This window comes from Duganella fentianensis, from assembly GCF_009857835.1.
Taxonomy (GTDB): domain Bacteria; phylum Pseudomonadota; class Gammaproteobacteria; order Burkholderiales; family Burkholderiaceae_D; genus Rugamonas; species Rugamonas fentianensis.
Genome location: NZ_WWCL01000002.1, coordinates 918,198 through 1,030,185, shown reverse-complemented (window position 1 = coordinate 1,030,185; position 111,988 = coordinate 918,198). Strand labels below are relative to the sequence as shown.

112 protein-coding genes (2 of these 112 only partly in view) are annotated in these 111,988 nt (G+C 60.1%); 43 read left to right on the top strand and 69 right to left on the bottom strand.

The genetic code is table 11. The features are described from left to right. A protein-coding gene (locus GTP23_RS12425; RefSeq protein ID WP_161035401.1) for a cyanophycinase crosses the window boundary here: on the top strand, positions 1-557 show its end. 649 nt of this gene lie to the left of the window's left edge; 557 of the gene's 1,206 nt are visible here — the last part of the coding sequence; the start codon falls outside the window, past its left edge; it ends in the stop codon at positions 555-557. Positions 558-579: 22 nt separating this feature from the next. Here the strand turns inward: GTP23_RS12425 and GTP23_RS12420 are convergent, their stop codons facing one another. The 4 genes from GTP23_RS12420 to GTP23_RS12405 all read right to left on the bottom strand — a co-directional run bounded on the left by GTP23_RS12420 (position 580) and on the right by GTP23_RS12405 (position 6,211). After that, positions 580-1,947 (bottom strand): wax ester/triacylglycerol synthase family O-acyltransferase, encoded by a 1,368-nt coding sequence (locus GTP23_RS12420; protein WP_161035400.1) that lies wholly within the window; start codon positions 1,945-1,947, stop codon positions 580-582. A 53-nt stretch (positions 1,948-2,000) separates the two neighbouring features. Beyond that, positions 2,001-3,569 (bottom strand): fatty acyl-CoA reductase, encoded by a 1,569-nt coding sequence (locus GTP23_RS12415; protein WP_161035399.1) that lies wholly within the window; start codon positions 3,567-3,569, stop codon positions 2,001-2,003. Positions 3,570-3,769: 200 nt separating this feature from the next. After that, positions 3,770-4,753 carry a 2-dehydropantoate 2-reductase gene (locus GTP23_RS12410; RefSeq protein ID WP_161035398.1) on the bottom strand — a complete coding sequence of 328 codons (984 nt, stop codon included), beginning with the start codon at positions 4,751-4,753 and terminating at the stop codon, positions 3,770-3,772. A gap of 105 nt (positions 4,754-4,858) precedes the next feature. Then, complete coding sequence (locus GTP23_RS12405; RefSeq protein WP_161035397.1) at positions 4,859-6,211, bottom strand: MFS transporter; 1,353 nt, start codon at positions 6,209-6,211, stop codon at positions 4,859-4,861. A gap of 152 nt (positions 6,212-6,363) precedes the next feature. On the opposite strand from GTP23_RS12405, the gene cyoA reads away from it, so the two are divergent. The 7 genes from cyoA to GTP23_RS12370 are packed head-to-tail and all read left to right on the top strand — an operon-like array spanning position 6,364 to position 13,176. Continuing rightward, a complete protein-coding gene (cyoA, locus tag GTP23_RS12400) occupies positions 6,364-7,377 on the top strand; it encodes a ubiquinol oxidase subunit II (protein WP_155436045.1) in 1,014 nt (337 codons plus the stop codon). Between the two features lie 2 nt (positions 7,378-7,379). After that, positions 7,380-9,383 carry a cytochrome o ubiquinol oxidase subunit I gene (gene cyoB / locus GTP23_RS12395; protein ID WP_161035396.1) on the top strand — a complete coding sequence of 668 codons (2,004 nt, stop codon included), beginning with the start codon at positions 7,380-7,382 and terminating at the stop codon, positions 9,381-9,383. Next, positions 9,376-9,990, top strand: coding sequence for a cytochrome o ubiquinol oxidase subunit III (gene cyoC, locus GTP23_RS12390; protein WP_155436043.1), 615 nt, complete (start codon positions 9,376-9,378; stop codon positions 9,988-9,990). The genes cyoB and cyoC overlap by 8 nt, the downstream gene beginning before the upstream one ends. Next, entirely contained in the window at positions 9,987-10,394 is a 408-nt protein-coding gene (cyoD, locus tag GTP23_RS12385) for a cytochrome o ubiquinol oxidase subunit IV (protein WP_161035395.1), read from the top strand. The genes cyoC and cyoD overlap by 4 nt, the downstream gene beginning before the upstream one ends. Then, on the top strand, positions 10,394-11,254 hold the full coding sequence (locus GTP23_RS12380; protein WP_161035394.1) for an SURF1 family protein: 861 nt from the start codon (positions 10,394-10,396) through the stop codon (positions 11,252-11,254). The genes cyoD and GTP23_RS12380 overlap by 1 nt, the downstream gene beginning before the upstream one ends. 16 nt (positions 11,255-11,270) lie before the next feature. Then, entirely contained in the window at positions 11,271-12,647 is a 1,377-nt protein-coding gene (locus GTP23_RS12375; RefSeq protein ID WP_161035393.1) for an ATP-binding protein, read from the top strand. Beyond that, positions 12,637-13,176 (top strand): response regulator transcription factor, encoded by a 540-nt coding sequence (locus tag GTP23_RS12370; RefSeq protein WP_155436039.1) that lies wholly within the window; start codon positions 12,637-12,639, stop codon positions 13,174-13,176. The genes GTP23_RS12375 and GTP23_RS12370 overlap by 11 nt, the downstream gene beginning before the upstream one ends. A 15-nt stretch (positions 13,177-13,191) precedes the next feature. Here GTP23_RS12370 and GTP23_RS12365 read toward each other — a convergent pair whose 3' ends face one another. Genes GTP23_RS12365 through GTP23_RS12350 form a run of 4 tightly spaced genes read right to left on the bottom strand, consistent with a single transcriptional unit; the run spans position 13,192 to position 16,148 of the window. Beyond that, on the bottom strand, positions 13,192-13,947 hold the full coding sequence (locus GTP23_RS12365; RefSeq protein WP_161035392.1) for a GGDEF domain-containing protein: 756 nt from the start codon (positions 13,945-13,947) through the stop codon (positions 13,192-13,194). Further along, a complete protein-coding gene (locus tag GTP23_RS12360) occupies positions 13,947-14,336 on the bottom strand; it encodes a DUF1987 domain-containing protein (RefSeq protein WP_161035391.1) in 390 nt (129 codons plus the stop codon). The genes GTP23_RS12365 and GTP23_RS12360 overlap by 1 nt, the downstream gene beginning before the upstream one ends. Positions 14,337-14,354: 18 nt before the next feature. Continuing rightward, positions 14,355-14,912, bottom strand: a complete 558-nt coding sequence (locus tag GTP23_RS12355) for a SiaB family protein kinase (RefSeq protein WP_161035390.1) — start codon at positions 14,910-14,912, stop codon at positions 14,355-14,357. A 9-nt stretch (positions 14,913-14,921) separates the two neighbouring features. Further along, a complete protein-coding gene (locus tag GTP23_RS12350; RefSeq protein ID WP_161035389.1) occupies positions 14,922-16,148 on the bottom strand; it encodes a SpoIIE family protein phosphatase in 1,227 nt (408 codons plus the stop codon). A 168-nt stretch (positions 16,149-16,316) separates the two neighbouring features. On the opposite strand from GTP23_RS12350, the gene GTP23_RS12345 reads away from it, so the two are divergent. Beyond that, positions 16,317-17,951: a methyl-accepting chemotaxis protein gene (locus tag GTP23_RS12345; RefSeq protein WP_161035388.1), complete on the top strand. Its 1,635-nt coding sequence runs from the start codon at positions 16,317-16,319 to the stop codon at positions 17,949-17,951. Positions 17,952-17,980: 29 nt separating this feature from the next. Here GTP23_RS12345 and GTP23_RS12340 read toward each other — a convergent pair whose 3' ends face one another. From GTP23_RS12340 to GTP23_RS12330, 3 genes are all read right to left on the bottom strand, one after another. Then, complete coding sequence (locus tag GTP23_RS12340; protein ID WP_161035387.1) at positions 17,981-20,092, bottom strand: TonB-dependent receptor plug domain-containing protein; 2,112 nt, start codon at positions 20,090-20,092, stop codon at positions 17,981-17,983. 67 nt (positions 20,093-20,159) lie between these two features. Beyond that, positions 20,160-24,293, bottom strand: a complete 4,134-nt coding sequence (locus tag GTP23_RS12335) for an EAL domain-containing protein (RefSeq protein ID WP_371866905.1) — start codon at positions 24,291-24,293, stop codon at positions 20,160-20,162. Positions 24,294-24,317: 24 nt separating this feature from the next. After that, the gene (locus GTP23_RS12330) at positions 24,318-25,241 is read right to left on the bottom strand and encodes an ABC transporter substrate-binding protein (RefSeq protein ID WP_161035386.1); all 924 of its coding nucleotides are present in this window, start codon (positions 25,239-25,241) and stop codon (positions 24,318-24,320) included. A 145-nt stretch (positions 25,242-25,386) separates the two neighbouring features. Here GTP23_RS12330 and GTP23_RS12325 point away from each other — a divergent pair, with 145 nt between their 5' ends. Beyond that, positions 25,387-26,760 carry an MATE family efflux transporter gene (locus GTP23_RS12325; RefSeq protein WP_229256057.1) on the top strand — a complete coding sequence of 458 codons (1,374 nt, stop codon included), beginning with the start codon at positions 25,387-25,389 and terminating at the stop codon, positions 26,758-26,760. Positions 26,761-26,827: 67 nt separating this feature from the next. Here GTP23_RS12325 and GTP23_RS12320 read toward each other — a convergent pair whose 3' ends face one another. The 8 genes from GTP23_RS12320 to GTP23_RS12285 form a co-directional block, all read right to left on the bottom strand. Then, the gene (locus tag GTP23_RS12320; RefSeq protein WP_161035385.1) at positions 26,828-27,238 is read right to left on the bottom strand and encodes a type 2 periplasmic-binding domain-containing protein; all 411 of its coding nucleotides are present in this window, start codon (positions 27,236-27,238) and stop codon (positions 26,828-26,830) included. Positions 27,239-27,249: 11 nt separating this feature from the next. Continuing rightward, on the bottom strand, positions 27,250-28,452 hold the full coding sequence (locus tag GTP23_RS12315; protein ID WP_161035384.1) for a porin: 1,203 nt from the start codon (positions 28,450-28,452) through the stop codon (positions 27,250-27,252). A gap of 297 nt (positions 28,453-28,749) precedes the next feature. After that, positions 28,750-32,337 (bottom strand): CHASE domain-containing protein, encoded by a 3,588-nt coding sequence (locus GTP23_RS12310; RefSeq protein WP_161035383.1) that lies wholly within the window; start codon positions 32,335-32,337, stop codon positions 28,750-28,752. A 92-nt stretch (positions 32,338-32,429) separates the two neighbouring features. Continuing rightward, positions 32,430-33,641 carry a formate-dependent phosphoribosylglycinamide formyltransferase gene (gene purT, locus GTP23_RS12305; RefSeq protein ID WP_161035382.1) on the bottom strand — a complete coding sequence of 404 codons (1,212 nt, stop codon included), beginning with the start codon at positions 33,639-33,641 and terminating at the stop codon, positions 32,430-32,432. Positions 33,642-33,662: 21 nt separating this feature from the next. Continuing rightward, positions 33,663-34,406, bottom strand: a complete 744-nt coding sequence (locus tag GTP23_RS12300) for a DUF481 domain-containing protein (protein ID WP_161035381.1) — start codon at positions 34,404-34,406, stop codon at positions 33,663-33,665. A 72-nt stretch (positions 34,407-34,478) separates the two neighbouring features. Next, positions 34,479-34,889, bottom strand: coding sequence for a hypothetical protein (locus tag GTP23_RS12295; protein WP_161035380.1), 411 nt, complete (start codon positions 34,887-34,889; stop codon positions 34,479-34,481). 41 nt (positions 34,890-34,930) lie between these two features. Next, entirely contained in the window at positions 34,931-35,872 is a 942-nt protein-coding gene (locus GTP23_RS12290) for a hypothetical protein (RefSeq protein WP_229256056.1), read from the bottom strand. 343 nt (positions 35,873-36,215) lie between these two features. Then, positions 36,216-36,674 (bottom strand): Lrp/AsnC family transcriptional regulator, encoded by a 459-nt coding sequence (locus GTP23_RS12285; protein WP_161035378.1) that lies wholly within the window; start codon positions 36,672-36,674, stop codon positions 36,216-36,218. A gap of 126 nt (positions 36,675-36,800) precedes the next feature. Between GTP23_RS12285 and GTP23_RS12280 the strand changes: the two genes are divergently transcribed. From GTP23_RS12280 to GTP23_RS12255, 6 genes are all read left to right on the top strand, one after another. Continuing rightward, complete coding sequence (locus GTP23_RS12280) at positions 36,801-37,136, top strand: hypothetical protein (protein WP_202412164.1); 336 nt, start codon at positions 36,801-36,803, stop codon at positions 37,134-37,136. After that, on the top strand, positions 37,133-37,774 hold the full coding sequence (locus GTP23_RS12275) for an FABP family protein (RefSeq protein WP_161035377.1): 642 nt from the start codon (positions 37,133-37,135) through the stop codon (positions 37,772-37,774). Before GTP23_RS12280 ends, GTP23_RS12275 begins: the two co-directional genes overlap by 4 nt. A gap of 70 nt (positions 37,775-37,844) precedes the next feature. Next, the gene (locus GTP23_RS12270) at positions 37,845-38,627 is read left to right on the top strand and encodes a DNA/RNA non-specific endonuclease (protein WP_161035376.1); all 783 of its coding nucleotides are present in this window, start codon (positions 37,845-37,847) and stop codon (positions 38,625-38,627) included. Further along, positions 38,624-38,890: a hypothetical protein gene (locus GTP23_RS12265; RefSeq protein WP_161035375.1), complete on the top strand. Its 267-nt coding sequence runs from the start codon at positions 38,624-38,626 to the stop codon at positions 38,888-38,890. The genes GTP23_RS12270 and GTP23_RS12265 overlap by 4 nt, the downstream gene beginning before the upstream one ends. After that, positions 38,887-39,333 carry a hypothetical protein gene (locus GTP23_RS12260; protein ID WP_202412163.1) on the top strand — a complete coding sequence of 149 codons (447 nt, stop codon included), beginning with the start codon at positions 38,887-38,889 and terminating at the stop codon, positions 39,331-39,333. The genes GTP23_RS12265 and GTP23_RS12260 overlap by 4 nt, the downstream gene beginning before the upstream one ends. A gap of 43 nt (positions 39,334-39,376) precedes the next feature. Then, positions 39,377-41,101 carry a DUF4214 domain-containing protein gene (locus GTP23_RS12255; protein WP_161035374.1) on the top strand — a complete coding sequence of 575 codons (1,725 nt, stop codon included), beginning with the start codon at positions 39,377-39,379 and terminating at the stop codon, positions 41,099-41,101. Here GTP23_RS12255 and GTP23_RS12250 read toward each other — a convergent pair. Continuing rightward, positions 41,098-42,093, bottom strand: coding sequence for a sensor domain-containing diguanylate cyclase (locus tag GTP23_RS12250; RefSeq protein WP_202412161.1), 996 nt, complete (start codon positions 42,091-42,093; stop codon positions 41,098-41,100). The genes GTP23_RS12255 and GTP23_RS12250 overlap by 4 nt on opposite strands. 142 nt (positions 42,094-42,235) lie before the next feature. Here GTP23_RS12250 and queE point away from each other — a divergent pair, with 142 nt between their 5' ends. From queE to nadC, 7 genes are all read left to right on the top strand, one after another. Next, complete coding sequence (gene queE, locus GTP23_RS12245; RefSeq protein WP_161035373.1) at positions 42,236-42,871, top strand: 7-carboxy-7-deazaguanine synthase; 636 nt, start codon at positions 42,236-42,238, stop codon at positions 42,869-42,871. Between the two features lie 2 nt (positions 42,872-42,873). After that, complete coding sequence (queD, locus tag GTP23_RS12240) at positions 42,874-43,320, top strand: 6-carboxytetrahydropterin synthase QueD (protein ID WP_161035372.1); 447 nt, start codon at positions 42,874-42,876, stop codon at positions 43,318-43,320. Positions 43,321-43,324: 4 nt separating this feature from the next. Continuing rightward, positions 43,325-43,837, top strand: a complete 513-nt coding sequence (gene tadA, locus GTP23_RS12235) for a tRNA adenosine(34) deaminase TadA (RefSeq protein ID WP_161035371.1) — start codon at positions 43,325-43,327, stop codon at positions 43,835-43,837. A 113-nt stretch (positions 43,838-43,950) separates the two neighbouring features. Then, a complete protein-coding gene (gene ldcA, locus GTP23_RS12230) occupies positions 43,951-44,877 on the top strand; it encodes a muramoyltetrapeptide carboxypeptidase (RefSeq protein WP_161035370.1) in 927 nt (308 codons plus the stop codon). A gap of 48 nt (positions 44,878-44,925) precedes the next feature. Then, positions 44,926-46,527 carry an ABC-F family ATPase gene (locus GTP23_RS12225; RefSeq protein ID WP_161035369.1) on the top strand — a complete coding sequence of 534 codons (1,602 nt, stop codon included), beginning with the start codon at positions 44,926-44,928 and terminating at the stop codon, positions 46,525-46,527. 41 nt (positions 46,528-46,568) lie between these two features. After that, on the top strand, positions 46,569-47,714 hold the full coding sequence (gene nadA / locus GTP23_RS12220) for a quinolinate synthase NadA (RefSeq protein ID WP_161035368.1): 1,146 nt from the start codon (positions 46,569-46,571) through the stop codon (positions 47,712-47,714). Next, entirely contained in the window at positions 47,711-48,577 is an 867-nt protein-coding gene (gene nadC, locus GTP23_RS12215; RefSeq protein WP_161035367.1) for a carboxylating nicotinate-nucleotide diphosphorylase, read from the top strand. Before nadA ends, nadC begins: the two co-directional genes overlap by 4 nt. Positions 48,578-48,584: 7 nt before the next feature. Here the strand turns inward: nadC and GTP23_RS12210 are convergent, their stop codons facing one another. After that, positions 48,585-49,115, bottom strand: coding sequence for a GNAT family N-acetyltransferase (locus GTP23_RS12210; RefSeq protein WP_161035366.1), 531 nt, complete (start codon positions 49,113-49,115; stop codon positions 48,585-48,587). 35 nt (positions 49,116-49,150) lie between these two features. Continuing rightward, complete coding sequence (gene nadB / locus GTP23_RS12205; RefSeq protein ID WP_161035365.1) at positions 49,151-50,761, bottom strand: L-aspartate oxidase; 1,611 nt, start codon at positions 50,759-50,761, stop codon at positions 49,151-49,153. Between the two features lie 245 nt (positions 50,762-51,006). Here nadB and GTP23_RS12200 point away from each other — a divergent pair, with 245 nt between their 5' ends. Further along, complete coding sequence (locus tag GTP23_RS12200) at positions 51,007-52,524, top strand: TIGR03013 family XrtA/PEP-CTERM system glycosyltransferase (RefSeq protein WP_202412151.1); 1,518 nt, start codon at positions 51,007-51,009, stop codon at positions 52,522-52,524. 22 nt (positions 52,525-52,546) lie between these two features. Here GTP23_RS12200 and GTP23_RS12195 read toward each other — a convergent pair whose 3' ends face one another. From GTP23_RS12195 to GTP23_RS12160, 8 genes are all read right to left on the bottom strand, one after another. Then, entirely contained in the window at positions 52,547-52,960 is a 414-nt protein-coding gene (locus GTP23_RS12195; RefSeq protein WP_161035363.1) for an SEL1-like repeat protein, read from the bottom strand. A 339-nt stretch (positions 52,961-53,299) separates the two neighbouring features. Then, entirely contained in the window at positions 53,300-53,677 is a 378-nt protein-coding gene (locus tag GTP23_RS12190; protein WP_161035362.1) for an Hpt domain-containing protein, read from the bottom strand. A 64-nt stretch (positions 53,678-53,741) separates the two neighbouring features. Further along, entirely contained in the window at positions 53,742-54,617 is an 876-nt protein-coding gene (locus tag GTP23_RS12185; protein ID WP_161035361.1) for a proteasome-type protease, read from the bottom strand. A 42-nt stretch (positions 54,618-54,659) separates the two neighbouring features. Further along, positions 54,660-55,463 (bottom strand): transglutaminase family protein, encoded by an 804-nt coding sequence (locus GTP23_RS12180; protein WP_161035360.1) that lies wholly within the window; start codon positions 55,461-55,463, stop codon positions 54,660-54,662. A gap of 14 nt (positions 55,464-55,477) precedes the next feature. After that, positions 55,478-56,428 (bottom strand): alpha-E domain-containing protein, encoded by a 951-nt coding sequence (locus tag GTP23_RS12175; protein WP_161035359.1) that lies wholly within the window; start codon positions 56,426-56,428, stop codon positions 55,478-55,480. A gap of 9 nt (positions 56,429-56,437) precedes the next feature. Then, positions 56,438-57,868, bottom strand: a complete 1,431-nt coding sequence (locus GTP23_RS12170; RefSeq protein WP_161035358.1) for a circularly permuted type 2 ATP-grasp protein — start codon at positions 57,866-57,868, stop codon at positions 56,438-56,440. Between the two features lie 198 nt (positions 57,869-58,066). Beyond that, the gene (locus GTP23_RS12165) at positions 58,067-58,588 is read right to left on the bottom strand and encodes a PRC-barrel domain-containing protein (protein WP_161035357.1); all 522 of its coding nucleotides are present in this window, start codon (positions 58,586-58,588) and stop codon (positions 58,067-58,069) included. A gap of 146 nt (positions 58,589-58,734) precedes the next feature. Beyond that, positions 58,735-59,985 carry a serine hydrolase domain-containing protein gene (locus tag GTP23_RS12160; RefSeq protein ID WP_229256055.1) on the bottom strand — a complete coding sequence of 417 codons (1,251 nt, stop codon included), beginning with the start codon at positions 59,983-59,985 and terminating at the stop codon, positions 58,735-58,737. Between the two features lie 141 nt (positions 59,986-60,126). Here GTP23_RS12160 and GTP23_RS12155 point away from each other — a divergent pair, with 141 nt between their 5' ends. From GTP23_RS12155 to GTP23_RS12140, 4 genes are all read left to right on the top strand, one after another. Further along, a complete protein-coding gene (locus GTP23_RS12155; protein ID WP_161035355.1) occupies positions 60,127-60,957 on the top strand; it encodes a ferritin-like domain-containing protein in 831 nt (276 codons plus the stop codon). Between the two features lie 131 nt (positions 60,958-61,088). Next, on the top strand, positions 61,089-63,740 hold the full coding sequence (locus GTP23_RS12150) for a PAS domain S-box protein (RefSeq protein ID WP_229256054.1): 2,652 nt from the start codon (positions 61,089-61,091) through the stop codon (positions 63,738-63,740). Next, on the top strand, positions 63,740-64,741 hold the full coding sequence (locus GTP23_RS12145; protein WP_161035353.1) for an HD-GYP domain-containing protein: 1,002 nt from the start codon (positions 63,740-63,742) through the stop codon (positions 64,739-64,741). Before GTP23_RS12150 ends, GTP23_RS12145 begins: the two co-directional genes overlap by 1 nt. Before the next feature lie 196 nt (positions 64,742-64,937). Beyond that, on the top strand, positions 64,938-65,321 hold the full coding sequence (locus tag GTP23_RS12140; protein WP_161035352.1) for a translational machinery protein: 384 nt from the start codon (positions 64,938-64,940) through the stop codon (positions 65,319-65,321). A gap of 73 nt (positions 65,322-65,394) precedes the next feature. Here the strand turns inward: GTP23_RS12140 and GTP23_RS12135 are convergent, their stop codons facing one another. Further along, entirely contained in the window at positions 65,395-67,365 is a 1,971-nt protein-coding gene (locus tag GTP23_RS12135) for a peptidase U32 family protein (RefSeq protein ID WP_161035351.1), read from the bottom strand. Positions 67,366-67,583: 218 nt separating this feature from the next. On the opposite strand from GTP23_RS12135, the gene GTP23_RS12130 reads away from it, so the two are divergent. Next, on the top strand, positions 67,584-69,986 hold the full coding sequence (locus tag GTP23_RS12130; RefSeq protein ID WP_161035350.1) for a catalase: 2,403 nt from the start codon (positions 67,584-67,586) through the stop codon (positions 69,984-69,986). Positions 69,987-70,188: 202 nt separating this feature from the next. Next, entirely contained in the window at positions 70,189-70,563 is a 375-nt protein-coding gene (locus tag GTP23_RS12125) for a hypothetical protein (RefSeq protein WP_161035349.1), read from the top strand. A gap of 41 nt (positions 70,564-70,604) precedes the next feature. On the opposite strand, the gene GTP23_RS12120 is transcribed toward GTP23_RS12125, so the two are convergent. The 20 genes from GTP23_RS12120 to GTP23_RS12025 all read right to left on the bottom strand — a co-directional run bounded on the left by GTP23_RS12120 (position 70,605) and on the right by GTP23_RS12025 (position 80,462). Beyond that, positions 70,605-70,754, bottom strand: a complete 150-nt coding sequence (locus GTP23_RS12120) for a hypothetical protein (protein WP_161035348.1) — start codon at positions 70,752-70,754, stop codon at positions 70,605-70,607. Then, positions 70,751-71,140: a hypothetical protein gene (locus GTP23_RS12115; RefSeq protein WP_161035347.1), complete on the bottom strand. Its 390-nt coding sequence runs from the start codon at positions 71,138-71,140 to the stop codon at positions 70,751-70,753. Before GTP23_RS12115 ends, GTP23_RS12120 begins: the two co-directional genes overlap by 4 nt. A 147-nt stretch (positions 71,141-71,287) precedes the next feature. Continuing rightward, a complete protein-coding gene (locus tag GTP23_RS12110; RefSeq protein WP_161035346.1) occupies positions 71,288-71,560 on the bottom strand; it encodes a hypothetical protein in 273 nt (90 codons plus the stop codon). Next, on the bottom strand, positions 71,557-71,997 hold the full coding sequence (locus tag GTP23_RS12105) for a hypothetical protein (RefSeq protein ID WP_161035345.1): 441 nt from the start codon (positions 71,995-71,997) through the stop codon (positions 71,557-71,559). Before GTP23_RS12105 ends, GTP23_RS12110 begins: the two co-directional genes overlap by 4 nt. Next, positions 71,994-72,569 carry a transglycosylase SLT domain-containing protein gene (locus GTP23_RS12100; RefSeq protein WP_161035344.1) on the bottom strand — a complete coding sequence of 192 codons (576 nt, stop codon included), beginning with the start codon at positions 72,567-72,569 and terminating at the stop codon, positions 71,994-71,996. The genes GTP23_RS12105 and GTP23_RS12100 overlap by 4 nt, the downstream gene beginning before the upstream one ends. A 3-nt stretch (positions 72,570-72,572) precedes the next feature. Beyond that, entirely contained in the window at positions 72,573-73,340 is a 768-nt protein-coding gene (locus tag GTP23_RS12095) for a hypothetical protein (protein WP_161035343.1), read from the bottom strand. A 9-nt stretch (positions 73,341-73,349) separates the two neighbouring features. Further along, the gene (locus tag GTP23_RS12090; protein ID WP_161035342.1) at positions 73,350-73,949 is read right to left on the bottom strand and encodes a hypothetical protein; all 600 of its coding nucleotides are present in this window, start codon (positions 73,947-73,949) and stop codon (positions 73,350-73,352) included. 10 nt (positions 73,950-73,959) lie between these two features. Further along, complete coding sequence (locus tag GTP23_RS12085) at positions 73,960-74,250, bottom strand: hypothetical protein (RefSeq protein WP_161035341.1); 291 nt, start codon at positions 74,248-74,250, stop codon at positions 73,960-73,962. Further along, positions 74,250-74,534, bottom strand: coding sequence for a hypothetical protein (locus GTP23_RS12080; RefSeq protein ID WP_161035340.1), 285 nt, complete (start codon positions 74,532-74,534; stop codon positions 74,250-74,252). The genes GTP23_RS12085 and GTP23_RS12080 overlap by 1 nt, the downstream gene beginning before the upstream one ends. Before the next feature lie 9 nt (positions 74,535-74,543). After that, complete coding sequence (locus GTP23_RS12075) at positions 74,544-75,368, bottom strand: major capsid protein P2 (RefSeq protein WP_161035339.1); 825 nt, start codon at positions 75,366-75,368, stop codon at positions 74,544-74,546. A gap of 10 nt (positions 75,369-75,378) precedes the next feature. Further along, a complete protein-coding gene (locus GTP23_RS12070) occupies positions 75,379-75,537 on the bottom strand; it encodes a hypothetical protein (protein WP_161035338.1) in 159 nt (52 codons plus the stop codon). Between the two features lie 94 nt (positions 75,538-75,631). Continuing rightward, positions 75,632-76,252: a hypothetical protein gene (locus tag GTP23_RS12065; protein WP_161035337.1), complete on the bottom strand. Its 621-nt coding sequence runs from the start codon at positions 76,250-76,252 to the stop codon at positions 75,632-75,634. Next, positions 76,230-76,727, bottom strand: coding sequence for a hypothetical protein (locus GTP23_RS12060; RefSeq protein ID WP_161035336.1), 498 nt, complete (start codon positions 76,725-76,727; stop codon positions 76,230-76,232). The genes GTP23_RS12065 and GTP23_RS12060 overlap by 23 nt, the downstream gene beginning before the upstream one ends. Before the next feature lie 333 nt (positions 76,728-77,060). After that, a complete protein-coding gene (locus tag GTP23_RS12055) occupies positions 77,061-77,237 on the bottom strand; it encodes a hypothetical protein (protein WP_161035335.1) in 177 nt (58 codons plus the stop codon). Positions 77,238-77,243: 6 nt separating this feature from the next. Then, positions 77,244-77,387 (bottom strand): hypothetical protein, encoded by a 144-nt coding sequence (locus GTP23_RS12050; RefSeq protein WP_161035334.1) that lies wholly within the window; start codon positions 77,385-77,387, stop codon positions 77,244-77,246. Positions 77,388-77,389: 2 nt separating this feature from the next. Next, a complete protein-coding gene (locus GTP23_RS12045) occupies positions 77,390-79,192 on the bottom strand; it encodes a replication endonuclease (RefSeq protein ID WP_161035333.1) in 1,803 nt (600 codons plus the stop codon). Beyond that, the gene (locus tag GTP23_RS12040; protein ID WP_161035332.1) at positions 79,192-79,650 is read right to left on the bottom strand and encodes a hypothetical protein; all 459 of its coding nucleotides are present in this window, start codon (positions 79,648-79,650) and stop codon (positions 79,192-79,194) included. The genes GTP23_RS12045 and GTP23_RS12040 overlap by 1 nt, the downstream gene beginning before the upstream one ends. A gap of 178 nt (positions 79,651-79,828) precedes the next feature. Beyond that, complete coding sequence (locus GTP23_RS12035; protein ID WP_161035331.1) at positions 79,829-80,092, bottom strand: hypothetical protein; 264 nt, start codon at positions 80,090-80,092, stop codon at positions 79,829-79,831. Positions 80,093-80,094: 2 nt separating this feature from the next. Beyond that, positions 80,095-80,247: a hypothetical protein gene (locus GTP23_RS12030; protein WP_161035330.1), complete on the bottom strand. Its 153-nt coding sequence runs from the start codon at positions 80,245-80,247 to the stop codon at positions 80,095-80,097. Beyond that, entirely contained in the window at positions 80,244-80,462 is a 219-nt protein-coding gene (locus tag GTP23_RS12025) for a hypothetical protein (protein ID WP_161035329.1), read from the bottom strand. The genes GTP23_RS12030 and GTP23_RS12025 overlap by 4 nt, the downstream gene beginning before the upstream one ends. 235 nt (positions 80,463-80,697) lie before the next feature. Here GTP23_RS12025 and GTP23_RS12020 point away from each other — a divergent pair, with 235 nt between their 5' ends. Next, on the top strand, positions 80,698-81,039 hold the full coding sequence (locus tag GTP23_RS12020; protein ID WP_161035328.1) for a hypothetical protein: 342 nt from the start codon (positions 80,698-80,700) through the stop codon (positions 81,037-81,039). Between the two features lie 82 nt (positions 81,040-81,121). Here the strand turns inward: GTP23_RS12020 and GTP23_RS12015 are convergent, their stop codons facing one another. Genes GTP23_RS12015 through GTP23_RS12005 form a run of 3 tightly spaced genes read right to left on the bottom strand, consistent with a single transcriptional unit; the run spans position 81,122 to position 83,541 of the window. After that, positions 81,122-81,877 carry an LpxL/LpxP family acyltransferase gene (locus GTP23_RS12015; protein WP_161035327.1) on the bottom strand — a complete coding sequence of 252 codons (756 nt, stop codon included), beginning with the start codon at positions 81,875-81,877 and terminating at the stop codon, positions 81,122-81,124. Further along, on the bottom strand, positions 81,874-83,280 hold the full coding sequence (locus GTP23_RS12010; protein ID WP_161035326.1) for a radical SAM/SPASM domain-containing protein: 1,407 nt from the start codon (positions 83,278-83,280) through the stop codon (positions 81,874-81,876). Before GTP23_RS12010 ends, GTP23_RS12015 begins: the two co-directional genes overlap by 4 nt. Before the next feature lie 45 nt (positions 83,281-83,325). Further along, positions 83,326-83,541, bottom strand: a complete 216-nt coding sequence (locus GTP23_RS12005) for a hypothetical protein (protein WP_161035325.1) — start codon at positions 83,539-83,541, stop codon at positions 83,326-83,328. A 623-nt stretch (positions 83,542-84,164) separates the two neighbouring features. On the opposite strand from GTP23_RS12005, the gene GTP23_RS12000 reads away from it, so the two are divergent. The 7 genes from GTP23_RS12000 to GTP23_RS11970 all read left to right on the top strand — a co-directional run bounded on the left by GTP23_RS12000 (position 84,165) and on the right by GTP23_RS11970 (position 90,214). Continuing rightward, positions 84,165-84,431 (top strand): hypothetical protein, encoded by a 267-nt coding sequence (locus GTP23_RS12000; RefSeq protein WP_161035324.1) that lies wholly within the window; start codon positions 84,165-84,167, stop codon positions 84,429-84,431. 8 nt (positions 84,432-84,439) lie between these two features. Next, a complete protein-coding gene (locus GTP23_RS11995) occupies positions 84,440-85,336 on the top strand; it encodes an MbnB/TglH/ChrH family RiPP precursor modification enzyme (RefSeq protein ID WP_161035323.1) in 897 nt (298 codons plus the stop codon). Next, a complete protein-coding gene (locus GTP23_RS11990; protein WP_161035322.1) occupies positions 85,323-86,042 on the top strand; it encodes a hypothetical protein in 720 nt (239 codons plus the stop codon). The genes GTP23_RS11995 and GTP23_RS11990 overlap by 14 nt, the downstream gene beginning before the upstream one ends. Beyond that, positions 86,030-87,019 carry a class I SAM-dependent methyltransferase gene (locus GTP23_RS11985; RefSeq protein WP_161035321.1) on the top strand — a complete coding sequence of 330 codons (990 nt, stop codon included), beginning with the start codon at positions 86,030-86,032 and terminating at the stop codon, positions 87,017-87,019. The genes GTP23_RS11990 and GTP23_RS11985 overlap by 13 nt, the downstream gene beginning before the upstream one ends. Continuing rightward, positions 87,016-87,678 carry a phosphoribosyltransferase family protein gene (locus GTP23_RS11980; RefSeq protein ID WP_161035320.1) on the top strand — a complete coding sequence of 221 codons (663 nt, stop codon included), beginning with the start codon at positions 87,016-87,018 and terminating at the stop codon, positions 87,676-87,678. The genes GTP23_RS11985 and GTP23_RS11980 overlap by 4 nt, the downstream gene beginning before the upstream one ends. Continuing rightward, entirely contained in the window at positions 87,671-89,335 is a 1,665-nt protein-coding gene (locus tag GTP23_RS11975) for an AMMECR1 domain-containing protein (protein ID WP_161035319.1), read from the top strand. Before GTP23_RS11980 ends, GTP23_RS11975 begins: the two co-directional genes overlap by 8 nt. A gap of 216 nt (positions 89,336-89,551) precedes the next feature. Then, positions 89,552-90,214: a hypothetical protein gene (locus tag GTP23_RS11970; RefSeq protein ID WP_161035318.1), complete on the top strand. Its 663-nt coding sequence runs from the start codon at positions 89,552-89,554 to the stop codon at positions 90,212-90,214. A 41-nt stretch (positions 90,215-90,255) separates the two neighbouring features. Here GTP23_RS11970 and GTP23_RS11965 read toward each other — a convergent pair whose 3' ends face one another. Continuing rightward, positions 90,256-92,460 carry an OsmC domain/YcaO domain-containing protein gene (locus GTP23_RS11965; RefSeq protein WP_161035317.1) on the bottom strand — a complete coding sequence of 735 codons (2,205 nt, stop codon included), beginning with the start codon at positions 92,458-92,460 and terminating at the stop codon, positions 90,256-90,258. A gap of 294 nt (positions 92,461-92,754) precedes the next feature. On the opposite strand from GTP23_RS11965, the gene GTP23_RS11960 reads away from it, so the two are divergent. Together GTP23_RS11960 and GTP23_RS11955 are read left to right on the top strand one after the other, a co-directional pair. After that, positions 92,755-94,371: a methyl-accepting chemotaxis protein gene (locus GTP23_RS11960; protein ID WP_371866900.1), complete on the top strand. Its 1,617-nt coding sequence runs from the start codon at positions 92,755-92,757 to the stop codon at positions 94,369-94,371. 211 nt (positions 94,372-94,582) lie between these two features. Next, the gene (locus tag GTP23_RS11955; RefSeq protein WP_371866915.1) at positions 94,583-95,257 is read left to right on the top strand and encodes a substrate-binding periplasmic protein; all 675 of its coding nucleotides are present in this window, start codon (positions 94,583-94,585) and stop codon (positions 95,255-95,257) included. A gap of 29 nt (positions 95,258-95,286) precedes the next feature. Here GTP23_RS11955 and GTP23_RS11950 read toward each other — a convergent pair whose 3' ends face one another. From GTP23_RS11950 to GTP23_RS11925, 6 genes are read right to left on the bottom strand one after another with little or no spacing between them, the layout of a single operon-like run. Continuing rightward, positions 95,287-96,687: a multicopper oxidase family protein gene (locus GTP23_RS11950; protein WP_161035315.1), complete on the bottom strand. Its 1,401-nt coding sequence runs from the start codon at positions 96,685-96,687 to the stop codon at positions 95,287-95,289. Next, entirely contained in the window at positions 96,684-98,114 is a 1,431-nt protein-coding gene (locus GTP23_RS11945; protein ID WP_161035314.1) for a TolC family protein, read from the bottom strand. The genes GTP23_RS11950 and GTP23_RS11945 overlap by 4 nt, the downstream gene beginning before the upstream one ends. Positions 98,115-98,171: 57 nt before the next feature. After that, positions 98,172-98,525 carry a hypothetical protein gene (locus GTP23_RS11940; protein WP_161035313.1) on the bottom strand — a complete coding sequence of 118 codons (354 nt, stop codon included), beginning with the start codon at positions 98,523-98,525 and terminating at the stop codon, positions 98,172-98,174. 25 nt (positions 98,526-98,550) lie between these two features. After that, complete coding sequence (fabI, locus tag GTP23_RS11935; protein WP_161035312.1) at positions 98,551-99,327, bottom strand: enoyl-ACP reductase FabI; 777 nt, start codon at positions 99,325-99,327, stop codon at positions 98,551-98,553. Further along, positions 99,324-100,517, bottom strand: coding sequence for an acetate/propionate family kinase (locus tag GTP23_RS11930; RefSeq protein WP_161035311.1), 1,194 nt, complete (start codon positions 100,515-100,517; stop codon positions 99,324-99,326). The genes fabI and GTP23_RS11930 overlap by 4 nt, the downstream gene beginning before the upstream one ends. Positions 100,518-100,521: 4 nt before the next feature. Next, complete coding sequence (locus GTP23_RS11925) at positions 100,522-101,472, bottom strand: phosphate acetyltransferase (protein WP_155435988.1); 951 nt, start codon at positions 101,470-101,472, stop codon at positions 100,522-100,524. A 162-nt stretch (positions 101,473-101,634) separates the two neighbouring features. Here GTP23_RS11925 and GTP23_RS11920 point away from each other — a divergent pair, with 162 nt between their 5' ends. Continuing rightward, complete coding sequence (locus GTP23_RS11920) at positions 101,635-103,311, top strand: S53 family peptidase (protein WP_161035310.1); 1,677 nt, start codon at positions 101,635-101,637, stop codon at positions 103,309-103,311. On the opposite strand, the gene GTP23_RS11915 is transcribed toward GTP23_RS11920, so the two are convergent. Beyond that, positions 103,305-104,699 carry a DUF2799 domain-containing protein gene (locus tag GTP23_RS11915; protein WP_161035309.1) on the bottom strand — a complete coding sequence of 465 codons (1,395 nt, stop codon included), beginning with the start codon at positions 104,697-104,699 and terminating at the stop codon, positions 103,305-103,307. The two genes, GTP23_RS11920 and GTP23_RS11915, sit on opposite strands and share 7 nt — an antisense overlap. A gap of 189 nt (positions 104,700-104,888) precedes the next feature. Between GTP23_RS11915 and GTP23_RS11910 the strand changes: the two genes are divergently transcribed. Next, positions 104,889-105,374, top strand: a complete 486-nt coding sequence (locus GTP23_RS11910) for a hypothetical protein (RefSeq protein ID WP_161035308.1) — start codon at positions 104,889-104,891, stop codon at positions 105,372-105,374. Here GTP23_RS11910 and fusA read toward each other — a convergent pair. After that, complete coding sequence (gene fusA / locus GTP23_RS11905; RefSeq protein WP_161035307.1) at positions 105,358-107,460, bottom strand: elongation factor G; 2,103 nt, start codon at positions 107,458-107,460, stop codon at positions 105,358-105,360. The genes GTP23_RS11910 and fusA overlap by 17 nt on opposite strands. A gap of 143 nt (positions 107,461-107,603) precedes the next feature. Here fusA and GTP23_RS11900 point away from each other — a divergent pair, with 143 nt between their 5' ends. Beyond that, on the top strand, positions 107,604-108,665 hold the full coding sequence (locus tag GTP23_RS11900) for a phospholipase A (RefSeq protein WP_161035306.1): 1,062 nt from the start codon (positions 107,604-107,606) through the stop codon (positions 108,663-108,665). Here GTP23_RS11900 and GTP23_RS11895 read toward each other — a convergent pair. From GTP23_RS11895 to GTP23_RS11870, 6 genes are all read right to left on the bottom strand, one after another. Next, on the bottom strand, positions 108,662-108,859 hold the full coding sequence (locus tag GTP23_RS11895; protein ID WP_155436119.1) for a hypothetical protein: 198 nt from the start codon (positions 108,857-108,859) through the stop codon (positions 108,662-108,664). The two genes, GTP23_RS11900 and GTP23_RS11895, sit on opposite strands and share 4 nt — an antisense overlap. A gap of 137 nt (positions 108,860-108,996) precedes the next feature. After that, positions 108,997-109,245, bottom strand: a complete 249-nt coding sequence (locus GTP23_RS11890) for a hypothetical protein (protein ID WP_155435983.1) — start codon at positions 109,243-109,245, stop codon at positions 108,997-108,999. A gap of 58 nt (positions 109,246-109,303) precedes the next feature. Next, the gene (locus GTP23_RS11885) at positions 109,304-110,227 is read right to left on the bottom strand and encodes a class I SAM-dependent methyltransferase (protein ID WP_161035305.1); all 924 of its coding nucleotides are present in this window, start codon (positions 110,225-110,227) and stop codon (positions 109,304-109,306) included. Positions 110,228-110,359: 132 nt separating this feature from the next. Beyond that, the gene (locus GTP23_RS11880) at positions 110,360-111,046 is read right to left on the bottom strand and encodes an ankyrin repeat domain-containing protein (RefSeq protein WP_161035304.1); all 687 of its coding nucleotides are present in this window, start codon (positions 111,044-111,046) and stop codon (positions 110,360-110,362) included. A gap of 16 nt (positions 111,047-111,062) precedes the next feature. After that, positions 111,063-111,842, bottom strand: a complete 780-nt coding sequence (locus tag GTP23_RS11875; RefSeq protein WP_155435980.1) for a TatD family hydrolase — start codon at positions 111,840-111,842, stop codon at positions 111,063-111,065. Positions 111,843-111,886: 44 nt separating this feature from the next. Then, on the bottom strand, positions 111,887-111,988 hold the 3' portion of the coding sequence (locus tag GTP23_RS11870) for a GNAT family N-acetyltransferase (protein ID WP_161035303.1). It continues 420 nt past the right edge of the window; 102 of the gene's 522 nt are visible here — the last part of the coding sequence; its start codon lies beyond the right edge, outside the window — the gene reads right to left on this strand; it ends in the stop codon at positions 111,887-111,889.

Sequence of the window (111,988 nt, the reverse complement as noted above, 5' to 3'; positions counted from 1 at the left end):
GCATGCTGCCGGCCATGCTGAAGAAGGGTTACAAGCTGGGTTTGGGCATCGACGAAAACACCGCGCTGGTGGTGCAGGGCCAGCGTAATGTGGAAGTGCTAGGTTATCAGGGCGCGCTGCTGCTCGATTTGCAGCAGGCCACGGTGGATGGGGCGACGCCCCAGTTCAATCTGAGCAATGCGCGCATCAGTTATTACGACCGGGGTGACCGTTTCGAGCTGCCCAGCGGGCGCTACATCCCTTCGGCCGACAAGATCGACGGCAAAGTCGATCCGCTCCATCCGGCCAACCGTCAGCCCGTGTATTCCAGCGATATTCTCGGCCACAATGCTGTGCTGATATTGATGGAACGTCTGATCGACAATGTGCAGACGCAGGCCATCGGCATTGCCACGGCAGCGCCGGGCGAGCCGCATCCGGAGCTGGGCTTTGAATTCAAGTTCACCCGCGTGGCCGAAAGCGAAGGCTATGAATCAGCTACTTCGGAAGCCTATACGGTGCTGAAGCTGCGGCTCGACGTGCGGCCCCTGCAGATCAGCCAGCCGTGGTATCGCTAGCGGCTGATGCTGCCGGGGGTGTTCAGGATCCGGCGGCCAGTGCGCCCGTACCGGCCAGATCGGTGCTGCTCTGCGGCGCCTCTTCACCTGCCGTAGCCAGCTGCAGTTCCTCGAAAGCTTCGTAGGTGAGGGCCATCAGGCGGTCCGGGTCCGGCACCAGATCGGTATCCACGAACAGTGCCAGCTGGATCTGGCCGGCATAGGAAATGAAGGCCAGCCCGACGCCTAACTTGCCCGCCTGCGGCACCCAGCAGATCAGGTCCGTCATGCGCGAACCGGCCAGATAGCGGCGGCTCACCGGCCCTTCGATATTGGTCAGCACCACCGAACCCTTGGAAGTGAACAGATTGAGGGCGAAGTGCTGCAGCGCCGTCGGCAGGCAGCCGGCAATCGACAGGAAGGCCATGGTGGCGCGCGGCTGGTGCGAGCGCTTGATGGCCGTCATGCGCGCGCTGGACTGCTTGAGGCGCAGGCGCGGATCATCCACATTGGTGGGCAGATCGACGGCCACCAGTCCGAACTCATTCCCCAGCTGGAAAGCATTGGCTTTCTCGCGCAGATTGAAGGTGACGGCGGCACGCAGGGCGCGACCATCAGGGCGCTGGCCATGCTCGTCCAGATATTTGCGCAGCGCGCCCGAGACGGCGGCCACCCAGACGTCGTTGAGCGTAACGCCCATGCGCTTGGACATCGCGCGCACCCGTTCCATATCGAGCGGCGGCAGCCAGACCAGCTGCTTTTCGCCCGTCATCGGGGCTTTGAAGCGGCTGTGCGCATCGGGCCACAGCACCGACAGACGGCTCACATGGAAGGCGATCTTCAGCCACGAAATGCCGCGTGCCACGGCCGAGCAGACGGCGTTATGCGCCACCGTGGCGCGGTGCGGATGGCCGACCGGCGAGGGCGTGCGGCCATGCAGGCCGTTGTCGTCGGTCAGGTGGTTGAGCACATGGACCAGCCCCAGACCGTCGGTGATGCAGTGGTGGACGCGGAACACGATGGCGTGGCCGCCGTTGACGCGGTCCAGCACCGTCATATGCCACATGGGGCGGTCGCGTTCCAGCGGCAGGTGGGCCAGGCGCGTCATATGGCTTTGCAAATCGGCGCGGCTGACGTCCTGCTCCATCTGTTCCAGCTTGATGTGGCGGTTGATGTCAAAGGCGTGGTCTTCCACCCAGTGCGGGCGGCCATGACGCTGCTCCACCTTCTGGGTGAAGCGCGGGTAGTTGGGCAGGCGCAGAGCGATGGTGGAAACCAGCCGCTCCATGTCGACCGCGCCTTCGAACAGCAGGATACTGTTGATGACCATCAGGTTGCGTTCCGTGTCCATGCGATGCCATGCATAGTCACGCCGGGTCATTGCCGCTGGGGCTGCGCTTGCTTTGCTCATGTGCTGCTGTCTCCTCCTGTGGCACCGCATCTGTGGCGGCGTCCATCTGGTTTTTATAACGGCGTGGCCGGTGCTGCCTGTTCTACTGCATGCGGGGCAGCCTGCGCTGCCTCGGGTACTGCTGCCGCCGCGGCTTGCGCCTCGGCCGATTTCGGTGCGCGTGGCCGCAGGGCATAGCGGTTCAGACCTGCCATGTGGATGCGGCACAGATATTCCTGCCAGTCGATACGCCTGCTATCGACGTTGAAACGGGCGCGATCTTCGCTGACGAAGCGCTGGGCCAGCGCCATCAGCGAGCTGTTATGGAAGGTGTAGCGCGGCGCCGTGTAGAACGAGAACGTCAGCGCCAGCAGCTGGGTGGTACGCAGCGCTTCCAGCCTGGGCGATTCGCCGGCGCCGAGCAGGCGGCGTATGCCGCTCCAGCCACCTGCCGCGAGGCGCATGGCGCGCAGCAGTACCAGAAACACGGGACGGCTGACGACACGGAAGTCGTGCTTGGGCTGGCGGTAGAACAGGCGCTCATACTGCTGCCAGTTGCGCTGCGATTCACCCTGTATCAGAGCTATCACGCCACCCACGGTGATGGGGCGCGAAGAACCCGTGCAGGATTGATAGATACGCGTGGCCGGTGCTTCCAGCAGGGCTTCGGCAGCACCCAGCAGCACGCTGTTGGCGACGATATCGGCCGGTATGATGTCGACGATTTCATCGGCCTTGGCGGGGAAGAAGCTGGTCTTGCCGCGTGCGTAGGCGAGGATGATGGCGTCGGCCACTTTCACGCCTTCGATCCAGCCCGGTACCGGCTCTTCCAGCGTGCTTTCGATGATGGAAGGACGCACGATGGTCAGCGAGCGGCCGCGCATGGCGCGCATGGCCAGCTGTTCGCCCATCCATTTGGTGAAGGTGTAGGTATCGTTCCAGCCGTGGTAGTTGGCTTCGGCGATGCCCAGTTCCGTCAGGCGGCGCTCCAGTTCTTCCGGCACGCTGGTGCTGGCGCGTACCTGCGCAATGCGGTGTTCCAGATGCTTCCGTAGCGCATACAGATCGTAATAGCCATCGCCATGGCGCGGGATGGCGGCGCGCGCCGGGACGACGTTCTGCTCGCCCATATCGCCCTGATTGTAGCCATTCACATAGCAGGTGGAGACCTGTACCAGTGGCGCATTGTTGGCGCGGGTCAGTTCGGCGATGTGCTCCACGCTAAGGGCGTTGATGGCCAGTGCTTCGTCCAGCGCTTCGCGGAAGTTGACGCTGGCTGCCGCATTGATGACCAGATCGATACGGCGCGCCAGTGCATTGAACTCGGCCTTGGGTAGGCCGAAGCAGGGCGCGGTGACTTCGCCCGTCACGCATTCGATGCGCTCGGCGAAGAACTGCGCCAGATAGGCCGGATGTTCGGCGCGCAGGCGGTCGAAAATCGAGGAGGTGGCGATATCGCGCTCGAAACGCTGGCGCGCATCGCTGCCATTCGTGCCAGCGCGGATCAGCAGGACGATGCGGCCGATGTCGGGCACGCTGCGCACCAGCTTTTCCAGCACAACTTTGGCAAGAAAGCCGGTACTACCGGTGATCAGTACGCGCTTACCGGACAGCGCCGCGTGCACATTCAAGGCTGGCTTCATAGGGTTTCTCGGATACGGTATCAATACTGCAATGAACCGATCTTAGAGCGAAACCACTTTATTTCCGGACGCTATAGACTGGCTTGGGGAGCCAAACACATGGCTGGGCGAGTCATGCGCCGCTAGTCACAGGAGAAACGGGTGTGGCCGTGATGGCAACATTGAGGCATTTGCGCAACGTTGCCATGCTAGCTGGCTGCTCAGGCCTGCGGATACAGGCCATGCACGCGGCCGAACAGACGCGTCAAGCCCAGTACGGCATCAATGAAAGGCGTGGCCACACCCACGCGCTGGCCAATTTCGCGCACGGCTGCCACCAGCGCATCGAGTTCCAGTGTGCGGCCGGCCTCGGCATCCTGCAACATCGAGCTTTTGAATGCGCCCAGTTTGCGCGTGACCAGATGGCGCTGCTCCGGCGTCTCCGCGATGGGGCAGCCGATCAGCGCGCCGATCTGCTGGGCTTCGCGCATGGCGGCGCGGCAGAATTCCGCCACCAGCTGGTCGTCGAGGATGCGGTCGGCCGTAGCGCCCGTGATGGCGGAAACGGGGTTGAGCGTCATATTGCCCCACAGCTTGTACCAGATATCCTGCCGGATATTAGCCGTCACGGTGACATCGAAGCCGGCCCCACGCAGTAACTGGCCTAGCTGCCCGGCGCGCGGCGACACACCACCTGCCGGTTCGCCTATGATCAGGCCATTGCCCATCTTGTGGCTGACTAGACCGGGCTCCGGCGTGGAGGTGCTGGCATGTACCACGCAGCCCAGCACTTGTGCCGCCGGCAGTGCTGCCGCAATCACGCCATCGGCATCGACGCTTTCCAGCGGCGCCGTGCCCATGGCCGCATTGCCTGCGCCGAACCACCAGGGCACGCCGTTCATGGCGGGCAGTATCAAGGTGTGCGGGCCTATCATGGGGCCGATCTGCTGCGCCACGGTGGCCAGCGCCTGACCTTTGACGGCAATGATCACCACATCCTGTACTCCCAATGCCGCCGCGTCGTCGCTGGCGTGGCAGGGGGCTTGCAGCAGCTGTTCGCCCATCTGCAGGCGCCAGCCATGGCTGCGCAGGGCGGCCAGCGTGGCTCCCCTTGCGTAGGCGCTCAGCTGGCACTGGCCGGCGAGGGCTAACCGTGTGCCGATAAAGCCGCCGATGGCACCTGCGCCGACGATCGCTACTTTCATGGGAATCTCCGTTGAATCAAAAAGGTGGCTATTTTGCCATGCTTTCAACGTAAAAACGCCAGCGCCGGAAAATCCGTGCGCTGGCGTCAGGGTGAAGCTATCTAGTTAGTTGCGGATGTCGAGAGCGCGGTTCAGGCTCAGTGCAGCCAGCGAGCAGACGGCGCCCGACAGCAGATACAGGCCGACATAGGCCAGACCGAACTGGGAAGACACGCCCAGTGCCACCAGCGGGGCAAAGCCTGCACCCACCAGCCAGGCCAGATCGGACGTGAAGGCAGCGCCCGTGTAGCGGTAGTGCGAGGGGAAGTTGGCCGTCACGGCACCGGCCGCCTGACCGTAGGATAGGCCCAGCAGAGCGAAGCCCAGCATGATGAAGGTGTTCTGGCCCGCTTCGCCACCGTCGAGCATCATCGGTACGAACACGCTGAATACGGCGATCAGCGAAGCCAGCGTGCCCAGCGTACGGCGCCGGCCGATACGGTCGGCAATCACGCCGGATGCCACCACGCCGACGGCCATCAGCACCACGCCCGTCATCTGGGTGGCGAGGAAGTCGGCCATGTTACGGGGCGAGTAGATGGTAATCCACGACAGCGGGAACACCGTCACGAGGTGGAACAGGGCATAGCTGGCCAGCGCGGCGAGGGCGCCGATGATCAGGTTGCGGCCTTGCGAGCGGGCCATTTCGATCACGCTGGTGGGCTGCAGTTCGCGTTCTTCCAGCAAATGGGTGTATTCATTGGTGGAAATCAGGCGCAGACGGGCAAACAGGGCCACCACGTTGATGGCGAAGGCCACATAGAAGGGATAGCGCCAGCCCCAGTCCATGAAGTCCAGATCGCTGAGGTTGCCGATCAGATACCAGAACAGGCCGGCGGCCAGGAAGAAGCCGACGGGTGCACCGAGCTGGCCCAGCATGGCGTACCAGCCGCGCTTTTCTTCCGGCGCGTTGAGCGCCAGCAGCGATGGCAGGCCATCCCAGGAGCCGCCCAGTGCCAGTCCCTGTCCTACACGCAGCACGGACAGAATGATGACAGCGTAAACACCAATTTCCGTGTAGGTGGGCAGGAAGGCTATGCCGGCCGTGGTGGAGCCGAGTAGGAATAAAGCAACAGTGAGCTTGACTTCCCGGCCGTAACGGCGCTGGATCGCCATCGAGATGGCGGTGCCTATCGGCCTTGCAATGAAAGCAAAAGAAAATATAGTGAATGCGTACAAGGTTCCTTCCAGCCTGCCGTCGAAGGGGAACAGCATGGAAGGGAATACCAGCACGGAGGCTATGGCATAGACAAAGAAATCAAAGTACTCGGAGGCCCGGCCTATCACTACGCCGACCGCGATTTCACCCGGTGAAATGGCATGGTCGTCTGTGTTGATCCGCCGTGCGTCTTCCGCACTTTGGTGTGGAGGAAAATCGGCAGCGATGCTGCCCCCATGAGGTGTATTCATGTTGGCCATAATCTTTGTCTCACTAGTTGTTTATTTTATAAGTGCTGCGCAACATCAAGTTTCGAAGACTGGACAGGGTAGGACAAAGTGTCCAATCCACATATTTTGATGTTGTGTGTACAGTGGCACGATCCTCCCACTCTGTACAGCACTTTTATCGCATGATACATAAACTCGCCCAACGCGGGCTGTTCGTTGCCGCACTTATTGCGCTTGCAGGATGCAATACAGTCGTCATGAATCCGTCCGGAGATATTGCCCAGCAACAAAGCCACCTGATCATGGTGTCTACTGCTCTGATGTTGCTGATTATCGTACCCGTCATCTTCCTGACGCTGTGGTTTGCGTGGCGTTACCGCAAAAACAACACCGCCGCCAAGTACGAGCCCGACTGGGATCACTCGACCCGTCTGGAGCTGGTCATCTGGGGTGCGCCTCTGCTGATCATCATCGCGCTGGGTCTGCTGACCTGGATCAGTACCCACCTGCTGGACCCTTACCGTCCGCTGACGCGTCTGGATGCCAGCCGTCCGATTTCGGCCGCTGTCAAGCCGCTGGAAGTGGAAGTGGTGGCGCTGGACTGGAAATGGCTGTTTATCTACCCTGAGCAAGGCGTGGCGACCATCAATGAACTGTATGCACCGGTGGATGTGCCAGTACGCTTCAAGATCACGGCGACCGAAGTGATGAACTCGTTCTACATTCCTGCACTGGCCGGCCAGATCTACGCCATGCCGGGCATGGAAACCCAGCTGAACGCCGTCATCAACAAAGCTGGCGTGTACGAAGGCTTCTCCGCTAACTACAGCGGCGCCGGCTTCTCGCACATGCGCTTCAAGTTCTACGGCACCTCGCAAGCCGACTTCGATAAATGGGTAGACAGCACCCGCGCCAGCACCGAAACGCTGGACCGTGCCACCTACACGGAAGTGGCCAAGCCTAGCGAACGCGAGCCTGTACGCCGCTTCGGCAAGGTCGATGCCGATCTGTACGAAGCCATCGTCAACCGCTGTGTCGACCGCAATGCCACCTGCATCCGCGAAATGGTTGCAGAAGATGAAGCCCGCGCTACCCGCGCTGCCACCAGTGTGTCGCTGGCGGCAGAACGCAGCGCCCGCCGCATCGCCCAGGCCAGCATCGACGAAGTTTGCATCACCCCTACCAAGAAGAACTGACCATGCACGAAGAAATGACTCTGACCAAGCTGATCTTGGGCCGGCTGAGCTGGGATGCGATTCCATATCATGAGCCCATCCTGATCGGCACCTTTGCCATGGTGGCGCTGGGCGCGATTGCCGTGCTCGGTGCTATCACCAAATTCAAACTGTGGGGCCCGCTGTGGCGCGACTGGATCACCTCCATCGACCACAAGAAGATCGGTATCATGTACATGATCTTCGGCCTGATCATGCTGCTGCGCGGCTTCGCCGACGCCGTTATGATGCGTGCCCAGCAGGTACTGTCGTTCGGCGACAGCGCCGGCTTTTTGCCACCGCACCACTACGACCAGGTGTTCACCGCCCACGGCGTGATCATGATTTTCTTCGTAGCGATGCCGCTGGTAACGGGCTTCATGAACTACGTGGTGCCGCTGCAGATCGGTGCGCGCGACGTGGCTTTTCCGTTCCTCAATAACTTCTCGTTCTGGATGTCCGTGTTCGGCGGCATGCTGACCATGGCTTCGCTGTTCGTCGGTGAATTCGCCCGTACCGGCTGGCTGGCCTATCCGCCACTGTCGGGCATACTGGCCAGCCCTGACGTGGGGGTGGACTACTACATCTGGTCGCTGCAGATTGCCGGGGTCGGTACACTGCTGTCCGGCGTCAACCTGATCGTTACCATCGTCAAGATGCGCGCACCGGGCATGAGCCTGATGAAAATGCCGGTATTCACCTGGACCGCGCTGTGCACCAACGTGCTGATCGTGGCGGCTTTCCCTGTGCTGACCGCCGTTCTGGGCATGCTGTCGATCGACCGTATGTTCGGCACCAACTTCTTCACCAACGACTTCGGCGGCAACGCCATGATGTATGTGAACCTGATCTGGATCTGGGGTCACCCTGAGGTCTACATTCTGGTTCTGCCAGTGTTCGGTATCTTCTCGGAAGTGGTTTCCACCTTCTGCAGCAAGCGTCTGTTTGGCTACACCTCGATGGTGTATGCCACCGTCGTGATCACCATCCTGTCGTATCTGGTATGGCTGCACCACTTCTTCACCATGGGTTCGGGCGCCAGCGTCAACTCCTTCTTCGGCATCACCACCATGATCATTTCGATCCCGACCGGTGCCAAGATCTTCAACTGGCTGTTCACCATGTACCACGGCCGTATCCGTTACGAACTGCCGATGATGTGGACCGTCGCCTTCATGGTCACCTTCGTGATCGGCGGTATGACGGGCGTGCTGCTGGCCGTGCCACCTGCCGACTTCGTGCTGCACAACTCGCTGTTCCTGATCGCCCACTTCCACAACGTGATTATCGGTGGCGTGCTGTTCGGTCTGTTCGCCGGTATCAACTTCTGGTTCCCTAAGGCCTTCGGCTACAAGCTCGATGAATTCTGGGGCAAAGTATCGTTCTGGTGCTGGGTACCGGGCTTCTATCTGGCCTTCATGCCGCTGTACGTACTGGGCCTGATGGGCGTAACCCGCCGTATGAGCCACTTCGAAGATCCATCGCTGCGTATCTGGTTCATCATCGCTGCACTGGGCGCGGCCCTGATCGCTGTCGGTGTTGCTGCCATGCTGATCCAGTTCTTCGTGTCCTTCCTGCGTCGCAAGGAACTGGCCGATGTGACGGGCGACCCATGGGGCGGCCGTACGCTGGAATGGTCGACTTCGTCGCCACCGCCAGACTACAACTTCGCTTTCACCCCGCGCGTGCATGACAACGACGCCTGGGCCGACATGAAGAAGGCCGGCTATACCCGTCCGCTGAAAGACTTCCTTGCGATCCACATGCCGAAGAACACTGGTGCCGGTTTCATCATCTCGGCCATCAGCTTCGTGGTCGGCTTCTGCCTGATCTGGCAAATGTGGCTGCTGGCCGTGGTGTCCTTCGTGGCACTGGTGGTGGCTGTCATCGTTCATACCTTTAACTACAAGCGCGACTACTACATCCCTGCGGATCAAGTAACTCGTACGGAAGAAGCGCGCACCCGTCTGCTGGAGAGCCATGTCTAATACCACCGCTACCGACGTAAGCTCGCGCTTCTTCGTGCGCGAGCACCATCCAGAGAACGGCACGCTGCTGGGCTTCTGGCTGTACCTGATGAGCGACTGCCTGATCTTCGCCTGTCTGTTTGCGACCTATGCTGTACTGGGCCGTAACTACGCTGGCGGCCCATCGGGCGCCGAACTGTTCGATCTGCCACTGGTGGCGCTGAACACTTCGCTGCTGCTGCTGTCCTCGATCACCTATGGCTTTGCCATGCTGGAAATGCAGAAGAAAAATCTGCGTCTGGTGCTGATCTGGCTGGCCGTAACCGGCCTGCTGGGCTGCGGCTTTATCTACCTCGAACTGTACGAGTTCGTGCACCTGATCCACGAAGGTGCCGGCCCGCAGCGTAGCGGTTTCCTGACCTCGTTCTTCGCACTGGTCGGTACCCACGGTCTGCACGTCAGCTTCGGTATCGTCTGGCTGGTGACGCTGATGTTCCAGCTGAAGAAACACGGTCTGACGCCTGAAAACAACCGTCGTCTGATGTGCCTGTCGATGTTCTGGCACTTCCTGGACGTGGTCTGGATCGGCGTATTCACCTTTGTCTACCTGATGGGAGTTCTGCCATGAGCGATCACAAGCACGCACACGACCATGGCCACGGCCATGACGATCATGGTCACGGCCACGGCCACCATGACGACCACGACCACGGCAGCCTGGGCAGCTATGCCACTGGCTTCATTCTGTCGGTCATTCTGACGGCAATTCCGTTCTGGCTGGTGATGGGCAAAGTGTTTGCCAGCTCCAGCACGGCAGCCTTCGTGCTGCTGGCACTGGGCGCCGTGCAGATCGTGGTCCACATGATCTACTTCCTGCACATGAACTCGAAGTCGGAAGGCGGCTGGAATATGCTGGCTCTGCTGTTCACGGTGATGATGGTCGTGATCGCCATGAGCGGTTCGATCTGGGTCATGTACCACCTGAACCACAACATGATGCCTGGCATGACCGAAGCCACGCACGCAATGTAATGATGGCTACGCAAAGTCCGGCGCCCCAGCGCAACCGGGCTTTGCGTGTTGTCCTGCTAGCGATTGCAAGCCTGCTGTGTGCAGGCTTTTTCGCTTTAGGCACCTGGCAAGTCTACCGGCTGCAATGGAAGCTGGACTTGATCGAAAGGGTGAACCAGCGGGTCCACGCAGAGCCGGATTTCCCTCCGCCGCCCAGCCACTGGGCGCAGATCACTGCTGCCAGTGATGAGTACCGCCATGTGCTGCTGAATGGCGTGCTGCTGTACGAACTGACCAGCAAGGTGCAGGCCGTCACGGCACTGGGCAGCGGCTACTGGCTGGTGACGCCCTTGTGTCAGGTCGATGGTTCGGTGGTGCTGGTCAATCGCGGCTTCGTCAGCGCCGAAGCGGCACGTGAGCTACCTGCGCCGGTCCGCGCGGGCGATCAGGCATGCAAGGCGGCGACGGCGGGCGGTCCCGCCGTCAGCGTGACGGGCCTGCTGCGCATCAGCGAAACCCGTGGCGGCTTTTTACGTGCCAATGATGCGGCGGCTGGCCGCTGGTATTCGCGCGATGTGGCGGCCATGGCGGCTGCGCTGGGTCTGAAGCAGGGTAGCGTTGCACCATATTTTGTCGATGCCGATGCACCAGCCGAGCAGCGGCTGGCGGCGCTGCAGGCCGGTAGTGACGCCGAAGCGCTGCGGCCTTCGGACCGGCAGGGCGCGGGCAGTTCGCTAGCCCATCCGGTGGGCGGGCTGACAGTAATTTCCTTCCCCAACAATCATTTGGTTTATGCTCTCACCTGGTACGGGCTGGCACTGATGGTGGCCGGCATCGCCTGGTGGATGTCGCGCGATGCGCGGCGCTGGAACAGAGCTTGATGATGAGAAGGCGGGAATGGCACAACACACTGCGGAGCAAGCGAGCAAACAGCCTGCGCATGGCACGGTAGCGGCGCAGGCTGCGGACAGCACGCAGGCGGCCAGCACCATCACCCACGCGGCGGGCCACCAGAATATGCAGCAGCTGATCCAGCTGCGCTGGATCGCCGTGGTGGGGCAGATCACCACGATTTCGATCGCCTCGCTGGTGTACGACGTGGCGCTGCCGATGGCGCTGATGCTCAATGTGCTGGCCTGCCTGATCGCCTTCAATATCGCCAGCACCCTGCGCTGGCAGGAAAATCAGGTGGTTTCGAACGGCGAGCTGCTACTGGCGCTGCTGGTCGATGTGGCCAGCCTGACGGCCCAGCTCTACCTGAGCGGCGGCGCCACCAATCCCTTCGTCTTCCTTTATCTGCTGCAGGTGATACTCGGTGCCGTGCTGCTGGAGCGCTGGTCCACCTGGGTGATCGTGGGCGTGACGGGCGCCTGTATTGCCGGTCTGGCCCTGTTCTCCCAGCCGCTCACGCTGCCGCTGGACCACGCCAACGGCATCTCCAGCCTGTACGTGCAGGGCATGCTGCTGTGCTTCGTGCTCGACGCAGCGCTGCTGGTGGTGTTCATCACCCGCATTAGCGACAATGTGCGGGCCAGTTCGGCCAAGCTGGCCGACCTGCGCCAGCGTGCGGCCGAAGAAGAGCACATCATCCGTATGGGCTTGCTGGCTTCCGGCGCGGCGCACGAACTGGGTACGCCGCTGGCCACGCTGGCCGTGATTCTCGGTGACTGGAAGCGTATGCCCGAGTTCAAGAACAATCCCGAACTGCTGGGCGACGTGGCGGAAATGCAGACCCAGCTCAAACGCTGCAAGAGCATCGTCAGCGGCATTCTGCTGTCGGCCGGTGAAGCGCGCGGCGAATCGTCGGCGGCCACCACCATCCTGACCTTCCTCGACGAGACGGTGGCCGAGTGGCGCTATGGCCGCCCTGTGGTGCAATTCATTTTCGACAAGCGCATAGCGCCCGATTTTCCCGTGGTATCCGATTCCACGCTCAAGCAGATGATCTGCAATGTGCTCGATAATGCGCTGGAAGCGTCGCCGCACTGGCTGCGGCTGGAAGCCTCGTGCGAGCAGGGTATGCTGGTGCTGCAGGTGACGGATGCGGGCCCCGGTTTTCCCGCGAATATACTCGCGCAGTTCGGTAAGCCCTATAATTCGAGTAAGGGCCGCCCCGGTGGTGGCCTTGGCCTGTTCCTGGTGGTGAACGTGGCGCGTACGCTGGGCGGTGCCGTTACGGCGCATAACCTGCCGCAAGGCGGGGCGGTAGTGCGCCTGACGCTGCCCGTATCGGCGATAGAAATCAAATCGGAAACGCAACAACATGACTATTGAACAACGCGTACTGCTGCTGGTCGAAGACGATGCAGCGTTCGCCCGTACGCTGAGCCGCTCGTTCGAGCGGCGCGGCTACAAAGTACTGCTGGCGGAAAATGTGGATGAAGCCAGCGCCGTGCTGGTGGAACATAGTCCCGGCTACGCGGTGGTCGATCTCAAACTCAAGGGCAATTCATCGGGACTGGCCTGTGTGCAGATGCTGCACCAGCACGATGCTGCCATGCTGATTGTGGTGCTGACGGGCTTCGCCAGCATCAATACGGCAGTGGAAGCCATCAAGCTGGGCGCCTGCCAGTATCTGGCCAAGCCATCCAACACGGACGATATCGAAGCCGCGTTCGAACATGTGGCAGGGGCGGCCGAGCTGGAACTGACCAATCGCGCCACCTCCGTGAAAACGCTGGAGTGGGAGCATATTCATACCGTGCTGGCGGAAACGGATTTCAATATTTCCGAGGCAGCGCGCCGGCTCGGCATGCACCGCCGCACGCTGGCACGCAAGCTGGAAAAACAGCGCGTCAAATAGGGGGCAGCCCCGGCCTCAGGCGGCGGCGAACAGCAGCGGGTTGAGTTCTTCGCCTACGTGGCTGCGCACGCAGTTGCGGCCGGCCCGCTTGGCCGCATACAGCGCTTCGTCGGCATGGCTGTAGATGGATTCGAAGCTGCTGCCGCATGCAGCCCAGCTGACGCCTACGCTGGCCGTGATCTGGCGGTTGATAGGTGCCGCGAACACCTGATCGGCTATCGCATCGCAGATGCTCTGGGCCACCGTCAATGCCTCGGCCAGCTCGCTGGTCGGCCAGACGACGGAAAATTCTTCCCCGCCCACGCGGCCTATGCTGGCCTGCGCTCCCAGTAGCCGCTGCAGACAGGCCACGACGGTCTGGATCACCATATCGCCGGCCGGATGGCCGAAATCATCATTGACCCATTTGAAGTGATCGATATCGAGCACGATCAGGGCCAGATCGCCCTGTGCCAGCGCCCGCGTGGCGCATTCGATGATGGCGCCGCGGTTCAGCGCACCCGTCAGCGTGTCATGCGTGGCGCGGTATTCCAGCTGCTGCGCCAGTTCGTGCAGCTGGCGGTTCATCTGGTTCATATCGAGTTCGGCGCGGTCGCTGCGGCGGATCAGGCGGCGGCTCTCGCGCATCAGGCGCTCGTAATGATTGATCAGGGCGGCCAGCGCGGCACGGGTATCGGCCTGCGCATCGTCATGGGCGGCGCGCGCCTGCGCCAGTGCCGCACTCTCCAGTGCGAACAGATCGGCTTCGGCGCGGGCGGCGGGGCGCTGCATTACTGGCCACTCACAGCATGGGCGCGGAAGTCCAGCGCGGCGAAATCGTCGCGCAGTTCTTCGCCGAATTCGAGGATGGTGTCATCATCCTCGTCGTGGTACCAGTTCAGGCAGACCTCGTTACCGGCCATGGCCGCCTGATTCAGCGCGTCGAAGAAGGCGAACAGCATCTTGGTGCTGGAGCTGTTGAAGTAGGCCAGCGAGACATTCACGCTGATGCTCTGGCCATCGCAGCCGGCCAGATACTGCTGCACCTGTTCGATCAGAGGGCTGTAGAAGGCTGCGGCATTTTCCGGATAGGATTCACCCTTGATCGACAGGCTATGCTGTTCAAAGCGGAAATCGACTTCCGGCGAGGTAGGGGTGGCGCAGAGATAGAGTGCTTGCATAACGGTTCCAGTACTGAATTAGATAATCGCCTTGATGCAGAACACCGTGGTGTCGGGCGCATGGGCTTCCTGCACGAATTCGAATTCGAGCGGCTCGCTGGCGTCGCGCGCCATGGTCAGAAAGCCCAGACCGGCGCCCTTGCTGTCGCTCGGGGCCTCGTCGCGCAAGGCTTTTTTATAGGCAGTCTTGATTTCGTCCATGGTCATGCTGTGCAGCGGCTCGAGACGCTGGCGTATGCGTTCCACATTGGTGCTGTCGACGGGATTGGCACACAGCAGGAAGAAGCTGTCGTCCTTCATGCCTATGCAGAACGAGCCACGGCGCATCTGGCCCGTGGTTTCCTGCCCCGGCGTAAGCGTGTCGGACGAGTAGTGCATGATGTTCTGCGACATTTCCACGAACGAGGAAAAGATGCGGCGCCGCGTAGGCCCGGCAGCACCGGCCGTATCCAGCCGTGCCTTGATGGTTTCGGAAATGGCGGCCACCACGTGCTGCGAGAAATAGCCCACGTAGAAGAAGATGATGTGGCGCTTGCGGGCCACATCCCAGAAGTCGTTGAATTCTTCGTACAGCAAAGGGTGCTCCTAAGGGCGGAAAACGAAAAAGGTCAGGTCGTCGCGGCGCGGCTGGCTGCCTTGCCACGCGAGGAAGTCCGCCAGCAGGGCGGCGCCAGCCTGTGCGGCGCTGGCGTGGCGCTGGGCCAGCAGGGCATCGCGCATGCGCCGTTTACCATAGGCGATGTCGCGGCTGCCGCCGATCTGGTCGATCAGGCCATCGGTGGTGAGCAGCAGCAGGCTGCCCGGTGGCACGGCCACGCTGATGTTGTGCCACTGGTAGTCGGCCGGCGTATCCGTATAGCCCACACCCATGCGGTCGCCGTCTATGCTCTGGATGGCAGCGCCATCTGCTTCGAGCAGGTAGAGCGCCATGCGCGCGCCTGCGTAATGCAGGGTGCGGCTGGCATGCTCATACCAGATGAAGCCGGCGTCCATGCCGTCGTTGGAACTGCTGGCGCCGCTGCTGCCGTCCTGCTGACCCAGCATGCTTTTGACACCGCGGCTGACTTCGGCCAGCAGGGCGGCAGGATCGGCTGGCCCTTGCTGCTGCAGAGCCTGCGACAGGATGGAGGAGGTGATCAGCGTCATGAAGGCACCGGGCACGCCATGGCCCGTGCAATCGGCAATCGCACCGAACCAGCCTTGCGGATACTGGGCAAAATGGTAGAAGTCGCCGCCTACCACGTCACGCGGCTGCCATTCGAGGTGGGCATCGGCCACCGCGGCGGCCAGCGCCAGATCGGAGGGGCGCAGCAGCGAACGCTGGATCACGCTGGCGTAGGCGATGCTGTGCATGATCTGGCGGTTCCGCTCGGCCTGCATATTGGCCACCACGTTCATCAGCTGCAGGCCGAAGCCGACGCCGGCCAGCCCGCCGTCGCGGCTGACGATGAAGCCGTCGGCCAGCGCTTTCTCGCCCGATTCGACGGCGCGGAAGGTCAGCTCCTCTATGCTCATGGCCGCATCGACGATCAGGGGATCCTTGTCCATGAAGGCGATGCAGCTCTTCTTGCCATACAGCTCGTGGTAATAAGGCTTGGACATCTGCGACAGGAAGATGTTGCGGCTGATCAGGCCTATCGGGCGGTCCTGCTCGAGCACGGGCAAGCTCATCAGCTCGCGCCGTTCGGTGAACAGTTCCAGCACGCCCAGATTGCTGGTGTCGGACGCGACCGACACCGTCTCCACGCACAGGTCGGCGGCAGTGGAAAGGCGGAAGCGCGGCAGATGGTGACGAGAAGCGTTGAACTCCACGGTGGGGTTTCCCGGTAATGGCTAGTGGTCGTAATGCTAATGGGAAATTGTTACCTGCTCATTACATAGGCCTGATGCACCAATAGTTTCCATGAGGTAATGATGGCGTCACATTTGCTCACTAGACTGCCGCCTGTTTCTCACTCAGTCCATCCCCTAGAAAACGCGATGAATATTCCCCGATTTAATACTGGTTTCCGTGTCATGGCCTCGTTCGGCCTGTTGCTGGTGCTGATGGCGTGCATGTCCGCCGTCGCGCTCTGGCGTCTACATACGGGTAATGCCAGTACTTCGATACTGGTCAATGAAAAACTGGCCAAGCAGCAGCTGGGCTCGGAACTGCTGGCCAGCGTAGAACTCAATGGCCTGCGCACCGTCTCGGTGGCGCGCGCCGACAGTCTGGAAGTGGCCGATCTGTTCCAGGCCCAGCTCGACGCTGGCGAAAAACAGCAGGCCCTGCTGGAACAGCGGCTGGCGCTGTTGCCTAGCGATGCAGAGGAGAGCCGTTTGCTGCAGCAGGTAGCGCGCCATAAGCAGGCCTATCTGGCCATGCGCAGCGAACTGTTCAAATTCAAGGACAGCGGCCGCATACAGGAAGTCGCTGATCTGCTGGAGCAGCGCATGCCGGCCGTGGCCGGTGCCTACACGGGCGCGCTGACGCAGCTGCTGGCCTATCAGAAGCAGCAGGCGCAGCAACTGGCCGAACACAGCGCCAGCCAGTTTGCCCTGAGCCGCCTGATGTTGCTGGTGCTGGGTGCACTGGCACTGGTCACCGGCGTGGCACTGGCCGTGCTGCTGACGCGCAGCGTGGTGCGCCCGCTGGAACAGGCCGTGGTGCTGGCGCAGCAGGTAGCTGCCGGCCAGCTGCATGGCAGCATCGCGCACCGGCGCGACGATGAAATCGGCAAGCTGCTCGATGCTCTGAGCCATATGACGCAGCGGCTGGCCCACACGGTGCGGCGCGTGCGCGACGGCGCCGACAGCATAGACTACAGCTCGCGTGAAATTGCGGCCGGCAATCTCGATCTGTCGCAGCGTACCGAACATCAGGCCGGCGCGCTGGAAGAAACCGCATCGGCCATGGTGGAACTGACCGAGGCGGTGCGCGCCAATAGCGGCAACGCCCGCACGGCCAATGCGCTGGCCGTGTCGGCTTCGGCAGTGGCCGATAAAGGCGGTGCCGTGGTGGCGCAGGTGGTGGCCACCATGCAGAACATCGATGCAGCAGCCCAGCGCATCGTCGAGATCACCAGCGTGATCGATGGCATCGCTTTCCAGACCAATATTCTGGCCTTGAACGCAGCGGTGGAAGCAGCGCGGGCCGGTGATCAGGGCCGTGGCTTTGCCGTGGTGGCGTCTGAAGTGCGCAATCTGGCCCAGCGCTCCGCGGTAGCGGCCAAGGAAATCAAGCTGCTGATCAACGAATCGGCCGAGCAGATTGCAGGTGGCAGCGCACTGGCGCACGACGCCGGCGTGACCATGTCGGAAATCGTTACGCGGGTGGGCGAAGTGGCCGGCATCATCGCCGCCATCAGCAGCGCCAGCAGCGCGCAGGAGCAGGGCATAGAACAGGTGAATGCGGCCATCTGCGAGATGGATGGCGTGACCCAGCAGAATGCGGCACTGGTGGAGCAGGCTGCTGCGGCCGCACAGGCCATGCAGGAGCAGTGCCGCGAAATGGCCCAGCTGATGGCCGGTTTCCGGCTCGACCATGAACCGGCGCGACAAGCCCATGTGCTGACGATGCCGCCACAGACCAGAGTGGCGCAGCGCAAGCTGGCGGCGTTGCCGCGCGCCGCCTGAAGCTCAGGTAGTGTGGCGGCGGGCCGGCACTACATCTGGTAGCTGGCCTGCAGCGAAATGCTACGGCCCGGCATGGGAATGTCGCCGGGCAGGGTCAGCCCCGGTGCCGGGCTGGGCTCGCGCACATTGGCGTTGAAGGCATTGCGGATGGCCAGCGTGTAGTTCCAGCGCTGGCGGCCGTAGCGGGTGGCGAGGGTAAAGTCGGCCGTGCTGTAATCGGCTATCGGTGCACGCAGATCGCCGAGCGCACGGCGCCGGCCGGCTACGTGGTTCAGCTGTGCCCCCAGCTGGTAGTCGCTATCCACACTCCAGTCGACCCGGCCCAGCAGATGGTGGCGCGGCGCAGCGCCTGCATCGGTGCCTGTGCGCTGGTCGATGGAGCGCTGCCAGGCGTAATTGCCGCTGAGCTGGACGGCGCTGGCCAGCTGCCACTTGCCTTCCAGTTCGACCCCGTCGCCACGCTGGTCGCCCGTGTTGGTATAGGTGGAGCCGGTGCCGGGCACGGGGTTCGCCACAGTACGGATGATGTCGTGCATATTGTAGTGGTAGAAGGTCAGGTTGGCGCTGGCGTTGCTGCTGAGCTGCCAGGCCAGCGCCAGTTCGGTGGTGGCATTGCGTTCCGGTTTGAGCAGGGGATTGCCCATGGCGACGGGATTGCTGATGCCATAGCTTTCGGCAAAGGCCGGAGCGCGGAAAGCGCGGCCGTACAGCAGCTTGGCCGTCAGGTCGTAGCTGGCATCCCACACCAGCGCCAGGCGGGGATTGGTGGTGCTGCCGAAATCGGAATAGCGGTCATGGCGCAGGCCGGCCGTCAGGTTCCAGTCGGTGGCCAGATTCCATTCGTCCTGCAGGTAGAGATAGTTGATGTTGCGCCGCTGCGGCCGGATGAAAGGCGAGCTTGCGCTGGTTTCTATCACGCCGGGCAGCGGAATCGGCAGGCCGTTGGCGGCGTAATTGAAGTTGCGGTACTCGCGCGTACGGTACATATCGATATCGTCGTGGCCCACGCCCAGCCGCAGGCGGTGCAACTGCCAGCCGCTGTAATCGGCATAGGCACTGGCGCGGTAAGTACGTTCCCAGGTTTCCGGCGCGGCGATCATGCCATTGGGGAAAGCACCGGTAGGGTAGACCAGTCCGGCCGGCATCAGCTGATACCAGGTAGGGATTTCCTGTGAATATTGCTGGCTGCTCACCGTAGCACCGGCACCCCAGTCGTGCCCGAGCTGGGCCTCGGTCCATGACAGGCTGCTGGTAATGCGCTCGGTTTGCTGGCGGCCGGTAGGATCGAGCGCCGAGGCTATGCCCAGACCCGTGCCCATATCGTAGCGGCGCTTGTAGCCGAAGCGGGCACGCCAGGCGCCATACTGCACGTCGAGATTGCCGTCCACCGCCTTGAGCTGGTTGTGGACCTCGCCCGGCGCCAGACTGGCGTGGGTGTTGAACAGTTTGTCGTTGCGGCTTTGCGCATCGGCCTCCACCAGATTGTGGTTGCCGTCGGTCTGGCCATAGCGCAGATAGCTGGCGATGGCCAGCGGCCCCAGCCGGGTGCCCTGCTGGAACCACAGCTCGCCCGTACCGAAGCTGGCGCCGCGCAGGCCGAATTCCGTACCGCCCACCTCGGCGGCATTCTTGGTGATGATGTTGATCACGCCGGCATAGGCATCCGAACCATACAGGGCCGAACCGGGCCCGCGCAGGATTTCGATGCGGGCAATATGTTCGACCGGATAGCCGCCCCAGATATTGCCCTTGTTGCCGATGTAGGCCGTGGTAATCGGTATGCCGTTCTGCAGCACCAGCACCTGCGGATTGAAGGCGCTGACGATGCCGCGCACTACATACAGGGGCGAGTTGCTGTTGGGGGCGCGGTTGACGTGGATGCCGGGCACCGTCTCGAGGATCTGGTCCAGCTCTGTGGCACCCATGGCGACGATGTCGGCCGCCGTAATGACGCTGGCCACGGCCGGCGCACGGCGCAAGCTCTGGCTATTGCCGGTGGCGATGCTGACACTGGCTGCTTCGCTGTAGGACAGGGCCAGGGCATCGTCATCGGAAACCGGGCCGGCCCAGGCCAGCGCGGTGCCGAAGAACCATGGCAGGGCAGCTGCCAGCGCGTAGCGCAAACGGTGAGGACGGGGCATATTCACGCGAAAAACTCCTGATGCGGTACTAAACGGGTAAAAGATTTCTGCGGCATGGTATTCCACCTTATTCCTGCGCGGCCAGCGAGTTGCTGCCGCGCGCCAGATGGGCGCGTATCAGTTCGGCGCACTGGCGCGCCGGCAGGGCGGGGCTCAGGTAGTAGCCCTGCAGCAGATCGCACTGGCGCGCGCGCAGGAACGCCAGCTGGGCTTCCGTCTCCACGCCTTCCGCCACCACTTCCAGCCGCAGGCTATGGGCCAGGGCGATGATGGCACTGACGATGGCCATGTCGTCGCTATCCTGCGGCACATCCTGCACAAAGGAGCGGTCGATCTTGAGGATGTCGACGGGGAAGCGCTTCAGATAGGACAGCGAGGAATAGCCGGTGCCGAAATCGTCGATCGACAGGCGCACGCCCAGCCCGTGCAGGCTATGCAGGGTTGCCAGCGTATCCTGGGCGTTTTCCATCAGCGTGCTTTCGGTGATTTCCAGCTCCAGCATGGCCGGCGGCAGGCCGCTTTCGGCCAGAATGCTGGCCACGGTGGCGCTGAAATTCTTTTGCAGCAGCTGGCGCACCGACAGGTTGACGGCTACGCGCAGGTCCGGCATGCCTTCCGCGCGCCAGCTTTGCAGCTGGGTGCAGGCGCTGCGCAGCACCCATTCGCCGATAGGAATAATCAGCCCCGTCTCTTCTGCCAGCGGCACGAACTGGTCGGGCGGGATCAGGCCGCGTAGCGGATGGTGCCAGCGCAGCAGCGCTTCCATGCCGAGGATGCTGCCATCCTGCATGCGCGCCTGCGGCTGGTAATACACTTCCAGCTGGTGACCCTGCAGCATGGCGTGGCGCAGATCGCTTTCCAGCCGCACGTGCTCGGAGATGGACAGCTCCATCGACGCTTCGTAGAACTGGAAGCCGCTGTTGGTGCGCTTGGCGCGGTACATGGCACTGTCGGCATGCTTGACCAGGCTGGCGACATCGAGCCCGTCGTGCGGATACATGGCGATGCCCACGCTGGCCGTGACGAAGATATCGTTGCCATCGATGGGGAAGGGCGCGCTCAGGGCGCGCACGATATTCTGCGCTGCCGTTGCCGCAGCGGCGGGGCTGTCCAGATGGTCGAGCACCACGGTGAATTCATCGCCGCCCAGCCGCGCCACGGTGTCGTCGTCGCGCACGGTCTGGCGTACCCGCTGGGCTACGGCCTGCAGCAGGCGGTCGCCGATGTGGTGGCCCAGATTGTCGTTGACGTATTTGAAGCGGTCCAGATCCATGAACAGCACGCCCAGCTGCTGCTGTTGCTCGCCTGCGCGGCTGATGCGCTGGGCCAGCAGATCGAAGAACAGGGTGCGGTTGGGCAGATTGGTCAGTACGTCGTTGTAGGCCAGGTGGCGGATGCGCTTCTCGGCCCGGTTGCCTTCGATAATGCGGCGTACCCGCTGCGACAGCACGGCGTAGTGGATGGGCTTGGGGATGTAGTCGCTGGCGCCGGCCGCAAAGGCTTTTTCGACGGAAGCATTGTCCTGCAGTGCGGTGATCATCAGCACGGGAATCTCGCTGCCATGGGGCAGCTGCTGCATGCGGGCGCAGGCCGTAAAGCCATCCATGACGGGCATCATGGCATCCATCAGGATCACGTCGGGCTGCCACACGGCCAGCATGGCCAGCGCCTGCGCGCCATCGGCCGCTTCTTCTACCTGGAAGCCGTCGCGCTGCAGGGTATGGCGCAGGGTGCTGCGGGTGCTGCGATCGTCGTCGACGATCAGCACCTGGGCCAGGCTATCGTCGTGCTGCTCGAGCGCGGGGGAAATGACACGCAACTGGGCCTGCAGGAAGCCGGCCAGCGCGGCGTATTGACTGCGTAGCGGCACCAGCAGCGGCGCCAGCAGCTCGCCCTGGCCGCGTGCCGCATACTCTTCCACCTGCTGGGCCAGCTGGGCCAGCGCTTCTGCGCCCAGATTGGCGGAAGCACCTTTGAGCGTGTGGGCACGCTCGCGCGCCAGAGTGAAGTTCCCTGTGGCCAGAGCCTGCTGCACATCGTCGATGCAGCGCGGCGCATCTTCCAGATACGGCTCGATGGCCTGGGGCAGGCTGGCGCCCAGCACCTGGCATAGCGGCTCGAACACGGCGCGGTTGACCGGACAGGGGCCGGCGCTATTCATCGCCACGGGCTGGGGCGGCGGCAGCACATCCAGTAGCGGCAGCCATTTTTCCAGCTTGCGCCGTAGTTCCACCAGCGTGATGGGCTTGGCCAGATAGTCGTCCATGCCGGCAGCCAGACATTTTTCCGCGTCGCCCGACTGGGTGTTGGCCGTCATGGCCAGCAGCGGCGTACGGCGTCCGCTGGCCAGTTCGGCCAGACGGATATGGGCGGTGGCTTCGTAGCCATCCATTTCCGGCATGCTGCAATCCATCAGGATCAGATCGAACTGTTCGCGCTGGGCGGCCCGCACGGCTTCGGCACCATCGGCCGCAAACACGCAGGCGCAGTCATTCAGGGCCAGCATGCCGGCTGCCACCATCTGATTGGTACGGTTGTCTTCGGCCACCAGTACGCGGAAGCGCGGTGGTGCGGAGACGGCCTGGGCCGGCTGGCTGCGCGCTAGCGCCGCAGGCAATGCAGCGCTGCCATCGTCGGCCGCCGTAGGCAGGGCGCGCGGGGCGGGCGCGGTACTGGCGCTCTGGCATTGCATATCGAAGCTGAAGCAGCTGCCCTGGCCGGGGTTGCTCTCCACGCTGATCTGGCCGCCCAGCAGCTCCACCAGCTGTTTGCAGATGGCCAGTCCCAGTCCTGTGCCGCCGTAGCGACGCGTGGTCCCTGTCTCCGGCTGGACGTAGGCGTGGAACAGGCGCTGGCAGACGTCGGCGCTCATGCCTATGCCGGTATCGCGTACGCTGCAGTGCAGACGCATGGCGCCAGCGTCGCCGCTCACATGCAGGCTGACGCTGATCTCGCCCCGCGCCGTGAACTTGATGGCATTGCCTATCAGGTTAAGCAGGATCTGGCGCAGCCGCATGGCGTCGCCCGTTACATGACGCGGTAATTCGCCGGCAGCCTGCCAGCTCAGGCGCAAACCTTTCTGGCTGGCCTGCGGTTCCAGCAGCTCGATCACCTGATCGAGCAGGGCAGGCAGGTCGAAGGTATTCGGTTCCAGCGTCAGCTTGCCCGCTTCCAGCTTGGAAAAGTCGAGGATGTTGTTGATCAGTTCTATCAGGGTATTGGAGGAATTCCAGGCCACGTCGACCAGTTCCTGCTGGCGCGCCGAAAGCCGGGTTTCGCGTAGCATGTCCAGCATGCCGACCACGCCGTTGAGAGGTGTCCGCACTTCGTGGCTGACGGTGGCGGCAAACTGGGCTTTCAGCTGGGCCAGATTGATGGCCGCATCGCGCGATTCCTTGAGTTCGCGCTCGCGCTGTTCCAGCACCACCATCATCTGGTTGAAGGCCTGCGCCATATCGATCAGGTCGCGCGGGCCCGAAGGGCGGGCACGCATGCCCGACTCGCCCGCTTCGGCGCGCCGCATCAGCTCCGACAGTGCATTGAGCGGGCGTATCATATGGCGCGTCAGCAAACGGCCCACGCCCAGCACCAGCACGGCAAACGACAGGGTGAGTACCAGATTGCCCAGCAGCAGAGAGTTGGTCAGGCTGTTCAGCGTGCTTTTGGCGATCTGCACCTGTACATAGCCCTGCACCTGCGGCCGGACATCCTGCGGATCAAGCGGCGAACTTTCTGCCTGCCCGCCGAACACGGGCGCAGCAAACAGCCAGCTGCGGCTATCTTCGCTGATCAGGCTGGGACGGGCCGGCAGCGCAATACCGGGCGCATGCAGGGCCGGCTGACCGGCCGGCGTTTCGCTCACCAGCACACGCTGCTGGGCATCCATGATCTGCACGGCGCTGACATCGGGGAAGGCCAGCGTGGTGCTGACCACTTCGCGCGCATTCTCCGGCGAATGGAACAGCAGGGCCAGGGTGCTCTGGCGCGCCAGATTTTCGGCGATGCGCTGGCCCTGACCGATGTAGTAATCGCGCATGCGCACATTGGCCTCGCGCGCATTCATCAGGGCCGAGAACACGGCCAGCCCGAGGATGGAGCTGGCAGCGATCAGCATTAACTGGCGCTGGAAGCCGGTGCGGCGCAGGAATAGACGGAGCGACTGTATCATGGTGTGGCGGCGCGGCGTGGCAGGGGGCTGCACGCGGCCGGCTGGGCGGCACGCAGCTTAGAGTTCAGGGAAGATTGCATCGAATTGCCTTTGTTGTGCGGTGCTCAGGTGTAGCCCGAGGTGGCTGGCGGTACGCGTGTTGAGTGCGCTGCTGAGCGCGCGCAAGGGCGTCAGGCCGCGCCGTATGGTTTCGCCATTCTGCAAAGCAGTGGCAAGCTGGGCAAGATCGTGGCCCAGCTGTACATTATTCGGATACATGCCGAACAGCACACCCTTCTTGACGTGTAACACGCTGCTGGAGAACACGGGCAGGTTGCGGCTCCACGATTCCTTCAGAATCATGGGCAGGATGGTGGTTTCTTCGACAGTGGTGGCATCCTGCGGCAGCCAGAGCGCATCGCGCCGGCCATCTGCCGTACTGAGCAGGGCTTCGTAGGCACGGGCGGCGCTGGCCAGATCGGTGGCTTCCAGCGCGGAGAAATCCAGCCCCTGGGCGCGCGCCGCATCGCGCGCCAGCCGGATCTGGGCTTCGCTCGTCTGCGGGTGGTAGACCACCATCACGCGGCGCACGGCAGGCAGCACATTTCTGAGCAGGCCGAACAGCAGCGCCGGGTCGGGCATCATGCTGATGCCGTTCAGCTGCTCGCCTTCGGCTCCGGGATTGACGCCGCCTATCACCACCGGCGTGCCCGCTTCCAGCGTGGCGGCCACTTTCATGCCTTGCCTGCCCAGCGCGATGACGGCCTTGCTATTTTTCAGGCTGGCGCGCAGCTCGCTGCCATCGGCCAGCTGGCCCACTACAATAGCGCGGGGGCGGCTGCGGGTCTGTTCTTCCACGCCTTGCAGAATTTCGCTGACCACGTTGCGGTAGGGACCATTCAATTCAGGGTGCAGCACGGCCAGCGTCTGCCCGTGCGCCAGCCTGCCAGACAGGCACAGCAGCAAAACAGGGAGCAGGCGGAGAACGGCGGCAGGGGTCAAGGCGGCTTGCGGACGGAAAAAGGGGTGCAGCGAGAGTGTACACTTTGCCAACCATAAATCATCAATAGATATATTCTATGACAATTCTGCAAGCGCTTCCACTTGGGTTACACTAGCGCTGGCTACAACAAACTCACCGCAACCCATGTCCCGTTCCCGTCCACCTCTGCGCATGCATGCGCTGGTCTGGCCCTTGCTGGCAGAACTAGGCCTGGCCATGGCTATCAGCCTGGCTGGCACGGCACTGGCCGCCCGAAGTTCGGATGCGGCCGGTGCTGCTTTCGCCATCACCAGCCAGGTCACAGCCATGTTATTCCTGCTGTTCCGCATCATCGGGGCCGGTGTCAGCGTGGTGGTGACGCAGAAGCTGGGTGCGCAACAACATGATGCAGCGCAGAGAGTGGCGCGTGCCGTGGTCGGTGCCAGCAGCTGGCTGGGCGGGATTTCGGCGCTGCTGGGCTGGCTGGCGGCCGAGCCCTTGCTGCGCCTGCTGAACACCCCGGCCGAAGTGCTGCCGCTGGCCGTGCCGCTGCTAAAAGCGCTGGCCCTGGCCATGCTGTTCGATGCCTGGAATGCTGCCATGGCCAGCGTGATGCGGGCCCATCTGCGGACCCGTGACACCCTGCTGGTACTGGTGGCCATGCATGTCTGCCATCTGGCGCTGGCACTGCCGCTGATGTTCGGCTGGGGCGGCTTGCCGTCCATGGGCTTGCCAGGCTATGCGCTGGCGCTGACGCTGAGCCGCATGCTGGGCCTGATGATGCATCTGATCGTGTGGCAACGCCAGTTAGGCATACGCTTGCTGCCACATGACTGGTGGCGCTTGCCGCGCGCCGAACTGGCTGCCGTGCTGCATATCGGTCTGCCCGGCGCAGCTGAAAACATCGCCTGGCGGCTGGCTTTCATGGTCAGCGTGGCGACGGCGGCGCAGCTGGGAGCCACGGCGCTGGCGACCCAGGCCTATGTGCTGCAGGTGATGGCAGGGGTGATGATGTTCAGCATCGCCAGTGGCCTGACCGTGGAAATCATGGTGGGCTATCTGATCGGAGCGGGCCGGTTGCGCGAGGCACATCAGCTGGTCAAGCGCACGCTACTGCGCGGCGCACTGGTCGCGCTGCTGATTGCAGCGCTGGCGGCGCTGGCCGCCCGTCCGCTGCTGGGCTGGTTCAGCAGCGATCCGGCCATACTGTCTGGCGGTACCATATTGCTGTGGCTGACGGTGCTGCTGGAGCCGGGCCGCACCTTCAATCTGGTGGTGATCAATGCCTTGCGGGCGGCCGGTGATGCCCGTTTCCCTTTGCTGGCGGGTGCGCTGTCCATGCTGCTGGTACTGGCTGGCGGCAGCTGGCTGCTGGGCGTGGTGCTGGGCTGGGGCTTGCCCGGCGTGTGGCTGGCGTATGCGGCGGATGAATGGATACGGGGTCTGATCATGTGGCGCCGCTGGCAGACGCTGGCCTGGGTGCCGCATGCGCGCCAGGCGCGCAAACAGCTGGTGCCGCTGGTGGTGCTGGAAGGCTGATACGGCAGGCGCAAACAACAACGCCCGGCTGAGCCGGGCGCGCGGCAACTGCCATCAGACGGCGGGCTTACTGTACCGTCAGTATCACTTTCACGGTATCGTCGACCTGCGATTTCTCGATGTAGCCGATGGCGCTGACGTCGGCTGCCACGGCTTTTTTCACCTCGGCGCTGGAACCCAGTTCTTTCGGTGCCGTGGCTTTACCCGTGAACACCAGCTTGGACCAGATGGCTTTGACCTGGGTGGCGTCCTTGTCCAGCACCTTTTTATAGAACTCGTTGCGCAGCGGACCGTCCGTGTGTTCGATAGGGGTGAACAGGGTCGATTTGCCGAGGAAGAACTGGCCCGCCTGTTCGCTGAACATGCGGGTAGCCGGGTTCTTGGGATTGACGATGACTACGATCTCGGCAGCGAACAGCGGCGCAGCTGCCATACCGAGACCGAGCGCGAGCAGAACTTTTGCAATGGCCGTTTTCATAGAGGCTCTCCTTAGAATACGAAATCGATGCCGGCGGCATACACATTGACGCTCTTGCCTGCCAGTGCAGGTTTGGCATTGACGAAGTAGCCAGTGCCATCACGGGTGCTGATGTGATCGATCTGGAACTTGAATGCTGCCGATTTGTAGAAGTCCCAGCGCACGCCGATGGCCGTGGTGGATTGCAGACCAGCCTGGATGGCACCATTCGCGGCTGCCGTCAGACCGGCCAGCGGACCCGTGGTCGGCAGGCTGGCGAAGCTGCGGATGCTGTCCTGCTTGACGTTGCCGTGCATTACGTAAGGCAGGAATTTACCCATGCGGTAGCCGGCCATCAGGTAGTAGGAGCTGGTGTCCTGAATGGCGCGGGTTTCCGTCTTGCGCTTGGCATATTCGCCCTGCAGTACGATGTTGTTGTAATCCATGGAAATGCCGGCCGAGGTGAACGTGCCATCGATATCGTGCAGCGGCAGTTCGGCGACCACCGAGCTCAGGCCGTATTTGTTCAGCGCGGCCAGCAGGGCGTTCAGGTTGGCGTTGTCATACACATTGACTTTGGCTTTGGCATGACCGAGACGGTAGGTGAAGGGACCGTTTTCCAGTACCAGCTGGGCCGAGACGGCCGGCTTGAATTCCACATCGTAGTTGCTGGAAGCGTGGAAGCGGGTGCGGCCTACTGCCAGCTGGCCCGTCACCGTGGTATCGCCGAAGCTGTGCTGGTAGAGGATGTCGCCGCCATCGATATTGTCGGCCGTTACCTGACGGTAGACTTCGTTCGGGGCGCGCATCATGATGTTGGCATAGCCCACATTGCGCACGTCGGAAATCATGTAGACGGGCAGGCCGATGCGGCCTACGCGGAAGGAGATTTCATCGCTGACCTTGTACTTGGCGAAGGCCCAGGCCATTTCGCCGCTGAACTGGTCGCTAGGACCGTTCTTGCGTACCAGACCCTGTGCCGTCAGCGACAGGCTATCGCTCAGTTTGGCCGTCATCTGCAGGCCCAGATTCGAGTCCACCCCGGTGCGTGCGCTCTTGCCGGCGCCGCCCACCTGATTGACCCGGTTGAACAGGCCATCATTGGTGTCTGTCATGGTCAGCGCGCCTGTACCGAAGCCGCTGATGGTGATAGGCAGACTGTCGTCCGCGTGGGCCTGAGCGGCCAGTGCGCCAAGTACGGCCAGTGCCGTCAAGGCCAGTTTGGGTTGCTTCATCGTCATTTCCTCCCGTTGATCTCGTTGTGTTTTGTTCTGTGTTGTCTAGGACGCAGAGATAGTGTGGCTTGTGGCGGTGAGTTTGTGTGAGAATCAGCGCGAAATGTGACATTTTTGTTGTGGACAGGCAACGATACGTGGCGCTGCCGGGCGAAAATTTGGGCAATTTCGCCAATTGCGCCGCCAACATGTCCGTTTTCAAGGCAATTCTTGATCTTGCGCAGATGAATGCGCCATGGTGAAGATGTAACAATTGAACATTTCACAATGCAAGTTACTGCAGGGAATCTGTGTGCCTCAGGTGGGGCGGCGCGGTGGCAGATTACGCCGTATGGTACGCAGCATCTGGTCGATATCGACCGGTTTGGCGATGAAATCGTTCATGCCGGAAGCGATGCACTGCTGCCGCTCCGACTGCATCACGCCGGCCGTCATGGCCAGCACGGGCAGCGACAGCTTGAGTTCCGAACGGATCCGCATGGTCGCTTCGAAACCATCCATTTCCGGCATCTGCACATCCATCAGCACCAGATCGAAACGCTGGCTGTCGGTGCGCAGCAGATCGAGCGCCGCGCGGCCGTTGTCGACGGTTTCCAGCGTGGCGCCGGCGTAGCTGAGCATGCTTTGCGCGACCAGCTGGTTGAGCGGATTGTCTTCCACTAGCAGCAGGCGCACGCCATCGATGCGCAGCGCAGCCACGGCGCCCAGATCGGCGCTGGCGGCCGTGGTGGGGGTGTGGCGCAGCGTGCTACGCAGGGCGTCGTACAGGCGGGCCGGGGTGACGGGCTTGAGCAGGGTAGCGTTGGCCAGCTCGGCTTCGCGGTGCTGCAGCAGCTGGCCCTGACCGTAGGCACTGGTCAGCAGCACGATGGCGGGGCAATCGACAGGGCGGGCCGCGCGGATGGCCTGCATGGTTGCCAGCCCGTCCATGCCGGGCAGATTCCAGGCCAGCAGGATGGCATCGAAACTGGCCTGGCCGCTGCCGAGCAGCTGCAGCGCCTGCTCGCCGCTGCTGGCGTGGCTGCAGCGCCAGCCCAGGCTGGCGATATTTCGTTGCAGGTAGTCGGCCGCCAGTGCATCGGCTTCGATCAGCAGCACATGCTGGCTGGGCAGTGGCGCGTCGTCGCTGGCGGGTGGCATGCCGTAGCGTAGCGGGATGCGCAGGGTGAATACGCTGCCCACACCGGGAGTGCTGTCGACCTCGATTTCACCGCCCATCAGCGCGGCTATCCGGCGCGAAATCGCCAGACCGAGACCGGTGCCGCCGAAGCGCCGTGTCATCGAAGCATCGGCCTGCGAGAATGGTGCGAACAGCAGGCTGCGCTGTTCCTGCGGTATGCCGATGCCGGTATCGCTGACGCTGAAGCGCAGCGTCACCGCCTCGCCACTGGCGCTGGCCCGTTCCACCAGCAGGGCGACGCGGCCTTTTTCCGTGAACTTGATGGCATTGCCGACCAGATTGACGAGGATCTGCTGCAGCCGGTGGCTGTCGCCGCTCAGGGCCTGCGGCACGCCGGGATCAACGCCGATGGCCAGTTCCAGATTCTTTTCGCTGGCGTTGACAGTCATGATGGTGGCCACGGCATCCAGCACACTTTGCAGGCTGAACTGGACAGGCGCCAGCTCCATCCGGCCCGCTTCGATCTTGGACAGATCGAGCACATCGTTGAGGATGTTGAGCAGGGCCGTGCCTGAGCTGCCTATCATGTCCAGATATTTCTGCTGTTCGGCCGACAGGGTGGTGTTGTTCAGCAGCTGGGTCATGCCCAGCACGGCGTTGAGCGGGGTGCGGATCTCATGGCTCATATTGGCGACGAATTCCGACTTGGCCCGGCTGGCCGCCTCGGCCAGATCGCGCGCCACGATCAGCGAAGCTTCCGATTCGCGCAGTGCCGCAGTCTTTTCTTCCGCCAGTGCGCTGGCATAGGTCTGGCGGGCCGTCAGCGCCCGGACCACGCCGAAGAACAGCAGGCTGATGATGGCACCGGCCAGCAGTACGATGTGCGATTTTTGCCGGTCTATGCTGTTTTCGAAGGCGGGCAGCGAGGTTAGCCGCAGAGTCCAGCGGTGCCGCAGCAAGTCCAGCGGCAGCAGGCGCTGATAGGGATTGGGGTATTGTTCCAGCTCGGCTGGCTGGCGGCTGTCGCTGGCATACAGCAGATTGCCGGCTGCCGTGCTATCGCCATCGAACACTTCCAGCATCAGGCCATCATCGGCCGGCCCCAGCAGGCCAGCCAGCATCTCCTCGGCGCGGATAGGGCTGTAGGAAAAACCGTTCAGTGCGTCCATGCGCAGCGCGGCCGCAGCACGGCCACGGGGAAGCTGGGCCTGCTGGTGGTAGATGGGGAAATACATGAGGAAGCCGGGCTGGCCCTGGCCGGGGCCCTCCTGTACCAGCACGACCCGTCCCGTCAGTACGGGTTCGCCCAGCCGTGCCGCTTCCAGCATGGCCTGACGGCGTATCGGTTCCGACATCATGTCATAGCCGAAGGCGCGCAGATTGGCGCCGCTGGCCGGTTCCAGATACAGCACCACACCGGCAGCCGGACCGGGGCTGGCACCGGGCAGGCTCCAGATATGGAAATCGCTGCGGTCGTGCTGGCGGATCTGGGCTTCGGCCTGCTCGCGCTGCTGGTGCGGAATCAGTGCGGCATAGCCTAGCCCCAGCATGCCGGGCATGCTGTTGCGGATATCCAGCGCTTCAGTGAAAGCATGCCATTGCGCCCGCGTGGGCTCGGCTTCGACGCGGAACAGGGCGCGTGCACCGCGCAGGCCGGACGCATACAGGTCCATGCGCCGGCTGATGCGCTCGGCAATATCGGCCGCACGCCCATCGAACTGGTCGCGCGCACGCCGCTCCGTACTCAGCGCTACCAGCTGCCACACCACCACCGTCAGGGCGATGCCGGCCAGCAGGGTGGCCCAGTGGGCGGCGTTCTGGCTGCGCATACGGTCCCGGGCACGGTGTCTTTCGTAGTCGTCGGCGCTCAGTACCATGCCGATCACGCTGCACAGCACTACATAACTGGCCAGCGCGATCAGGGCATCGTTGAGCGTGCCTACGGCGAATGGTCCCAGCCCCCGTATGGTGCCCAGCACGGCGCCGGCCGCGATCAGCAGGCAGCACAGACTGGCGCCGCGCTGGGCGTAACGCTGGGCCGCCCAGGCCACGCACAGTATCAGCAGATAGGGTAGCCAGCCGTCGCCCTCGCCGGCGCTGTACTGGCGCGCGAAGATGGCGGCTATCATGGCCAGCAGCACCAGTACGGACAGGGCGGCCTGCCAGCTCAGGCGGTAAGCCCCCTGGGATGGGCGCCATGCCAGCAGGGCCGGGGTGACCAGCAGCACGCCGGCCATATCGCCCACCCACCAGGTCAGCATCACCGTGGGCAGGGCGGTCCAGCTGACCAGGCCGCCCAGATACAGCACGCCGCTGCCCAGTACGGCAGCCAGCACGCACATGAGCAGGCCGATCAGGGCAAACTTGTAGACGTCCTGTAGCTGGGAAAACGGTTGGCGTACGCAGGCGTAGTGGCGCGCCAGCCAGACCCCGGCGGCAGCTTCCAGCGTATTGCCGGCGCCTATCAGTAGCGAGATCAGGTTGGTGGACAGGTCGGGCGCCAGCCCGTTGCCGACGAAGGTGGCCAGATTGGCAAATGTGGCGCCTATCAGTATCGCGGGCCAGACGCGGTAGCCGAATGCCAGCATGGCAGCAAAGGCGATACCGGAAGGCGGCCAGACGGGCGTGGCATTGCTATGCGCGAAGGCCAGCAGCAGGCTGGCACGGGCGAACAGGAAATAGCATGCTGTCAGCGCCATCACCAGCGCCAGATATGGCAGTCTGGTGGTTGCGGTGGAAGGCTGTGCGTCTGGCATGGCTGTCATTGCGCTATCTGGTTGGCAAGCACTATACGCTGTTCGGGTGCTGCTGTGGCGGAAAGTGGATGCCAGCGGGTACTGGCATCCCGGCCGCCGCTTTACTTGGCGCGCCGCGGCTGCACCAGGGCAGCGGCCTGTTTGGCGTGCTGGCGTGCCGTGTCCACATCGGCGGCGCTGGCCAGCGCCACCCCCATGCGCCGGCGCGCAAACGATTCCGGCTTGCCGAACAGGCGGATATCGCTGCCCGGCACGGCCAGCGCAGCGGCCACGCCTTCAAAGGCGATGCCGACCGCATCGTGCTGGCCATAGATCACGGCCGAAGCACCGGGCGTACGCAGGGTGACATTCACGGGCAGGCCGAGGATGGCTTTGGCATGCAGTTCGAATTCGCTTTGCACCTGGGTGGCCATGGTGACCATGCCGGTATCGTGCGGGCGCGGGCTGACTTCGGAGAACCACACCATATCGCCCTTGACGAACAGCTCGACGCCGAACAGGCCCAGTCCGCCCAGATCGGCCGTGACTTTGGCGGCGATCTCGCGCGCCCGCTCCAGCGCCAGCGGCTGCATGGCGCAAGGCTGCCAGGATTCGACGTAGTCGCCCTGTACCTGTACGTGGCCGATAGGATCGCAGAACTGGGTCTGGATCTGGCCATCGGCGCCGATGGAGCGCACCGTCAGCAGGGTAATTTCGTAATCGAAATCAATGAAGCCTTCAACGATGACGCGGCCCGCATCGACCCGGCTGCCGGCGGCGGCGTAGTCCCAGGCGGCAGCCACTTCGGCCGCGCTATCGATCTTGGACTGGCCTTTGCCGGACGAGGACATGACGGGCTTGATCACGCAGGGGAAGCCGATTTCCGCCGTAGCGGCCTGCAGTTCGGTCAGGCTGCTGGCGAAACGGTAGGGCGAGGTGGCCAGACCCAGCGTTTCGGCAGCCAGGCGGCGTATGCCTTCACGGTTCATGGTCAGCTGGGCAGCGCGGGCGGTGGGGATGCAGGTGATCTTGCCGGCCTGCTCCAGTGCAGCCAGGGCATCGGTGGCGATGGCTTCGATTTCCGGCACTACCAGATCCGGCTGTTCCTGCTCGATCAGGGCGGCCAGTGCGGCGCCGTCGGTCATGTTGATGACATGGGCGCGGTGCGCCACCTGATGGCCCGGTGCGTTCGGATAGCGGTCCACGGCGATCACTTCCACGCCCAGGCGCTGCAGCGCGATGATGACTTCTTTGCCGAGTTCGCCGGAACCGAGCAGCATGACTTTGGTAGCGTTGGGCGCCAGCGGCGTGCCGAAAATGCGGGGAGTATTCATGGGGTGATGGCTAATTAAAAATCAGAACGAATAGACCAGGGTGACCGAGGTCTGGGTATCGGTATTGCGCTTGTCGGCCGGCACATTGGTATCGTTGCGGATGCTGTAGGCGGCTTTCATCTGCATGGTGCCATTGATCTTGGTGCGCAGCGCTGTCTCGGCCTGCGAGTGCACATTCGAGGTGCCCCGTTCGACGATGATGTTCTGCGACAGCTGGGCGGTATCGCTGACTTTCCATTTGATGTTGGTTGCGCCGCGGATGGTCATGCCGCTTTCCGTCACGCTATTGGAGCGCATGCCCTTGAAGTAGCCCGGACCGATTTCCACGTCCATATTGCTGCTCTCGGTGGCGTAGGCCTGGGTGCCGTAACCGACGCCCAGCGTGGAGTAGCGGGTGTAGGCACCGAAGCGGTCGTCCACATGGGTGGCCAGCGCGAACAGCCGGTTGTGGTCTTCCAGCAGCTTGAACGCGGCCTTGGCCGACAATGAATAGCGCTGGGCCGAACGCTGTCGCACGCGCTCGCCGCTGGCCTGCTTGATTTCTTCGTCCTTGAAGTAAGCCGCCAGTATGTACTCATTGCTCCAGTTGCGCAGTTCCTGATGGGCGTCCAGTTTGCCGGTCACGGAATTACCGACCGTATTGCCGGAAGTGGAAATGGCGCCCAGCTCGGCTGAGTTGTTCCAGCCCAGAGGGGGCGCATTGTCCGCTGCAGCGCTGAAGGCGCTGAACAGCAGCAGAATGGGGAAGATTTTTTTTGCGTTCATGCCACCATTGTAACCGAGACAAGCGCGCTGGCGGCACGGCTGGCTGTACGCGACAGCCAGCCGGCGCCCTGGTTAAGGCAGGGTGAGGATAACTTTGACGCTATCGTCGACCGCCGACTTTTCGATATAGCCGATGGCATTGATATCGTTGGCGATGGCTTTTTTGACTTCCGCCGTGGAATGCAGCTCGGCCGGCATCACGCCCTTGCCCGTAAAGATGATTTTGGCCCAGGCTGCTTTGACCTGGGAAATATCCTTGCCGGCCAGACGCTGGTAGAAATCGGCGCGTATCTGCGACTTTTCCGCCTGATCGAGCGGTACGAACATGGTCGACTTGCCCAGGAAGAACTGGGATGCCTGCTCGGAGAACATGCGCGTGGCCGGGTTCTTCGGATTGACCACGACCACAATCTCCGCTGCCGCAGCGAGGCCCGCCAGCATACAGGTGCTAGCCAGCGCCAGCTTGATGAATAACTTCTGCATAAAACACTCCCTCATTGTCTGTTTATTATTGTCGGATCAGATCAGAACACCATTTGCCACGAAGCGGACAGCTGATTGGCGTCGCCGGTGAACTGGAATTTCGATTTGTCCTTGACTTTGTCGAACTGCACTTTCAGCGCTTGCGAAGTAGTGAAGTCCCAGCGATAAGTGAGCGAAGTAGTGTTATGTTTCTCCGTGCCGGTAGGCCAGTAAGCCGAATGTTCGGCAAATTGCGAATACGATAACATGACCGAATGCTGGTCGAATTTATAACCGCCGGAATAAGACTGGGCGGTAAAGGTATTTTTAACGGATGGACGGTCGATATAATTAATTTCGCTGCGCATCAGCCAGTTTTTAAAATCCATATTGAAGGACAGGCCATAAAATGCCTGACCGACATCATTAATTAACTGACCATTCGCTCCCGACATGGCGGGACTGCGCACGCCATTAATAACCGAATAACGTTCCACCACCGTGTGCATATACACGCCGCGCACGCTGAATATATCGTTGCTGGCATCCAGATAAGCACCGATCATCTTGTTCCAGGATTCGTCGATGCGGCTGGAATAGTACAGATTGCCCAGCATCTGGTTATCGTTGCTCTTGCGCTTGCCGACCCAGACGTTGCCCGTATAAGTCCAGTCGCCCACCGTATTGGTGTACAGCAGATTGGCGCCGTCATACGAGTAGATCTGCCATGCGTACAGGTCTTGCGACGGGCGCAGCCACGGGTAGGCATAGCCCACGTACATGTAGTCGGAGTAGTAGTACAGTGGCAGGCGCTTGCGGCCGGCCTGCAGGGTGAGGTTTTCATTGATGCGGTAGCTACCGTAGGCCCAGTCGGCATTCACCGAGCTGTCGGCGCCCCGGGCCACCACCTGCACCGTGGCCGACAGGTCCGGCGAGAATTTGAAATTGCCCTGCAGACCAGCCAGCGATTCCGGCTGGACCTGGGTCTTGTGGTATTCGTACATGCCGACATATTCATAATTGCCAGTAAAGCAAGGACATTTATAGCTATAGCCGGGCTGGGCATTTATCTGATACGGCACAGTGCCATCGCTACTACCACTGACGACACGGCCAACAGTCAACTGGGCGAAACCGCTAAAGCTGCTTTCTACCGCCAAGGCGCCGGATGAAATAATCGATAAGGTTGTTAATGCCGCAATCTGATTAAATCGCATTGTGTTTCCCCTTTTTGTTAAATATTCTGTTTTTTTAATCTACTATTGAAGAAATAGCGGGGCAAGTAAAAGTGAGAAAGTGTGGCTTTTAGGTATTACGCGCTTATTAATGTTGAATAAATTCACCAAACTATGGTTCGACAGAAACACTGTGTTTTAAACAACGTAAAACAAAGGTCGAACGGCTGTGTTTTAAGCCCGGCAGTTTATATAATTTGCGGCGTAGGAATTCCTCATAACCGGCCGTGCCGGCCACGGCGACCTTGATCAGATAGTCATAATCCCCCGTCAGTAGATAGGCTTCTATAACTTCCGGTAGCTCGGCCAGCGCCTGGCCGAATTTCTCGAATATGTCGTCGTCATGCCGGTCCAGCGTGACTTCGATGATGACGGTATCGGGGTAGCCCAGTGCTTTCTGGCTCAGCAGGGCGGTATAGCCTTCTATCATTCCTGCCTCTTCCAGTGCGCGCACGCGGTTCCAGCAGGGGGTGGTGGACAGGCCCACCAGCTCGGCCAGACGGGTATTGCTGAGCCGGCCATCGCGGCGCAGGGCGCGCAGAATCTTGCGATCTATTTCATCTATTTCCATGTCAGTTGGCCTCGGAAGATTTATCTTCTACGTATTCTATCCGAGATGGTGGATTCTTCTTTAAATCTCGGTAATTGGCATAAACTATGGAAGCCTATTCCCCGCGATAGCGGATATTCTGTCTGCATGAAAAATACACAGGCCAATTTCCGTTTCTGCATCGACGATGGTGCCCCTATCGCTACACTGGAAGCGGTGCTCGCTATCGTCCGGCGACTTGATCTGGATCTACGCAGTTTGCGCAGTCATGCCATCCCGGCCGGACTGGAAGTGCAACTCAGGCTGGCCGCCGCGGACGAGGATGGTCTGACGCTCTGCCGTATGCGCCTCAACAATGTAGTGGGGGTACTGGCGGTACGGGTTTTGCCGGTAGCGGCGAAAGAGCCGGTGGCGCAGGCTTATGCTTATTCGGCAATTCCGCCATACAATAGTGCTCATCAGCATAGACAGGAATCCGTATGAGCGAGTTTTCAAACGATATCTACACCGAACCGGAAGGCTACGATCGTAATACTCTGAATAATCTGGGCCCGCTGGCCCGTATGGCCGGCATCTGGACAGGCCAGCGCGGCCTCGATATCAAGCCCAAGGCGGATGGTCCGCGCAAACAGGCCTATGTGGAACGCATCGAACTGCAGCCCATCGATCCCGTGACCAACGGCCCGCAGCTGTTCTATGGCCTGCGCTATCTGATCATCGTCAATAAGCCGGATCAGCCTAAGACTTATCACGAGCAGGTGGGTTACTGGCTGTGGGAGCCGGCTACCAGCACGGTGATCCAGACGCTGGCCATTCCGCGTGGCCAGATCGCCATGGCGGCCGGCGTGGTGGCGGCCGATGCGCGCGAGTTCGAGCTGGTCGCCCAGCGCGAGTCGGAAACTTATGGCATACGCTCCAATCCCTTCCTCGAACATGGTTTCAAGACGGTGGAATACCGTATCAAGGTCAGCTTCCACGACGATGGCAGCTGGTCCTACGAGGAGGACACGGTGATGCTCATCCGTGGACAGACGGAGCCTTTCCATCACCGGGATAGCAATCACTTGCACAAGGTGGCCGAGCCAACCCCGAACCCTCAGGTCACGGGCCAGCCGGCCTGAGTACGCGCCGCCCTGTGCGGGCGACTATCTGTCCGTTAGAATGCCTGTTTCAAATTTCTACGGATAAAAGATGGGTCTGATTCAACGCAGTATGCTGGCCGTGCTGCTGGCGGCCGGTGTCTGTGCCAGTGCAGCGGCGGGTAGCTGTCCCGCCCACTATGTGGACGGGCGCCTGCCCGAAATCCAGAATTCCCGCATGCAGGCCGCTACCACCGAGCTTTGCTACGATGAGTTCGGGGTTATGCATTCCGGTATCACCCGCACGCCACTGTGGTCGGCCGAACATTTAACGGCCGGGCAGGTGCAGGCGGCCCAAACCCTGTCGCGCGAAAATTCCTTCCACTCCGAAGCCCGGCTGCCGGCTAATGCCCGTGCCGAGCTGTCCGATTACGCCCGCAGCGGCTATGATCGGGGTCATATGGCGCCAAACGGCGACATGCCGGACCGGGCTAGTCAGCACCAGAGCTTTACACTGGCCAATATGGTGCCGCAGGACGGCGAGAATAACCGCCATTTGTGGGCCGGCATCGAAGCGGTGGTGCGCAAGCAGGCGCTCAAGGAAGGCGAGCTGTATGTGCTGACGGGCCCCGTGTTTCTGGGGGCGAATCTGCAGAAAATCGGCAATGTGCTGGTGCCTAGCCACCTGTACAAGGTTGTGTATAGCCCGCGTCAGCGCGCCGGCGCAGCATTTTTTGTGGAAAATCGTGCTACCAGCGATTATGAGCTGTTGAGTATTGCGCAACTGGAAGCGCGCATAGGCATCAATCTGCTGCCTAGTCTCAGTGCTGTGCAAAAGGAGACAGTTTTGCGTTTGCCAAATGTAAAGCTGCGTAAATCGAGAGGTGGAAAATGAAACAGTCCCGGCAATTCCTACCGTACGCCAATGAAGCCGATGTACGCCATATCGGCCAGCTGTGCATCGAAAACCGGCTGGATCGCATCACCATCAGCGGCGATCTGGATCTGACGGCAGATCAGCGCGGGCTGGCCGATGCGCGCGCCCTGCAGCAACTGCTGAACGATGTGGTGGCGGCACTGGAAAGCCATACGCTACCGGCCACACTGGCGCCCGCAGTTGTCACTACCGTTGCCAATCCATTTGGAGACTCTGCATGAGTAGTTATCAAGGTGCTTTAATGAGCGAAGGCCAGATACACGCCATAGGCCAGGGCCTGCTGGACTGCAGCCTGCCCAAGCAGCAATGGACTCATGCGGCCCATCTTGCCGCCGCTCTGTGGCTGGTGGTCGCGCGGCCTGATATCGATGCGCCCATCGCCATGCCGGGCATCATTCGCGCCTACAATCTGGCTTGCGGCGTCGCGAATACGGATACGGGCGGCTATCATGAAACCATAACCCAGGCTTCGCTACGTGCCGTAGCCGACTACGTGCGCCAGCAGCCGGCCGGTAGCGGCCTGGCGGCCCTGTGTACGGGCTTACTGGCCTCGTCCGTAGGTGACAAGCACTGGCCCCTCAAGTACTGGAGCAGCGACTGCCTGTTTTCCACCGAGGCACGTAGAAACTGGGTGGAACCCGATCTGCAGGCATTGCCGTTCTAATGCTAGGATGGTGGCAATTTCTTTGTATTTAGATTGATCAGTCATGGCCTTTTTTGTAACAGGTAACAACTCCATCGATTCGCTGGTCTATAGCAGCTGGGCGAAGCGGCCCGGCACGACCGTCATGATCACCTATAGTTTCATGGCGGTGGCGCCTAGCGATGGCAGCATTGAGGACGTGCGCGGTTTTGCACCGCTGACTGAAGTTCAGCAAGCTGCCGCCCGTGCCGAAATGGCCGTCTGGGCTGCGGTTGCCAACATCAAATTCGCGGAAGTTGCCTCCGGCGGCGATATCCAGCTAGGCTCCAACGATCAGGGTAATCAGAGTAGCGGCTACGCCTATCTGCCGAATGGTAGCGATCCTACCTATCTGTTCCTGAATAACACTGACTCGTCCAATAACCGCTACGTCGACGGGTCTTTCGGACCTTCGGTGCTGATACACGAACTGGGTCATACGCTGGGCCTCAAGCATCCGGGAGATTACGATTCGACGGGCAGCAGCATCAGTGGCCCGTATCTGCCGACCGCGACCGATAATATCGAATACACCCAGATGTCGTATAACAACGGCGCCGGTTTCAGTCTCAATCACAAATACGGCATTACCCCCATGCTGTACGACATTCAGGCGATCCAGTATCTGTATGGCGCCAACATGACGTATCACACGGGCGCTGATACCTATAGTTTCGCCACTGATGCGGCGATGCAGTGTATCTGGGACGCGGGCGGCACCGATACTTTTGATTTTTCCGCCTGCACGGATGCGGTGGTGATCAATCTGAAAGCCGGCAGCTTTAGTTCGACGGCACCCGGCTATAACAATATTTCGATTGCCTATAACGTCACCATAGAGAAGGCAGTAGCGGGCACGGGTGGTTCTACCGTCTATGCCAATGATGTGGGTAATACCCTGACTGGCGGTACTGGCGCCGATACGTTCTACGAGGGTGCAGGCAGCGACACCATCAGCGGCGGCGCAGGTACGGATACCGTGGTGTTTGCCCGCAGCTACAACCAGTATGTGCTGAGCGGAAGTAGCGCCAGCCTGCAGGTTAGCGGCGACGGCACGGATAAGCTGAGCGGTATCGAACAGCTGAAATTTTCCGACCGGACCATCGATCTGAGCCTGATTAGCCAGATTGTGAATGGCAGTACGGCCAATGACAAGCTGGTGTTGGGCACTGGTAGCGAGCTGGTGAATGCAGGCGCCGGTTTCGATACGGCCAGCTTTGCCAAGGTCCGCGATAGCTATACGGTAAGCGGAAGCGGCAACGAATTTCTCGTGACGGATAACGCGAGCGGTGCGCAGGATGTGTTGAGTAATGTGGAGCGCTTGTTCTTTGCCAGCGGCAATGCGGTAGCGCTTGACATCGGCGATCACCAGATCGGTGGTGAAGCATACCGGCTGTATCAGGCGGCGTTTAATCGTGCGCCGGATCTGGGCGGACTGGGCTTCTGGATACGCGCGCTGGAGAATGGCTACAGCCTGAATCAGGTCGCAAACTATATGATGACCAGCAACGAGTTCACCAAAGCCTATGGCAGCAACCTGAATACGCATGATTTCGTTGCGCAGATTTATCAGAACGTCCTGCACCGCGTGCCTGATGCAGATGGCCTGACGTTCTATGTGAACAATATCAATAAAGGTGACGCCAGCCGGGCCGAGGTGTTGGCCGCGATCTCGGAATCACCTGAGAACCAGGTGGGCGTCATCGGTTCCATCGTCAACGGTTTCGACTACATCGTCTATACGGGTTAAGAGGCATCAGGCTCGGGCAGACTGATGCGGTTGCGGCCCATGTGTTTGGCGCGGTAAAGCGCGGAATCGGCTGTTGCCACCAGAAGACCCGGATCGCTGCCCGGTGCGGCAAACGCCGTGGCGGCGCCTATGCTCACTGTTACCACATGCTGCAGACTGCCGAGATTGGGCAGGTGCAGCTGCTCCACCCGGCAGCGTATGCGCTCGGCTACGATGGCCGCGCCTTTCAGCGACTGGTTGGGCAGGATGACGGCGAATTCCTCGCCACCATAGCGTGCCACCAGATCGTTGGTACGCATTTCGCAGGCGACAGCACCGGCGATGCGCTGCAGGCACTCATCACCACCCAGATGGCCATAAGCGTCGTTGTACTGCTTGAAGTTATCGACATCCACCATCAGTAGTGACAGCGGCTGGTTCTGGCGCAGGGCGCGGGCCCATTCTGCATTCAACGTATCGTCGAAGCAGCGCCGGTTGGCCAGCCCCGTCAGACCATCGCGGGTGGCGAGCTGTTCCAGCGCAGCCTGAGCGCGCTTTTCATCCGTCACATCGCGCAGCGTCTCGGCCACGGCCACCAGCTGGCCGGCACTGTCGTGGATAGGGCTGGCATCGGCCACCAGATAGCGGCGCCGGCCCAGACGGGGCATATCGCACCAGTTTTCCGCGCACAGGCCGCTATCCGTGTCGGCACGGCGGACCTGCGGGCTGTGCTCGAGCGCACCGGCGCTGCTGCGGTGCTCCACCACCAGATCCGCCAGCGTGGGGCGCTGTTCGTGGTAGAAGCTTTTCCAGTGATCGCGCGTGCCCAGCACTTCCCAGGCTTCCACGCCCGTCAGGCGTTCGCAGGCACGGTTCCAGATGATGACCTTGCCTTGCAGATCGAGTACAAAAGTCGGCACCACCAGCAGTTCCATCAGTTTCAGGGCGAAGCCATGCTGGGCGTCGGCGGCGGGGTATTCCATCACATGCTGGATTTTAGGCGGCGTGGACATGGGCGACTCTTCCTTGTTTGTGCATGGAGACAACATAACGTGATTGCCTTGGAGTAGCATTGTGGAAAGTCAACTTTTTCACCGGCTAGTGCGGTGCGCACAGTATGGGATATAATTGAGGGTTGTCCTTTCAGGAACTGCCGTGACTTACAGCATCAAAGAGATTTTTTACACGCTGCAAGGCGAGGGCGCCCATGCGGGCCGGCCTGCCGTGTTCTGCCGCTTTTCCGGCTGCAATCTGTGGACCGGCCGCGAGCAGGACCGTGCCCAGGCCATCTGCCAGTTTTGCGATACGGATTTTGTCGGCACGGACGGCGAGGGCGGTGGCAAGTTCGCTACGCCGGCCGAACTGGCCGCGACCATTAATGCGCTCTGGCCGGCCAGCTACGCGGCCAGCAAATACGTGGTGTTCACGGGCGGCGAACCGCTGCTGCAGCTGGATGGCCCGCTGATCGAGGCCATGCATGCGCAAGGCTTCACCATCGCCATCGAAACCAATGGCACGCTGCCGGTGCCGGCAGGAGTGGACTGGATCTGCGTGAGCCCGAAAATGGGTTCGACGCTGGCTGTGAGCAAAGGCAATGAAATCAAGGTGGTGATACCGCAGACGGGACAGGACCTGAGTGCCTACGAAGGGCTCGATTTCGAGCACTATTTCGTGCAGGCGATGGATGGTCCTCTGGCTGAATTCAACACCCGTCTGGCGATCGAGACCTGCAAGCGCAACCCCAAGTGGAAGCTGAGCTTGCAAACCCATAAACTTTTACAGATACCCTAATCATGCTGACCATTACCCGCAAACTGGAATTCGATGCCGGCCACCGGATTCCCGACCACAAAAGCCAGTGCCGCAATCTGCACGGCCATCGCTACACGCTGGAAATCACCCTGACGGGCGAAATCATCAGCGCCGAAGGCAATTCCGACAACGGCATGATCATGGACTTCTCCGATATCAAGGCGCTGGCCAAAGAGCATCTGGTGGATGTCTGGGACCATGCTTTCATCGTCTACGAGAAAGATGCGGCCGTGCGAGAATTCCTCGCCAGCTTGCCCGGTCACAAAACGGTGGTGATCGACCGCATTCCTACCGTGGAGAATCTGGCCCATGTGGCCTTTGCCATCCTCAAGGCCGCCTACAAAGACCGCTACGGTACCGGCCTGCACCTGCACAAGCTGGTGTTGCACGAAACGCCGAACTGCTGGGCCGAAATCACGGAGGCCTGAGTCCATGACGGATCAGGATTTTATGCGGCTGGCGCTGGAACAGGCGCGGCAGGCGTGGGATCTGGGCGAAGTGCCGGTGGGGGCGGTTGTCGTCAAGGATGGCGAGGTAATCGCCTGCGGCTATAACCAGCCCATAGGCAAGCATGACCCTAGCGCGCATGCGGAAATTGTCGCGTTGCGCGCAGCGGCCGCAAAGCTGGGCAACTACCGTCTGCCCGGCTGCGAACTGTACGTTACGCTGGAACCTTGTTTGATGTGTTCGGGTGCCATGATGCATGCGCGCCTGTCTCGTGTGGTGTTCGGCGCCAGCGACCCCAAGACGGGCGTGTGCGGCTCGCTGATGAATCTGTTCGAGCACAGCCAGCTCAACCATCACACCAGCGTTACGGGCGGTGTGCTGGGCGAGGAGTGCGGCGAGATGCTGAAAGGCTTTTTCGCTGCGCGCCGTGCGGCCGCCAGTGCCGCGCGCCGGGCGGCCAGCGACGGGCTGGCAGCGCCGGACGCGGACAGCGCCTAGGCTGCCCGCGAGCAAGGGGCTAACTTGCCCGCCCCAAGGGCAGCGCGGTAAGATGGTGGCGTTTTTTTAACGCTGATTTGCAGCGCACACCCACTCTCTGCGGCAGAACCAATTTGACTACTCTTCCTTTCGGCATGGCGATTGCCGCCACCGGTGGCTATGCGCCGGATTATCCCGCAGTTGAAGCGGGCATAGCACGCCTGCGCCAGCAGGGCTATCTGATCCACAACTACTACCAGCATGATGCACGCCACCAGCGGTTTGCCGGTACCGACGAAGCGCGGCTGGCGCAACTGTATGCTGCGGCCGAGGATCCCGACGTAGAGGTGGTGCTGGCTTTGCGCGGCTCCTACGGCATGAGCCGGCTGCTGCCCCATATCGATTTCGATCGCCTCGCTGCGAGCGGCAAGCTGTTCGTCGGCTATAGCGATTTCACGGCCTTCCAGATGGCCTACATGAAACAGACCGGCTGCATCAGTTTCGCTGGACCCATGTTCTGCGGCGATTATGCGCGCGAGACGCTGGTGGGCTACACCATGCAGCAATTCCACAACTGCCTGCGCGGGCCACTGCATCAGGTGCTGGGCGAGGTGGCAGCAGAGGGCAGCGACAACCCTGAAGTCGATGTGCGCGGCCAGCTGTGGGGCGGCAATCTGGCCATGCTGGTCAGCCTGCTGGGCACGCCGTATTTCGCCGCCCAGCCCGGCGGCATCCTGTTCCTTGAAGATATCAGCGAGCATCCCTACCGCATCGAACGCATGGTGCTGCAGCTGTTCTATGCCGGTGCGCTGGCCGGCCAGCAGGCGCTAGTGCTGGGCGATTTCTCCGGCTACAAGCTGAGCCCCTACGATAACGGCTACGATTTCGAAGCCATGCTGGCCTATCTGCGTTCCGTGCTGCCGCTGCCCGTGCTGACCGGCCTGCCGTTCGGCCACATCGAACGGCGCGCCACGCTGCCTTACGGTGCCATGGCCCACCTAAGTTCGACGGCGCGCACACTGGAGCTCACGCTCAGCGAGTACCCGACCTTGCGCGGCTAATGGTAAAATGCCCGGTTAATTCAATTCACTGCTTTAAAGGTCTTCCTCGTGCTCTCCACAGCCAATATCACCATGCAATTCGGCGCCAAGCCGCTGTTCGAAAACATTTCCGTTAAATTCGGCGATGGCAACCGTTACGGTCTGATCGGCGCGAACGGCTGCGGCAAGTCCACCTTCATGAAAATCCTCGGTGGCGATCTGGAACCGTCGTCCGGTAATGTGATGCTGGATGTGAACGAGCGCCTCGGTAAGCTGCGTCAGGATCAGTTTGCCTACGAAGAAATGCGCGTGCTGGACGTGGTCATGATGGGCCACACGGAAATGTGGGCGGCGATGGCCGAACGCGATGCGATCTACGCCAATCCGGAAGCCACCGACGACGACTACATGAAGGCGGCCGAACTGGAAGGCAAAGTGGCCGAATACGACGGCTACACGGCCGAAGCCCGTGCCGGCGAACTGCTGCTGGGCGTGGGCATTGCCATCGATCTGCATCAGGGCCCGATGAGCAATGTGTCGCCGGGCTGGAAGCTGCGCGTGCTGCTGGCACAGGCGCTGTTCTCGAATCCCGACATCCTGCTGCTGGACGAGCCGACCAATAACCTGGACATTAACACCATCCGCTGGCTGGAAGATGTGCTGAACGAGCGCAACTCCACCATGATCATCATTTCCCACGATCGTCACTTCCTGAATCAGGTCTGCACCCACGTGGCCGACATGGATTACGGCACGCTGAAGATCTATCCGGGCAACTACGATGACTATATGCTGGCATCGACCCAGGCGCGTAACCAGCAGCTGGCCAACAATGCCAAGGCCAAAGAGAAAGTGGCCGAACTGCAGGACTTCGTACGCCGCTTCTCGGCCAACAAGTCGAAAGCCCGTCAGGCCACTTCGCGCGCCAAGATGATAGACAAGATCAAGGTCGAGGACATCAAACCGTCCTCGCGTGCCTATCCGTTCGTGCGCTTCGAAGGCGAGAAGAAACTGCACCGTCTGGCCGTGGAAGTGGAAAGCATCGCCAAGAAATACGACCGCCAGCTGTTCAATAACTTCAGCATCATGGTGGAAGCAGGCGAACGCATCGCCATCATCGGTGCCAACGGCGCCGGTAAGACCACCATGCTGCGCTGTATCGGCGGTCAGGACATCGCCGGTCTGCAAGCCGACCACGGTCTGGTGAAATGGGCCGAGAACGCCAACGTGGGCTATATGCCACAGGATCCGACGGAAGACTTCGCCACCGATATCAACCTGACCGACTGGATGGGCAAGTGGACCAAGGAAGGCGACGACGATCAGGCCGTGCGTTCGATCCTGGGCCGCTTGCTGTTCGGCGGCGACGAAGTGAAGAAATCCGTGAAAGTGCTGTCCGGTGGTGAAAAGGGCCGCATGATGTACGGCAAGCTGATGCTGGGCCGTCACAATGTGCTGCTGCTGGACGAACCGACCAACCACATGGATATGGAATCGATCGAATCGCTCAACATCGCCCTGGAAAAATACGCGGGCACCCTGATCTTCGTATCGCACGACCGCGAGTTCGTTTCCTCGCTGGCGAACCGGATTATCGAAATCAAGGAAAATGAAGTGATCGACTTCCGCGGCAACTACGAAGAGTACCTGAGCAGCCAGGGCATCAACTAAGCCGGGCCAGCGCATCATCAGACCAAGTTCAAGCGAGTAGCATGCAAACCATAGAAATCAAGCCCGTCGAGTACGAGCACCCGCAGGACGGCGCCAGCTGCACCGCCCGCGCGTGGGCACGTACTCCCGCTCCGCTGACGGCGGAGCAGCGTAGCAGCCTCAAAGCGCGCATCAAGCAACTGCTGAAGGAAAAGCAGGCCGTGCTGGTGTCGCATTACTATGTGGACGCTGATCTGCAGGATCTGGCGGAAGAGACGGGCGGTTGCGTGTCCGACTCGCTAGAGATGGCCCGCTTCGGCCGCGACCACAGCGCCAAAACGCTGATCGTGGCCGGTGTGCGCTTCATGGGCGAGACGGCTAAAATCCTCAGCCCCGAGAAGCGCATACTGATGCCCGATCTCGACGCGACCTGTTCGCTCGATCTGGGTTGCCCGGCCGATGAATTCACCGCTTTCTGCGACGCCCATCCGGACCGCACGGTGGTGGTATATGCCAACACCAGCGCGGCCGTCAAAGCGCGCGCCGACTGGATGGTGACCTCGTCCATCGGCCTCGATATCGTGGCCCACCTGCATGCGCAGGGCAAGAAGATCCTGTGGGCGCCGGACAAACATCTGGGTTCCTATATCCAGAAGAAGACTGGAGCAGACATGTTGCTGTGGCAGGGTTCCTGCCTCGTGCATGACGAATTCAAAGGCGTGGAACTGGAGCTGCTCAAGGCCCAGTATCCTGAGGCGAAGATCCTTGTGCATCCGGAATCGCCAGCCAACGTGGTGGCGCTGGCCGATGTGGTGGGCTCCACCACCCAGATCATCGACGCCGCCGTGAATCTGCCGGCCGATACCTTTATCGTGGCGACCGATAACGGCATTCTGCACAAGATGCGCGCCGCGGCACCGGGCAAACGCTTCATCGAAGCGCCTACGGCCGGCAATAGCGCGACCTGCAAGAGCTGCGCCCACTGCCCGTGGATGGCCATGAATGGCTTGCAGAATCTGGTGGACCTGCTGGAAAACATGGATAACAGCAGCGCCAACGAGATCCACGTCGATCCGGCTATCGGCCAGAAAGCCGTGACCTCGATTACCCGCATGCTGGATTTCGCGGCAGCCAAAAAGGCGCGCGTACAGGCTAGCGCCGATCTGGCGCAGGAAGGCAAACTGTTCGACGGGATAGGCCCGGCATGAGTACTCTGATCAACCGTTACGCGCCGTTCGACGAGGCGCTCAAAGCGGCGTTTGAAGCCAATCTGCTTTCGGCCCTGCTGGAAGATGTGGGTACAGGCGACCTGACCGGCTTGCTGGTGCCGGAAGGTGGCCGTGCCACGGCCCGCGTGATCGTGCGCGAACAGGCCGTGTTATGCGGTGCGCCGTGGTTCGAAGGCGTGATGAACTGTATGCAGGCCGGTATCGAAATCGAATGGCACTATGCCGAAGGCGATCTGATGCAGGCCGACACGCCGGTGTGCACGCTGCATGGTCCGGCCCGTGCATTGCTGACGGGCGAGCGTGCAGCGCTGAATTTCCTGCAGCTGCTGTCCGGCGTTGCTACGGTGACGCGCAAATATGTGGATGTGATTGCCGGCACGCGCGCGGCCATCCTCGACACCCGCAAGACTTTGCCCGGCATGCGGCTGGCGCAGAAGTATGCGGTACGCGTGGGCGGTGGCCAGAACCAGCGTCTGGCCCTGTATGACGGCATTCTGATCAAGGAAAACCATATCGCGGCAGCAGGCGGCATTACGCCCGCCGTGCATGCGGCGCAGGCGCTCAACAAGGGCGTGTCGATACAGGTGGAAGTGGAAACCATTGCAGAACTGGATGAAGCGCTGGCGGCCGGTGCTGTCTCCATCCTGCTGGATAATTTCAGCCTCGATATGATGCGTGACGCGGTACAGCGCAATGCTGGCCGTGCGCTGCTGGAAGCTTCCGGCGGCATAAACTTCGATACCGTGCGCGCCATTGCCGAAACGGGCGTGGACCGCATTTCCATTGGCAGCCTGACCAAGGATGTGCGCGCGACCGACTATTCGCTGCGCATCATAGGCTAGGCTTCGGTCAGATATCTTTCCCCATCCGCACCAGCCCGACTTTGATCGGGCCGGGCAGGGGAATTTCGAAGGTCTCAATTTCACTGAATCCGCAGGCCTGGTACAGCGGTACGCCGGGCAGGGTGGCAGCCAGCTCCAGCCGGCGGAAGCCGCCTGCCGCAGCGGCTGCGCTGCAGTGTTCCAGCAATTGCCGTCCCAGCCCCCGCCGTGCGGCCTGCGGGTGGACGAAAAACGCCCGTATGCGGGCCGGCTGGGTGACAGGATCGAGCAGGGGATCGGCGCCCAGCTTGGTGCGGTCGGCGCCAAATAGGGTGGCGCGTTTGCTCCAGCCGCCACAGGCCAGCAACTGGCCGGCTTCCTCGATGACGAAATAGGTCTGGTCGGCCACCAGCTGGGTATCTACCCCGAACACATGCTGGGTGATAGCCTGCGCCTGCGCGGGCGTATAGAAACCCTCGCTCAGTTCTATGCCCGAGCGGGTAATCAGCGCTTCCATCGCGGGGATATCGGTCGCTACGGCAGTACGCAGGACTATCATGCAGAACCTTTTATGGTCGCGCTAATTTGCGGCGCTTATTTGCGTCGATTAGGCGTCAGTATGCTGGGCAGAGCTTTCGGCAGCGTTTCCGGATAGTCGCGGCTGAAGTGCAGCCCACGGCTTTCATGCCGCTGCAAAGCGCTGTTGACGATCAGGCTGGCCACATCGACCAGATTACGCAACTCCAGCAAGTCGTGGGTGATGCGGAAGTTCTGGTAGTACTCGTCGATTTCTTCCTTGAGCAGGGCGATGCGGTGCTGCGCTCTTTCCAGCCGCTTGGTGGTGCGCACAATGCCCACGTAGTTCCACATGAAGCGGCGCAGTTCGTCCCAGTTGTGGGCGATGACCACTTCCTCGTCGGCATCCGTCACACGGCTTTCATCCCAGTCCGGCAGGTAGGGTACTTCGCCTTTTTCCTTGCCAGCGATATCGGTGGCGCAGGCACGGCCAATCACCACGCATTCGAGCAGCGAGTTGCTGGCCAGACGGTTGGCGCCATGCAGGCCCGTGCAGGCCGTTTCGCCCACGGCGTACAGGCCGGGCAGGTCGGTACGGCCATACAGGTCGGTCACTACGCCGCCGCAGGTGTAGTGGGCCGCCGGCACGATGGGGATGGGTTCTTTGGTGATATCGATGCCCAGCTCCATGCAGCGCGCATAGATGGTCGGGAAGTGCTCGATCAGGAAGTCGGCCGGTTTGTGGCTGATATCGAGGTGCACATAGTCCAGCCCGCGCTTCTTGATTTCGAAGTCGATGGCGCGTGCTACGACATCACGCGGTGCCAGTTCGGCCCGTTCGTCGTGGGCCAGCATGAAACGCTTGCCGGCCGATGCACCCGCTTCCGGCGGCAGCTTCAGCAAGCCGCCTTCGCCGCGTATGGCTTCCGTGATGAGGAAGGACTTGGCATAGGGATGGTACAGACAGGTCGGGTGGAACTGGATGAATTCCATGTTCGACACGCGGCAGCCGGCGCGCCAGGCCATGGCGATGCCGTCGCCGCTGGCCGTATCGGGATTGGTGGTGTACAGATAGACTTTACCGGCGCCGCCGGTAGCCATCACAGTATGCTCGGCGGCGAAAGTCAGGACCTGCCCCGTTTTTTCGTCCTGCACATACAGGCCATAACATTTGGGCTGGCTGCTCTTTTTGACGGGATGCAGCTTATCCGAGGTAATCAGGTCGATGGCGCAATGGTGTTCGAACAGCGTGATATTCGGATGGGCGCGCACCTTCTCTTCCAGAGTAACCTGCACGGCATGGCCGGTGGCATCAGCGGCATGGATGATGCGCCGCTGGCTATGGCCGCCCTCGCGGGTCAGGTGGAAGCCGAGTTCCGCCGTATCGTCGCGGGTGAACGGCACGCCCTGTCCGATCAGCCATTCGATGGCTTCGCGGCCGTGCTCGACGATGAAACGGGTAGCGCCTTCGTCGCACAGGCCGCCGCCGGCCACCAGCGTGTCATCGATATGCTGTTTGTGGCTGTCGCCCGAATCCAGCACGGCAGCAATCCCGCCCTGTGCCCAGTTACTGGCCCCGTCCTGCAGGGTACGCTTGGAAATAATCGCGACAGTACGCGTTTCCGCCAGATGCAAGGCGACTGACAGGCCGGCCAATCCACTGCCGACAATTGCAACATCAAATTTCATGATTCCGCTTGAGTACAGTAAAGACCCATGACTATAGACCATTTGTCATGCGGCTGTCATATCCCTGCCCATTCTTGCGCGGATTTCTGCCGACAGCAGAGTCAATTGTGGCCGCTCAAAGTCTGAAAACACCACACGCTCATCATCGGTAGCATCGTGCAGCCCGATTCGGGGAGGGCATCGTGATCCGGATATTCCACCACTACGTCTCCAAAATTGCCTTTTTGCTACTCTTGCTGGAGCTGATGGCTTTATTGCTTGCGGCTGTACTGAGTTCGCCCTGGTGGTTAGCGGGCCGGCATCTGCTGCCCCAGCAAGTCTACGGGGTGGCATTGATATTCTCGCTAGTCATGGTGCTCAGCATGGGCTCGCTGGGCATGTATCAGCATAGCCAGACCCGCGCCGACATGCGTAGTACCTTGTTGCGCATACTGCCGGCACTGGTGCTGGCCTTCTGTCTGCAGAATCTGCTGACTAGTCTGCTGCCACGCTCTTATCTGGGGCATCCGGGCGCCGCTGTGTTTCTGCTGGGCGGACTGGCTGTGCTTGGCGCTCGGCTGCTGGTATTTACCTCGGCCCAGTCGCGTCTGCTTGAGCAGCGCCTGATTGTCGTAGGGCAGGGCACGACGGCGCGCGAGTGCATGGAGCTGGCGGCTGCCGGCATAGGTTTTCATCCGTTCAAGGTGCTGGGCTTTGTACCGGTGCAGGGAGAAGATAGCTGTGTGCCCGGCGCCATGCTGCTGCCGGCCGAACCGTCGCTGCTGGCACTGGCCCGTCGCCACGGTGCCGACGAAATCATCGTCTCCGTGGGGGACCGGCGCGGCGGCGGGCTGCCCGTGCATCAGCTACTCGATTGTGCGCTGGGTGGCGTGCCCGTTACCGACGCGGCGACCTTTTTCGAACGGGAAGCCTGCCAGATCAGGCTGGACGCGCTGCAACCAAGCTACCTGATCTTTGGCGGCGGCTTCAAACAGAATCTGTTCCGGGCCATGATCAAGCGCGGCGTCGACCTGTGCGCCAGCGCGCTGATAGGCCTGCTTGCGGCGCCCGTGATGGCGCTGGCCGCCATGGCGATCTGGCTGGAAGATGGCGGCACTGTGTTCTATCAGCAGGAACGCATAGGGCGCAACAACCGGCCATTCCGTGTACTGAAGTTCCGTAGCATGCGGCTGGATGCCGAACGCGACGGGCAGCCGCGCTGGGCGCTGGAAAACGATCCGCGCATCACGCGCGTAGGCTACTGGCTGCGGCGCCTGCGCATCGACGAATTGCCGCAGATGCTGAACGTACTGAAAGGCGAAATGAGCTTCGTCGGCCCCCGTCCCGAGCGTGCCTATTTCGTCAATCACCTGAACGACCTGACCGAGTATTACAACGTCAGGCATAGCATCAAGCCCGGCATAACGGGGCTGGCACAAGTGCGCTACCGCTACGGCGCCAGCATGGAAGATGCACTTTCCAATCTGCTGGCCGCCGTAAGCGAGCGTGCCAGTGCCCTTGGCCAGGTCTTCAATATTGCAGTGGGGCAGAGAACCAGCTTGATAGAACTCTACCGGCAGCTCGCGTATCTGCTGAAAGACCAGACCCGCATCAGCGCAGACGCGCAGCCGGAATTCCGCGATTTCCGTGCTGGCGATGTACGCCATTCCCATGCAGACATCAGCAAAGCCATGGAGCTACTGGGTTACCGGCCCACCCATGATTTGCAGCGTGGCCTGCAGCAAACGCTATTCTGGTATCTAAAGACGCAGCCGCACAGCTGAAGCGGTGGGCAGAAGGACGCTGTCAGTGCGGCAGATAGCTGGCATTGGTCACGTCCTTGATGGCGCGACCCGCAGCGATAGACGAATTGCTGGCGGGTAAACCGTTGGACTGGTACAAGCCAGCCAGATTGACCACTGCCTGGGCATCGCCGGCACCGGCTGCCCGTTCAAATAATTGACGTGCCTCATTACGCTTGGCTGGATTGCTCAGATAACGCAATGCCAGTTCGCGCTGGGCCACGGGAGATCCCAGATCCGCCCACTCGCGCAGGCGACGTTCTGCGGCGCTGTGGCCCTGTGTACCCAGCTGCATGGCGGCAGCTTCAATAACTGTCGATGGCGGGATTGCATCTTCCTTGGCCTGACAGGCGATCAGTGCACCTACCATCACCAGCAAAGATGAAATCAGCACACCTGACTTATTGAATAATTCCATAAAGTTCCAAACTGTGATTAACACTGGGATTAGGGGTCATCACGACGCACTGCACCATTATACTTGCACCACAGTAAATTGCCTACAAGGCAAGGCTTGCTGTGTACGATATTTTTGAACTGATGAATCAGACGACGGCGGCCCGGAGAGCGTCCAGAGCGGGACAACATCAGTCGGGAAGAATGTTAGCACGAAGCCATAGTCTGTCCGGTTGATACAATCGTAACGGGAGTAACAATTGTAACCATTCGTTAATTCATAAAAGTTGCTGCAGCGCAGAGGCTTGCGCCGCGCCGCAGCAATCACTATCTTTTAAGAATATTGAGGGCTTGGCAATAATTAGCGCATCTGCTCGGGCGCGTTCTGGCGTAGCCAGTTCTCGGCCGCATGCAGTACCAGGCGGTACTCCGCATCGACACTGGCAAACAAAGTAGGGATCTGCTCAGTATGCTGGCCCAGCAAAGCCTGCTCCAGTTCCAGCGAGGCAGAGACCAGTCGCTTGGCCCCCAGTGTGCCTATGGCACCGCGCAAGGTATGCAGCATTTTACCGGCGTCGGTCAGGCGGCCTTCACGGATAGCCGTGCCGGCCAGTAGCAATGGCTGCATACCAGGCGCGCAAGCATCGGCCACGATCTTGCCGACCATGGCGCGCGCCTTGTCATCGTTACCCATGTACTTGAGCAGGGTATCGACCGAGAATATGCTTACTTCCGACATGCAACGCTCCAGAGTAGATTAGATGTGACGCTAATAATAGCCTTTGCGCCGTCAGCGTGCCGGATTATTGTTGTCCATCATGAAACTGCTGGGTCAGTGTCTGCAATGGCGTGCGGCTGCCAGCCGGGGCACCGAACCCCGCCGGCGGGCTGACGCGCACGGGCTGGCTAGTGGTGGTGGCACTATGCAGCACGTGGGCGGTGCTTTCCGCTGCCGCATCCCAGACGGGGTTTTCCAGTCCCTCGAAGACCCGCTTGAGCTGATCGCCCCAGGTGTTGCGTATCATCTGGAAATACTGGTTGCGTTCGTCGATGGTAACGAAATGGGTAACCGCCAGTGCGCCTGATTCATACACCAGCAGATCGAGCGGCAAGCCTACCGAGACATTCGAACGTAGCGTGGAGTCCATCGAGATCAGGGCACATTTGGCCGCATCATCGAGGCTGGTGGCAGGGCCTACCACGCGATCGATAATCGGCTTGCCATATTTGGCTTCGCCGATCTGGAAGTAGGTATTCTCGTCATGCGCTTCGATGAAGTTGCCGGCCGAATAAATCTGGAACAGGCGGCAGCGTTCGTTGCCTATCTGCCCGCCAAAAATAATGCTGACATTGAAATCGATGCCGAACTCGGACAAAGCCTGAGCTTCGCGCGCATGCACCTGACGTACGGCATCACCGACGATGCGGGCTGCTTCGTGCATGCTCGCCACATTCCAGATGCTGCGTCCATCCTCCCGCTGGCTGTCGGCGATCAGCTGGCGTATCGACTGGGATATCGACAGATTCCCCGAGGTCATCATCACCATCGTACGATCACCGGGCAGCTCGAACACGCTCATTTTGCGGAAAGTGCCGACCTGATCTACACCTGCATTGGTGCGCGAATCAGAAAGAAAGACCAGCCCGGCATTCAGGCGCATGCCCACACAGTACGTCATCGTAAGCAACCATTTGTTTGAAGGAACATCATTCTACCCCGACTACTGTGGCACGATCTGTACCTGCACCTGCATGGACTCCAGCCCGCCGCCACGGCGCACACCGCGGATCGGCGCAGCACCGTCATAATCGCGTCCCACTGCCAGGCGGCAGTAAGCGTCCGTCATCAGGCGCGCGTGGGTCACATCAATGCTGACCCAGCCCGTGTAATCGCCGTCCTCGACCCAGCCATCGACCCACGCATGGCTGGCCGCATGGCCGGTATTTTCCGGATCGATATAGCCCGAGACATAGCGTGCCGGTATGCCTAACGCATGGCAGCAGGCAATGAACACATGGGCATGATCCTGACACACGCCCTGTCCCAGTTGCAGGGCCTGGGTGGCGGTACTAGCCACACCGGTAGCGCCGGTCTGGTAGCGCACTCCGTACAAGATGCGCTCGCTTAACTGCAGCAGGCTGGCCGTGCTGGCCTTGCCCGGCGCCAGACATGCATGGGCCAGCGCCAGTATTTCAGGCCCCGCCTCGGTCAGACGGGTAGGCACGGTGTACACCAGCGGCGACAAGGATTCACTGGTACTGATGCGGCCACGCGGCGGCATGCTGGTTTCCACCACCCCGCCCGCAACAATCTGCAAGCGCGTGTGCGGGCTATCCAGCGTCATCATATGCGAGGGATTGGCATAGGCATCCGTGTAGGCATGCACGGCGCCGGGCAGGTTCAGCTCCCACCCCAGCACGCGCTGCTGCGGATCGCTGCGTGGCGTCAGGTGTAGCTGCTGTATGGTGTAGGCCAGCGGCGAGCTGTAGCTATACACAGTCTCGTGCCGTATGGTCAGGTGCATGGTATTGCTCCAGCTTAGGCCGCCAGCGGCACGAGGAAGTCGCGGCTGATCCGGTTGCCCAGTTCGTTAATGTCGGAGAGGAAGGTGGTCAGCGCGTCATGCAGACCTGCAGCCAGCAGATCTTCGATCTTGCCGAACTGTAGCTGGGCGTGCAGCCGGCCAGCGTAGCGTTCCGTATCGGCCGACACCTCGTTATGCACGGCACGCAGATTGAGCAGCACTTCATCCATACAGGCTAGCAGCGAGCGCGGCATATCGCTGCGCAGCATCAGCAGCTCGGCGATACGGGCCGGCGTAATCACATCGCGGTAGACCTTGCGGTAGATTTCAAAGCCCGATACCGAGCGCAGCAGCGCGCCCCAGTAGTAGAAGTCGCGCTGGGTCATGGCATCGCCGGCCGGTTCGGCAGCGCCGCCATGGAATTTTACGTCGAGGATACGGGCCGTATTATCGGCCCGCTCGAGGAAGGTACCCAGCCGGATGAAGTGCACCGCTTCGTCGCGCAGCATGGTGCCGACCGTGACCCCGCGCGACAGGTGCGAGCGATATTTCACCCATTCGAAGAACTTGCTGGGATCAGTCTCCAGCAGTTCGCCTTTCAGATGCTGCTGCATATCGAGCCAGGTCTGGTTCTGGATTTCCCAGACTTCCGTGGTGAGCGTGCCGCGCACGGCGCGTGCGTTCTCGCGTGCCTCCGTCAGGCTGGCCACGATGGACGAGGGATTGGCCGGATCGCGCACCATGAAATCGATCACGGCGCGTCCTTCCAGCGTACGGTATTTCTGGTCGAAAGCCTGCTGTAGCTCGGAGATGCCCAGCATGGCGCGCCAGCCTTGCGCCGTCTCGGCTTCCGACTGGGGCAGCATGGAGGTCTGCACATTCACATCGAGCATGCGGGCAGTATTTTCGGCGCGCTCGGTGTAACGGGCCATCCAGAATAAATGATCGGCAGTGCGGCTTAACATAGTCTCTCCTTAGCGTTCCAGTACCCAGGTATCCTTGGTGCCGCCCCCTTGCGAGGAATTCACCACCAGCGAGCCTTCCTGCAGCGCGACGCGGGTCAGCCCGCCCGGCACCATGGCGATATTCTTGCCCGACAATACAAACGGCCGCAGGTCGATATGCCGTGGCGCAATGCCGTTCTCCACATAGGTCGGGCAGGCCGACAGTGCCAGCGTGGGCTGGGCGATATAGCCCTCGGGCCGCGCCAGCAGGCGCTGGCGGAACTCTTCGATCTGCTCTCTGGTCGAAGCGGGGCCCACCAGCATGCCGTAGCCACCGGCGCCGTGTACTTCCTTCACCACCAGTTCGGGCAGCTTGGCCAGCGTGTAGGCCAGGTCTTCCGGCTTGCGGCACTGGTAGGTCGGCACGTTGTTGAGTATCGGTTGCTCGGACAGGTAGAACTTGATCATGTCCGGCACATAGGGATAGATGGATTTGTCGTCGGCGACACCGGTGCCGATGGCATTGGCCAGCGTGACCCGTCCGGCGCGGTAGACCGACAGCAAACCCGGCACGCCCAGCGAGGAGTCGGGCCGGAAGGCCAGAGGGTCGAGGAAATCGTCGTCGAGCCGGCGATAGATCACGTCCACGCGCTTGGGGCCGCGCGTCGTGCGCATATACACGGTGTTATCGCTGACGAACAGGTCTTTGCCCTCGACCAGTTCCACCCCCATCTGCTGGGCCAGGAAAGCATGTTCGAAATAGGCCGAGTTGTACATGCCGGGCGTCATCACCACCACCGTCGGATCGTTGATGCCCATGGGCGCGACCGAGCGCAGGTTGTCGAGCAGCAGGTCAGGGTAGTGATCGACCGGGGCAATGCGGTTGCGGGCAAACAGCTCGGGGAATAGCCGCATCATCATCTTGCGGTCTTCCAGCATATAGGACACACCGGAGGGCACGCGCAGATTATCTTCGAGCACATAGAATTCGCCCTGGCCGGCGCGCACGATATCGACGCCGGCGATATGCGCATAGATGTCGGAAGCGACATTAATTCCCTGCATTTCGGGGCGGTACTGGGCGTTCTGGTAGATCTGCTGGGCCGGGATGATGCCGGCGCGGATGATGTTCTGCTCATGGTAGATGTCATGGATGAACATATTCAGCGCCTGCACCCGCTGCACCAGTCCGGCCTGCAGCTGCTGCCATTCATGGGCCGGGATGATGCGGGGAATGGTATCGAAAGGGATCAGCCGCTCGGTGCCGGCATCATCGCCATACACGGCGAAGGTGATGCCCACTCGGCGGAAAGTCAGGTCCGCTTCGGCCCGTTTGCGTTCTATGGTATCGCTGGACTGGCGCTGCAGCCAGCCGCAGAATTCGCGATAGTGCTCCCTAACCTCGGCGCTTGCATCATGCGCCAGACCGTCTGTGGTCATTTCATTGAAGAATTTTGCCATATCGAACGTCCCAGATGAGTACGCTTCTTCAGTATCAAGAAGCGTGCCAGTGGGAATGCCCGATGTTGGTGCAGAGCCTGGGTGCGCAGCTAGCCATTAGCAGGCTAGCCGCCATGGCAGGGCAGGGAGAACTGCCGGCGCCGGCACTGCACCGCTACATCTTGGTGCAGTGGCCGGCGCCGGGCCGAGAGGAGGGACTTACAGATTGCCGCTGCGGCCAGAGCCGCTTTCCGAACTGCCGCTGTAGCCGGGATCGCTTTGCAGGCTGCTACTGCCACTGCCCATGACGCTGCCGCTGGCGGTGCGGGCGCCACCCAGATTCTGCTGGGTATGATAGAAGCTGTGGATTTCCGTGCTGAACTCGGTGCTGGCCATATCGGGCCAGTGGTCCTTGTCAAAGCCCGGCGCATTTTTCAGGTGCTCTTTCGAGACGTCCAGCAGGAAGCGCTTGTTCAAGGTATCGAGCTGCAGCGCCTGCCATGGCACGGCAAACAGTTTGTCGCCCATGCCCAGCCAGCCGCCGAAGGACAGCACGGCATAGGCCACCTGACCCTGCCGCATATCGAGCATGATTTCCTTGATGTCGCCCAGATCTTCATCCTGCCGGTTGTACACGTCTTCACCGATCAGCGTATCGGCCCCCATCAGGCGCGGGCCTGGGCCGCTGTCATCTGCCGTGTCGCTATAAATGCCATAAGTATCGCGGTCTAGGTAGCTCATGTTGTTCTCCAGGTGGTTGTAATGGCCCGTTCATCAGGCGACGGGATACGACTCATCATGGAGCAAGCCTAGGCGCGCAGGTATCAGTGCGCGGCCCACATCTTTGTAGGAATGGGATGAGTTACCGGCGAACCTAAGGCCCGTACTCAGGGCGCGTCGCGCCGTGTGACATGGCGGTACAGCGCCGTCAGGATTCTTTCCTCGCTGCGCGTCAGTGCCGAGTACTGGCCCGGATACAGAGCCGGATCGCGTCCCAGCCCGCCGATCAGCACGACCATGCCTATGCCCCGTTCAAAATCGACGGCAAAGGTGGAAAGCAGGCCATAGGCTTCGCCCAGATGGCCCACTGCATGGAAGCCAGCATCTTCTACCAGCCGGTCGCGTCCGTCGGCGAGCTGGCCAAAGCGCTGGCTGCCCAGCCCCCAGCTGCCGTACTGGCCCTGCTCGGTGTCGCCGTTCCGGCCGTCATACAGCCACTGCTGGCTGAACATCAGCCGTATGCTGTCCGGCTGCAATATGGTGCGGCCCTGATACTGGCCCTGCTGGAGCAGCATCTGCATCAGCTGGCCCAGTCCAAGGGCGGAAATGCGCAGGCCGCCGGTAGGACTGAACAGGGTGGCGTTCTGGCCCGGCCGATAACTGGCCGGAACCGTGCTGTGCGGGCGGGCGGCGCGGTAGTCGTCCGCCTGCGCTATCCAGGGTCCTGTGCTGTCCCAGATTTCCGTGCCAGTGCTGCGCTTGCGGTATAGCGTTGCCAGTCTGGCGAGTTCGGCATCGCTGAAAGCGGGCGGGAAATAGCCGCCGCTGATGCCCATGGGCTGTAACAGCAGGCGCTGCATCAGCAGATCGAAGCGTTCGCCCGTCACAGCTTCCATCAGTGTACCGATCACGCCCCAGTTCAGGTTGGCGTAGGTAAAAAACTGCCCCGGCGCCGCCGTGCTGCTCCACATGGACGGATCGCCCCGGGTCAGTTCAGTGCCGATAGGGTGCTCGCCGGCCCAGTAATAGCCGGCGCCATCGCGCAGGCTGGAAGTATGGCTGAGCAGCATACGCAGCGTAATCACCTGCCCGGGGAAGGCCGGGTTGCGCAAGGGGTAGCCCAGATACTGCGAAACATCCGTATCGAGATCAAGTTTATGCTGTTCGATCAGCTTCATTACACCCATGGCCGTGACCATTTTCGAGATGGAAGCAATCCGGTAGAGCGTATCCGGCCCCACGCTGGTCGCGGGCTGATCGAGCTGGCGCGTGCCGCTCTGGAAGCTGTAGTCCACCTGTCCGGCGCGCACCGCCAGCACCGACAGACTGGCCAGCGGCAGGGCAGGGTCGTGCGCCACCGCCGCCAGCTCGCGGTCCAGCGCTGCATGCTGGCCATGTGCCAGCGACATCCACAACATAGCAAGCAAACCACTGAGCACACGCGACATCGGCCATCCCCGCACAGACAAAAGCCTTAGCATACTGTGGCCCGCTGCCCGCTGCCAAGCAAACCGCCGGGCGGATGGTACACTGCGGCCTTTTCCGTGCACCGTATCGTCATGTCCGCTCCAGCTTCCCAGCCCACCGAATTACGCCAGTCCGCGCTGGCCTGCCTGCTGCTGGCCGATCCAGCCAGCAAAGTGGCGGCCGTCCACGCCATGAAGGCGGCATGGCAGGCCGGCAGTTTGCAGCTAGACCAGCAGGCCGGACTGGTGAGCCGGGGCGCCATCCCGGGCCGGCCTGTGCGGCCGGAACTGGTGCCGCCGCTGGCAGTCGGGCGGCGCTCCATGGCCAGCAACGAAGGACGTGCCATGCTGATCCATGCGCTCAGCCATATCGAATTCAATGCCATCAATCTGGCGCTCGATGCGCTGTGGCGCTTCGCTGCCATGCCGGCCGAATACTATGTCGACTGGCTGCGCGTGGCGGATGAAGAGGCTAGCCACTTCCATATGCTGTCCGGCCATCTGCAGCAGCTGGGTTATGCCTATGGCGACTTTTCCGCCCATGACAGTCTGTGGGAAATGGTCGACCGCACGCGTGACGATGTGATGGCGCGCATGGCGCTGGTGCCGCGTACGCTGGAAGCACGCGGGCTGGACGCTATTCCGCCACTGCGGGCCAAACTGGCGCAGGCGGGCGATCAGGCTGCAGCTGCCATCCTCGACATTATCCTGCGCGACGAAGTGGGCCATGTGGAAATCGGTAACCGCTGGTTCTCCCATGAATGCCAGCAGCGCGGACTGGCACTGCCCGCCACTTATGCCGAGCTGGCCCAGCGTTATCGTGCGCCCACACCGCGCGGGCCCTTCAATATCGAAGCCCGCCTGCGCGCCGGCTTTAGCGAAGAAGAGCTGCAGGCACTCAGCGCAGCAGGTAGCCGCCAGTAAAGCGGGCCCCCGGCTTGTGTCTGATTCGCAACCAGAGCACCGGGACAGCTTTCGTTTGTGACAATTGGTGATAATTTGTTCGCGCAAAAAAGGTAGAGTTAGTACATAAGCTACTGTTCTTCACCTACCTTATGGCCGTCACCAGCACATGTACACCTACATGGCAACATGAAATCAACGCGCATAGCCGCGAACTGCTGGCATCTCTGGTGGCATCCTCCAGCGATGCCATCATTACCAAAACGCTAGACGGCATCGTTACTAGCTGGAATCCTGCGGCCGAGCGCATCTTCGGCTATACGGCCGCAGAGATGATAGGCCAGTCCATCCAGCTACTGCTGCCAGCGGACCGGCTCAGTGAAGAACAGGCCATCCTGCGCCAGATCAGCCAGGGCGTCCAGGTCGCGCATTTCGAAACCTTGAGGGTGTGCAAGAACGGCATCCAGATTGCCGTCTCCGTCACTGTCTCGCCCATTCTGAACGAGCAGGGCGAGATTATCGGGGCCTCCAAGATCGCCCGCGACATTACGGAAAAGCGCCGCGCCGAAGACGAACTGCGTGCCTACCGCACCCAGTTGCAAAGGCAGATCAGCACCACCACGGGCGAGCTGTCGGCAATAGTGCAGACGGCGGCCAATGCTATCATTACCACCGATGGGGAAGGGCGCATCGACGTCTTCAATCCTGCCGCTGAAGAAATGTTTGGCTGGAGCCACAGCGAAATTCACGGCAACAGCGTTGCCTGCCTGCTGCCCGAACTTGAAGCCCAAGCTCACCAGCAGTATTTCCGTCAGGCTGATACGGCCGTGCGCTACCGCTCCATCGGGGTCAGCCGCGAAGTGCGCGCGCGCCGCCGCAATGGTGAAACCTTTCCCGTATCGATAGCACTGGGCCACACCCGGCTGGCGCCGGACCAGCCATATTTCGTCGCCTTCATCACCGACATTACGGCCCAGCGCACCATCGAAGAAGATCTGCGCCATGCCAAGGACCAGGCGGAAGCGGCCATGCGTGCCAAAGCCAGTTTTCTGGCCAATATGAGCCATGAAATCCGCACGCCCATGAACGCCATCATAGGCTTCTCGGAACTGGTGCTGGCCGACGCCAGCGTCGCCGGCACGGCACGCGAGCATGTGCGGACGGTACACCAGTCGGCCAAAGACCTGCTCGGCATCATCAACGATATCCTCGACTACTCCAAGATCGAAGGCGGCAAGACGGAACTGGAACGCTTGCCGTTCAGCCTGACGCGCCTGCTGCGCGATGTACTCAGGCTGCTCGATCAGGAAGCGCGCCACAAGCAACTGGCATTGCTGGTCGAGGTGGCCCCCAACGTGCCCGCCATCTGTCTGGGCGACCCCACCCGTATCCGCCAGATATTGCTTAACCTGGTGGGCAACGCCATCAAATTCACCCACGCCGGCAGTATTACCCTGCAGCTGAAGGCGTTGGACGATGGCCAGATCCATTTCGCCGTACGCGACACCGGCATAGGCATGACGGAGGAACAGCTGGAACGGGTGTTCGAGTTGTTCACTCAGGCTGATGTGAGCACTACGCGGCGTTTTGGCGGCACCGGGCTGGGGACCACCATTTGCCGCAATCTGGTCGAGCTTATGCACGGCAAAATCTGGGCTGAAAGCAGCTATGGCGCCGGCTCGACCTTCCATTTCACGCTGCCCCTGCCAGCCGTGCACAGCACTGCCACACCTGTGCTGCTGCCGGCCGACGACTATGAGCTGAGCGCGCGCGCGCCGCGCGCCTTCCGCATCTTGCTGGCCGAAGACATCGCCACCAATGCCAGACTGGTGATGCTGCGCCTCAGCCAGCTGGGTCACGAGGTGATCTGGCAGGACAGCGGGCATGGCGCCGTCGATGCCTGTCTCAAGGACGATTTCGATGTGGTGCTGATGGATGTGATGATGCCGGACATGGACGGACTGGAAGCCACCCGTGCCATCCGCATGATGCGCCCGTCCGACGCCACCTATCTGCCGATTATTGCGCTGACAGCCAGCGTGCTGCCGGAAGACCACCGGCGTTGCCGCGAAGCGGGCATGGATGCCGTGCTGGGCAAGCCCATCGATCTGGCGGAAATCCTGCAGCAGATGGAGACCCTGGTGCCAGCAGGCCGTGGCCGCTTCAATCCCACCCTGGCCGCCGATGCAGCGGCGGATATACCCGCAGCGCTGGCCCCACTGGCGCCCCTGATCCAGCTGCCGCGTGCCCTGCGCCTGTGGGGCGACGCCCAGGTGTACCGTCTGGCGCTGGAAGAGTTCTGTACGGCCCACGGCGCTGATGGCCAGCGTATCGCCCAGCAGCTCGATACGACGCCGGAACTGGGCCGCCGCATGGCCCATGCATTGAAAGGCGTGGCGGCCAACCTTCAGCTAGCCGCCATCGCCAGGCTGGCCAGCACGATCGATGTTGCCATCAAGGCCGATGATCTGCTGCAGGCGCGCCAGTCTGCGCTGGAACTGCAGCACGAGTTCGGCCAGCTGCTACCACTGGTCGAGCTGACCCGCAGCAGCACACCCGCCACTAACACTGCGGCAGCAGCCCCGCCCGCGCAGCAGGCAGAAGTTCCGCAACTGCTGCAAGCCCTGCGGGGCGGACTGGAGAGCGCCAACCCCGACGACGTGCGCAGCCTGCTTACACAGCTGGAAGTGCTGCTGGGCAGCGCGGCGGTACAGCCCATGGTGGTCGCGGTACAGCATTTCGACTTCGATCAGGCCATCGCTCTGGCCGACAGCCTGATCCTCAACCGGCAAGGGCAAGCCTGATGCAGAAAATCATCCTGGCCATAGACGACGAGCCCAACAACCTCAACCTGCTGCTGCAGGTGATGCGGGATAAATATCGTCTGGTGTTTGCCAACAACGGTGCCAAAGGGCTGGAACTGGCTAGCCGCATACAGCCCGACCTGATCCTGCTCGACATCATGATGCCGGGCCTGGATGGCTACGAAGTCTGCCGCCGCCTCAAGGCCGATGCGCGGGTCAGCCACATTCCCGTGATCTTCCTCACCGCCATGACGGCCACGGAAGACGAGGCGCGCGGCTTCGATGCGGGCGCAGTCGACTATGTGCAAAAGCCGATCTCCGTGCCCATACTGCTGCGCCGCGTGGCCACCCATCTGTCACTGGTGCACCTGAACGATGTCGCCCGCGCCCGGCGTGAAGCGGTATACATGCTGGGCGAAGCAGGCCACTACAACGATAACGATACGGGCGCCCACATCTGGCGCATGGCCGCCTATGCCTGCACGCTGGCGAGCACGCTGGGCTGGGCGAGCGAAAGAGTCGAACAGCTGGAGCTGGCCGCGCCCTTGCATGACACCGGCAAGATCGGCGTGCCCAGCGCCATCCTCAAGGCGCCGCGCACGCTCACGCCCGACGAATGGGAAGTGATGAAGCGCCATACGGAAATCGGCGCGCAGATACTGCAGAGCGGCAACGGTGAAATCTTCGCCATGGCACGCGATGTCGCGCTATCGCACCACGAGCGCTGGGATGGCACAGGTTATCCCCACGGACTGGCTGGCACGGCCATTCCCGAAGCAGCACGGCTGGTGGCCGTGGCCGATGTGTTCGATGCCCTGACCATGCAGCGCCCGTATAAAGCAGCGTGGAGCCTGAGCGACACCTGCGACTTCATCCGGGCCGGCAAAGGCCTGCATTTCGATCCGCAAATGGTTGATGCCTTTGAGCATGCATTACCGGAACTGATAAGGATACGGGCCGACTGGGCCGAGCAAACGCAAGCGAGAGAACCGGCGGCCTGACAGGCTGCAGTGCGGGTTTCAGGGCAAATTCAAGCACCTACAAGCGAACAGAACTGTCACACGACTGATTGATTTACATCAAAGATTCTGCGAGTTAACTTCACTAGACTTTAATCGTTGCCACAAGAAAAATATCGAAACGCAGGTGCTTTGCGGCGACTTACAGGCACCACGTTTAAATTCTATGGAGTCGTTTATGTCTTTCAATCATGTTGTCGCGTGGATCGATCATACCGAAGCACACGTTATCCATTTCAATGCTGAAGCCGCCGACAGCGAAGTCATTAAAACTCACTCGAAGCATCCGCACCTGCACGGCAAATCGGGCTCGACCGGCTCGGGCCGGGCGCCGGAAAACAAGCAATATTTTGACGACGTGGCCCAGGCCCTGAGCGGCAGCACCGAAATCCTGATCGTTGGCCCTGGCCACGAAAAACTGGAGCTGATGAAGTACATGCTGCGTGCCCATCCAGCCGTCGCCGAGTGCGTTATGAGCGTGGAAAGCGCCGACCATCCTAGCGATGGCCAGCTGCTGAAATACGCCCGCAAATACTTCCTCAAAGCCGACATGATGCGTTAAGCATGCAGGCGCCGGCCATGCCGGCCCGGCAAAAGAAAACGGCGCCCGGTGTGAACTGGGCGCCGTTTTTGTATCAGCTGTTCGGACGCTGACGGTGGAAAGTGATAGGACTGTACGGAATATTCGACGGTGGCGCCGACTTCAGTATGCCCGGCTTCATCGCGCCCACCACATGCATTTCGCACGGTTTGCAATCGAAGCGCAGCGTGTAGGTTTCGTCACCGCTGACCAGCGTCATCGGCTCGGCCCGTACCTGACCCTGCACACCCTGTACACCTTTGGCCTGTTTGGGGCAAAGGTTGAACGAGAAACGCAGGCAGTGCTTGGTAATCATCAGCGGCACTTCGCCGGCTTCTTCGTGTGCCTCATAGGCTGCCGCAATCAGCTGCACGCCATGCTTGTGATAGAAGGCGCGGGCTTTTTCGTTATACACATTGGCCAGATAGCTGAGCTGGGTGTCCGGATATACGGCAGGCGGTTGTGCCGCCGGTTTGCGCTGTGGCCGCTCCCACGCCGCCAGCCGCAGCGCTTCATGCGCTTCGATGGCGTCGCGGCGCAGGGCATTGATGGCCGCTGCCGGCACGAACCATGGCTGCGATAGCTGCAGTTCGATGCCGAGCGGTGCGAACATGGTATTGCCCAGTTTGCCGAGACTGGCGCGCAGCGAGGCCTCGGCCTGATCGGCATTCTGGGCCGTCTGCAATTCCAGCTGGGCCGTAGTGACGCTGCTCAGTCCGTCCTCATCGCGCAGCGACAGGCTCAGCCCGCCAGGCTGTTCGCTCAGCGTCAGTTGCAGGCCCACTTTGCGCTCTGCCGACTTCTTGTTGAGCGTCGCTTCCCACTGGTGGTCACGGTTGCGGTTGATGGACAGGCCGACCTTGAGGCCGGGCAGGGCGCTGATCGCCTCGTTGGTGAACACGCGCCACAGCTGGCCATCCTCGTTCTCGCCCAGCTTCTTCACGACGTTGGCCTGGATACCGCAGGTCTCGCGCTTGTGCATGTAGTTCAGGCCGTCGCCATTGGCCATGGCGGCATTGGTCAGCATGTCGAAATGGTCGGTGCCCAGCTTGGTTACTGTACCCAGCTCCACGCCCACATATTTGGGCGAATCGAAAGCACCGATGTCGTCCTGTCGGCCGTTGGCGAAATAGTCCGTGTGGCCGCGGTGGAAGTTTTTGTCGATATCGGGCGTGAACAGTATCTCCGTGTGACCGCTGGCGGCACGGCTGAACTCAGGACGGCGCTCCAGCAGTTCGTCCAGCAGCAGACGGTAGTGGGCCGTGATGTTTTTCACATAGCCCATGTCCTTGTAGCGGCCCTCGATCTTGAACGAGCGGACGCCGGCATCCACCAGCGCTTCCAGATTGCGGCTCTGGTCATTGTCCTTCATCGACAGCAAATGCTTTTCGTAAGCCACTACGCGGCCCTTGCTGTCGCTCAGGGTGTAAGGCAGACGGCAGGCTTGCGAACAGTCGCCGCGGTTGGCGCTGCGGCCCGTGTCGGCGTGCGAAATGTAGCACTGGCCCGAAAAGGCAACACACAATGCGCCGTGGACGAAGTATTCGAGCGGCGTATCGACCGCCGCGTGTATCTGGCGTATCTGTTCGACCGTCAGTTCGCGCGCCAGCACCAGCTGGGAAAAGCCCACATCGCCAAGGAATTTGGCCTTTTCCAGCGTACGGATATCGCACTGGGTACTGGCATGCAGCTGGATAGGCGGCAGATCCATCTCCAGCAGACCCATGTCCTGCACGATCAGCGCATCGACGCCAGCTTCGTACAGCTGCCAGATCTGCTTGCGTGCCGCGTCCAGCTCGGCATCATGCAGGATGGTATTGAGCGTGACGAAGATGCGCGAACGGTAGCGGTGAGCAAATTGCACCAGTGCCGAGATTTCCTCGATGGTGTTGCTGGCATTGTGGCGCGCACCGAAAGCCGGGCCACCGATATAGACCGCATCGGCACCATGCAGGATGGCTTCGCGGCCTATCTCGGCAGTTTTGGCGGGCGACAGGAGTTCGAGCTGATGAGCCAGTAGCGACATGGCGTGATTCCTTCCTAGATAAGGGCGGAATTATAACGAAATCAAGGACTTCCGTCTCGCTCCCCTACGCAATAGGGACTGGCGGGTGGTATGCCTACAGAATAATGATCTGCAGTCCTATTCTGCCCCCAGTCTTATCGGTTGAAGATGAGGTCATTACCCGGCCGCGAAATATCTTTGGGCCGCCACCCTCCAGCCTTCCATCATGGAGCCCGACCATGCCAGCAAACAATAGCAACGATAGCAATAATGACAAGGTGACCGGTGCGAGCTCGCTGCTGAGCACCGTCTCCGGCCCTTCGACTGGCAACCCGCCTCAGGATAGTGGCAGTAATAGTGCGCAAGAGCAATTGGCCTTGCGCCGTGCAACCAGCAATCAGAAGCTGGCCGCCCAGTGCACGACCAATAACAGCAAGCCCGGCGAATATGGCGATGCCGCCCGGCATCCGCAAACGGGTGAGATGCATCTGCCGGAGGATGTGTTGGCGGTGGCCAGTACGGCTACCGAGCCAGCTACATCAGCCAAGCTGGGCGACACTCCGGCGCAAGGCGTCAACCGTATTATCGGCTCGCTCGACCAGAGCCGTGCGGATGGCGGTGAACAGGCCCTGAGCAGCAATCAGGGCGTTGCCGTCGGCGATAACCAGAACAGTCTTAAAGCAGGCTTGCGCGGACCGGCACTGCTGGAAGATTTTCTATTGCGCGAAAAAATCACCCATTTCGATCATGAACGCATACCCGAGCGCGTAGTACATGCGCGCGGCTCCGCAGCACACGGTTTTTTCGAAGCCTACGATGACCTAGGAGATATCACAATAGCTGCACCGTTCAGGCAGGCGGGTAAGGTAACGCCTGTGTTTGTGCGCTTTTCTACCGTGGCAGGCGAGCGCGGCTCGGCCGATACGGCGCGCGATGTGCGCGGCTTTGCCGTCAAGTTTTACACGGATGATGGCATCTGGGATCTGGTAGGCAACAATATACCTGTCTTCTTTATACAGGACGCCATCAAATTTCCCGATCTGGTGCACGCCGTGAAGCCAGAACCTCACCACGCCATGCCGCAAGCGTCTAGCGCCCATGACAACTACTGGGACTTTGTCTCGCTGATGCCGGAGTCCACCCACATGCTGCTGTGGCAAATGTCCGACCGCGCCATACCACGCAGTTACCGCACCATGCAGGGCTTTGGTGTGCACACCTTCCGCCTGATTAACGGGAAAGGCGATGCCGTTTTCTGCAAATTCCATTGGAATCCCGTGGCCGGCACTCATGCTTTGGTCTGGGACGAAGCCCTGAAACTGATGGGAGCAGACCCCGATTTCCATCGACGCGACCTATGGGAGTCCATAGAGCAGGGCGCTTATCCTCAATGGGAACTAGGCCTGCAAATCTTCACTGAAACAGAAGCGGAAGCTTTTGACTTCGATGTGCTGGATGCCACCAAGCTCATACCGGAAGAGCTAGTGCCAGTGCGGCCGGTAGGGCGCATGACGCTGCACCGCAATCCCGACAATTTCTTTGCCGAGACCGAACAGGTGGCCTTCTGTGCGGCACACGTCATCCCCGGCATAGATTTCAGCAACGATCCCTTGCTACAGGGGCGCATCCATTCTTATGTAGACACTCAGATTTCGCGGCTGGGCGGCGCAAACTTTCATGAAATTCCTATCAACCGTCCTATCAATCCGCTCCATAACAACCAGCGCGACGGCATGCATCGCCAGACCATACACCGCGGACGTGTGAACTATGAGCCGAATTCGCTGGGCGGCGGCTGTCCGCATCAGGCCGGCCATCTGGGCTATGCCTCGTATCCCGCCACTGTCAGTGGCGAAAAACTGCGCGGAAAACCGCTCAAATTTGCCGAGCATTATGGTCAGGCCCGCATGTTTTATCTGAGTCAGACTAGCGCCGAACAGCGGCATATCATCAATGCCTTCCGTTTCGAACTGAGCAAAGTGCAGACGCCCGCTGTCCGCCAACGTGTGCTCGCCAATCTGGCCAACGTCAGCATCGGGTTAGCTGCGGCGATAGCCGACGGGCTGGGCATGGTGATGCCGCCACCAGCTCCCGTCAGCGGCCTGACGGACATGCCGGAGTATGCGCCATCCCCAGCCTTGTCGCTAATGGCGCGCCCGGGCACCACGGGCATATTGGCACGCAAAGTAGCGATTATCATCGGCGCCGGCGTAACAGCAGGTGCGGTTCAGATCACCTACGCGCGCCTGCGTGCTGAAGGCGCGCTACCCAGACTGGTCGCCGCCAGATTGGGGCGCTATGCCGGCGCGGATGGCGACACTCTGGACGCGGAGATTTCTTTTGAAGCAGGGCCTGCCGTCTATTTTGACGCAGTGGTACTTCCGGACGGGCTGCAGTTCGACGCGCGCGATAACGAGCAAAGGCTGGCCGAATTTTTGCGTGATCAGTACCGTCACTGCAAGCCCATCTATGCCTGGGGCAGCGGCCGCGATCTGCTGCACGCTCTGGCGTTAGCGGCAACAACACAGCCGCAGTCCTTGACGGACGACGTGATACTGTCCGAAGCGTCGCAATTCGATAGCGGTCTGGCAGCTTTCATCGCATTGCTGGCCCGCCCGCGCAGTTATGCCAGAGAAGGTTGACGACATTTCTTATACAGCAAAGGGGACACTTTAATCTCTGTGAGTCCAAAACGGATTTTACATAATATAAATTATGCGAAATCCGGCCTTGTTTTACGAAAATTGCAAGTTGCAATAATAGCACTAAAACGCTTCTCCTCGTCGCTTTGATTTTTTAACAGCCGGTCAACAATACCGGCTGTTTTTTGTTCAGGACAAACCTATGCGATATCCCAACCTCAGATACGGAAATCCCGCCGAACTTCAATTCTATGCCATGGCCTACACCGTCCCCGCGCTGGCTAAACAACTGCGCCGCGACGAGCGCACCGTGCGCGACTGGCTCAACGCAAAACAGCGCGTGCCATGGTGGGTTCCGGAGATTATGCGTTTATGGCGCAACGAGCACGCCAACTTTTGCCGCCAGCTGGAACTCAACAATCTGCCCAAGATTGCACGACCACCGCTGGCAGTCGTGACACCTATTGGCGAACTCACGAAGCCGAACCTCAAAGAGAAAAAGCCGCAAACCCTTACGGACTTGCGGCTTGACGACTTCGACCTGGAGCCTACTTCCGCTTGCGGAACTGGCCGTTAGCCTTGCGTGGCGGAGTGCGGCGCTTTGCCGGTTTCTTCGCCTTATGCTTTGCTTTGGTCATCTTTACCCCCTGTTTTCGATTCGATCACGGCCAGCCGTGTTTCTACGCGGATCACCCATTTCAGCAGTAAGCCAGCATGCGCCAGCATCCCGCCACCCATTAAAGCCTGCACCACTTCCGCGACGGTCACTTCGCACCGCCGCGCAAATTCAGATACATCCGTTCCCCGATGATGAACGACATCGACGCACCGGCCATGTCATACAGGAGCGCCAGAAATACCGGATCAAGGCGATAGAAAGTGCCAACTATGGCACTCGCCACGATGCCGCCAGTAGCCACATACCGGAAAGCGCCGCGCAGGTTGACCACCCACTTATCAGCGCCGTCCGGCAGCTTGTCCAGTTCCGACAGCGCTTTTACGCGATCAGTCTGGGCCTGCATCAGCTGAATCTGTTCAGCGACGTTTTGCGGCTGCGCGCCGGTCCCGCCCGTTACTTTCGCCACCAGTGCCCGCGCACCATCCGTTACCGCTGGCACCAGCGCCGGAAAGATCAAAGATAGAATTCCGCCCATGTCGTTAATCCCAAGTTGAAGGGTCCAAGATGCCAAAGTCTTTTGGTATCACGTAGTCTTTTGCGAGTGCTGCCGGGCTCTTCTTTTTCGTCACCATGGCGACGGCCAGCACGGCCAGGACTCCCAGAATTATCATTTTCTTGTGCATCAGAAAATCGCCCCGCTGTTTATGTCGCCCGGATCGTAATCAGCAGGACGATTTTTCAGTTCCTTGTTGTATAGCGGTATGGTGGAGTTGATCGTCTGGCCCTCACCAAACACCGTGTCATTCGTCGCTGTTACTGCGCCGTCCCACGCATCCTTGACGGCGCGCACCGCTGAATTGCTCATCTCTTCCAGCTTCTTTTTTGCGAGGTAGCCAGCCAACACGATGACGACACCGGCCACGCCCACCGCGATAACGTCACTGGTAAGGCTCACTGCGTAGGCTCCCATTGCAGAATCGATGGCGTTATATAGCCGTCATACTGCGACAGGCCGCCGAGGTAGTTTTTTACCGGCATGGTGAGGTTCACCCCGTCCGCATTCATGATGTCAGCCACAGGATCACCGGAACCAATCGGCTTGCCGTCGGTAGTCGTTACCTGCCCCCAATCGTTGACGACCATTTTCCGCGTCCCGTCGCTGTTTTGAGCGCTAACCATGTTGCGCCAGCCGTCGCCTAACAGGCGCGTCCACATATCGCCATTGACGTTTGCAGTCTGGCGCTGTTCAGGCGTGTAGATCAGGCCGTACTGCTGCTTTTCCGCATTGGTCATGGCCGCGCCGCTACCCGTAGGCTTAGTCTTTACCTGCTTGCTCACCACCAGCCACACCGCCGCGCCGATGGCGCAGGCCAAGAGAACATTTTTGCTCATGCGTAGGTATCCAGTCCGGCCATGCCGAGAATAGTCGTGTAGTAGTCCACGGTTTCTGCCGGCGCAGCCGCCAGCCCCTTGCGCTGCACGTTGCCGATGCCCCAGTTATATGCCGCCAGCGCCTGCGCCCACGTGCCCGTACTGCGGTACAGCTTCGCCAGATAGCGGGCCGCACCCGGCACCGCCTGATCTGGGTCCAGTGCCGCCGATTCGCTGCCCAGTTCCTGCCGCGCCGTCGCTGGCATGAACTGCGCGATGCCCATGGCACCGACAGGACTGCGCTTGCTGCCGTCCACGATGGCAGGGTTATAGCGCGACTCTTTCCAGAGCAACGCCGCCAGCACCTGCACCGGCACGGCGTAGTCATCTGCCGCCGACTGGATCAGGTCTTGATATGGTTCAGAGCCAGCAGGCCAGCCCGTAATTTTCGTTTTCATTTCGTCCACCGTATCGGTAAATGCGTTTGCTTCCATGTCGCCCGCCGTCACTTCCTGCGACGTTGCGCGCCGTGCGATGTACCAGACGCCAGCCAGCACTGCCACCAGCCCCGCGCCCACAACAAAATCACGCACTTGTTACTCCTCACGGAAATCGAAATGCGCCCACATTTGCGCATTTGCCACGCTTACAGAAGTGAAGGTAAGCGCATATCCTGGCAACAGGACATAAGGCTTATCCGGCGCTATCACCTTTTCGGTGTATGCGACGCCCAGCGGCGACTCATACACCACGCCATTTAGTGCCGCGACAGCTGAATCTGCCGTCGTGCTTTGTTCGCCATACAATCGCGTATTTGGCGAGCTAGAACCGGTCTTTTTCGTACAGGGAGCGACCGACTTAAATGCACTGTTAAATGTGTTCAGGTATCCACGTACAGTCAGTCCGCCGCTTGCCGAAATCAGGCGCACGCTTTCTACGATCACGTTTTTGCCCGATCCAGCCGGATTACTGATACCGACATTGCAGAAATTTCCGCCAGTCGCCAGTATCCCGACCCCGCCCGAATAGCAGTCATTGTTTGCAATTACCCTTGCAGACTTTTCCACCGCCGTAGCGTTTGTGTTTGCCGTCCCGAGTACCGAAACCGCCCCGACCACAGACGAGTCCACGAATTCGAAATCACCCGCCAGCAGTACGCCCGAATTTGCCGCGCCGGAGGTATTTTTGATCGTCAGCGCGGTAAAGTTCAGCCCGCGCACCCCCTGCCCTGCAGTCAGGTCAAAGACAGGCCCCTTACTCGTCGTAACCGTCACCGAACCAGTCAGCGACTTGAAACGAAAGAACGTGCCAACCACCTCATAGCGCTTTGACTCGCCCACCGCAAGCTGTATATCGTATTGCATGATTTCCCCTTATTTGTGCATGGTTGCCAGCGCCATCAGCGCAGCCACAGCCAGCACGGCATAAAGAATTTTCGTCTGCGATGCAGTCGTCCCTTTAGCATCAGCGTATGCCGCCGCAACGTCCCTTTGTGCGGCCTGCTGCTGCGCCATTGCCATTGATGTAGCCGTATCCGCCTGCTGGCCCGCCTTTTGGAACGCCGCCTGCGCCGTCACCAACGTGTCTTGACTCATTTGCGCGGCACGCTCAAAGGCATCCTGCGACGAACTCAGCGCCCGATTGACAAATGACATGCCGCCATCAAAAATGTGATCGGCATAGTCATACCCGGCCAATACCTGCTGATTGGCTCCATTTACAGCCTTGCCCGCAAGCCCCGCCATCTGCGTAGCAATATCCGCAATCCCCGATATTGCCCCGCCGTCAAGCAGCGTCGTTACACTGTTATCGACAGACCACGAGTTATCAATTTTCGTACTACGATCGGAGTTGTCATGCTGCGAGTTATCCGAAAAATCATAGTTATCAGTCGTGGTAGTGATTACCTGCCGCTGATCGTAATTGTTGTTTGTGGTAGAGCTAGAGCTATTACCACCGCCAAATAAGCCCATAGTTACCCCGTTATTTGTGCTTTAGATACAGGAAGAGCGCCAGCCCTACCAGTATCACAGTTGCCGGATTCGACAGCAGGCCACCAACATGCACTGCTGCCGCCTGCATGGTTTGCACAGGCGACGGCAGCGCCGTTTTATTGCTCGATGCCGAGCCGCCGCCCACGTTCACAGTGAAGCCGGAATTGTCGAATGCAGCCGTGGAGATTGCCGACGACGGACCAGCTGGCCCCGCCGCCTTGGCTACGCTGCCTAGCGCCATAAAACCGGCGCTCCATGGATCAGTAGGAGCCGCCGCCATTATTTCGCCTCGATTGCGAACAGGACCACCGCGCCAACGATCAGCCAGACTGGCAGTCCCGCCACAGTCCCGGCTTTGTTGGTTTGAACCTGCGCGCTGATCTGCGCATTGGTCTGACCAAGGCGATAGATATTGCCTCGTTCGTCAATGCCGTATGCCTGCGACGGATCACTGCCCAACTGAGGCCGAGCCGCTACGCGATCAATTGCAGCATTGATCGCGTTGCCAAGTACCGCTTGCGTCCATGCATCCCAGTTGGAGCCTTTGCTTTGGGTTTCGTCCATGACGCCCCCTTAGAACGCGCCCAGCGGTTCCAGCAGTTCAGCCTCGATAGTGATAGTCTCGCCCGCGCTGAACGTGCCCAGCACCTCCATGGTTTGCGCGTTACGGGTATTCAGCACCTGCGACTGAACATCATCAATGATGAAGTCAGCCACGTACAGACCGGCCTGCGGCACCTTGCGATACTCGCCTTGGTTGAAGTCGTTCAACGCCTTAACACTGTCCTCGATCACGATGCCGGATTTCTTGATAACCAGCGCGGTCATGTTGGACGAGAAGAACGCGATACGCTTGAAGATCGAGCCGCCGTCAGCTGGCGCCAGATGCGGAACCGGAATCGAGAAAGTACCAGCCGCGCCGATGGTCAGCGTAGTGGCATGTACTTTAGCGATCAGGCCAGCGGTAGAAGCCTGCGCTGGGTCCATCTGCGGACTGTTCACTTCCGCGAAGCCAACCAGAGTTGGAGCCGTAGCGCCGCTGATGGTCACTTCCAGTTTCAGATTGCTGATGCCCTGTGTGGTATCGATTGCGCCCAGATTCTGGCCGAGTTCGGTTTTTGCGCGGATTTCGGCAAAATCGATGGTCAGGAAGTTGGCATTGGCAGTGATGCCGCGATACTGATTGCGCGAGTCCAGACGCGGGCCGCTGGTCTCGTAAATGATCTTGCCGTTCGCTTTCAGCTGGATCAGCGTAATCATCGACTTGGTGAAAGTCGTGCCGCCCAATTGCAAAATCAGGCGCTCGATGGTGAAGCCCAGCAGGCTATTGCAGTCCAGCGTAGCAATGCCGGACGCTACAACATTCTGGAAGGCATAAGTACGGATACGTGCACCCATTGCGTACCCCTTAAGCCATCACGTTAGACAGGATCGGCGCTTTGCGGGCGACGATGACAGCGCCCACGCTCACGGCGGCAGCTTTTACCAGCGGATTGCCGACGAATTTGTATGCGGCGTAGCACAGGCCCAGAGCCATAGCCAGTTTGGTCATTTCGGTTTGCGACATATTCAGTCCCATAAAAAAAAGTGAGTTCGGTAAGACGAACCCACTTTCGTTTTTCTGCGACTGCCACACAAAATTCGTGCCTTAGGCACGCTCCCTAAGGAACCTTGACCCGCCCCATGGTTATTTTTTTTGTTCGTACGTTTTTGTGTATGTACTGCAACGGCTCAAGCCCCTGTATATCGGAGATTGTTACGCCTAACACTTGCGCCATCACTTTTTGATCCGCCTCGTAATTCAGGAAGCCGCAATGAATTTCGGTGCAGTTTGACCAGAATGCTTTGTCGACCTGCGCGGGCCGCTGGCTGGCACCGATGACTCGCAACCCCTTATGCCGCCCCACGGATGAAACCATTTTCCAGCCAGCAGGCGCGAAGGATGGCGACGTAACAAACGCCAGTTCTTCCACCACCAGCCGCAGGTTTCCGGCGTGCACAGCCGCCTTGCAAAACAGATCGAACTGCTGTTTGCGTACCTTGTCATCAAACGACGGCAGGAACGCCGTTCTAAACTGCTGCGCGGTCATGGACTGTATAACTGGCGCAAGCGCCTCTGTGGACAGGTCCACAAAGGAGCCATACTCCCGCATGTAATCCCAGATCAGCAGGCGCTTATCGGATTTCTTCAAAGCGTAGTTTTTTATGTATACGCCCTTTCCCGAACCCGTCGCGCCGATTACCGCGATGACATCGGCGCTATTGGATTGATTGGTTTGCATCTGGTTCCACATACCCGTAATCGCCTGGCACTAGCGCCCTTTGCTGTGCCGCCGTCTTTTGCTGGCCGATGGCCTGCGGCTGTTTAGCCGCCTCCCGCGCCTCAACGTCATGCTTGACGGCCTGCACCGTCGCCCATGCGATAGGCACGCACACCATGGCCGCGCCGATTTCTTCCTTGTACGCCCCTCCCCACTGCGACAGGTCTACACCATGCTTTGCCAGAACCGGTGACACCGACGCCACGATGGACTGACATGCATCCTCTGTATAGACATCGGCCAGCGAAGGATAGAGCTTGCTCAGGATCGGCACAGCAGTGCCCAGAATCATCGCCACAGCGCCCGCATTCTGTTCAGCCAGCCCCATAGCCGCCTGCTCTTCCTGCGCCGCCTGTATGGCCTCAGGCGATGCCGCCGCCTGTTCGCCGTCTATTTGGCTGGCTTGCATCGCCAGCGCTTGCAGTTCAGCACTCATCACGCCCCCTTACCAAAACTGCCCAGAACATCAAACGGCGATGCCTTAGGCAAGATTCTAGGCACCGGCTTAGGCGCTGGCTCCTGCGGCGCTTTTTCAGGCTCTTCGGCAGGCTCCTGAGAGCTTGCCTTAGGCACGCTTTCAGGCGCTGACCTAGGCAGTTGCGCCGACCACTTAGCCGCCGCCGCCGTTCCCTTTTTGGCGAACGCTGAAACGTCGCACTCGTCACACTGAATTGTCAGCGTCCCGGCCTCGTTTTTTTTCAGCAGGATCGAATGGCCGCAGCATGGGCAAGCGATGCGGCCTAACTTGATTTTGACTGCGGCCATAGTCTTACAGCGCCCGAATATCGGTTTGATCGAACTCGTACTCTTCGTTGTCCGAGTCCATTCGCACCAGCACCTTGCTGGTCTTATCGTATTCGTCCACCGCTTTGGTCACATAGCCCGCCTGACCATGATGCTCCAACGCCTCATTGGTCACGATTACACCCTGCATTACTTGAAACATAGTTTGTTACTCCTTTTCGATTTTTGACCGCATAGAATCCACTTCGGCGCGAAGGCGGTCTAACTCCTCACCGATCTCAAGCAGCAACGCCTTGACGCTAGGCGGCAGGAACACCGCCAGCTTGAGCGCCGCCTTGATTTTTTCGTACATGGTTACTCCCTTGGGTATTTCTTCATCAGATAGGCCAGATGCGCGGACGGCTCACCGTCATGCCGCTGACGGTATTTCTCGTACATCGCCACAATTTCAGGTGCAGGGCTCACCGGGCGATTTTTCCGGTATTCCCAATCAGCGCCACGATCCGCCGACGACGCCTTAGCACCCTCCCAGAATGGCCGCTTGACTGCGCCATCCGTACAGTTATTTACACCAGTCCGAGGAACAGCAAAGGCCACCCCCGACGACTCACCCCGACGCGATATCTCCCAGCGGTAATGCACACCCTCATAAACCGCATCAGGCTGCGCCGAGGCGTACACACCAACCGGCTTTTTAGCCTCATACGTCGCGTAACGGCCCGTGATGCTTACCAGCTTGTTAGCTATCTTGATTGCGGCGTCACGGCCCACCGTAGCGCCGCCTTGCGCCTTCATATAGTCGGCAAAGCTAGCCTGCTTTGCTATTACAGGATCGTCCGATTCGATTTTCTGACATGCGGCGTGCGCAGCCCGCACCGCTTCCGGCGCATTCGCAACAGCTTCAACCTGTACGCGGCGCAGTTCTCGCCATACGCCCACAGGTGCGCCACCGATCTGTTGAAATTGTCGTATCCCCCAAACCTGCGACCAGTAAGTGACGCGCTGTGATGCGCTAATTTCCATATTCCCGAATACATCTGGCGCAATGACATAGGTTGTTCCGTTCTCTTTGGTTTTGTGATCCCCGACGCCGAAGCCATCGATATTTTTGGCGACGTACTTTGCGATGTAGCCCGCCGCCGTGCCCTTGCCCGCCTCGATCTGGACCAGCTTGCAGCGATTGCGGGCCGCGCCGTCCTCGTCGCCGTCCTCTTCCAGCGCATAGGCACGGATCACTGCATTCATGGCCTCAGCGTGTTCAGGCGCGACGAAGAGCAGCATGTGCCAATGCGGGCAACCATCCGTATGAGGTTCAGCGATGCGGAAGCCGTACGGCTGGATACCCTGCCGGTGCAGGGCGGCACGCATACGCGCCCAAACGGCCACGAGATAGGCCTGCGCATCGCGTGGCGTAGGACAGCCCGCCTTTTGATACTTCGCGTTTGTGCCGCCCACGCTGTGGAACTTCGACGGGCAGGTAATCGTCCAGAACATGCCTACATGGCGCATGTCGCTAGCGATTTCTTCAAAGCCCCGAATGCGCGTCATGAGTTCGCCCCGGCGCAGGGTTTTGTTCCCCATGCCGAGCGCGGCCAGTTCGGCCAGCGTGTAGGTCTGGCCGTTCTCGTTTGTGGCCGTGCAGCTGGCCAGCAGTTCCTCGTTCTCACGATTGCGGGCCGCCTGCACCATCGCCACTTCGCGGCTGATGTACGGATCGGTTTTCACGTAGGTCAGGCCGAGCATGATCGACACATGCTCGAAGCGGCGCTTCCATTCGGTGCGAATCTGGCGCAGCCACCAGCCCTTATCCACGGCGCGGGCGATCACTTCGGCCAGTTCGCGGCCACGCGGCAGCGGCACGCCACGGCGACGGCATACCATGCCAATAGCGATCAGCACGGCCTCAGCCGTTTTGACGCGCCCGCAGATGGCGTAGCACTCACGCGCCGCCGCTTCCGCCGCATGGTGTAGCGCACCCTCCCCCACCTGAACGCCATCAATCGCCAGCGGCACCCGCTGATCGTCCCACGCAAGCGCCTCGATCATTTCATTTTTCGGGGACGCGATGCCGAACGACTTTTCGACGGCGCGGGCCATGCGGCGCGGCACGCCCCGCAGGACTGGCGGCGCTGGTTCAACCCAATCAAACGGAATCATCAGTGCAGCCCCGCGATGCCTGCGCCATGGTCCAGCGCACCAGCGGCACGGCCAGCAGGCATTGCGCCGCCCGTCATGCAGCGCTGAATCTGCGTCAGCTGGATACAGAGCTTTTGCAGGGCCACATGCACGCGGCCACGCTCTAGGCAATTGAACGTGTTCAGGTTGTCCCCTGCCCGTTCTTTCTTGATGCCAGCGGCCATGCAGGCCACCATGCGGGCAGGCAACGGCGCGTCATGCCAGAACTTGGCCCGCACCGCTTCCATATCGGCCAGCGATGCCACCGCCGCCACCGCCTCCGCGCCGCGCTCCATGCGCAACTCACGCGGCACCGTCTTGATATGCGCCGTCGCCGCCGCGATCTGGTCGCACATGGCTTTTGTCGCCAGTTCGGCAGGATTGAGCAGAGGGTAAGCGGCAGCGGCCACCGCCGCCAGTTCAGGGGACAGGGTTTTCATTGCCAGCCCCGCTCGAAGCACATATTTTTATATGCGTCAGCAGGCGTAATGCCAACGTAGCAGACCGACGCCCCCATGGAAGGGAAGCACCACCACAAACCAAACGAAAAGACCAAATGTGGCTTTGGCAGCATTGGCACAGGCCGAAAATCTACATACAGAACGTTATCAGTCATAGTCAGCGCTTCCGTAAGAGTTGCGTCTGTATCAGCTTTTCGATCACTGGCGATGCAGTCTTGCCCTTTGCGGCCAGCCACTGCTTGAACTCAGCGGCCAGCGCATCAGGTAGCGTCACAGTGATGGCGGTAACGCCCTTGCGGGCGCGGTATGCGGCCTGTTTTTCGGCCAGCGTGGCGTACTTTTTCGCACGCGGTTTGCGCGGCGCTGGAAGTGGCTTAATGCCGGGCAGTTCGCCGGTAATGGTGTCGTCAGCGTGGCGCACGATCAGCCCCGCAGCCAGCCAGCGGCATCCAGCACGGCAGGCAGCGCGATCAGCGCGGCGCTGGCGATGCAGGCCAACAGGTTTTCAGCGAACGCGGCCAGACGCGCCTCACGCGCTGGCGTGCCTATGCGCTTCCAATGGGCGGCGCGGCTCATTGGCGCACCAGCTTTTCATGTGCCGACATGAACACATCGCCCATATCGAGAAGTCTGTTTGCCTTGCCCTCGTCGCCTTCCCTCAGGGCTGAACATGCTTGAGCACTGATCTTTACAGCCCCGGCAAGCATTGCCCCCGCCAGCGCGTGTACCTCTTCCTGCGTGAAAGTAAAAGTAAGCGAATTGCAATCTTTGTAAGAATTTGCTTCAGACATTACGACCTCCTCAGGCTGTTTTCCGTAACTTGTTACCCCTCAGGCGGTATGTCGGGCGGTTCGCATTGCGCGTTTTGCCTGAGGAGGGCGGAGAAAATCCGCCCGACGAGAGGAATATAGTCTATCGACTATGGACGAGTCAACAGATTATGGACTGGTTGCGAATCTGTAGACTATGGACTACCCTTCCGCTATACCGTTTTTTCTACGCGGTCCACGCCCTGAGGAGAGCACTTTGAAACCATCTGAATACCTCGATAAAGTCCGAGGCGAACTGAATTTACCGTCAGACTACGCTTTGCAAGGCCCGCTTGGCCTATCAAAACAGCAACTTAGCCGCTACCGCAAGAACGCTGATGTATTTAGCGATGAAGTGGCTATGCGCGTTGCATCCTTGTGCGGATTGGAAGCATGGCGCGTTCTTGTCGATATGCATATCGAACGCGCAAAGTCCCCAGAAGCCCGATCTGCATGGACTGGAATGATGGGTATGATGGAAAAATTTTCCGAGTCTTTTCGTAACCTCCTATTGGGCTACGGCCCGCATGTAGCCTCTGTTTCATGCGCCAATAGGTAGTAAAAGGCCGGATTAGCAAACTATAAATTATGCGAAATTATAGATGTTCAGACTGTTATGCGACCTATATACGCTCCAAACACTATCGATAATTGACCCACCGGCGATCTAATGACGGCCATAGCAACCATGAAGTCGGATTTTTCAGCAAATCCTGCTCAATACACTTATTCATTGCGTTAATTACATTGCCTACATTTGATTCCAGAGCAACTGACTCGAAATTAGCATCACTAATGCTCACGTTTGCAGGAATAAAATTTATGCAATACGAGTACCTCAGCGCAAGCTCTACTATGCCACTTGGCGTTTTACATCTTTGACCGAGGAAATCACTTTCGACCGACCGAGTTCCGTCATAACAATAGTCCAGCATGAAAAATATTGGTGCCCCCGCATTCAATGCTTTTATGAGCATTCTCGTTTCTCTCGCACCATTTCTAAACAATATGCAATGCTCTTTCGGGAAATTTAACCAGGGCGGCATATCCGCCAAAAGTACGACACAACCGTATTCGGATAATGAAAATAAAAACTCGGGAAATCTTGGGTAATGCCAGCTAAAAAATAATTGTTTCGCCATCGGACGATCCGGTGAACCAATATCATTGGTGCGCAACGAAGTCTTTTCAGCAGAAAGATAAAATTCTGATATCGCATTGATTTGATCTTCCTGAAATCTCTCAAAATGTATTTGATCTGGTGGCGGGAAACAGTTGCAATAACACCAGTATGCTTTACGCATCAAGAATTTTTCCTGTGATGCGAAGCCGCGAGCAAGCTCGGATTTTTTAGCTGAGTCGTGTTGCGATCGAATTTCGGTGAGCCAATTGCTCATTGCAAAGCTCCCTGCCGGCGCCCTTGATGATAACGATAATATTCAACAATCTTGCTCGTAGGCTTCATATACTCATCAATCATAAATGGATAGATGAATTTTGAAATTGCACATTCAATTGGATCTACCGAGTCTGCAACGCCGTTGGAAGCAATTGCCTTTGCAACGCACGTTCCTCCGCAGAGACCAAACAGAGGGCAAGTCTTGCATTGACCAACTGAACCAAGTCTGTGATGACGTTCCTCGACTAAACTCCTCGCGGGATTGATCATGATCGTCCTAGCTTCAGCCCCAGGCTCACCCATCTCAAAAAATTTGTCGTAGACGCAATCACACGTTCTATACCTTCCCTCGGCATCCAGCACCAGAAAGTCATCCGATGCTGCGCACGGTCCCTTATGGCAAAAATCCTTAGGCACAAGTCGATTCAAATTATCAATTCTGCTTAACAAGCTTTTTAATTCAAGCTCCCATATATCTCCGTTCTCGATCATGAATAATAATTTTTTGAAGAGACCAATCACCTCCTCGACCGATAATTTATTATTATCTGATGTTAAAGCAGCGCCAGCATTATCCAAAAATGAGAATGATAAGCTCTGTACTTTTTCAATCTGTAACCAGCGAGCAAAATCTGGAATCCTTGGTAAGGAAACGGCGGAAACCACAGCCAGTAGCCCGCATCGCTCACGCGCAAACTTACCGTGATTTTTTAACAGTTCTTTGAAACACGCGAGTGCGCTATTTCCCTTCCTAACTACTCGTAGAGAATTGGACGACTCATCCGGGCCATCCAATGATATGCCAATAGAAAAGCTATGCTCCTCCAAGAAGGCGATCACCTCCTTCGTGAATCGCGATCCATTTGTCTGGATGGCGAAACGAACAATTTTCCTATTTTCTTTAGCCAGCAACATGGCATAATCTACAATCTCCTTAATCAGGCCGAAACGCAATAGCGGTTCGCCTCCGTGAAAGGTTATTGTAAGATCATCGCGCTGATCTAAAAGAAAGGAGATAGTTTCTTTAACGCGTTCCCCGCTTAATTGTTTGGAGAAGCGATCTTTTTCAAAATCATAGCAATAGGTGCAGGCAAAGTTACAGGTACCTGTAACTTTCAATAACAGCGAGCTTGGAACATTCGTCTTCTTTGCAATAGATGAAGAAATGGGTTGCGCATCGATTAACAATAAACCACAGTCCCACATCTTTTCTATTATGATGCTTTCCGCGGCGGAGAGTTCCTCGATACGTACACCATGCTTAAGAAACTGGACGGTCAATTCGTAGTCGCAGTCCGACATGACCGCCCAAGCGCTAGAGTTTCGGGCCAAAACTGCTACACCATCGGAAACCGCTAAAGTCTGATGCGGCACAAATTTGGCAATACCGGATCGCAGCATTTGGCCCTCCCCCTTTGGCTATCAATAGACTATTTTTTATATACACTATGCACAGGTGGTTTTTTCCCATAAACGACTGTCATACCCCCCTACGCCCCCAGCGGACTTCAGTTTATCGATGGTCTTTATGGTGACTTCGCCAAAATTTGGGTGCTTGATTTTTTGCGCCGCCAACGCAGCCTCAATTCGTTTCCCTACTTCTTCTTCAGAAATTCCGTCCGGCATCTCGACATCGATTGAAACGTTATAGTGCTTGCCCATAATTAACCTCCTCTGTTGAGTACGCTGTCTAAAAAAGTGGCGCAAAAGCCCTATGGAGTCTGTACGATATTGTTGGGAAGTCAAGATGAATAAAGTGCTACAATTTTCAGCTTCAATTATCACAATTTTTCACATCCCCGGTTAGAAACTAGACTTGAGCGTTGAGCTGGCAATATCTGTCGTGGTGTCCACTTATGCTCATCTGGCCTACTTAAGCGGATGGGCGAACCGCTATCTAAAAAATCGCAGCTGTAAGCTCGGCCTCATAGGCTACCGGCAGTCCAGCACCCAAAGTGCCCGAATTTGGATTCCTATAGACAACTTCGGTAAACGCTCAAGAAGTCTCACTTCGAACTCTATGAAATAGCTAAAACTTAAAATAATCAATAAAACAACAACTTTACAAATGCAAGGCACAAGCTATAGAGCCCATCAATTTGTCTAGTCTCGCCTATGAAATGTTGTGGCTCAACCCGTCCCGTGCCCATCCGCTGTGTTGAATCCTGCATGACTAAAAAATGTTTAAGATTGTGCAACGCTCCCTTCCATGATGTAATAATGATAAGTAGTCGTTCAGTTCAGGTGGCCTTTCCGTAATGCATTAATCATTAGGGGGATTCGACATGGCAGTGAAGCAGACTCGCGTGGACATCGTAGACAGTGATGTAGTCTTTCAGGTTGCTGACGATGACATAAAAAAGGCGATTGAATGCCTGGAACAAAAGGGAACGATTCGTTTCCGGTTTGGTGAAATGCGTATCCGTGATTTCCCTAAAGACATGTCGTTCGAGCCAGTGCACGGAGAACGATTCAATCGCGATGGCGGAGATGGCGGAGATGGCGGAGATGGCGGAGATGGTGGCGACGGTGGTGGTTACGACATCGACTAGTCGGGATCATGACAACGACCTTCTCAACGTACGGGGCTGCGCATGCATCGGACAGATATGCGCAGCCGGAAGACCGCACGTGGATAGGAGTTGGACTTGCGTATAGTCCTAGTGCTCGACGTATTGCGGACACGCATGCCGGCTTGGTCGACTTCCTTGAGATACCCTTTGAGCTATTAGAGTCGCAGCCTGAATTGCTTGAGCGAGATCCTCCTAAGCAACGGGTGCTACTGCATAGCGCCAGCCTCTCACTTGCAGGGACGCTGCCAACACCAGAGTACAAACTGCGCTCTCTGGCTGACTGGGCCCATCGTTTGCAAGTACCTTGGATTAGCGAACACGTTGCCTATGTGGCAGCGCCGCGCCTGGACGATGCTACTTTGCCGCCGTTTGAAACGGGGTTTACCGTCCCGCCTCCGATGAATGCCGACGTGGCTAACCATGTGGCAAGACGCGCTGACACGATAGGTAGCCACATCGGTAGACGCATTCTTTTGGAAAACTCTCCGCTCTATTTCCTTCCGCCGGGTTCCGACATCAGCCAGAGTCAGTTCTTCCAGCTTATTCTCGGCCAAAGTTCGGCAGAAATGCTGCTCGACCTAAGCCACCTGGTCATATCGGCGCGTAACTTGGGCTACTCGCCTGAAACGGCGCTAAACACCCTGCCCCTTGAGCGCGTAACACAACTCCATGTCTCAGGCATTAATTTCGCAGAAGGCGTGAGCTGGGACAATCACGCAACTAGCGTTCCGGATGAAGTTCTGAGTCTGCTGCCCTTGGCACTGTCTGGCGGGCAAGTCCAAGCGCTCACCTTGGAATATAACTGGATTAGTGCCTTTCCCGATCAAGCGGTGATTACACAGTTAGAACGGGTGCGGCAAACGGTGGAATATGCATATCGCTAACGCTATCGAAACTAGCCGGCTCGCTGCCCTGATTGCAGAACCAATTGGTGTCGAAACAGCGGATATGGCCCCGGAGACATTGCGCCGAATACAGCTATTCCGCGGACTCATTTTGCGCGTCAAACACTCCTTTATCTGGACCATGGCGCCACATACGGCCGCGCGTCTGGAACGAACCGGATTTTTGTTAAAGGCCTTCGCCGACTATGGCGCCGACTCCCCGCTCTCGGCGTTTGAAGGCACTCAGCGCGCAAGAACCCGACGCTTTCTCGAATACTTATGCCAGGCAGAGTTTCCTGTCGATGTGAGAGTGAGTGGTGTGGCACGACACGAGCTTCATTTAATCTCGGCCGACACACAGAGTATTGCACGTCCTAAGGTGCATATAGCAGCTACTCCCGGTAGCCGTTTTCGCTTTGCACGTGACCTTACGGTAGAGCCCTACGATGCACCTCCGGATCAAGCGGAAGGTGCCGCGCTGTGTCCGAACAGCTGCGCTACTGTCCTCGGCTTGTATCTGCCCGGCCAATACCGATTGGTACAAGGCGCGGCGATGATAGCGGCCCTCTCCCGGGCATGGGCAAACGATCGTGCGAGTGCCTGCATTCCCGCTGGAGCTAGTGCGTATTCCTCCGATCTTGCACCGTTCTTAGAAAGCCTCTGCGCCGATGGCTACATCACCATGGAACGAATATGGAAAACATAGACGAGTTGGATATGGCCATTGGGCGCTATTTTGCTTTCGCGCTGGTAGGCCGAATGCTGGAGGCTGGCCTCTACGATGCACTGTCTCGAGGTGCGCCTAAAAAGGAACTAGCGGCAACCTGCAATATGGAGCCTCACATCTTCGACGCCGCACTCCACTACACCGTTCGCTATTCCGGCCTGATCCAACTAGATAGCTACGGGCAGGTAGCACTATCAGACTTCCTTAAAAGTTCAGATACAGCACGCTTCCGTATGCTTAAATTTCTTGGCGCCTATAACGCATGCGTCACGCGCCCAGGCGTTTCCAATACGGAAACTGGCTTGCTCGCTCTGGCTTATAGGCAATTAGCTCGTCGAGCCCCTTCTCAGCTAGTATCGCTCCTTGCCGAACTCAGGCCACGCAATGTACTTGAAATCGGTTGCGGTAGCGCGCCCGTGCTGCGTGCTTTGGCGGTGCAAGACACCTCCGTTTCAGGGCTGGCGGTGGATAATGATGTCAATATGGTGGCGCTCGCGCGAGAACTAGTGCTGGAGCAACGACTATCTGATCGTATTACAGTTTCTGTAGCCAGCCTTTTACAGCTGGCAAAGTGCCCACCAACAGCTCACGCACCATTCGATACCGTGGTATTACGTAGTGTCCTCAACGGAAGCTTTGCAGAGGGTACCGAACCGGTTCGCCTTCTCTCTGCCATCGCCAGCACTTATCAAGAGGCGCAAATCGTCATTTCAGAATATCTGAGCCAGTTGGGCACGTCGGCGGGCGCCGCCAATGGTTCAGTCCAGACGCTTAGCCACGACCTCATACAAGTGTTTTCGGGGCAAGGCCTGCCGCCTGCGAATCTGAAAGACTGGGACGCCATATACTCGGCAGCCGGAGTTCGGCGACTTGCCCGGCGCGTTGACCGCAGCCTGGCGGGGATAACCCAGTTCACCGACATAGTCGTTGCCCAGCCTGTGGAGGTGAACGCATGATGCACCGACTGCTAGATGTGCCTGAGGGTGCCGAAGCCTTCCTGGTGCAGCTTTACCAAGAGAGCTATTTCCACTTCCGCGATCGAGCTTCTTTCCGTCAGGACGGTCGCCCAGGCACTTGGGCACTCGACCTTAGGCGTCCACTTGCACGAAGTGCACACCTTCGTGCCGTCTGCGCACTGCTGCTAAGGCAGCTCGAAGCTACCGGCGTGCATCAAGTGGTCGGTGCCGGTGCCGCAGCGGGCTTGCTGGTAGGCGGTCTGGTGGCTTGCGGACACGACATCCGCGGTGGCATAGTCCGGGAGCGGCGCAAGCCATATGGCTTCCGCGAACAAATCGAGGGAGCGCTCAGCCGTGACCAACCCGTCGCAATTGTGGACGATATCCTTGCCTCGGGGACGACCATGATCCGGGTCGCTGAAGTACTGAAAGCGGAAGGCTACGCCACTGCGGCAGCCTTTCCTGTATTCGAATTCAGCTGGAGAACTGGGCGTGCCGCGCTCTTGGCACGGGGAATAGCCTCGCATAGCCTCGCCAGATTGAGCCATTGCCAGCGCCAGAGCCTTGAACAAACCACCGTTTGGAATGTTGCCTCGTCCAGGCAGGTCGTCTGGGAACTGAAACAACGCCCCCCTTCACCGGATCAGGTTCATGGCTAAACTTGTCTGGCTTGCCGACATTCCGCTCGTTCCCGCGGCCATCATTGAAACGGCGCGCACAGCCATGCATGAAGCGTTTGAGAATTCCGTTCCCGTCATACTGGATGCCGCTGCTGGCGCCGAAACAAGACTTGCTTGCGTGACCCTACGTTGGCGCGGCCATGTACGGGGGTGCTGGTCTGGCAGCGCCGGCAGCTGGCGAGAGGCTATTCGCGTAGCTACTCGCCGGGCTTTGGCCGATACGCGCCGCCGGCCAATTAGCCGCAAGGAGCTGGCCAGCGTCCACGTTGAAGTCTGGTTACAAACTAGAAAAGAAGCGGTACCTGGTTTGACCGACGCCATGCTATGGGGAAAGACGGGGGTAGCCGTCGAAGGCGCAGGGCGTAGCGCTTTCTTTCTGCCCGCCGTCGCCATAGAACGCCGTATAACAGATTCCCAGGATTTACTCGAACGTCTTTACCGGAAAGCACGGCTCTTTTCCACCGAATCGCGCACCCAGGCACGACTTTTTTGTACCCACTGGCGTCATTTTGCCCAGGGCAGCCCCGGCTATGAGCCCTGTGAACTAGACGGACTCATCGCACTGCCCTTCAGCACACCCGGCCTGGTCGAGCTATCGGCATCGATCGGAGCTCACCTGGCGGGACTCCAACGAGTTGACGGGAGCTATCTTTATGCACTGGACCCTGTAAAGAATCAGCTGCCGGAACTGGCAGAACACCCGGTGCGCCTGATAGGCTGCACCTTGGCGCTGGCACGACTGGCACAGTGCACCCAGTTGCGCCACCTGAAGCAGGATCTGCTTACCGCTGCGGAAAATGGGGAAAGCTGGATCGAACGCCATAAGGTTTGGGACACTCGCCAAGAAACAAAAAAGCCGCCCTTACTCGGCACTGTGGCAATGGCGCTGCTTGCCTATGCAGCACTGCCGGCCTCGCCACGACGAACTATGCGGATTACCGAGCTGCGTGCGGTGCTATTGGCGGCGCAGCGTCGCGACGGATCGTTTGCCAGTGGACTGGCTCCCGACGAGCCACCCACGCATGACGATTTTGGGCCACCACAAGCGCTGCTGGCGCTGGCCCAACCCTGCGTCTGGACTGCCGACCTTGGCGTTGCGATCACCAGGGCCCTACCACGCTATGTAAGTGCCGCCGATTCGGGAGCCTCTGCGTTCTTTCTGGCCTGGCATGCCAAGGCCTGGTGCGCTCTAGCCAGCCATATCCCGGCCCCGGAAATCATCCAGTTTGCGGACCGGCTAGTCGATCGGCTCATCCTGCAGCAGAGAGGCGAGGATACCAGTCCTCCCGAGTGGATAGGCGGCTACAACGTGGAAGAAGCTCCATATGGCGGCCGACCGCCATCCTTCCTTACTGCACTCTTTACCGAGGCGGTGCTGGCATCGGCGCGGATGCGCACGCAACTAGGAGATCATGCTGGGGCGGCGGCGCGACGTCACGTAGCTAGCTCTGGATTGCGCTTTCTCGCAAAGCTGGTGATCGAACCCAGGCAAACCTTCTTGCTGCGCTGCCCCGAGATCGCCGTAGGAGGCGTGCGGCGCGATCTCGCCTCCTTCGACCTGCGATGCGACTACACCATGCACCTCGGCACCTGTCTGGCGGCGGCACTGGACCAAGCGGCTAGAGTGTCCGCTTGAAGGCCCGGTTATCTCCCCGACGGGCTATCGCCACAGAACGCCTCGACTACTTTCAGACTGTCGCCTGTTTTTACGATGCCTTGCTACGCCAAAAGGAATGCAACCACACTTCCCCGCCAAATCAGTTACTTAGCGGCGCGCGCATGAATATTGCTGCGGCTGGCAGCATATGTCATTGGAGGACATATGCCACTTAACCATAAGCAGGAGGCAATCATGCGTAAATTTCTACTCGCGATAGCAAGCATGCTTTTCATGCTCAGCAATGTAAGCCACGCCGTTCCTATCAATTCGACCTTATTGAAAATCACCAGCGTTTCCTTCAGTCCCAAGACGCGCAGCATACCGACCAGCATATTTTGCGGTGGTTCGTGCGGCTTCACGTCGCCGGTGCCGTTTCTGCTGCAAGTAGGTGTGCGGGCCACCATCAATTACCCCGTGGAGCTGCAAATTACCGAGGCCGATATGCTCATCATCGAGAAAGATGAGTTTTACAATGACCTAGTCGGCAATTATATACAGACTACCAATCTCCCCCGGTTCAACAGCGCCAAGCAGCTGGCGACGATAAATTTCGGCGTCAACGTCGATCCCACCACCTTGAATTCCCTGTGCGCACTGGGCTGCGATTCGAATGCCGGCTATCTGGCGGAGCTCGGCGCGCTGGAATTCAATGCTGCCTTTCAGCTCAAATTCCAGCTCACTTCCCTACTCAATCCCAACTACCGGCTCGACCTGATGACGCCAGTCTACGATGCGGCCGCCCCGCTCCCCTTACCGGCTAGCACGGGCCTGATGTTGCTCGGTTTGCTGACGGTCGGCATTATCACCAGACGCTCAACCTCCTTAGACGCTGGTAGTCCACGGGCTCTGGCCTGACGGAGGCCGGAGAGTGCGCTCAGCAAACCTTGCCCGGCGCCCTATTCGGCTTTGGCCGCGAATCTGGCGCGGGCGCTGTGCAGCTTCTTGTAGCTGTCCAGCAGACGCTGATGCCTGTCCAGACCTTCAAGCTGCATGCTGGTAGGCGTCAGCCCGTAGAACCGCACGCTACCGTCGAGAGAACCCAGCACGGCATCCATGCGCGGATGGCCATACATGCGGCGGAAATTGCCTTCATAGTCGGCCATCTCCAGCTCGTCATCGAGTTCCACCTCCAGCGCGGCATTCAGTGCCTGATAGAACAAACGACGTTCCACCGTGTTGTCGTTGTACTGCAGGAAGGCGCCAACCAGATCGTGCGCGTCTTCCAGCTGCCCCAGCGCCAGATGGATCAGCAGTTTCAGTTCCAGTACGGTCAGCTGACCCCACTCGGTATTCTCATCGAACTCGATGCCGATCAGCGTAGCAATGTCGCCATACTCGTCCAGCTCGTTGTTCTCTAGACGATCGAGCAAGGCTTCCAGCGCTGCTTCGTCCAGACGGTGCAGATTCAGCACATCTTCGCGGAACAGCAAAGCCTTATTAGTGTTGTCCCACACCAGATCCTCGACCGGATAGACTTCCGAGTAGCCCGGCACAAGGATGCGGCAGGCTACCGCGCCCAGTTCGTCGTACACGGCCATATACGATTCCTTGCCCATTTCCGCCAGTATGCCGAACATTGCGGCGGCTTCTTCGGCATTGGAATTGGCGCCCTGCGCCGTGAAATCCCATTCGACGAAATCGTAATCGGCTTTGGCGCTGAAAAAGCGCCACGATACCAGACCGCTGGAATCGATGAAGTGCTCGACGAAATTGTTCGGTTCCGTCACAGCGTTGCTGGTAAAAGTCGGCGGCGGCAGATCGTTCAGCCCTTCAAAGCTGCGGCCTTGCAGCAGTTCCGTCAGGCTGCGCTCGAGTGCCACTTCGAAGCTAGGATGGGCGCCGAAGGAGGCAAACACCCCACCCGTGCGCGGGTTCATCAGCGTCACGCACATCACCGGATACTGGCCGCCCAGCGAAGCATCTTTCACCAGCACAGGGAAGCCCTGCTCTTCCAGCCCCTGTATGCCAGCCACGATGCCCGGATATTTGGCCAGCACTTCTTGCGGCACGTCCGGCAAGGCCAGTTCGCCCTCGAGGATTTCTCGTTTCACCGCCCTCTCGAAGATTTCCGACAGACATTGCACCTGCGCTTCGGCCAGCGTGTTGCCCGCGCTCATACCATTGCTGACGAACAGATTTTCGATCAGATTGCTAGGGAAATAGACGGTTGCCCCGTCGGACTGGCGTACATAGGGCAGGCTGCAGATGCCGCGTGCCGTATTGCCCGAATTGGTGTCGATCAGGTGCGAGCCGCGCAGTTCGCCGTCAGCGTCGTAGATGGCCAGACAGTATTCGTCGAGTATTTCCTTGGGCAACGCATCTTTGCGGCCCGGTTTGAACCAGCGCTCGCTCGGATAATGGACAAATTCCGCATTGGCGATTTCTTCGCCCCAGTAGGAACCGGCGTAGAAATGGTTGCAACTGGTGCGTTCGATGTATTCGCCCAGCGCCGAGGCCAGTGCGCTTTCCTTGGTCGAGCCTTTACCGTTGGTAAAGCACATCGGGGAGTGGGCATCGCGGATGTGCAGCGACCAGACGTTCGGCACGATGTTGCGCCAGGACGCGATTTCGATCTTGATGCCGATCTCGGCCAGCAGGCCGGACATATTCGCAATGGTCTGTTCCAGCGGCAAATCCTTGCCGGAGATATAGGTGGCCACTTGCGTATCCGGCTTCAGCGTCAGCAACGACTGGGCATCGGCATCGAGGTTTTCCACTTCTTCGATGACAAACTCGGGGCCCGTCTGCACTACCTTCTTTACCGTGCACCGGTCGATGGAGCGCAGTATGCCTTCGCGGTCCTTGGCCGAAATATCAGGCGGTAATTCCACCTGTATCTTGAAAATCTGCTGATAGCGGTTTTCCGGATCAACAATATTATTCTGCGACAGACGGATATTTTCGGTTGGAATATTGCGAGTATTGCAATACAGCTTCACGAAATAGGCCGCACACAGGGCCGACGAGGCCAGAAAATAGTCAAACGGCCCCGGCGCCGAACCATCGCCCTTATAACGGATAGGCTGATCGGCGATCACCGTAAAATCATCGAATTTCGCTTCGAGACGTAGCTTATCGAGAAAGTTGACTTTAATTTCCATGTGAGGCTTCCAGACAGTGCAAAGTTGATTTGGCCGCCATTATCGGTGGTTTTGCCCGCAAAGCCTAGGCAAGAGTAGCGTACCGGGCTGCCATCAGTTACTTGCGGCTAGCAAGCCTTCGTGTTCGTGTGCCGCGCCCTCCCCAAGGCCTTCGGGACACTAGCACACCGGATTGGGAAGACAAGTAAATTAAATTGTGTTGCTTCTGCGCCAGTGTGATGGTTGGTGATAATTGCTCCCCTTCATCAACTTTAATATCAAACGCTGACTGGCAGTTTTTCTGAGGGGATAGTGATGCGGAATATGAATATCGCCAAACGGCTAAGCCTGGGCTTTGGTCTGGTGTGCGTCCTGCTGGGCGTGGTGATCGTACTGGGGCTGGCCTGTATGCGCGAAATCCAGCAGCGCATGATAGAGATTACCAAGATCAACGATGTCGAAACCCAGATCGCCCAGACACTGGACCTGACGGTGACGGAACGGGCGCTAGCCTTGCGCAACCTCATCCTGCTCAAGGAGGCCAAGGAAATCCAGATCGAAATCAAGCGCATCAGCGATCAGGGCGCCAAATACACCACCCATCTGAACAAGCTGGACCAGATGTTCCGCAACGAAGCCAATACTACGCCGGAAGAAAAGCAGTTGCTCGACAGCATACGCAAACAGGGCGAACTGGCACAGCCCTTCATACACCGGGCACAGGAAATGGCGTTGAATGATAAACAGGACGATGCCTACAAGCTGCTGCGCTACGAATTCCGCCCTGTGCAGAAAAAATGGTGGGAACTGATACGCGAGCTGGTGGCGCTGGAGCAGAAACAGAATACCGAAGCCGTGGCCAACGCGGAAGCGGCCTATGACAGCGCACGCCAGCGCATGCTGGTGCTGGGCGGGATGACCCTGCTGTGCAGCCTGGTGTCGGGCTGGCTGATTACCCGCAGCATCGTGCGCCAGCTCGGGTGTGAACCCGATCAGGCCGCTGCAATCGCGACAGAAATTGCCGCCGGCAACCTGCAGGTCCCTATCCATGCCCGTAGCGACGACCATAGCAGCCTGCTGTTTGCCATGCAGTCCATGCGAGATGGCCTAAGCCGCATCGTCGGTCAGGTGCAGCACAGTAGCGCCACCATCGCCAGCGCTGCCGGCCAGATCGCTTCCGGTAATCTGGACCTGTCGTCGCGCACCGAACGTCAGGCCACCACGCTGGAAGAAACCGCCTCATCGATGGAAGAACTGACGGGCACCGTGCGCCTCAATTCGGACCGTGCACGCGAAGCCAATGATCTGGCCGAATCCGCCTCATCGGTAGCCGCCAAGGGCGGCGCCGTGGTGGCCGAAGTGGTCCATACCATGGCCGCCATCGATAATTCGGCGCACAAAATCGTCGACATCATCGCCGTCATTGACGGCATTGCCTTCCAGACCAATATTCTGGCCCTGAACGCGGCCGTGGAAGCGGCGCGGGCCGGCGAACAGGGGCGTGGCTTTGCCGTGGTGGCCAGCGAAGTACGTACACTGGCCCAGCGCAGCGCAGCCGCCGCCAAGGAAATCAAGGAACTGATAGGCGATTCGGTCGATAAAGTTCAGGCCGGCAACCGGCTGGTGGAACAGGCCGGCGCCACCATGAACGAGGTGGTGGCCAGCGTGCGCCGCGTGACCGACATCATGGGCGAAATCATGCAGGCCAGCCATGAACAATCGGCTGGCATAGAACAGATTACCGAGGCCGTCACCCAGATGGACGATGTAACCCAGCAGAATGCCGCACTGGTGGAGCAGGCAGCCGCCGCTGCGCAAGCCATGCAGGAACAGGTGCATAGCCTGAACGAAGCGGTGGGTGTATTCCGGCTCGACGGCCTGGGGCGGCGCACTCCCCGCGCTGCCAACGCCCCTGCTCTATTGGCCGGCTAGTACGAAAAGTTGTCTATTTGCATAAAAAATTGCAATTTGCAGACTAAATTGCCGTAAAAGAGCTGCAATAGCTTCATGATCCGCTACACTTGCGGCCATGAACTATTTGCACGCTTTTTTAATTTATCTTTATAACAACGTCGCGCTACGTCTTGCATTCCTTGCTGTTCTGGCATTCCCGCCAGCGCAGGCGGCCACGCCTTTGCAATTGGTGACGGCCTCGCTGCCGCCGTTTTCCTTCGAAGAAGATGGCGTGCCGCGCGGCATCGCCGTGGATCTGGTCAAAGAGGCCTTTGGCCGCCTGAAAGTGCCTATCAGCATCACCTTCCTGCCCATGACGCGCGCCCAGACCATGATGGCGTCAGGCGCTGCCGATGGTGTATTTCCGCTCGCCTACAAAGAGGAAAGGCTGAGCTACGTAAGCTATCCCCGCGAAAAGCTGGTGGAAGACGCTATTTCTTTCTTTGTGCGGCAGGATTCGGATATCCGCTACGATGGCGACATTACCAGGCTGGCCCAGTACACCTTCGGCGTGGAGCGCGGCGCCGTGTACGGGCCGAATTTCACTCAGGCGCTGCTGAGTGGACAGATCAAAAGGACAGACGAAGCCGCCACGCAGGCGCAGAATGTGGCCAAACTGGTTGGCCGGCGCTTCGATATCGCCGTGGGGCCACGGCTGGTGATGCAATATTCGGCCGAAGTATCTGGCCACGGCAATGCAGTCAAGGAGCTCAAGCCTGCGGTCGATCTGGGGCTGGTGGCGTTTCTCGGCTTCTCGCGCCTGAAGGGCCACAGCAACCTGATCGTCCGCTACGACAAAGTGATGCAGGAAATGCGCAAGGATGGGACTTACGACCGCATCCTGCGCAATTACACACGGCGCTAGCCAGCCCGGCTAAAGTGCCGGGCCAGCCATCAATGGCCGCTATGTCCCGTCGGCTTGCGCACGGTCACTTCCAGCTCGGCGCCCGCCTGCGCTTTGGGCGCCGGCATGGCAGAACGGCCGGCATCATACTGCCGGCTAGGCGCCGGTAGCTCGCCCTGCCATTCATAGGCCAGCGTGCCGGCCGGATGCTGGTACCAGCCGGGATCGCTGTAATCACCACGCTTCTGGTCTTTTCTCACCTTCAGCACGGTGAACATGCCACCCATTTCCACGCCGCCAAACGGGCCCTCGCCCGTCATCATGGGCAGAGTATTTTCCGGCAGCGGCATCTGCATGCCGCCCATAGAGCCGCCCTTTTCGCCCATGGCCATATAGCCGGGCACGATGCGGTTGATCTTCTCGGCGATACCCTCGTGGTCCACCCCTATCATGCTGGGCACGTTATGGCCCATGGCATTCATGGTGTGGTGCGACTTGTGGCAATGCAGAGCCCAGTCGCCCGGTTCGCTGGCGAGGAATTCGATGGCACGCATCTGGCCCACGCCGATATCGGTGGTCACTTCGGGCCAGCGCGCCGTCGGTGGTACCCAGCCGCCATCCGTCCCCGTAACAACAAACTCGTGGCCGTGCATATGCAGCGGGTGGTTGGTCATGGTCAAATTACCCACGCGTATGCGCACCCTGTCGCCCTGCCGCACCGGCAGCGTATCGATGCCGGGGAAGACGCGGCTGTTGAAGGCCCACAGATTGAAGTCCAGCATGGTGTTCGGTCGGGGCTTGTAGCTGCCCGGATCGATATCATAGGCGCTCAGCAGGAACACGAAATCGCGGTCCACGGCCTGCTGACGGTAGTCCTTGGGATGGGTGACCCAGAAACCCATCATGCCCATCGCCATCTGGGTCATTTCGTCCGCGTGCGGGTGGTACATGAACTGACCGGGACGGCTGGCTACAAACTCGTAGACATAGGTTTTACCCGGCGCAATACCGGGCTGGGTCAGCCCCGTTACACCGTCCATACCGTTCGGCACACGCAGGCCGTGCCAGTGCACGCTGGTATGTTCCGGTAATTTATTGGTGACGAAGATGCGGACGCGATCGCCCTCCACCACTTCGATGGTCGGTCCCGGCGACTGGCCGTTGTAGCCCCACAGATGGGCTTTCATGCCAGGCGCCATTTCGCGCACCACCGGTTCGGCCACCAGATGGAATTCCTTGACGCCGTTGTTCATGCGCCATGGCAGCGACCAGCCGTTCAGCGTTACCACGGGGTTGAAATGACGGCCGTTGGCCGGTGCTGGCGGCACATGGGTGTCTGCCCCCGTCATCAGCACGGCTTCCGGCAAACTGGCCGCGCCAACCTTGCTGACCGCCGTGGCAGAAACTGCTGCTGCGCCTGCTCCTTTGAAAAAATCACGCCGCGTAATCATGGCTGGCTCCTCGATTCATTGCTGCCGCCATGGATAGCGGCCTGTAAGCTGGTTTCCGCGATCCAGAAATCGCGCTGGGAAGTGATGGCGCCGTTGACGGCGCCTAGCTGTTCGCGCGCATCGGCCAGCAGTTCGAACACGCTGGCCAGCATGCCGTTGTAGCGCAGCAGCACTTCATCGGCGATCTGTTTGCGTAGTGGCACCACGTTGTCCTGATAATGGCGCGCGATCTCGTACTGGCTCTGATAGGCCGAGTAGGCAACGCGTACTTGCGAGCGGGCCTGCAGCGCGACATCGGCGGCATGGTGCACGGTTTGCATATAGCTGGCCTGTGCCGCCGCATTGCGCGCGCTGCCCCAGTCGAAGATGGGCAGTTCCAGCGTGACTTCATAGCCCTGCTGGCGCGGGCCGCCGGTGCTGCGCTTGTCGGCGTAACCAAGTTCAAACACATTGACGAAGCTGCTGGTCTTGCTCAGGCCCAGCGCCTGCGCACTGGCCGCGCTGGCCTGACGTGCAGCCAGCACATCGAGCCGGCTGCTCAGCGCCTGTGCTTCGGCGTCCGGCATGGCCTGCGCATGGTGTGGCAGTTCAGGCAGGCGCGCTGGCAGTTGCAGCGTCGCGTCTTTGCTGTCGATTCCCAGCAGGCGCAGCAAGGCTTCGCGGCTGACAAGCGCTTCGTGGCGCGCACGTACCAGCTGGATGGTGGCGTCGTGCTGGAAGGCCTGCTCGCGTGCCTGATCAAGCCGGCTCCAGTTACCTGCTTTGGCCATGCGCTCGGCGAGCTGGCCCGACGCCTGGGCTGCCAGCGCCACCTGCTCGGCAAACTCAAGTGACTGTGCCGCTGCGACGGCCGTGAAATAGGCGATGCGGGTGTCGCTGGCCAGTTGCAGCGCCCGGTTGGCCAGACTGTATTTGGTTTGCTCGAAGCGGTGCTGCTCCATGCGGCGACGCTGCGGCATGGTGATCAGGCCAGCCAGATCGAACATCACGCTGCGGTCGATCTCCGTTTCGCCACCACCCCGCACGCGGCCAAAACTGAAGGCCGGATTGCGCAGACGGCCAGCCTGCACCAGTTCGGCTTCGGCTATGCCCAGTTCCGTCAGCGATGCTTTCAGGCCGGAGTTGTTGATTAGAGCCAGCTGCACGGCAGCATCGGCTGTCAGCGGCTGGGCCAGCAAGGCCTGCACTTGAGGCGCGGAGTTCGCATCGCGTTGGAGCTGCACGGGCTGGCCCAGACGCTGGCTGGTCAGGCTCGCCACATCGGCATACCCGCCATTAGCAGAGAGCGAGGCGCAGCCGCTCAGCAGGATCAGGGGCAGGAGGATGGCACTACGCCAGCCGGCCAGAGGCGCTAGCGGGCGGGCCACGGAGTGCCGCGGTGCGCGCACGGCGTCTGGCGCGTGCTGCGACAAACTATATCGTTTCATGGAATTCCTTCAATAATGTCGGGATACGGGCGTACCGCCCGTGACTACGGCAAGATGTCAGGCAGGCCGGGGCGGCCGTTCGAGTGCAGGAGGAATATGGCCGGGCGGCGCCAGCTCGTTGTTGGGGGTAACTGTGCCCGTCAGGCGGGCAAGTAGCAGTTCAGCGCCCACCGGCGCACCGGGCACGCTGGCGCAGGCCGTACAATGGCTGCACTTGGCATGGGCGTGCTGTTGCGCCTTTTTCTGCTCCAGATGTTGCGGGGCGTTCCCTTCTGCTGCGCAGTGGCTGCCATGCAGCACAGGCGGCGTCAGCTGCACGCAGGGCAGCATAGACGCCGCGCCGCCCTGCAGCGGCAAGGCGACGATCAACAGCCATAGCAGGAAGCGGAAGATGGGACGCATGGCCAGCATGTTACACCTTCCCATGACAGTAAGGTCAAGCGATGATGTTCAGACCACCATCGATATACACCGTGCTGCCCGTCAGGTGGTGGGCAAATGGCGAGGCCAGATAGGCGCAGGTATTGCCCACATCTTCAATGTCGACCAGCTCGCCCAGCGGAGCGCGGTTCAGCGCGTCGCTAAGCAGGCGGTCAAATTCTTTCAGGCCGGAGGCGGCGCGGGTTTTCAGCGGCCCCGGCGAAATGGCGTGCACCCGTATGCCCTGCGGACCCAGCTCGTAAGCCAGATAGCGGCAGGCCGATTCCAGTGCGGCTTTTACCGGCCCCATCAGGTTATAGTTGGGCACAACTTTCTCCGCTCCGTGGTAACTCATGGCGAACATGGTGCCACCTTGCGCCATCAATGGCACGGCCAGCCTGGCCATGCGCAGGAAGGAATGGCAGGAAACATCCATGGCCTGTAAAAAACCTTCCAGCGAGGAATCGATCAGGCCGCCCTGCAGATCGGCCTTGGGCGCGAACGCAATCGAATGCACCAGAATATCGAGCTTGCCCTGTTCTGCCAGCGTGGCAAACAGGGCTTCCATCTGCTCCGGCTTGGTGACATCGAGCGGCAGCAATTGCGCGTTGATGGACTGCGCCAGCGGCTCGACATAAGGTTTGGCTTTATCGTTGAGATAAGTCAGCACCACTTCCGCACCCAGCTTGCGGAACGCCAGCGCACAGCCCCAGGCGATGGAATGCTCGTTGGCCACGCCCACCACCAGTGCACGCTTGCCCGTCAAAATAGGATAAACAGTTTCTGTCGTCATGCTGGCTCCAGTAAGTCCTTGGTATGTTGTGCGATCATCAGCTCTTCATTGGCAGGCACCACCCACACGGCCACGCGGCTGCTGGCACTGCTGATGCGGCGTAGGCCATGACCACTAGCAGCATTGGCTACGCCATCTAGTTGCACGCCCAGCCATGCGGCATCGGCACACACGGCCGCACGCAGGCTGGCGCTGTTCTCGCCTATGCCGCCGGAAAACACCAGCGCATCGAGCCCGCCCAGCGCGGCCGTCAGCGAACCCAGTTCGCGTCCTATGCGGTACACCATCAGATCGATGGCGGCACGTGCGCGCGGATCGCTGCTCTGCTCCAGTGTGCGCATGTCCGATGCGATGCCGGACACGCCCAGCAGGCCCGATTCCTGATACAGCATTTTCTGCACGGCAGCCACGCTCATACCCAGTTCTTCGATCAGGTACAGCACCACGCCGGGGTCGAGTGCGCCGCAGCGGGTGCCCATGGGCAGGCCATCGACGGCGGTAAAGCCCATGGTGCTGGCCACGCTGCGGCCGGCATCGATGGCGCACATGCTGGCGCCGTTACCCAGATGGGCAGCCACTACACGCGCCTGTGCCAGTGCTGCATCTGCCTGCGGCAGGCTGGCCGCAATGTATTCGTAGGACAGGCCATGGAAGCCATAACGGCGTACGCCCTGCGCCGTGATCCGCTCAGGCAGGGCAAAACTCTGGGCTTCTGCCGGCTGGCCCACGTGGAAGGCCGTATCGAAGCAGCCCACCTGTGGCAGGTCGGGCGTCAGCGCCATCATGGCACGCACGGGCGCCAGATTGTGTGGCAGATGCAGGGGCGCCAGCGGAATCAGCTGCTCCAGCTTGGCCAGTACACCGGCATCCAGCCGTTGCGGGCCGCTGTAGTGCACACCGCCATGCACGATGCGGTGGCCCACGGCTACCACCGTATGGCCGTCGAGGTGGCTATCGGCAAATTCCAGCAGATAGGCCATGGCAGCCGCATGGTCGAGTGGCGCATCAGGCCAGCGCCGATCGCCTATGCTGTTTTCCTGCGCATCTTCGGCGGCGAAATGGGTCACGCCACTGTACAGATTTTCTATCTTGCCGCGAAACGTCAGTTCCAGTGCCGCGCCGCTGTACAGCGAGAACTTGATGCTGGACGAGCCTGCGTTGATGACGACGATGCTTTCATTCGGCTGCATGGCTTCAGTCTCCCATCACATGGCCGCTGGCCAGCGCATTGCGCGCCATCAGCACGGCCACGGCGCACGAGGCCAGCCGCGCAGTAACCGAATCGGCCCGGCTGGTCAGGATGATGGGCACGCGGGCACCGAGCACGATGCCGGCCGCGGCCGCGCCAGCCATGAAGGTCAGGCTCTTGGCCAGCATATTGCCCGCTTCCAGATCCGGCGCCAGCAGAATGTTGGCCTGCCCCGCCACGGGCGAGACCAGATGCTTGATCTGCGCCGCTTCGGGATCGATGGCATTGTCCATGGCCAGCGGGCCGTCAAGTATGGCGCCCGTAATCTGGCCGCGGTCCGCCATTTTGCACAGGGCTGCCGCATCGATGGTCGACGGCATGCGCGCACTCACCGTTTCCACCGCCGCCAGAATCGCGACTTTGACGGGCTCGAACTTGAGCACATGGGCCAGATCGATGGCGTTCTGGACGATGTCGACCTTGTCCGCCAGCGTAGGCGTGATATTCACTGCTGCATCGGTAATGATCAGCGGCTCGTTACGGCCCGGCACGTCCATCACAAAGCAGTGGCTCAGGCGGCGGCTGGTACGCAAGCCTGTTTCGCCTGCCACCACAGCGCCCATCAGTTCATCCGTGTGCAGACTGCCCTTCATCAGCACGCTGGCCTTGCCTTCGCGTATCAGTTCGACGGCACGGAAAGCCGAGTCGTGGCTATGCTCGGTATGAACGATGGGCAGTGCTGCGATATCCAGTCCGGCTTCCTGCGCCGCCTGCTGTATGCGATCCTGCGGTCCCACCAGTATGGGGCTGATCAGACCCATGCTGGCCGCGTCAAGCGCCGCTTCCAGTGCATGGTGATCGCAAGCATGGGCCACGGCCACTGTGGCTGGCCCGGACTTGCGCGCGGCAGCGATCAGAATTTCGTAATACGGATGGGGCACACTAGGGGAATTCATTGTTTCTCCGTCACTGTTTTCGTGGCAATGCTAACAAGTTATAAGATTATTGCAACTAACTGTGTGCATCTTAGCGTCAATCTGGCGGTAAATGTACGTAAATTTTTCCGCAATGAACATTACCTGAGATAAACTTTTTACTGTTATCCTCAGGAGTTTGCCATGCTGCGACCATCCCGCCCCGTATCGACCATGCTTGCTGCCACGCTGGCAGTGGCACTCAGCGGCAGTGTTTATGCGGACAACCGCCAGAACTGGCGCGCCGTGCGCACCCAGACGCCGGATACCAGCGAATACACCGAAGGCGCAGAACTGCGTGCCGGCGATACCGTACCGGTGGCCATCTCCCTGCAGCTACGTAACCGTGCACAGCTCGAAACCTTCGCGGCAAACTTGATGTCGGGCACAGGCGTCAGCGCCCTCAGCAGCGAACAGTTTCTGGCCCAGTATGCGCCCAGCAGCAGCGATGTTGCCAGCGTGGTCCAGCACCTGCGCCAGAGTGGCTATGTGAATATCGAAGTGAGCGAAAACCGCATGCTGATCACGGCCGATGGCACGGCTGCTACGGCCGGCAAGGCTTTCAATGTGCGCATGGCCCACTTCAACCGGGGCGAACGCCATGCCTACGCCAATACCAATGATCCGGTGGTCCCTGCTGCGCTCGGTAACATCGTGCTCGGCGTACACGGCTTGCAGACTGTGCATACGGCCCATACGGCGCAAGTGCTGGCCCTGAGCACCGCCTATGCGACGGCCGGCAAAGTGGGCCACAGCCCCACTACCTGGCCGGCCATCTACAATGCCAGCGCGCTGCCCACAGCTGCCAAAACCTCGATAGGCATCATCACTGCCGGCAGCGTGACCCAGACTCTCACCGATCTGTACAGCTTTGCCACCAGCGCCGGTTATGCCCGACCGGCAGTGAGCGTGGTGAACGCGCGCCGCGTGACCAATGCCAGCGCCACCGACAACACGGCAGAATGGAATATCGATAGCCAGAATGCGCTGGGTGCAGCGGGTGGCGTGGTCAAATCCATGGTGTTCTACAACGCTGCCTCGATGGCAGAGGCCGATCTGACAGCCGCATTCAATGCCGCCGTGAGTGCCAATGTGGCCAAGGTCATCAGCGTATCGCTGGGCGAATGCGAGACTAATGCACGGGCCAGCGGTACGGCGGCGGCAGACGACCAGATCTTCCTGGCCGGCATAGCACAGGGCCAGACCTTTGTGGTGGCCTCCGGCGATAGTGGCTCGTATAGCTGCGGTGGTGCCAGCAATGCGCAAAGCTATCCGGCCTCTTCACCCTACGTGATCGCGGTAGGCGGCACTTCGCTCAGCACCAGCAGCAGCGGCGCGTGGACCGGTGAAACGGTATGGGCCTGCAGCACGGCCAGCACCTGCGCCAGCAACGGCGGCACGGGCGGTGGTGCCAGCCTGATCGAAGCGGCACCGAGCTGGCAGCTGAGCGCCAAGGTACTCGGCACTTCCACCCGCCGGGGCGTGCCGGATCTGGCCTTTGCCGGCGACCCTAGCAGCGGCGCCATCACGCTGGTCAAGGGCAGCAAGCTGCAGTACGGCGGCACCAGTCTGGCAGCGCCCATCTTTGCCGGCTTCTGGGCGCGCATCCAGTCGGCCAACAATAACAAGCTGGCCTTCCCTGCACCTGCCCTGTACAAATATGGCGCGGCGCAGGCAGCGCTATTCCACGACGTAACCAGCGGCAGCAATGGTGGCTACAGCGCGGCCAAAGGCTGGGATTACACCAGCGGCTTCGGCAGCCTGAATGTGGGGGCTTTCGCCGCGTTCGTCACGTCCAGCGGCGCCTTCCTCGCTCAGTAGATGTTGCGGCGCAGCCGCTCCATGTCGCGCTGATACTGCTCTACCCACATGCGCGCATCGTCGCGGCGCCGCTCGTTGCGGCGTATGTGCTCGAGCAGTTCGCGCCGCTCCTGCTCGCGCCGTGCATCCTGCTTCTTGCTTTCGTCGTTGACGGGGCGGTCTTTGGCTTCGCTGGCATTGCGTATTTCGCGCTCGAGGCGGCTCAAGCGGTGGTAACCGTCGTTGACGCGGCCATTCAGCTCGTCCAGATCGTTGACGGCCTGGCGGTGACGGGCGCTGACCGACTCGTAATCCTGCCCGCTCACGTAAGCATGCTTGAGCTGGTCGCGGATCTCGGCGCGGCAGACGTCCACGGCCATACCCTGATTGGCGCGCCCGCGCTCGAACGCCACTTCAGGCTGGCAATAACGGGCATTCTGTTCCTGCCACGCCGCCGTGTACACACTGCGGGTGGACGGCAGCACAAAAACCTTGTCGCGCCCGGCATTGGCAATGCGGTCATCGAGCAGGAAGGGCTTGCCGTAACCATCATCGGCTCCCGCCTGACGCCAGTAGTCGGTCAAACGGGTTTCCCAGGCCAGCCGGTAATCCGTTTCCAGCACTTTCAGGCCGCGCGCACGGGCTTCCTTGCTGCGCATGGCAAACTCGCGGCCGTTGACAGCATCTTCCGTACCGAGATTGCGCCAGTAGTTGACCAGCTCGGCATTCCACGCCGTCCGGTAAACCTCTTCCTGCACCTGTACGCCGGCACTGCGGGCGCGCGCTGCGCGGTTCTGCAGTTCGCTATCGGGTACACCGTTATGAGCGTCGTTGTAACCGGCATCCTGCCAGAAGGTCCGGTTGCCTACCTGCCAGCCGCTGCTGAACGCCGCTTCGTCGAAGCGCATCTGCATGGCAGCGGCACGGCTGCGCCCTGCTTCCAGCGGCGCAGCGAGTGGCTGACCGTCGATGCCGGCACTGCGCCCTATGCCGTGCCAGTAACTTGAATTACCCATGGTCCAGCCATTGTCGTAGGCAGGACGGTTGAGCGGTGTGCCATGCTTGCGCACGTCGGCACTGGCCACATGCTGCTCGTACTGGCTAGGCAGCAAGCCTTTTACGCCATCCTGCTCGCCCCAGCCCGACCACAGTTCCCAGTTGCCCTTGTTCCAGCCCGCCGCATACAGGCTGTCAGCGCCAGCGGCGGCCTGCTTGCTGTCGGCATGGTCGTCACAGAACTCCTTGCGATCGGCAAAATTGGCCGGCTCGCCAGCGATACCGTCTTTATGCCCGATCAGGTTCCAGTCGCCAACCTTGCAATCGGCGATGCGCTGCATGGTTCCGGCACAGCCGCCCAGCAGGAATGGCAGCGCAAGTATCAGGGGGCGTAGGCGTAACAGAGGTTTCATGACAGTCCCGATGAGTGAATTCGGGGCGATTATATGGTAGATCTGACAAAACAAAACAGGGTTTCTGGTTAGCACATGTTACAGATGTAATGGCCCTGTGACTGCCGGTATCGGGGCTTGAAAGAAAACGCTGGCGCGCCGTTTCGGGCTGGCTATAATGGGCCACTCTCTCCGCTTGACAGGAAAACAATGAAAAGCAGTCTGATCACGGCCACTTGTCTGGCATTGGCGGCGCAATGGGCCCAGGCACAAACACTGGAATCCATCCCGAACGCCCCCTTGCAGGAACTTTGGGTCAACGGCGGTTTCTATTCCTACCATTTCCAACGTAACAAAAACCTCAACGACCGCAATCCCGGCCTCGGCCTGGAATACCGCTTTTCCAGCGTCGCGTCCGTCACCGCCGGGCGCTTCTATAACAGCGACCGCAGCTATTCCAATTACGCCGGTGTGTACTACCAGCCGTGGCAGATCGGGCCGGTACGACTGGGGGCTGTTGCAGGCGGCTTCAACGGCTATCCGAAGATGCGGCAGGGTGGCTGGTTTGTGGCCGCCATCCCTACCGCCAGTTTCGAATACCAGCGCGTGGGCGTGAATGTGGCCGTAGTGCCGAGCTATAAAGACCGGCTCTACGGCGCCATTTCCGTCCAGCTCAAGTTCAAGCTTTCCGACTGATGCCCTGTTCCACCAGATGCTTGGGCACGGCTGCGTAATGCTTGAACTCCATGGTGTAGGTGGCCCGCCCCTGCGTGAGCGAACGTAGCGTGGTGGAATAGCCGAACATTTCCGCCAGCGGCACCAGCGCGCGGATGATCTTGCCGCCACCACCGGCAATTTCATCCATGCCCTGCACCATGCCGCGCCGCGCCGTCAGGTCGCCCATGGCATTGCCCATGAACTCTTCCGGCGTTTCCACTTCCACCTGCATCATCGGTTCCAGCAGCACCGGGTCGGCACGCCGCATGGCATCCTTGAACGCCATCGAGCCCGCCATACGGAAGGCGTTCTCGTTGGAGTCCACGTCGTGGTAGGAGCCGAAGGTCAGCGTCACCTTCACATCCACCACCGGATAGCCGGCCAGCACGCCCGAACGCAGGGTTTCCTGCACGCCCTTGTCGACGGCCGGAATGAACTCGCGCGGCACCACCCCGCCCTTGATGGCATCGACGAATTCATAGCCCTTGCCGGCCTCCAGCGGCTCTACGGTCAGCACCACATGGCCGTACTGGCCCCGTCCGCCGGACTGCTTGACGAACTTGCCTTCCACATCGGTGGCGCTGCGCTGTATGGTTTCGCGGTAAGCCACCTGCGGCTTGCCCACGGCTGCTTCGACGCCGAACTCGCGCCGCATGCGGTCCACCAGAATCTCCAGATGCAGTTCACCCATGCCGGACATGATGGTCTGGCCCGACTCTTCGTCCGTATGCACGCGGAACGACGGATCTTCCTGCGCCAGCCGGTTCAGGGCGATGCCCATCTTTTCCTGATCAGCCTTGGTCTTGGGCTCCACCGCCTGCGAAATCACGGGTTCAGGGAACACCATCTTTTCCAGCACGATGACCTGATCGGGCGCGCTCAGGGTGTCACCCGTGGTCACGCCTTTCAGCCCCACGGCGGCCGCGATATCACCGGCATACACTTCCTTGATTTCCTTGCGCTCGTTGGCATGCATCTGCAGGATACGTCCCAGCCTTTCCTTCTGTCCCTTGGTTGGGTTGTAGACCATGTCGCCCGAGTTGACCACGCCCGAATACACGCGGAAGAAGGTTAACTGGCCCACAAACGGGTCCGTCATGATCTTGAAGGCCAGCGCCGCGAACGGATCGTCGTCGCTCGGATGGCGTTCCACCGGCTGGTCATGCTCATCGTGACCGGCGATGGCCGGCACGTCGACGGGCGACGGCAGGTATTCGATTACGGCATCCAGCATGGCTTGCACACCGCGGTTCTTGAAAGCGCTGCCAGCCAGCATGGGCACGATTTCATTGCGTATGGTGCGAGCGCGTAGCCCCGCCTTGATCTCCGCTTCCGTCAGCGTCTGGCCTTCCAGATATTTGTCCAGCAGTGCGGGGTCACCTTCGGCGGCCGCTTCGACCATGCTGTCATGCCATTGCTGGGCCTGCGCTTGCAGCGCGGGCGGGATGGGCTGGTAACTGAACTTCACGCCCAGACTGTCGTCGTCCCAGTGGATGGCCTGCATCTTGACCAGATCGATGACGCCATGGAAATTCTCTTCCGCACCGAGCGGAATCTGGATGGGCACGGCCACACCTTTCAGGCGGCTGGCGATCTGTTCGCGTACGCGGAAAAAGTCCGCACCGACGCGGTCCATCTTGTTGATGAAGGCGATGCGGGGCACGGCGTATTTATTGGCCTGCCGCCATACGGTTTCCGATTGCGGCTGCACGCCACCCACGGCGTCGTACACCATCACGGCGCCATCGAGCACACGCATGGAACGCTCCACCTCGATGGTGAAGTCAACGTGGCCCGGCGTATCGATGATGTTGATGCGATGCTCAGGGAAATTGCCGGCCATGCCTTTCCAGAAGGCCGTGGTCGCTGCCGAGGTGATGGTGATGCCGCGTTCCTGCTCCTGCTCCATCCAGTCCATGGTGGCCGCACCGTTGTGCACCTCGCCTATTTTGTGGTTCACCCCGGTATAGAACAGGATACGCTCGGTGGTCGTGGTCTTACCGGCGTCTATGTGCGCGCTGATGCCGATATTGCGATAGCGCTCTATGGGTGTTTTGCGGGTCATCATCTGCTCCTTGTTCAGCAATTTCAAATCAGGGAGGCACAGGTGCGGCAGTTCCGGACAAATTCAAGAGCTGCCTGGCTGGCCACGCTTAGCGCGGCATAACGATTTCTGTACAATAAGCCATCGTTTTGCGGAAATCACTCATGAAAGTCACTGCACTGCCCCTGCTACTTATTTGCGCTTCCGGTCAGACGCTGGCCAGCAGCGAGCTGGAACAGCGGCTGGAACGCTGCGCACTGCTGGGCGATGCAAACGCCCGTCTGGCCTGCTACGACGGCCTGACCAAGGGGCCAGTGCTGCCGGTTGGCAGCGAAGTGGCGGCCCTGCCGGCCGATCTGACCCAGCCGCCCGCCCCGCCCGCTGCCCCGGTACTGCCACCCAAGCTGGCCCAGCTGGCCGTCATGCCGCCGGCCGCCAGCATTTCGCGCATGGCGCAATGGTGGGAGCTCGATAGCGCCAGCAAGCGCGGCGTGTTCAATTTCCGCCCCCATCGCGACACCTACATCCTGCTGGCCAATTACAGCAGCAGCTCCAATGATGCACCATTTGAAGACTTTACGCCGGCGGGCATCAAAGCCAAGCATGTGGAGCTGATGTACCAGCTCAGTTTCAAGATGAAACTGATCGAACAGGCGGCGCAGACGCCCGTCGATCTGTGGTTCGGCTACACCCAGGAGAGTTTCTGGCAGGCCTATAACCGGGCTGCCTCCAGCCCGTTCCGGGAAACCAATTACCAGCCCGAGCTGATGCTGACGGCACCATTCAATCTGCCGCTGGGCGTGCTCGATCTGCGCTACATCACGCTGGGCGTGGTGCACCAGTCGAATGGCCAGACTTCCACGCTATCGCGTAGCTGGAACCGGATGTATGCGGAAGTGGGGGCGGAGAAAGAGCGCTTCGGCCTGACGTTCCGCCTGTGGAAGCGGCTCGATAATGCCCGCTCGAATAATGACAATTTCGATATTGCCGACTATCTCGGTCAGGGCGACCTGCAGGCCAGTTACCGCGCCGATGGCCACGAATGGTCGCTGCTGGCGCGGCGCAACTTCAAGAAACAGCACGGTGGCCTGCAACTGGGCTGGGCCTTCCCCGTGCGCGCCAATCTGAAAGGCTATCTGCAAGCCTTCAGCGGCTATGGCCAGAGCCTGATCGACTACAACTATTCGCAGAAGTCGCTAGGCGCCGGCTTCCTGGTAGATTTCTAACGGGCCGAGCCGCGCAGCACCCGGGCCGGTAGCAGCACGATGGCGCGCAGCAGCTCGAACACCCCTTCCACGCCTATGCCTATCAGGCGGAAGGGCAGCAGGATCAGCCAGCACAACGGATAGGCGACCAGTGCCAGCAAAGCCAGCGGCCAACACAGAAACAGCAGGACCAGCCAAAGCAGAAAACCCAGCATCATGCACTCCCGGAACGGAAAAACATTGTCAATGCTGACACTTTAGGCAGCTGGCCACCACGCCGCAATTAGCATGCGACCAACTGCAGATAGCGCCGACTAACGGCGTCAAACGGGGGATGAATGGTGTGTACGGCTTACTGGCCGACGCAGATGATCTTGGTCTGGTATTCGCGGGCGTTGGGCTTTTTGCGGTTGGCCCAGGCGATGGCTTCGTTGGCCTGCTCTATGGTCAGCACGGACGCCTTGTCCTTGGACTTGATGAAGGAAACGCCTTCGAACACGCCTTCCTTGCTGCGCATGACTTTGGCAAATACAGGCGGCTTGGTCTCGCCATCCGCAATTTTATTCTGCTGCACGAGGTAGCGCTGATCGATTTCTGACATGATATTCCTTCGGTAAAAGAGGGAATATACGCTCTCTATCGCTCAGCGCAAAGCCCGCTCAGGCATAAACGGCGCTGTAACTGGCCGGTTGCAGCGCGGCCTGATACAGCAGACTGGCTTGCAGGCTGGCCTGCAGCGAAGGTATGCTGCCGCCGGCGCGGTACTGGAAGCTCACCTGCAGCACATCGCCTTCGCGCGCCGTGACCGGAGTTTCCAGCGGCAGCACCATGTAGTGGTTGAGCCAGTCGATAGTGCTGTTGCGTTCCGGCACCACGGCAAGGATGTTCTTGGTGACGAAACGCAGCGCATTGATCACGCCATCGCGCTCGATGACGAATTTACCCTGCCACGCGTAGCTGAGATCGTTGGGCTGGGTGAAATCGATGATGCTGTACACGCCGGGCTGGGCCAGTTCGGTAGTGCCGGAATAGCTGACGCCGGTTTCCTGGAACTGCACGATGGGTGCGTAGAAACCCTCGAAGTCGTATTCCTGCTGCAGGGGCTGGACCGCCATGATCACGGCTTCCGGCAGAAAGATGGGCAGCGGCCCGCCGAAGCGCTCGGTATAGCGGCGCTTGAACGATTCGATTACTTCCACCTGCTTTTCGCGCAGCATGCCCACATGGATCATTTCGCAGATCACCACATCGACCGGCTCGGGTGGCAGGTATTCGAAGGCATCGGCATGGATCACTTCGACTTTTTCGCCCTTGGGATTGAGGGCCAGCATGCGGCGCGCTTCCTGCACCATATCGGGATTGAACTCGACGCAATACACCTTGTCCGCCTTGTCGGCTGCAAACCAGGACAGCACACCCGTTCCGCCGCCCAGTTCCAGCACTTTCGCGCCCGGTTTGACGGCATAGTCGATGGCCGCCTTGAAACTATACATACGGTTCTGGTCCATCAGCATGTTGTGATGGTAGTGGACTGGAATGAATTGCCCCAGATAGCAGCTTTCAATCTCGCGTTCGTTCAGCATGGTTATCCTCAAATGTCGCGTCCAGTCTCTGGTTGCTGGACGTGTAACCATTATGCTTAACGATGCTCGGTAGCAATGCCCGAAAATGGCAGGACTTTGCCCGCTAATTCGGGCTATGCCTGCGCCGCGATTTCAGCGTCGCCCTGCACGCGCCAGATAATCATTGATGGCTTTGGCGATCCAGGGCTTCTCGGCCTTGATGGCAAATTCCGCCGCCGTCAGATGGAAACCGCCATCTTTGCGGCTGGCATCGGCGCCATGTTCGAGCAGGAACAGCACGGCCTGCTCCTGCCCTTCGCGCGCGGCCAGCATCAGCGGCGTCATGCCCGACGGCGCTTCCGCATCGACGTGGGCATGACGCTCCAGCAACAGCGCGGCCACTTCGGTACTGCCGGCTGCCACGGCATAATGCAGCGCCGTCCAGCCCGGCTGCTCGACACGGGCGCCATGGGCCAGCATGTCCAGCACGGCGGGCTTGCTGCCCCGGAAAGCGGCCATCATCAGGGCCGTGTTGCCATTCGGCGCCTGCGCTTCCAGATCGATGCGCGGATGCTTCATGAGCACACTGGCGACACGGTAGGCCTCGTTACGCATGGCCACGATCAGTGCCGTTTCGCCGGAACTATCGCGCGCGTTCGGGTTGGCGCCACGGGCCAGTGCCGCGCTCACGCCGGAAACATTGTCGAGTTGCGCTGCACGCAGCAGATCGACCTCGTCGTCCGTCTGCGCCAGCGTCGCGGCCGGTGCCAAGCTGGCTGCTGCACATAGCGCCAATGCTGCCAGAGCGGCGAGATGCTTGCGGCGGATAGGACTAGCCATGGCGGGGTTCCGTCAGTCAGGGTTGCAGCTGAAATAGCTGGAAGAAGTTGGCCGTGGTCTGCTGCGCCACCTGTTCCACCGGCACGCCTTTGAGCTTGGCGATGTATTCGCCCACGTGGGCGACAAAACCGGGCTCGTTCATCTTGCCGCGATACGGCACGGGGGCCAGATATGGCGCGTCCGTCTCGATCAGGATGCGCTCGAGCGGCAGTTCCAGCGCCACCGCCTGCAGTTCTTTGGCACTTTTGAACGTCACGATACCGGAGAAGGAAATATAGAAGCCCATCTCGATGGCAGCCCGTGCCACTTCCAGCGACTCGGTAAAGCAGTGCATCACGCCGGCCACACCGCCGGCATCAGTACCGGCGCCCTCTTCGCGCATAATGCGCAGGGTATCTTCACTGGCGCTACGGGTATGGATGATCAGCGGCTTGCGGCACTGGCGCGAAGCGCGGATATGGGTACGGAAACGCTCGCGCTGCCATTCCAGATCGCCCTGCAGGCGGAAGTAATCCAGCCCCGTTTCGCCAATGGCAATAATCTTGGGATCGTTGGCCAGTTCGACCAGCTGTTCCACGCTGGGCTCGGGCGTATCCTCGTAATCAGGATGAACGCCGACCGAGGCGTAGATGTGCGGATACTGGTGGGCCAGCGCCAGCACTTGCGGAAAGTCCGGCAAGTCTACCGACACGCACAGGGCATGGGTGACTTTGTTGTGGGCCATCTGGGCCAGCACTTCGGGCATGCGAGCAGCCAGCTCGGGAAAATTGATATGGCAGTGGGAATCGATAAACATGCCGCGATTGTAACCCAAGCTGCCACTGCACTGCTGCCGGGGTCTCAGGCCACGCGCTTGCCCAGAATGATCAGGTCGCGCTCTACGCCGTCCAGATTGGCCACGCGCGGCAGGTTGGCCCAGGTGGCAAAGCCAAACTTGTTGAA

What these genes read in the sequence shown, in the direction of transcription:
- GTP23_RS12280 (WP_202412164.1), top strand. Translation starts at nt 36,801, where the DNA reads ATGAAAAATACACAGGCCAATTTCCGTTTCTGCATCGACGATGGTGCC.
- GTP23_RS12040 (WP_161035332.1), bottom strand. Translation starts at nt 79,650, where the DNA reads ATGAAAACCCTGTCCCCTGAACTGGCGGCGGTGGCCGCTGCCGCTTAC.
- GTP23_RS11920 (WP_161035310.1), top strand. Translation starts at nt 101,635, where the DNA reads ATGCTGCGACCATCCCGCCCCGTATCGACCATGCTTGCTGCCACGCTG.
- GTP23_RS12005 (WP_161035325.1), bottom strand. Translation starts at nt 83,541, where the DNA reads ATGGGCAAGCACTATAACGTTTCAATCGATGTCGAGATGCCGGACGGA.
- cyoC (WP_155436043.1), top strand. Translation starts at nt 9,376, where the DNA reads ATGTCTAATACCACCGCTACCGACGTAAGCTCGCGCTTCTTCGTGCGC.
- GTP23_RS11910 (WP_161035308.1), top strand. Translation starts at nt 104,889, where the DNA reads ATGAAAAGCAGTCTGATCACGGCCACTTGTCTGGCATTGGCGGCGCAA.
- GTP23_RS12210 (WP_161035366.1), bottom strand. Translation starts at nt 49,115, where the DNA reads ATGATAGTCCTGCGTACTGCCGTAGCGACCGATATCCCCGCGATGGAA.
- GTP23_RS12150 (WP_229256054.1), top strand. Translation starts at nt 61,089, where the DNA reads ATGGCCGTCACCAGCACATGTACACCTACATGGCAACATGAAATCAAC.
- GTP23_RS11930 (WP_161035311.1), bottom strand. Translation starts at nt 100,517, where the DNA reads ATGCAGCCGAATGAAAGCATCGTCGTCATCAACGCAGGCTCGTCCAGC.
- GTP23_RS11965 (WP_161035317.1), bottom strand. Translation starts at nt 92,460, where the DNA reads ATGGAAATTAAAGTCAACTTTCTCGATAAGCTACGTCTCGAAGCGAAA.
- queD (WP_161035372.1), top strand. Translation starts at nt 42,874, where the DNA reads ATGCTGACCATTACCCGCAAACTGGAATTCGATGCCGGCCACCGGATT.
- nadA (WP_161035368.1), top strand. Translation starts at nt 46,569, where the DNA reads ATGCAAACCATAGAAATCAAGCCCGTCGAGTACGAGCACCCGCAGGAC.
- GTP23_RS11890 (WP_155435983.1), bottom strand. Translation starts at nt 109,245, where the DNA reads ATGTCAGAAATCGATCAGCGCTACCTCGTGCAGCAGAATAAAATTGCG.
- GTP23_RS12055 (WP_161035335.1), bottom strand. Translation starts at nt 77,237, where the DNA reads ATGTTTCAAGTAATGCAGGGTGTAATCGTGACCAATGAGGCGTTGGAG.
- GTP23_RS12085 (WP_161035341.1), bottom strand. Translation starts at nt 74,250, where the DNA reads ATGGCGGCGGCTCCTACTGATCCATGGAGCGCCGGTTTTATGGCGCTA.
- GTP23_RS11915 (WP_161035309.1), bottom strand. Translation starts at nt 104,699, where the DNA reads ATGAAACCTCTGTTACGCCTACGCCCCCTGATACTTGCGCTGCCATTC.
- GTP23_RS11895 (WP_155436119.1), bottom strand. Translation starts at nt 108,859, where the DNA reads ATGCTGGGTTTTCTGCTTTGGCTGGTCCTGCTGTTTCTGTGTTGGCCG.
- nadB (WP_161035365.1), bottom strand. Translation starts at nt 50,761, where the DNA reads ATGAAATTTGATGTTGCAATTGTCGGCAGTGGATTGGCCGGCCTGTCA.
- GTP23_RS12160 (WP_229256055.1), bottom strand. Translation starts at nt 59,985, where the DNA reads ATGTTGTGGATGTCGCTGGCACATGGCCAGCATGCAGCGCTGGACCGC.
- GTP23_RS11990 (WP_161035322.1), top strand. Translation starts at nt 85,323, where the DNA reads ATGCATATCGCTAACGCTATCGAAACTAGCCGGCTCGCTGCCCTGATT.
- GTP23_RS11940 (WP_161035313.1), bottom strand. Translation starts at nt 98,525, where the DNA reads ATGCTGGCCATGCGTCCCATCTTCCGCTTCCTGCTATGGCTGTTGATC.
- GTP23_RS12345 (WP_161035388.1), top strand. Translation starts at nt 16,317, where the DNA reads ATGAATATTCCCCGATTTAATACTGGTTTCCGTGTCATGGCCTCGTTC.
- GTP23_RS12115 (WP_161035347.1), bottom strand. Translation starts at nt 71,140, where the DNA reads ATGGGCGGAATTCTATCTTTGATCTTTCCGGCGCTGGTGCCAGCGGTA.
- GTP23_RS12320 (WP_161035385.1), bottom strand. Translation starts at nt 27,238, where the DNA reads ATGAAAACGGCCATTGCAAAAGTTCTGCTCGCGCTCGGTCTCGGTATG.
- GTP23_RS12420 (WP_161035400.1), bottom strand. Translation starts at nt 1,947, where the DNA reads ATGAGCAAAGCAAGCGCAGCCCCAGCGGCAATGACCCGGCGTGACTAT.
- GTP23_RS11995 (WP_161035323.1), top strand. Translation starts at nt 84,440, where the DNA reads ATGACAACGACCTTCTCAACGTACGGGGCTGCGCATGCATCGGACAGA.
- GTP23_RS12365 (WP_161035392.1), bottom strand. Translation starts at nt 13,947, where the DNA reads ATGCAGCGCCCCGCCGCCCGCGCCGAAGCCGATCTGTTCGCACTGGAG.
- GTP23_RS12260 (WP_202412163.1), top strand. Translation starts at nt 38,887, where the DNA reads ATGAGTAGTTATCAAGGTGCTTTAATGAGCGAAGGCCAGATACACGCC.
- GTP23_RS12140 (WP_161035352.1), top strand. Translation starts at nt 64,938, where the DNA reads ATGTCTTTCAATCATGTTGTCGCGTGGATCGATCATACCGAAGCACAC.
- GTP23_RS11985 (WP_161035321.1), top strand. Translation starts at nt 86,030, where the DNA reads ATGGAAAACATAGACGAGTTGGATATGGCCATTGGGCGCTATTTTGCT.
- GTP23_RS11925 (WP_155435988.1), bottom strand. Translation starts at nt 101,472, where the DNA reads ATGAATTCCCCTAGTGTGCCCCATCCGTATTACGAAATTCTGATCGCT.
- cyoA (WP_155436045.1), top strand. Translation starts at nt 6,364, where the DNA reads ATGATACATAAACTCGCCCAACGCGGGCTGTTCGTTGCCGCACTTATT.
- GTP23_RS12075 (WP_161035339.1), bottom strand. Translation starts at nt 75,368, where the DNA reads ATGGGTGCACGTATCCGTACTTATGCCTTCCAGAATGTTGTAGCGTCC.
- GTP23_RS12340 (WP_161035387.1), bottom strand. Translation starts at nt 20,092, where the DNA reads ATGCCCCGTCCTCACCGTTTGCGCTACGCGCTGGCAGCTGCCCTGCCA.
- GTP23_RS12080 (WP_161035340.1), bottom strand. Translation starts at nt 74,534, where the DNA reads ATGGACGAAACCCAAAGCAAAGGCTCCAACTGGGATGCATGGACGCAA.
- GTP23_RS12155 (WP_161035355.1), top strand. Translation starts at nt 60,127, where the DNA reads ATGTCCGCTCCAGCTTCCCAGCCCACCGAATTACGCCAGTCCGCGCTG.
- GTP23_RS12200 (WP_202412151.1), top strand. Translation starts at nt 51,007, where the DNA reads ATGGCTTTATTGCTTGCGGCTGTACTGAGTTCGCCCTGGTGGTTAGCG.
- GTP23_RS12170 (WP_161035358.1), bottom strand. Translation starts at nt 57,868, where the DNA reads ATGGCAAAATTCTTCAATGAAATGACCACAGACGGTCTGGCGCATGAT.
- GTP23_RS12000 (WP_161035324.1), top strand. Translation starts at nt 84,165, where the DNA reads ATGGCAGTGAAGCAGACTCGCGTGGACATCGTAGACAGTGATGTAGTC.
- GTP23_RS12050 (WP_161035334.1), bottom strand. Translation starts at nt 77,387, where the DNA reads ATGTACGAAAAAATCAAGGCGGCGCTCAAGCTGGCGGTGTTCCTGCCG.
- GTP23_RS12130 (WP_161035350.1), top strand. Translation starts at nt 67,584, where the DNA reads ATGCCAGCAAACAATAGCAACGATAGCAATAATGACAAGGTGACCGGT.
- GTP23_RS12125 (WP_161035349.1), top strand. Translation starts at nt 70,189, where the DNA reads ATGCGATATCCCAACCTCAGATACGGAAATCCCGCCGAACTTCAATTC.
- GTP23_RS12360 (WP_161035391.1), bottom strand. Translation starts at nt 14,336, where the DNA reads ATGCAAGCACTCTATCTCTGCGCCACCCCTACCTCGCCGGAAGTCGAT.
- GTP23_RS11900 (WP_161035306.1), top strand. Translation starts at nt 107,604, where the DNA reads ATGAAAGTCACTGCACTGCCCCTGCTACTTATTTGCGCTTCCGGTCAG.
- GTP23_RS12045 (WP_161035333.1), bottom strand. Translation starts at nt 79,192, where the DNA reads ATGATTCCGTTTGATTGGGTTGAACCAGCGCCGCCAGTCCTGCGGGGC.
- nadC (WP_161035367.1), top strand. Translation starts at nt 47,711, where the DNA reads ATGAGTACTCTGATCAACCGTTACGCGCCGTTCGACGAGGCGCTCAAA.
- GTP23_RS12105 (WP_161035345.1), bottom strand. Translation starts at nt 71,997, where the DNA reads ATGAGCAAAAATGTTCTCTTGGCCTGCGCCATCGGCGCGGCGGTGTGG.
- GTP23_RS12325 (WP_229256057.1), top strand. Translation starts at nt 25,387, where the DNA reads ATGTCCCGTTCCCGTCCACCTCTGCGCATGCATGCGCTGGTCTGGCCC.
- GTP23_RS12180 (WP_161035360.1), bottom strand. Translation starts at nt 55,463, where the DNA reads ATGCACCTGACCATACGGCACGAGACTGTGTATAGCTACAGCTCGCCG.
- GTP23_RS12315 (WP_161035384.1), bottom strand. Translation starts at nt 28,452, where the DNA reads ATGAAGCAACCCAAACTGGCCTTGACGGCACTGGCCGTACTTGGCGCA.
- GTP23_RS11960 (WP_371866900.1), top strand. Translation starts at nt 92,755, where the DNA reads ATGCGGAATATGAATATCGCCAAACGGCTAAGCCTGGGCTTTGGTCTG.
- cyoB (WP_161035396.1), top strand. Translation starts at nt 7,380, where the DNA reads ATGCACGAAGAAATGACTCTGACCAAGCTGATCTTGGGCCGGCTGAGC.
- GTP23_RS12135 (WP_161035351.1), bottom strand. Translation starts at nt 67,365, where the DNA reads ATGTCGCTACTGGCTCATCAGCTCGAACTCCTGTCGCCCGCCAAAACT.
- GTP23_RS12145 (WP_161035353.1), top strand. Translation starts at nt 63,740, where the DNA reads ATGCAGAAAATCATCCTGGCCATAGACGACGAGCCCAACAACCTCAAC.
- GTP23_RS11885 (WP_161035305.1), bottom strand. Translation starts at nt 110,227, where the DNA reads ATGCTGAACGAACGCGAGATTGAAAGCTGCTATCTGGGGCAATTCATT.
- GTP23_RS12295 (WP_161035380.1), bottom strand. Translation starts at nt 34,889, where the DNA reads ATGCAGAAGTTATTCATCAAGCTGGCGCTGGCTAGCACCTGTATGCTG.
- GTP23_RS12070 (WP_161035338.1), bottom strand. Translation starts at nt 75,537, where the DNA reads ATGTCGCAAACCGAAATGACCAAACTGGCTATGGCTCTGGGCCTGTGC.
- GTP23_RS12270 (WP_161035376.1), top strand. Translation starts at nt 37,845, where the DNA reads ATGGGTCTGATTCAACGCAGTATGCTGGCCGTGCTGCTGGCGGCCGGT.
- GTP23_RS12250 (WP_202412161.1), bottom strand. Translation starts at nt 42,093, where the DNA reads ATGTCCACGCCGCCTAAAATCCAGCATGTGATGGAATACCCCGCCGCC.
- fusA (WP_161035307.1), bottom strand. Translation starts at nt 107,460, where the DNA reads ATGACCCGCAAAACACCCATAGAGCGCTATCGCAATATCGGCATCAGC.
- GTP23_RS12060 (WP_161035336.1), bottom strand. Translation starts at nt 76,727, where the DNA reads ATGAGTGCTGAACTGCAAGCGCTGGCGATGCAAGCCAGCCAAATAGAC.
- GTP23_RS12015 (WP_161035327.1), bottom strand. Translation starts at nt 81,877, where the DNA reads ATGAGCAATTGGCTCACCGAAATTCGATCGCAACACGACTCAGCTAAA.
- GTP23_RS12025 (WP_161035329.1), bottom strand. Translation starts at nt 80,462, where the DNA reads ATGTCTGAAGCAAATTCTTACAAAGATTGCAATTCGCTTACTTTTACT.
- GTP23_RS11970 (WP_161035318.1), top strand. Translation starts at nt 89,552, where the DNA reads ATGCGTAAATTTCTACTCGCGATAGCAAGCATGCTTTTCATGCTCAGC.
- GTP23_RS12380 (WP_161035394.1), top strand. Translation starts at nt 10,394, where the DNA reads ATGATGGCTACGCAAAGTCCGGCGCCCCAGCGCAACCGGGCTTTGCGT.
- GTP23_RS12415 (WP_161035399.1), bottom strand. Translation starts at nt 3,569, where the DNA reads ATGAAGCCAGCCTTGAATGTGCACGCGGCGCTGTCCGGTAAGCGCGTA.
- GTP23_RS11950 (WP_161035315.1), bottom strand. Translation starts at nt 96,687, where the DNA reads ATGATTACGCGGCGTGATTTTTTCAAAGGAGCAGGCGCAGCAGCAGTT.
- GTP23_RS12375 (WP_161035393.1), top strand. Translation starts at nt 11,271, where the DNA reads ATGGCACAACACACTGCGGAGCAAGCGAGCAAACAGCCTGCGCATGGC.
- fabI (WP_161035312.1), bottom strand. Translation starts at nt 99,327, where the DNA reads ATGACGACAGAAACTGTTTATCCTATTTTGACGGGCAAGCGTGCACTG.
- GTP23_RS12410 (WP_161035398.1), bottom strand. Translation starts at nt 4,753, where the DNA reads ATGAAAGTAGCGATCGTCGGCGCAGGTGCCATCGGCGGCTTTATCGGC.
- GTP23_RS11880 (WP_161035304.1), bottom strand. Translation starts at nt 111,046, where the DNA reads ATGGCTAGTCCTATCCGCCGCAAGCATCTCGCCGCTCTGGCAGCATTG.
- GTP23_RS11875 (WP_155435980.1), bottom strand. Translation starts at nt 111,842, where the DNA reads ATGTTTATCGATTCCCACTGCCATATCAATTTTCCCGAGCTGGCTGCT.
- cyoD (WP_161035395.1), top strand. Translation starts at nt 9,987, where the DNA reads ATGAGCGATCACAAGCACGCACACGACCATGGCCACGGCCATGACGAT.
- GTP23_RS11945 (WP_161035314.1), bottom strand. Translation starts at nt 98,114, where the DNA reads ATGAAACGATATAGTTTGTCGCAGCACGCGCCAGACGCCGTGCGCGCA.
- GTP23_RS12190 (WP_161035362.1), bottom strand. Translation starts at nt 53,677, where the DNA reads ATGTCGGAAGTAAGCATATTCTCGGTCGATACCCTGCTCAAGTACATG.
- GTP23_RS11975 (WP_161035319.1), top strand. Translation starts at nt 87,671, where the DNA reads ATGGCTAAACTTGTCTGGCTTGCCGACATTCCGCTCGTTCCCGCGGCC.
- GTP23_RS12065 (WP_161035337.1), bottom strand. Translation starts at nt 76,252, where the DNA reads ATGCAAACCAATCAATCCAATAGCGCCGATGTCATCGCGGTAATCGGC.
- GTP23_RS12310 (WP_161035383.1), bottom strand. Translation starts at nt 32,337, where the DNA reads ATGACAGCCATGCCAGACGCACAGCCTTCCACCGCAACCACCAGACTG.
- GTP23_RS12370 (WP_155436039.1), top strand. Translation starts at nt 12,637, where the DNA reads ATGACTATTGAACAACGCGTACTGCTGCTGGTCGAAGACGATGCAGCG.
- GTP23_RS12095 (WP_161035343.1), bottom strand. Translation starts at nt 73,340, where the DNA reads ATGCAATACGATATACAGCTTGCGGTGGGCGAGTCAAAGCGCTATGAG.
- GTP23_RS12030 (WP_161035330.1), bottom strand. Translation starts at nt 80,247, where the DNA reads ATGAGCCGCGCCGCCCATTGGAAGCGCATAGGCACGCCAGCGCGTGAG.
- GTP23_RS12165 (WP_161035357.1), bottom strand. Translation starts at nt 58,588, where the DNA reads ATGAGCTACCTAGACCGCGATACTTATGGCATTTATAGCGACACGGCA.
- GTP23_RS12300 (WP_161035381.1), bottom strand. Translation starts at nt 34,406, where the DNA reads ATGAACGCAAAAAAAATCTTCCCCATTCTGCTGCTGTTCAGCGCCTTC.
- GTP23_RS12265 (WP_161035375.1), top strand. Translation starts at nt 38,624, where the DNA reads ATGAAACAGTCCCGGCAATTCCTACCGTACGCCAATGAAGCCGATGTA.
- GTP23_RS12185 (WP_161035361.1), bottom strand. Translation starts at nt 54,617, where the DNA reads ATGACGTACTGTGTGGGCATGCGCCTGAATGCCGGGCTGGTCTTTCTT.
- GTP23_RS12010 (WP_161035326.1), bottom strand. Translation starts at nt 83,280, where the DNA reads ATGCTGCGATCCGGTATTGCCAAATTTGTGCCGCATCAGACTTTAGCG.
- GTP23_RS12290 (WP_229256056.1), bottom strand. Translation starts at nt 35,872, where the DNA reads ATGTACGAATACCACAAGACCCAGGTCCAGCCGGAATCGCTGGCTGGT.
- GTP23_RS12175 (WP_161035359.1), bottom strand. Translation starts at nt 56,428, where the DNA reads ATGTTAAGCCGCACTGCCGATCATTTATTCTGGATGGCCCGTTACACC.
- GTP23_RS12255 (WP_161035374.1), top strand. Translation starts at nt 39,377, where the DNA reads ATGGCCTTTTTTGTAACAGGTAACAACTCCATCGATTCGCTGGTCTAT.
- GTP23_RS12285 (WP_161035378.1), bottom strand. Translation starts at nt 36,674, where the DNA reads ATGGAAATAGATGAAATAGATCGCAAGATTCTGCGCGCCCTGCGCCGC.
- GTP23_RS11980 (WP_161035320.1), top strand. Translation starts at nt 87,016, where the DNA reads ATGATGCACCGACTGCTAGATGTGCCTGAGGGTGCCGAAGCCTTCCTG.
- GTP23_RS12090 (WP_161035342.1), bottom strand. Translation starts at nt 73,949, where the DNA reads ATGGGCTTATTTGGCGGTGGTAATAGCTCTAGCTCTACCACAAACAAC.
- GTP23_RS12405 (WP_161035397.1), bottom strand. Translation starts at nt 6,211, where the DNA reads ATGGCCAACATGAATACACCTCATGGGGGCAGCATCGCTGCCGATTTT.
- tadA (WP_161035371.1), top strand. Translation starts at nt 43,325, where the DNA reads ATGACGGATCAGGATTTTATGCGGCTGGCGCTGGAACAGGCGCGGCAG.
- GTP23_RS12195 (WP_161035363.1), bottom strand. Translation starts at nt 52,960, where the DNA reads ATGGAATTATTCAATAAGTCAGGTGTGCTGATTTCATCTTTGCTGGTG.
- purT (WP_161035382.1), bottom strand. Translation starts at nt 33,641, where the DNA reads ATGAATACTCCCCGCATTTTCGGCACGCCGCTGGCGCCCAACGCTACC.
- GTP23_RS12275 (WP_161035377.1), top strand. Translation starts at nt 37,133, where the DNA reads ATGAGCGAGTTTTCAAACGATATCTACACCGAACCGGAAGGCTACGAT.